Genomic DNA, 111,308 nt, shown 5'->3' with positions numbered 1-111,308 from the left:
CCGCGAGGAAGGCCGCCAGGGGCAGCACCATCGCCGTGGCCACCAGCGGGTGGCGGGTCGGGGAGGGGCGCTCGCCGAAGATGTCCGCGGCACCGGGCGACTGCGCCCGGGCGGCAGTGCCGTGCCGTGCGGTGTCCGACATGCGTCTCCTCCCTCCGTTTCCCTGCCTGTGCGTCCCGCTGCAAGGGCGGCGGGCGTCCGACCTCGGGGGACGAGTACTGTCGCCCGCCGCTTGAGCTCCACAGTAGGCGCGGGCCGGGGGCCGGACGTCATGCCCGCGTACCGATTGCCGGGCCTCCCCGAGGATGAGGCCGCGGCCCGGGGGCTACTCCCCTGGGTGGAGAACCCGGGCCCGTACCTGGGGGACTTCCCGGAGGCGCACGCCGGCGCGGGGCCCCGGGCGCGGGTGACTTCGATCACTCGGGCCCGGCCCGGGCGCAGCGCCGCCCCGTCCGCGGCCGCTTCCCGCGCCCGCTCCGCCCGGCCGGGCCGCGGGGGCCGCCAAACCCCCTTCCGCCACGGCTTCTTGGCCCCTCCCCCGGCTCCGGCGCCCCGCAACCGGCGCCCCGCGCCCCCGCTTCGGGACCCCGGCGGGGCACCGGCAAACCCGTCGCCGACGCATGCGCGGCCTCTCAGCGCGTCCGGCCGTCAATCCGTAAGCTGTGCCACGTCAGACGCCGGGCGTGCGATGGGCGGCCAAGTGGGGCGGCCCCACCGGAGGTAGGGGACGAAGATGACGATGATGCGGCTCCGGCGCGAGGACCCGCGTGTCGTCGGCTCGTTCCGGCTGCACCGGCGGCTGGGCGCGGGCGGCATGGGCGTGGTCTACCTCGGCTCCGACCGGCGCGGCCAGCGCGTCGCACTGAAGGTGATCCGGCCGGATCTGGCCGAGGACCAGGAGTTCCGTTCGCGGTTCGCCCGCGAGGTGTCGGCCGCGCGGCGCATCCGCGGCGGCTGCACGGCGCGGCTGGTGGCCGCGGACCTGGAGGCCGACCGGCCCTGGTTCGCCACGCAGTACGTACCCGGCCCCTCGCTGCACGACAAGGTGAACGAGGAGGGGCCGCTGTCGGCCGCTCAGGTCGCCTCCGTCGGGGCCGCGTTGGCCGAGGGGCTGCTGGCGGTGCACGACGCCGGAGTGGTCCACCGCGACCTCAAGCCGTCGAACATCCTGCTCTCCCCCAAGGGCCCCCGCATCATCGACTTCGGGATCGCCTGGGCCACCGGCGCGAGCACCCTCACCCACGTGGGCACGGCCGTCGGCTCGCCCGGCTTCCTCGCGCCCGAGCAGGTGCGCGGGGCCGCGGTGACGCCGGCCACGGACGTCTTCGCCCTCGGCGCCACGCTGGCCTACGCCGCCACGGCCGACTCTCCGTTCGGACAGGGCAGTTCGGAGGTCATGCTCTACCGCGTGGTGCACGAGGAACCGCAGCTCATGGGCGTGCCCGATGCGCTCGCGCCGCTCCTCCACGCATGTCTGGCCAAGGATCCCGAGGACCGGCCGAGCACGCTGCAACTGTCGCTGCGGCTGAAGGAGATCGCCGCGCGCGAGGCGCACGGGCTGTCGGAGGTCCGTCCGCCGTCGCCCCGCCGCGAGCCGGACCGGCCGCAGGGGCGGCGGGCCGAGGAGTACGAGCGGCAGCGCACCGAGCGGCAGCCGGGCAGCGCGCCCACGCCCCGCCCGCAGGTCCGGAAGCATCCGCAGCAGGCCGAGACGGTCCGCGCGCCGCGGCCGCCCGCGGCGGTCCGCAACGGCACGCGCCCCGGCCCCCGGCGCCCGGGCCCGGACCGGCGGCTGCTGCGGCAGCGGCTGATCGTCTTCGTGGTGGTGACACTGCTCGTCGCCCTGGGCATCGCGGCGGCACAGGGCTGCCAGGGGCCGTCGCACAACACGAACGGGCAGTCGGCGACGGTGGTGCGCCCCGAAGGGGCGCGGACAGCCACCGACCACGCTCAGCTTTCCGGGCGCCCCGAAGTGACGGCGTAAAAGGCGACAGCCGCCGCCGCACCCACGTTCAGCGAGTCGATCCCGTGCGCCATCGGGATGCGGACCCATTCGTCCGCCGCCCGCAGCGCACGTGCCGACAGCCCCTCGCCCTCCGCCCCGAGCATGAGCGCGACGCGGTCCATGCGGTGCGGAGCGGCCGCGTCCATGGGCGTGGCCTTCTCGTCCGGCGTCAGGGCCAGGATCCGGAAGCCCGCCTCGCGCAGCGTCTCCAGGTCGCGCGGCCAGGTCTCCAGGCGCGCGTAGGGAACGGAGAAGACGGCGCCCATCGAGACCTTCACCGAGCGCCGGTAGAGCGGATCGGCGCAGTCCGGGGAGAGCAGGACCGCGTCCATGCCGAGGGCGGCCGCGCTGCGGAAGATGGCGCCGATGTTGGTGTGGTCGTTGACCTTCTCCATCACGGCGACGCGGCGCGCCCCGCGCAGCACATCGGCGGCGTCCGGCAGCGGCTTGCGCTGCATGGAGGCCAGGGCGCCGCGGTGCACGTGATAGCCCGTCACCCGCTCGGCGAGCTCGGGCGCGACGGCGTAGACGGGGGCGGGGGACTCCTCGATGACGTCCCGCATCGTGTCGACCCACTTGGCCGACAGCAGCATCGACCGCATGGCGTAGCCGGCCTGCCGGGCGCGCCGGATCACCTTCTCGCCCTCGGCGATGAACAGGCCCTCGGCCGGTTCGCGGCGGCGCCGGAGCTCGACGTCGGTCAGGCCGGTGTAGTCGTGCAGGCGCGGGTCGTCGGGGTCGTCGATGGTGATCAGTTCGGGCATGCCGTGCGTGCTCTTCTCGGTTGTTCTCTGGCTGCGGGCCGATGGGGGTCGATCGCGCAGTTCCCCGCGCCTCTTCGGGGCGCCCCCTTACGGGGTGTGGTACCGCGCGACCTCGCCGATCACGATGACCGCCGGTGGACGTATGCCCTCCGCCCTCACCCGCTCCGCCGCCGTCGCCAGCGTCGCGTCGACGCGGCGCTGGGCCGCCGTCGTGCCCTCCTGGACGACGGCCACGGGCGTGTCCGCGGAGCGGCCGTGGCGGATCAGGGTCTCGGCGATCCTGCCGATGTTCTCCACCGACATCAGGAGGACGAGCGTGCCCTGCAGCCGGGCCAGGGCCTCCCAGTCCACCAGGGAGCGCGGGTCGTCGGGGGCCACGTGCCCGCTGACGACGGTGAACTCGTGCGCCACACCACGGTGGGTGACGGGGATGCCGACCGCGGCCGGCACGCTGATCGAGCTGGAGATGCCGGGGACGACGGTGCACGGGATGCCGTGCTCGGCCAGGGCCTGCACCTCTTCCATGCCGCGGCCGAAGACGAACGGGTCGCCGCCCTTGAGCCGGACGACGGCCTTGCCGGCCTTCGCGTGCTCGATCAGGGCGTCGTTGATGACCTCCTGGGCCATGAACCGGCCGTACGGGATCTTCGCCGCGTCGATGACCTCGACGTGCGGCGGGAGTTCGTCCAGCAGGTCGCGCGGGCCCAGCCGGTCGGCGATGACGACGTCCGCCTCGGCGAGCAGGCGGCGGCCGCGGACGGTGATGAGGTCCGGGTCGCCGGGTCCGCCGCCGACGAGGGCGACGCCCTTGTGCCGGGGGCGGTGGTGCGGGGCGGCGAGCGAGCCGTTGCGCAGGCCCTCGACGATCGTGTCGCGCAGCGCCGCCGAGCGGCGCGGGTCGCTGCCCGTGAGCACGGCGACGGTGACGCCCTCGCTGCGGCCGGTGGCCGGGGTCCAGGCGGTGGCGGCCGAGGCGTCGTCGCTGCGCACGGCCCACACGCGGCGGGCCTCGGCCTCGGCGGAGGCGGCCGCGTTGGCGGCCGGGTCGTCGGTGGTGATCAGGGCGTACCAGGCGCCGTCGAGGTCGCCGTCGCGGTAGCGGCGGCGCTCCCAGCGCAGTTCACCGGCCTCGGCCATGGCCTCCACGGACGGCGTGGCGGAGGGCGAGACCAGCAGGACGTCCGCACCGGCCGCGATCAGCGCGGGCAGCCGGCGCTGGGCGACCTGGCCGGCGCCGAGAACGACGACGCGCCGCCCGGCAAGACGGAGTCCGACGGGGTAGGGGGCGTGCTCGGCCATGGCGGTGCGGCCTCTCGTAGTGCTGTACGGGTTCGTCGGCGCACACACCGTCGTGTGCAGGGAAGCGGGCGGGCGGGGCACACACCCTGAGGGCGTACCCCGCCTGCGACGGGTCCGTCAACCCTTCTCCGTCACGCCCGCGGTGTCAAAGGTGGCCACCTCGTGCATCGCGCGGGCGGCGCTCTGCACCACCGGCAGGGCCAGCAGCGCACCCGTGCCCTCGCCCAGGCGCAGGTCCAGGTCGACCAGCGGGCGCAGCCCGAGCTTGGTCAGCGCGGCCACGTGGCCGGGCTCCGCACTGCGGTGTCCCGCGATGCACGCGGCCAGCGCCTCCGGCGCGATGGCGCGGGCGACCAGGGCGGCCGCGCCCGCGCTCACCCCGTCCAGGATCACCGGCGTGCGCAGCGAGGCGCCGCCGAGGATCAGGCCGACCATGGCGGCGTGCTCCAGGCCGCCGACCGCGGCGAGCACGCCGATCGGGTCCGCCGGGTCCGGCTGGTGCAGCTCCAGGGCGCGGCGCACGACGTCGACCTTGCGGGCGTGCATCTCGTCGTTGATGCCGGTGCCGCGGCCGGTGATCTCGGCCGGGTCCGCGCCCGTGTAGACGGAGATGAGGGCGGCCGACACCGTGGTGTTGGCGATGCCCATCTCGCCCGTCAGCAGCGCCTTGTTGCCGGCCGTGACCAGGTCGCGGGCCGTCTCGATGCCCGTCTCGACGGCGCGCAGCGCCTCCTCGCGGGTCATCGCGGGCCCGGTGGTGAAGTCGCTCGTACCGGGCCGGATCTTGCGCGGCAACAGGCCGGGGGTGCTGGGCAGTTCGGCCGCCACGCCGACGTCCACGACACAGACCTCGGCGCCGACCTGGTTGGCGAAGGCGTTGCAGACCGCCCCGCCGCCCAGGAAGTTGGCGACCATCTGGGCCGTGACCTCCTGCGGCCAGGCCGTGACGCCCTGGTGGTGCACGCCGTGGTCGCCGGCGAAGATCGCGACGGCGGCCGGCTCCGGGATCGGCGGCGGGCACTTGCGGGACAGGCCGCACAGCTGCGCCGAGATGATCTCCAGCATGCCGAGCGCGCCGGACGGCTTGGTCATCCGCTTCTGGCGCTCCCACGCCTCGCCGAGCGCCTTGGCGTCCAGCGGGCGGATGCCGCGCAGGGTCTCGGCGAGCAGGTCGTGCGGGTCCTCGCCGGGCAGGGCGCGGCGGCCGTACGTCTCCTCGTGGACCACCCACGACAGCGGGCGGCGCTTGGACCAGCCGGCCTGCATCAGCTCGGGCTCGTCCGGGAACTCGTCGACGTAGCCGATGCAGAGGTAGGCCACGACCTCCAGGTGCTCCGGCAGGCCGAGGGCGCGGACCATCTCGCGCTCGTCGAAGAAGCTGACCCAGCCCACGCCGAGGCCCTCCGCGCGGGCGGCGAGCCAGAGGTTCTCCACGGCGAGCGCGGAGGAGTACGGGGCCATCTGCGGCTGCGTGTGCCGGCCGAGGGTGTGCCGGCCGCCGCGGGTGGGGTCGGCGGTGACGACGATGTTGACGGGCGTGTCGAGGATGGCCTCGATCTTCAGTTCCTTGAACTGCTTGGCCCGGGCCTTCGGCAGCGACTTGGCGTAGGCGTCGCGCTGCCGGGTGGCCAGTTCGTGCATCGTCTGCCGGGTCTCGGCGGAGCGGATGACGACGAAGTCCCAGGGCTGCGAGTGCCCGACGCTCGGCGCGGTGTGCGCGGCCTCCAGGACGCGGAGGAGCACTTCGTGCGGGATCGGGTCGGTGCGGAACCCCTTGCGGATGTCGCGGCGTTCGCGCATGACGCGGTGGACCGCTTCGCGCTCGGCGGCGGCGTACCCGTCGGCCGGGGGGCCGGCCGGTACGACGGGCTCCGGCTCGGCGTCCTCCGCCTCCGGCTCGGCCTCGGGGGCCGGTGCCGGGGCGGCCTGTACGGAGGCGTCCTGCTCGGGCGCGGCCGGCTCGGCGTGGGCGGGGGCCTGCTCCGGCGCCGCCTGGGCCGCCACCGGCATCACCGGCTCGGACACGACGGGCTCCGGCGCGGCCTCGTCGGCCTCGGGCGCGGCGGGGCCGGGCGCCGGGACGGTGTGCTGGTCGGCGGCCGGGGCTTCGTCACCGGCCTGCGGCACGGCAGGCTGCTCCGGCTCGGCCGCGTCGGCCGCCGCTTCGGGCTGCGGGGCGACGGCCTGCTCGGGCTCGGCCGCCGGTGCTGCCGGTTCGGTGTGCGCGGGGGGCGCCTGCTGTGCGGCGGGCTCCGGTTCGGGCAGGGGGGCGGGCTCGGCCTGCGCCGCGGGCTCGGGCGCCTCCTCGGGCTGCGGGGCAACGGCCTGCTCGGGCACGGCCGTCGGGGTGGCCGGCTCCACGGCCATGTCCGGCTCCGGCACCACGGCAACCGGCTCGGGCGCGGGCGCCTCGGCAGGCACCGGCGCCTCCGGCTCGGCAGGAGCGGGAACGGCCTGCGCCGCAGCGGCATCCGGCACCGGCACCGCGGTCTGAACGGCCACCGGCACGACGGGCTCGGGCACGACGGGCTCGGCGTGCACCGGCTCGGCCTGCGGCACGACAGCCTCCACCGGCACCACGGGCTCGGCCTGCACCGGGACGGCGTCGGCCGTCACCGGAGGCACCGGCTCCTGCGGCGCGGGGGTCTGAGGGGCCGTCGGGGGCACCGGGTCGGCCTGGGCCGGCTCTTCCGGCGCCGGGGCGGCTGCTGCCGGTACGGGCGCGGGCTGCGCGGCGACGGGCTCCGGCGCGGGAGCGCTCTCCTCCGCGACAACGGCCGGCTGCTCGACGGGCTCGGGGTGAACAGGGGCGGCCGGCTCCGCGGCCGGGGCGGACTCGCCCGCCACGGGCGCCACCTGATCCGGCGCCACGGCCTGCTGCACAGGCTCCTCGTGCGCAGGGACGGCCACGGGCTCCGGCGCCGCAGGCGCGACCGGCTGCGGCGTCTCCTCCTGAACCGGGGCGGTCTGCTCCGGCACGACCGCGGCCGGGACCTGCTGTGCGGGCTCCTCCGCAGCGGGCACCGCCGGCGCCTCGGGCACGGCGGCAACGGTCTCGGGCGCCTGCTGCACCGGCGCGGCCTGCGCGGGAACGGCCGCCTCGGCCGGCGGCTGCACCGGCTCGGGACCGCCGGCGGACGGCACCGCACCGGCCACTATCGACTCGGCGGCGCCCCCGGCCGGGGTGACGCCGCCGGTGTTCTGCGACGGGACGAACGCCACAACCGGCTCCGCGACGGGTGCAGCCGGGGCCGCGTCGGTCTGGGGCGCGAGCGGGCGGACCGGCGTGGCGGCCGGCGGCTGCGGGGCGGCCGGGCCGCGGTCGGCGAGGGAGCGGACGACGCCGCCGCTCGACGGGTCCGGCACGGGCGGGCCCATGTGCAGCGGACGGCGGGCCGCCGAGGGAGCGGCCGGTGCGGCGGGTGCCGCCGGGGGCGGGGTGCGGACGCCGGTGTAGTCGACGGAACCGGTGTCCCGGCCGCCCGACTCGTGCGTGCCGCCGCCCTGGAGGGTCGGCTGTTCCATCCAGGCGCCCTGGGCACCCGGCATCAGCAGCAGGTCGTCCTCGTCGGCGGTGTCCGCCTGGTCGAGGAAGGTGTACGGAGCCGGGTTTCCGGTGTCGGCAGGAGCCGGCGCATCCGCTGGGAGCGGGTGTCCGGGCAGTGCGCCTGCGTTCTCCGGCTGTTCCTCGCCCGGGAACCGGCCGGTGTCGGTCATGCGTACCCCTCGCCCATCGGTAGTGCTCCTTCCAACCGCTGACGCCCCTACACAACAACGAGCGTCCATGCCTCGCGGCACGTGCGTGCCACCGCTGCCACCCTGCCCTGTGCCCGCCAAAAGGGGGACGCGTTCGGTGCATTGATGACTGTGGTGTCCGACACCGGGCGGCCGCACAACGATCCGCCAGCCTACCCCGGTCGGGTGTACGTCCGCGATCTCACCCGTGGGGGCGATGGCCGCTGAGCAGGAAGGTTACGGCCCGTTCGCGCTCGGTCCAGGCGCTTGTGTCCAACTCCACTGCCTGCAGCAGGGTGCACTCCACCGCGTAGCCGCCCTCGGCGAGGACGCGGCCGACGGCCTCGGCCTCGTCCCGGGTGGCCGCGTGGCTGACGATCCGTTCGGGGCGGCGTGCCGCGCACGCGGCGACGACCGGGGCGCCGCCGCCTGCGACGCGCACGACGTCGGGTTCGGGGAGGTCCTCCAGCACCTGGGGCGCGGTGCCGCGGACGACCTGGAGCTGCACGCCGTGGCGGCGCGCGGCGGCGGCGGTGCGGGCGCAGGCCTCGGGGTCGCGGTCGACGGCGATGACGGCGGCGCCGAACCGGCCGGCCTCGACGGCGGCCGCGCCGCTGCCGGAGCCGATGTCCCAGACCAGGTCGCCCACGCGGGGCCCCAGCCGGGCGAGTTGGGCGGCCCGCAGCTCGGTGGACTCGCCCTCGCCGAGCGGGCTCCCGTAGGCGTCGGCGGGCAGGGCCCAGCCGCGGACGGCCGAGGGGTGGCCGGGGTCGCGCCCGGCGATCCAGCCGCCGCCGGCGGCGGTGGTGCCGGAGCCGCCGATGACGATGACGACGTTCGGGTCGCGCCAGCTGTGGTCGGCGGCCCGGTCGGAGGTGAGGACGGTGACGCACTCGCGCTCGGTGCCCAGTTCCTCGCAGATGACGAAGGTGCGGTGGACGGGGCCGAGCAGCAGGGCGAGTTCGGCGGGGCCCGCACCGGGCGAGGTGAGGACGGCGACCTTGGGGTGGGCGCGGCAGACGTTGACGGCGCGGCGCAGGTCGCGGGCGTGGGCGACGACGACCTGGGCGTCGTCCCAGGGCATGCCGGCCCGGGCGAAGGCGGCGGCGACGGCGGAGACGGCGGGCACCACCTCGACCTCGAGGCCGTGTTCGGGGGCGCGCAGGGTGCGGACGACGCCGAAGAAGCCGGGGTCGCCGTCGGCGAGTACCACGGCGGAGCCGCGGTGCTGGGCGATGCGGCGGGCGGCGAGGTCGACGCTGCCCAGCCGGATGCGCTCGGCGCCGGGCGGGATCTCGGGCAGGGCCAGGTGGTGTGCCGCGCCGGCGACCAGAGTGGCGGCGCCCACGGCGGAGCGGGCCGCGTCCGTCAGCGGTGAGCCGTCCCACCCGATCACCGTGACCCGGTCGGCCATCGTCGTCTGTCTCCTGGGCTTGTCTCGGGTCGGGCGTTTCGGTCGGCCGCACGGCGGTGCGGGCAGGGTGAGAGTACCCCGGGCACCCCCTAGGAGCGGGGCGGGCACGGGAGAGGTCAGCGCCAGTCGGGGAAGGCGGCGGCGTAGTCGGTGTAGTCGTAGCCGCCGGTGTGCTGTTCGCGCACCTCGTCGAGGTCCTCGGGGAGCAGGCTCCAGACGATGAGGTCGGTGCGGATGTCCGTCCAGCCGCCGTCCTCGGTGCGGCTGCGCGCTATCCAGGCGTTGCGCAGGACGCCCTCGCTGATGCAGCCGATCTTCTGGGCGACCTGCTGGGCGGCGGTGTTGTCGGCGGCGGTGCGCAGTTCGAGGCGTTCGAACTTCTGGTCGCGGAACAGCCACTGGGCGGCGGCGAGCACGGACTCGCACGCGTAGCCCTCGCCGCGGGCCCAGGGCGCGGTGACGTAGGAGACCTCGGCGCACAGCGTGCGCCAGTCGGTGTTGCGCAGGTACACGGCGCCGACGAGACGGGAGGTGAGGAACTCGGTGACCGCAAAGACGATTCCGCGCCCGGAGGTGCGTTCCCCGGGGGCACGGTGCAGGGCCCAGTCGCGGGCTTCGGCGGTGGTGTAGGGGTACGGGGCGGTGGTCCAGGCGGTGATGAGCTCGTCGTTCATCATCTCCGCGAGGGCGGGCACGTCCCCTGCCTCGAACGGGCGCAGCACCAGCCGGTCCGTACTGATGGAGATGTCCGGAAAGGTGGAAGTCATGCGCTGCTCCAACGCCGAGGGAGGGTGAGCTCGGGTTCGCTCGGGTGCACCAGCATGCAGCATCGGCATGTGAGTGCGCCAAGCGCGTGGGCCCCGCGCACGCCGGGGCGCGCGCGGGGCCTGCGACCGTACGGACGGCCGAGATTACAAGGTGTCAGCTCTTGACGGGGCCGAAGGCGGGGATGACGGCGCCGTTGCTGAACTTCTCCTGGATGAACTTCTTCACCTCATCGGAGTTGAGGAGCTTGGCCAGCTTCTGGATCCGCGGGTCCGCCTCGTTGCCCTTCTTGACGGCGAGGAAGTTGGCGTACGGGTTGTTCTCGGCCTTCTCCAGGGCCAGGGAGTCCTTGGCCGGGTTGAGCTTGGCGGAGATGGCGAAGTTGCCGTTGATCACGGCGGCGTCCACGTCGCCCAGGCGGGCCGGGATCTGGGAGGCCTCCAGCTCGGTGAACTTCACGCCCTTGGCGTCCTCGACGTCGGAGAGCTTCGCCTCGGCGCCGACGCCGTCCTTGAGCTTGATGATGCCGTTGTCGGCGAGCAGCCTGAGCGCGCGGCCCTCGTTGGTGGCGTCGTTGGGGACGGCGACGGTGGAGCCGGAGCCGATGTCGGCGACCTTCCCGGCCTTCTTGGAGTAGAGGCCGAGGGGCTCGATCTCGACGTTGACGACGGGCACGATGTCCGTCTTGTTCTTCTTGTTGAAGTCGTCGAGGTAGGGCTTGTGCTGGAAGAAGTTCGCGTCGACCTCACCGCTCTGGGTGGCGGTGTTCGGCAGGACGTAATCGTTGAACTCCTTGACCTCCAGCTTCAGCCCCTCCTTGGCCGCGAGGTGGTCGCGGACGAAGTTGAGGATGTCGGCGTGGGGAGTGGGGCTGGCGGCGACGACGAGCTTGGCCGCCGGGTCGGCGTCCTTGCCCTTCTTCTCCGAGGCGGAGCTGGTGTCGGAGGGGGCGCTGCAGGCGCTCAGGCCGAGGGTGAGCGCGGCGGCTGCCGCCACGGCGGCGGTGAGCTTGACGGTGGTGCGCACGAAGAGTGCCTCTTTCCTGGATCACGAGGTGATGCCGCCCGGCAAAGGGTCCGGGCTCGTGGGGGTTCCGCGGGGCCGCCGGCCCCGGGGGATCAGGGGGTTTTCGCCGTCTCGGCCGGCACGTCCACCACGGGGACGGGCTGGGCCACGGCGGCGAGGGACGCCGTCCGGCGCAGGCGGCGCAGGCCCACGGGGGCGGCCTGGCGGCCGCCGCGCCGGGAGAGGCTGCGGACGACGAGGTCACCGGCGAGCTGGACGAGCGTCACGATGACGATGAGCAGCACGATGGTGGTGTTCATCAGGCCGGTCTCGTGGCGCATGTAGCCGTAGGTGATGGCGAGGTTGCCGAGCCCGCCGCCGCCGACCGCGCCGGCCATGGCCGAGTAGCCGATGAGGGCGATGACCGTGGTGGTCAGCCCGGCGACGAGGGAGGGCAGGGCCTGCGGGAGCAGCACCTTGAGGACGATGGTCCAGGTGCCGCCGCCCATCGACTGCACGGCCTCGACGAGGCCGTGGTCGACCTCGCGGACGGCGGTCTCCACCAGCCGCGCGAGGAACGGGATGGCGCCGATGGTCAGGGCCACCACGGCCGCGCTGGGGCCGATGGAGGTGCCGATCAGAAGGCGGCTGAAGGGGATCAGCCAGACCAGGAGGATGATGAAGGGCAGCGAGCGGCCGAGGTTGACGACCGCGCCGAGGACCTTGTTCACCACGACGTTCTGCAGCAGCGCCCCGCGGTCGGTGAGGACCAGCAGGATGCCCAGCGGGAGTCCGCCGAGGACGGCGTAGACGGTGGACCACCACACCATGAAGAGGGTGTCCAGACAGGCGTCGCGCAGCAGGGGCTGCATCTCGGTCCAGGTCACTTGGCACCCTCCTTCAGGGCGGCGGCGGGTGCCGGCGTGTTGACGTCCGCGATGTCCACCTGCAGGCCCTGCTCGCGCAGGAAGCCGATGGGGACGACGTTGTCCTCGAAGCGGCCGGGCAGTTCGATGCGCATCCGGCCGATCTGCTTGCCGCCGACGGTGTCCATCGCGGCGCCCAGGATCGAGATGTCGACGTTGTAGGTGCGCGACAGCTGGGAGATCACCGGCTGGGTCGCGGCCTCGCCGTGGAAGGTGACGTCCACGACGGTGCGGTCGGGCCCGGAGGGCTCGCCGCCGACGGGGAAGAGTTCGGCCGCGAGCTCGGAGCCGGGGGTGGCCAGCAGCTCGGCGACGGTGCCGGACTCCACGACGCGGCCGCCCTTCATCAGGGCCGCGGAGTCGCAGATGGTCTTGACGACGTCCATCTCGTGCGTGATGAGCAGGACGGTCAGGCCCAGCTGCCGGTTGAGGTCGCGCAGCAGCTGGAGGATGGAGCGGGTGGTCTCCGGGTCCAGCGCGGAGGTGGACTCGTCGGAGAGCAGCACCTTGGGGTCGCCGGCCAGGGCGCGGGCGATGCCGACGCGCTGCTTCTGGCCGCCGGAGAGCTGGCCGGGGTAGGCCTTGGCCTTGTCGGAGAGGCCGACCAGGTCGAGCAGTTCGAGGGCCTTGCGGCTGCGCTCCTTGGCGGGGACGCCGAGGATCTCCAGCGGCAGCTCGATGTTGGCCTGCACGGTGCGCGAGGACAGCAGGTTGAAGTGCTGGAAGACCATGCCGATGCGGCTGCGTGCCCGGCGCAGTTCGGCACCGGCGCGCGGGCCGCGCCCGGCGAGCGCCGTGAGGTCCTGGCCGGCCACGGTGACCGTGCCGGAGCTGGGGCGCTCCAGCAGGTTGACGCAGCGGATGAGGGTCGACTTGCCGGCGCCGCTCTGGCCGACGACGCCGTACACCTCGCCCTCACGGACGTGCAGATCGACGCCGTCGAGGGCGGTGACCTCGCGGCCTCGTGAGCGGTAGACCTTTGTCAGGCCCGTAGTGGTGATCACAGAGTTTCCGTCACTGTCGAGTGCGCGGCGATGGTGACGCCGGCGCACGGGCATGCATTGCGGAATGCGGCATCAGGGGGGATCGTCCCCGGAGGCGCTGGAGCGCGGCTCGGGGGTTCCTGGTGACGCGGGGCCGAGCGGTCCGGGCGGCGGAAAAGGCCGACGCCGGGCTCAGGTGGGTCTCGCTTCGGGGCGCGAGGCAAAGGGGCCCTCAGCAGTCACACATTCGACACATGCAACGAGCACCGGGCGTCATCATCGCCTCGGTCGCAAGGGTGCGGCTGCTCGTCGTGGTCATGCGGGCCAGTAAAACAGAAGTGCGTGCGAATCAGCCACGCCCGTCCGAATACCGGACAGGCGTGATCACAACGTGGTCCGCCAGGGCCGCGCGCGGGGGCCCGCGAGCGGGCCACTACAGTCGTCCCATGCCTGTCATGCCCCATCCGTCCGTCCGCGCCGCCCGGGGGCCGCGGTGATCGACGCGCTGACGCTCGCCGTCGGTCTGACCGCCCTCGCGCTGGCCGCCTGGTGCGGTTTCGCCTTCTCGCGCGACCAGGCCACCAAGGACTGGCACTTCATCGGCATGGCCGTGGTCACCCTGCTCGCCGTGATCCAGCTCGCCGTCGGCGTGGTGCGGCTGGCGGGCGGCGACAAGCCCCACCAGGGCACGACGATCTTCGTCGCGTACCTGCTGGGCTCGGCCGCCGCGATCCCCGCCGCGGCCTTCATGTCGCTGGCCGAACGGACCCGATGGGGCTCGGCCACGGTGGCGGCGGGCGCCGTGATCCTCGCCGTGCTGGAAGTACGGCTCTACGACATCTGGGGAGGCTGACCGTGACCGAGCCCACCACCGCGTCCGACGCCGCCAAGGGCGGCTTCGACCTCGGCCAGGGCCCGGGCAGGCTGCTGGTCTGGCTGTACGGGGTGTTCACCGTCGCCGCCGCGTCCCGCTCGGTCGTCCAGATGCTGCTGGACTTCGGCCGCGCACCGCTGGCCTACGTCCTGTCGGCGGCCGCCGCCGTGGTGTACGCCTTCATCACGTACTCCCTGGTGCGCGGCGGGAACACGGCCCGCAGGGCGGCGCTGGTGTGCTGCGCCGCCGAGCTGGCCGGGGTGCTGCTGGTCGGCACCTGGACCCTCGTCGACCCGTCCGCCTTCCCCGACGCCACCGTGTGGTCGGACTTCGGGATGGGCTACCTCTTCATCCCGGTGATCCTGCCGGTGACCGCCATGATCTGGCTGCGCCGCGCCGGCCGCCCGGACACGGCGGACCGACGGGCCTGACGGGCCGCCGACGGGCCCCGGAGCGGCTCAGGCGCTCGTCACGTAGGCGGGCGCCGCGTCCTTCTCCAGGGTGATGAGGGTCAGTGTGCGGGTGACCTCCTGGGTGCCGACGGGCGCGTAGCCGCAGCGGCGGTACAGGCGCAGGCCGCCCTCGCCGCGGCGGCCGGTGGCCAGCCGGTAGCGCTTGGCCGCGCACTCCTCGGCCAGCCGTTCCTCGATCGCCGTCAGCAGCCGGCCGCCCAGGCCGTGCCGCCGCATCCGCGGGTGCACGATGAGCCCCGTGATGACGGCCGTGCCGTCGGCGCCGGCGGTGCCGCGCACCGAGCCGACGACCTCCGCGCCGAGCCGGGCCACCAGGACGCGGCTCCCGGCCAGTTCGGCGCGCAGGGCGTCGAGGCTCTGGGTCAGCGGCTCGATGGACCAGTCCCCGTGGAGTTCGGCCTCGTCCTGGTAGCAGAGGTACTGCAGTTTGAGGATCTGCTCGGCATCGCTGTCGCCCGCAGCCGAGATGGTCACGCTCATGCCCATGCGCACGCCTCCCGTAATCGCTCCGCCTTCGCAGGAGCCGCCCAGATGCACGCCGCTCCGTGGCGCCGGTTGTCTAACGCTCCTCTCCCCCGCGTCCAGGAGCCGCAATCTCCGCCATGAGCATTCTGCGCAGGCATCCCAGGCAGCGGGAACGTACAGGCCCCAAAGATCCTTGTGAGATACCCAACTCCCCTGCGATTTCTCGGTATGTCGGATCACGGGAGGAGAGCAGGGCCGAGAGCAGCCCGGGACAGCGGCCGGGCAGGCGGCGGACGGCGGCCCGCAGCTGCCGCTTGGTCTCGGCGGCCAGCACGGCCTGTTCCACCCCCGACTCCAGCCGCCCGCCGGACGGTTCGGCGGCGACCGGGTCGTAGGGCACCTCGCGCCGGGCCCGGCGGCGCCAGGCGCGGGCCTCGGCACGGACCGCCGCCCGTATCCGCAGCGCGGTGTCGGCCGTCCGGGACAGCGCCCCGGCACCGCTCAACAGCCTGAGCCAGACGGCCTGTTCGAGGTCGGCCGCCTCCATGCCGGCCGCGTGGGCCTCGGCCGCGCACTCGGCGGCCAGCAGGGGGCGCAGCCGGGTGAGGAGATCGTTCGGCGTCATGCGGGACGGGACATCCGGCCCCGCCCGGGCGGTTTCCGGAACGGTGGGTAATCACTCGTCCGAGTGGATTACCCACCGCCATGAGGAAACCGGAGGAGACCGGAGGTCACTTCTTGAGGAAATCCGCCCGTGCGAACGCCGCCGTGTCGCAGTTGTCCGAGAAGATGCCGTCGATGCCCGTGGCGTAGTAGGCCTTGAAGGCCCCGAAGGCGTCGCCGTAGGCGTTCGGGTCGCTGCCGCACTGGAAGTCCGCGGGCAGGAAGGTGTTCTCGTTGCGCATGGTGTACGGGTGCAGGATGAGGCCCACGGCGTGCGCGTCGCGGACGAGCGTGGTGGGCTTGCCCAGCTTGCCGCCCGCGTCCCGGGGGATGATCTGCTGCACCCACGGCCCGATGCCCTCGGCGAAGCCGGCGATCCACTTCAGGCCCTGCGGCGTGATGAGGTCGGCGACGGTGCGCGGGTCGCCCGCCTCGACGAAGTCCCAGGGGCGGGTCTTGAGGTCGTCCAGCAGGAAGATCTTCGGGGCGTGGACGCCCAGCTTCGTGAGCCGCTGCAGGCTGCCCGGCTCGAAGGACTCCAGGAACTGCGGCGAGTCGGCGCGGTGCCGGCCGTACCGGCGCAGCAGCTTCGCCAGCGGCTCCTCCAGGCCGAGGCCCAGCTTGCGGAAGTAGGTGGGGTGCTTGGTCTCCGAGTGCAGCCAGACCCGCCGGCCGCGCTTGCGGCCCTGCTCCTCGGCCCACTTGAGGACCTCTTCGAAGGTGGGCACGTCCCAGCGGCCGTCGTAGAGGGTGTTGTGCTGCCGGTTGCCCGGGATGCGCTCCTTGGCGCGCAGCCGCTTGAGCTCGGCGAGGGTGAAGTCCTCGGTGAACCAGCCGGTGTGGGACTCGCCGTCGACGACCTTGGTGGTCTTGCGGGAGGCGAACTCCGCGTGGTCGGCGACGTCGGTGGTCTGCGTGATGTCGTTCTCGTGACGGCAGACGAGGTGCCCGTCCTTGGTGGGGACGAGGTCCTGCTCGATGACGTCCGCGCCGTTGTCCAGCGCGAACTGGTAGGAGCCGAAGGTGTGCTCCGGCCGGTATCCGCAGGCACCGCGGTGCCCGATGACCGTCGGCACCGGGAGGTCCTTGTACGAACCGCCCTTGCCGTGGCCGCCCGCGCTCCGCTGCTGCGCCGCTGCCGCCGGGCCCGCCCCGCTGCCCAGGACGACCGCTCCCGCGCCGAGGGCCGCCGCGGCCCCCAGCAACGAACGCCTGCCCGGACGCTGCTCCTGCTGCATGTACGCTCCTGCTCCTTCCTCCGGCGCCGCACTGTCCGGCACCTGTCAGACGAGGTGATCGTAAAGTCGTTCGACCGCTGCCCAGAAGGACATGGCCGAAACAGAGGGCCAACTCACGTCAACACTCTGTTTCGTGTCGCCAACCCGGTGTGCACAGCACCCGTACCCGCGAGTATCGTCAGCGGCTGCGCTGACATGACCACCACGACCGGAGGACCCGTTGTCCCGCATTGTGCTCAAGGCGATTCTCGGATTGCTCATGCGCGTCCTGTACCGACCGAAGGTCGAGGGGGCGGAGCGCATCCCCGGGGACGGGCCGGTGATCCTCGCCGGGAACCACACGACGTTCATCGACTCGCTGTTCGTGTCCCTGATCGTCAAGCGCCAGGTCTACTTCATCGGCAAGAACGAGTACGTCACGGGCAAGGGCCTCAAGGGCCGCCTGATGGCGTGGTTCTTCCGCTCCTCGGGCATGGTCCCGGTCGACCGCGACGGCGGCAACGGCGGTGTGGCCGCGCTGATGACCGGCCGCCGGATCCTGGACGAGGGCAAGGTCTTCGGCATCTACCCGGAGGGCACCCGCTCCCCCGACGGCCGCCTCTACCGCGGCCGCACCGGCATCGCCCGGCTGACACTGATGACGGGCGCGCCGGTGGTGCCGTTCGCGATGATCGGCACGGAGAAGGTGCAGCCGAGCGGCAAGGGGATCCCGCGCATCGCCCGGGTGACGGTCCGCTTCGGCGACCCGCTGGACTTCTCCCGCTACGAGGGCATGGACCGCGACCGCTACGTGCTGCGCGCCGTCACCGACGAGGTGATGAGCGAGGTCATGCGCCTGTCGGGCCAGGAGTACGTGGACATGTACGCCACGAAGGCGAGGGCGGCCTGACGACACTTCGGCTGCGGGTCGGTTCGTGGCTGGTCGCGCAGTTCCCCGCGCCCCTTTCGGGGCACGAGGAACTGCGGAGGACCACGCCTACAGCGCGAAACAGTGCGGCTGGAACTCCGGGTCCGCCGGCCCCTTGCGGCCGAGCGCGTTGAGCACCCACTGCGCCACGACCGGGTCCTTGGTGGCCTGGTCGTGCATGAACGGGTCCAGCGGGCACTTGTCCTGGAGCACGACGTTCGTCAGGTGCTCGGACGGCCCGGTCAGCAGGGCGCTGGTGTAGGGGACGACGACCTCGTCGTGGCGGGTCGTGATGACGGTGTAGTCCGGACCGGCCGGCGTCTCGTCGCCCGCGTTGAGCTTCTTCATCAGGTCCGAGCCCACGCGCTGGTCGAGGCAGGACGGGCAGACGGTGTAACCGGCGGGGATCGCCAGCGGGTTGGTGGTCCCGTGGTTGGACGGGACGATGCCGACGAGGTCGTTCACCTTGTCCGCGCCGCCGAGGAACTTCACGTAGTAGCGCGGCATCATGCCGCCCTGGCTGTGGCCGACGATGTCGACCTTCGCGGCGCCCGTCGCGCCGCGCACGGCCTCGACGAAGTCCCGCAGTTCGGCGGCCGCCTGGGGTATCGGGTCGGTCTCCATGTGCCCGTAGTTGAAGGCGAAGACGCAGTAGCCCGCCTCCTTGAGCTTGGGCGAGAGGGCCGCCCAGTTCTCGGCCATCAGCTTGAACGTGCCGTTGACCAGCACGACCGGCTGCGGGTGGGCCGAATCCGGCTTGCAGGACCAGTCGTTGGCGCCCTTCGGCGGGACGTCGAGCGGCGAGGCGGAGGCGGGTGACGCGGCGAGGCCCGTGAGGCTCAGCGCGGCGGCGGCCGCGGCGGCGATCAGGAACCGTGCTGTGGTGCGCAGGCGCGTGGGACGCATGGGGGGGATTCCTTTGACACAGGGGCGTCCCGGAGGACGCCTCGTCCGAACCGCGTTCGACAATGTCGACCGGTGGACGAGATGTTCTCGGGCGCGTCAGGGCCGCGTCAAGGCAGTTACCGGCTGGTAAACATCACACGGCCCGGGGCTTGAAGCCCCGGGCCGTGTGATGCTGGAATGCTCAATCGAGCAGTGGACGACTCAGCCGCCCGCACCCTCCGCGAGCCGCTGGCCGCGCAGCAGGAACCAGGCCGCGACCGCGGTCCCGGTCAGCACGACCGCACCCACGCCCGAGGCGATCCGCAGCCCCTCGACGAAGGCGTCCTGCGCCGAGGAGAGCAGGGCCGCCCCCGTGTCGGCGGGCAGCCGCCCCGCGGCCTCCACGGCGCCGCCGAGCGACTCGTGCGCCCCGGAGGCGGCGTCCGCGGGGACGCCCACGGGGATCGCGAAGCCGCGGTAGACGCCGGTGACGATCGAGCCGAGGAGGGCGATGCCGAGCGCGGCACCGAGTTCGTACGCGGTCTCCGAGACGGCCGCGGCCGAGCCCGCCTGCTCCTTGGGCACGCTGGAGAGGATCACGTCGGCGGTGACGGTGAACGAGAATCCCGCCCCCACGCCCACGACCAGCAGGACGGCGCCCAGCAGCGGGTAGGGGGTGGTCGTCTGGAGCCAGGCGAGCACCGCCAGCGCGATGCCGATCGCGCCGAGCCCGCCCGAGACCACCGACCGCACCGAGAAGCGCCGGGCGGCCTGCCCGGCCAGCAGACCGGCCGTCACCGCGCCCACGGCCGCAGGCAGTTCCGCGAGCCCCGCCTCCAACGGGCTTCGGTCCTGCACCAGTTGGAGGAACTGGGAGAGGAAGAAGACCAGCCCGGACAGGCCCAGGATCGTCAGCAGGTCGGCCAGTACCGCGCCGGAGAAGCCGCGGTGGTGGAAGAGCCGCATGTCCAGCAGCGGCGCGGGCAGCTTCAGCTGGCGCCGGACGAACCACACCAGCGCGCCCACACCGACGACGGCCGCCACCGCGACGGGCAGGCCGAAGCCGATCGTCGCGCCCTCCTTGATCGCGTAGACCACCGCGATGATGCCCACCATCGACAGGGCCACGCTGAGCAGATCCCAGGGGCCGGGCGAGGGGTCGCGCGACTCGGGCAGCAGCTTGAAGCCGACCAGGACGAGCACGGCCATCACCGGCAGGTTGATCAGGAAGACCGAACCCCACCAGAAGTTCTCCAGCAGGAAGCCGCCGATGACCGGCCCCACGGCCGCGCCCGCCGAAGCCATCGCACCCCAGATGCCGATGGCCAGGCTGCGCTCCTTGGGGTCGTGGAAGAGGTTGCGGATGAGCGCCATGGTGGACGGCATCAGCGTCGCGCCCGCCACGCCCAGCAGAGCGCGGGCCACGATCATCATCTCGGGGCTGGTCGCATAGGCGTTGAGCACCGAGACGGCGCCGAAGGCCACGGCGCCGACGAGCAGCAGCCGCTTGCGGCCGATGCGGTCGCCGAGGCTGCCCATGGAGACCAGCAGACCGGCGATGACGAAGGAGTAGACGTCGCCGATCCACAGCAGCTGGGTCCCGGAGGGCTTCAGGTCCTCGCTGAGGAAGGGCGTCGCCAGGCCGAGCACGGTCGCGTCGACGGCGACGAGCAGGACGGCCAGGACGAGCACGGCCAGCGCGAGCCAGCGACCCGGGCGCGGGGCGTCCGCCGCGTCCGGCGCACCGGACGGCGGGGAGACGGTCTCATGACTCACGGTTCCATCCTCCGTCGCAGGGCGCCCCCGAGCAGCAGCTCGGAGACCATGTGGCTGATGTCCCGGGCGGCCACCCTGCCGTCCTGGACGGACCAGGCGCCGGAGGCCACGAGGCCGTAGTAGGCCTCGGTGAGCCAGGCCGGGGAGAGGTCGAGGCGGAAGGCGCCCTCCTCCTGGCCGCGCCGGAACAGCCCGGTGATCCGGGCGTCGAGGCGGTTCCAGCCCTCGTTCATGCCGCCCTCGTAGAGCTGGTTCTCGCCGTAGAGGAAGGCGAGGACCCCGGCGACGGGCTCGGTGCACGCGATCATCCGGCGCGCGGCGTCCGCCGCGTCGCCCTCGTCCAGGCGGGCCTCGTCCAGGGCCCGGCCGAGCCGCTCGATGCCGTGGTTCTCCAGCGCGCGGACGAGGGCGTCCCGGCCGGCGAAGTGCCGGTGCAGGGTGGCCCGGCTGATGCCGGCGCCCTTGGCGATCTCGTCCATGGAAGCGGTCGGCTTGCGGGTGAGCAGGCCGGCGGCTGCTCTCAGTACCTGGTCTCGATCCACGCTCATGAGACGACGATAACCTGAATGAGACACTGATGTCTCATTCAGGTTATCGATGTCTCAGAATGGGAAGCGATCAGGCGCGTTTGGCGTCCGCCCACTCCCGCTGCACGGCCAGGTCCGTCTTGACCTCCTGCAGCTGGACCACCACAGCCGACGGGGCCGTGCCGCCGCGGCCGTTGCGGGAGGCGAGGGCGCCCGGCACCGTCAGGACCGAGCGGACCTCGGGCGTCAGGTGCGGCGAGATGGCGGCGAACTGCCGGTCCGTGAGCCCGTCCAGCTCGATGCCCTGCGCCTCGCACTCCTTGACGCAGGCCCCTGCGACCTCGTGCGCCACCCGGAACGGCACGCCCTGCTTGACCAGCCACTCCGCGATGTCGGTGGCCAGCGAGAAGCCGGCCGGGGCCAGCTCCTCCATGCGCGCCCGGTTGACGGTGAGGGTCGCCATCATCCCGGTGAAGGCCGGAAGCAGGACCTCCAGCTGGTCGCAGGAGTCGAAGACCGGCTCCTTGTCCTCCTGCAGGTCGCGGTTGTACGCGAGCGGGAGGGCCTTGAGGGTGGCCAGCAGCCCGGCCAGATTGCCGATCAGCCGGCCGGACTTGCCGCGGGCCAGCTCGGCGATGTCCGGGTTCTTCTTCTGCGGCATGATCGAGGAGCCGGTGGAGAAGGCGTCGTGGAGCGTCACGAAGGAGAACTCCTTCGTGTTCCAGATGATCACCTCCTCCGCGAGCCGGGACAGGTCGATGCCGATCATCGCCGTGATGAAGGCGAACTCGGCGGCGAAGTCCCGGGAGGCCGTGCCGTCGATGGAGTTGCCGGAGCTGCCGCGCTCGAAGCCGAGGTCGGCGGCGACCGCCTCCGGGTCCAGCCCGAGGGAGGACCCGGCCAGCGCGCCCGAGCCGTACGGGGAGACGGCCGTGCGCTCGTCCCACTGCCGCAGCCGCTCCGCGTCCCGCGCGAGGGCGTGCACGTGCGCGAGGACGTGGTGCGCGAAGAGCACGGGCTGGGCGTGCTGCAGGTGCGTACGCCCGGGCATGGCCACGTCGGGGTGGGCCTCGGCGAGCCCGACCAGAGCCTCCTGGAGATCGGTGATCAGCCCGCCGATGATCCGCGCATGGTCGCGCAGGTACATCCGGAAGAGCGTGGCCACCTGGTCGTTCCGGGAGCGCCCGGCGCGCAGCTTGCCGCCGAGCTCCGGGCCGAGCCGCTCCAGCAGGCCGCGTTCGAGGGCGGTGTGCACGTCCTCGTCGGCGACGGTGCCGATGAACGTCCCCGCGGCGACGTCGGCCTCCAGCTGCCCGAGGCCCTCGGTCATCCGCTGGAGCTCGTCGACGCTCAGCAGCCCGGCCTTGTGCAGGACGCGGGCGTGCGCGCGGGAGCCGGCGATGTCGTACGGGGCGAGCCGCCAGTCGAAGTGGACGGAGGCGGAGAGCTTGGCGAGGGCCTCGGCCGGCCCGTCGGCGAACCGGCCGCCCCAGAGCCGTACGTCGTTGCTGCCGTCGTCGGTCACAGGGCCAGGTCCCGCTTCGCGGCGATCTTCGAGGAGAGCCCGAAGATCTCGATGAAGCCCTTCGACATCGACTGGTCGAAGGTGTCGCCCGTGTCGTAGGTGGCGAGGTTGAAGTCGTAGAGCGACTGCGCGGACTTCCGGCCCGTGACCACGGCCCGGCCGCCGTGCAGCGTCATCCGGATGTCACCGGAGACGTGCTCGTTGGCCTCGGCGATGAAGCCGTCCAGGGCCCGCTTGAGCGGGGAGAACCACAGGCCGTCGTAGACCAGCTCGGTCCACCGCTGCTCGACCTGCCGCTTGAACCGGGCGAGCTCCCGCTCGACGGTCACGGCCTCCAGCTCCTGGTGCGCGGTGATCAGCGCGATGGCGCCCGGCGCCTCGTAGACCTCGCGGGACTTGATGCCGACCAGCCGGTCCTCGACCATGTCCAGCCGGCCCACGCCCTGGGCACCGGCTCGCTCGTTGAGCTGCTGGATCGCCTGGAGCACGGAGACGGGCTTGCCGTCGATCGCGACCGGGACGCCCTGCTCGAAGGTGATGACCACCTCGTCGGCCTCCCGGGGGGTGGCCGGGTTCGCCGTGTAGTCGTAGACGTCCTCGATCGGGGCATTCCAGATGTCCTCCAGGAAGCCGGTCTCGACGGCCCGGCCGAAGACGTTCTGGTCGATCGAGTACGGCGACTTCTTGGTCGTCGCGATCGGCAGGCCCTTGGCCTCGCAGAAGGCGATGGCCTTGTCCCGCGTCATCGCGTAGTCCCGGACCGGGGCGATGCACTTCAGCTGCGGGGCGAGCGAGGAGATGCCGGCCTCGAACCGCACCTGGTCGTTGCCCTTGCCCGTGCAGCCGTGGGCGACGACGCTCGCCCCGTGCTTCTCGGCGGCGGCCACCAGGTGCTTGACGATCGTGGGCCGCGACAGGGCGGACACCAGCGGGTACTTGTCCATGTACAGCGCATTGGCCTTGATCGCCGGGAGGCAGTACTCCTCGGCGAACTCGTCCTTGGCGTCCGCGACCTCGGCCTCGACCGCACCACAGGCGAGCGCACGCTTGCGGATGACGTCCAGGTCCTCGCCGCCCTGGCCGACGTCCACGGCGACGGCGATGACCTCGGCGCCCGTCTCCTCGGCGATCCAGCCGATGGCGACGGAGGTGTCAAGGCCGCCGGAATAGGCGAGTACGACGCGCTCGGTCACGGGGGTTCTCCTTACGGTGCGATGCGCTGCGCTCTCATGCGCTGGTGGGCATAACTATGCAGTGCGCCGTATGTTTCGTCAATAGCTCGAGGGAGTGAATCCGGTCGGACCAAGCGTCAGCGGCACGGTCTACGATGCGACTATCGAGGAGCCCCAGTCAGGGAGGTTGCCCATGACCGTGCAGTTCGACTACCTGCACAACGCCATCGACCGCGCATCGTCGGTGATAGCGGGCTTCAAGATCGAGGCGGTGGGGGACCGGATCATCATGACGCCGCAGAGCAGCGTTCAGAGCGAGACGATCGCCGACGTGATCGATGCGGCACGGGCCGCGCTCGGCAGGAAGCGTGCATACTCGGACGTTCTCGTCGAATTTCCCGGAGAGCCCGAGCGCTGCCCGGACGTGGCCATCGTCGAAGCAGGGGCGGGGGAGCCCTTCTCCTACGAGGATTTGCTGGCCGCCATCGAAGTCGTCTCCTCGAAGTACGACAAGAGCGACTACATGGTCAAGACAGAGCAGTACGCCCGCTTCAACATCCCGGTCCACCTCATCATCGATCCGTTCCGGGGCGAGTGCGACCTGCTCACCCGCCCGGTGGACGGCACATACGCCACCCGTGACCTGTACAAGTACGGCGAGACCATTCACCTCCGGTTGAGCGACGGCAACGAGGTCGGCATCCCCACGGGCACCTTCGACCGCAGGTCCTGATGATCGGCGGGCCATATGCCCGAATTACGATGCCTCCGTCACAACCGGCCGACGGGGGAACGCGCCACGTGAACAAGCGGACCGACCCGGCCCGCATAACCGTCAAATCAGCCCAGTCCGGGCGCATGCTTCCGTCGGAGATCGCCACAGCCGAGGACTGGGTCGCCCTCGACCTGGCGGTACGCCAGGACCTGTGGTCCTTCCCCTGCACCGACTGGCTTCGCGCCGGGGACGAGCCGCCCAACGAGCCGTCCCTCGCCATCGCCCTCTGCAACCCGAACGGCCACATACGCCAGGCGGCTCTCGCCGCTCCCGGCGCCGCCGCCCTCCTCCCCCCGTCACCGTCCGCTGCGCGGACCGGGTCGAGCCGGTGCGCGAGCAGGCTCGGGAACTGCTGCGGGCCGCCCGCCGCCTCGGGCACCGGATCGCCGTCGAGCAGGGCCGGTTCTCCCCCGCCCGCCTCGCGGAGATCGCCGCTGCCGACAGCGACATCGTCGTCCAGGACGTCTGCGCGAATGCGGCGCTCGCCGCCGCAGCGCAGGACGGGAAGTACGGCGAGACCATCGAGCCGCTCCTCGGCTCCCGCCAGTCCCGCGTCCGCGCGGCCGGCGTGACCGCGCTCAACCGGACCGGGGGCACCGCGCGGGCCACGCCCTTCCTGGCCGACCGCCCCGACCGCGTACCGGGCCCTTGCCGACGAGGACCGTGCCCAGCTGGACGCGCTGCTCGACCGCGCCGCGGCGACGGTCGGCGAGCGCCGGACATCCGTGCTGCGCTGGTACCTGCAGGTATCCCGCTGACCCCGGATTTGGATCACGGGGCGGAACAGGATATTTTCTTTCTGCACGCCCCACCGGGAACAACCCGGAGGGAACGGGCACCGGGACGTGGCGCAGCTTGGTAGCGCACTTGACTGGGGGTCAAGGGGTCGTGGGTTCAAATCCCGCCGTCCCGACCGGATGAGCAGGCTTAAGTCCAGCTCAGAGGCCCTGTCTCCGCAATCGGAGGCAGGGCCTCCGTCGTATCGCCGTAGAGGGCCGAGTCGGGGATCCAGGAGCCGTGGATGCCGGCGGTGACGCGGCGGGGCAGGTGGACGGTGGCGATGCGGCCGAGGTCCGAGGCGTCGAGGACGAGGAGTTGGGAGGCGTCCTGCTTGAGGTCGGAGACGACCGTGAGCAGGTAGCCGTCGTCTTCGCAGGTCGCGCCGGCGGCGGGGACGAAGACGGCCTCGCTGGGGAGCCGGGCGTCCCCGGCCTCGTGGAGGTGGCGGGCGCCGGTCGCGCGGTCGTACTTGACGATGCCGTAGCCGCCGAAGCCGTTGCGGTCGGGGAAGGACACGGCGTACTGGTAGCGGTGCTCGGTGCCGGTGAACTCCTCGTTGAGGGTGGGGAATTCGACCGCGAGGTCGTCGACGGTCCGCTCGTCGACGGTTCCGGCGGTCAGGTCGATCGTCCAGCGGCGGGTGCAGGAGCGGGCGTTGGGCTCGGTGCCCCGGCCGGGGGCGCCGACCCACCAGTTCCACGAGAGCGCGAAGCCCTCGCGGTCGACGGTGGGGCCCTCCAGGACGATGCGGCCCCGGGCGTCCTCGTAGGCGTTGGCGGTGTGCAGCATGTTGCCGGGCGCGATGGGGAACCAGCGGATCCTCTCGGCGCCATGGCGGCCGCGCGGCATCACGCCGATGCGGGCGGGCTGGTCGTCGCTCCAGCCGTACGGGATGCCCGAGTGCTCGGTCGGGTCGAAGGTCACCGAGCCCTCGACGAAGACCACGTGGTGCCGGGTGATCGCGAAGTCGTGCTTGAGCGAGGCGGTGGCACCGGGGATCTCGGCGCTGTGGGTGATCTCCCCCTGCGCGTCGGCCACGTAGTGGATCAGGAACGGCGGGAAGGGGGAGGAGCCGAAGAAGTACAGCTCCCCGGTGGCGGGGTCGGTTTTCGGGTGCGCGGTCATCGCGCTGCGCAGCCGGCCGTCGAAGTCGTGGGCGCCGACGGTGTCCAGGTCCCGGGTCAGCTCGAAGGGGAAGTTGGCCTCGCACAGGGCGAGCAGGCGGCCGGCGTGTTCGATGACGTGGGTGCCGGCCGTGCTGGCCGCCAAGTCGGGTCCCGTCCCGGTCGGGCAGGGGGCGCCGTCGAGGGCGGGGGTGCGGACCCAGCGGTTGCGGTACCACTCGGCGCGGCCGTCGCGCAGGCGGATGCCGTGGACCATGCCGCTGCCCTTGAACCAGTGGGTGGGGGTGACGCCGGGCTTGGGGTTGTGGCTGTTGCGGATCAGCCGGCCGGTCAGCTCCGGGGGCAGGGTGCTCTCGACGGTGAGGCCGGTGGCGGTGATCTCGTCGACGGCCGGCTCGTAGTGGCCGGTCAGGTACGGCTTGCCGGTCATGGCAGGAACCTCGTTTCAGGGAGTCAGGACGACCTTGCCGGTGACGGTGCCGGACTCCGCCAGGCGCAGGGCCTCGGCGGCCCGGCTGAGCGGCAGTTGGGCGGCGATCCGGGGTGCGACGTCGCCGCGGCGGACGGCGGTGAAGACCTCGGTGAGGTCGGCCCGCAGCCGGGCGCGGAAGCGGTTCTTGTCCAGTGCCCTGCCGGCCCAGATGTTGTAGAAGCAGGCGTGGCGCCCGTTGGGCAGGGTGTTCCAGAGCCAGGTGCGGGCGAGGGTCTTCAGTACGGGCCACTGCTTGGAACCGGTGTCGTCGCGGGTGGAGGCGCTGCCGTAGGAGACGAGGGTGCCGCCGGGGGCGAGCAGGTGCCAGGAGTCGATGACGCTCCGGCCGCCGACGTGGTCGAAGACGGCGTCCACCCCGCCGGGCGCCAACTCCCGGACCCGGGCGGGCACGTCGCCGGCACGGTAGTCGACCGGCGTGACCCCCAGCTCCCGCAGGGCGTCGTGGTGCCGGGCCGAGGCCGTGCCGATCACCTTCACGCCTGCCGCGCGGGCGAGTTGGACCAGGACGGAGCCCACACCGCCGCCGGCGCCGTGCACCAGGACGGTCTGCCCGGCGCGCACCCGGGCCTTGCGGTGCAGCATCTGCCAGGCCGTGATGCCGTTGACCACGACCGCCTCGGCCTCCGGCGCCGCGAGGTCGTCCGGGACCTGCACCGCGTCCGCGGCGTCGAGCACCACGTGGCTGGCCCAGCCGCCGACCTTCACCAGCGCGGCCACCCGCCGGCCGGCCAGGCCCGGGTCGACTCCCTGTCCGGTCGTCAGCACCCGGCCGACCAGGTCGTATCCGGGCACGAACGGGAACGGCGGCTGGTCGTAGTACCGCCCGCGGCGCATCTGCTGCTCGGCGAACGAGACGCCGGTCGCCTCCATGGCGATCACGATCTGCCCCTGTCCGGGCTCCGGTACGGCGGTTCGGCGGATCTCCAGACCTTCCGGAGCCACGATGCCCGGCAGAACGACCTGGATGCGGCGCTCGCTGTCCATGATCGCCTCTCCTCTCGATAGATGGCGTAGATGGTTTCGCGTTCGTTAGAAGTTGTAACCGACCGGCGCGCGAGAGTCAATAGCGAGAGTGATAGCCTCTAACCAAGTGGTGGAGTGGTGGTGCTTCAGTACCGCGAGGACGGGAGACGGGTCATGGCCGAGCCGGATACGAGGACTCCGAGGGAGCGGTACCGCACCCAGGTGCGGGAGGAGATCAAGCAGCACGCCCGGCAGCAGATCGCCGCAGCCGGGGCCTCCGCCCTGTCCCTCAACGCCATCGCCAAACAGATGGGCATGAGCGGGCCGGCTCTCTACCGGTACTTCGCCAACCGTGACGAGCTGATCACCGAACTCGTCAGAGACGCCTATCGCAGCCTGGCCGACACCGTCCGCACCCGTGCCGAGGCCGGTGCCGATCTCGCCGGCCTGGCGCACGCCCTGCGCCGGTGGGCCCTGGACGACCCCCAGCGGTACTTCCTCGTCTACGGCACCCCCGTGCCCGGATACCGGGCGCCCGAGGACACCACGCGGATCGCCTCCGAGATCATGGCGCACCTCATCGACGCCTGCGCCGCCGCGCCGTCGCCCGCCGCGCCGCCGTCCCCGCTCGACGCGCACCTCGCCGAGCACCGGGCCTGGGCGGGAGAGCACCCGGCCCCGCCGTCAGCGCTCCGCCGCGCCCTCACCTTCTGGACCCGTCTCCACGGCGCGCTCTCCCTCGAACTCGCCGGCCACTTCACCGGCATGGGATTCGACCCCGCGCAGCTCTACACCGCGGAAACGGAAACTCTCTCCGGCAGTTGACGGTGCGGAGGGCGCGCCCACGCGGGGGCGCGGCAGCGGGACGGCCCAGGAGAGGGCCGTCCCGCGCTCAGAGCTCCTTCTGCGCCAGCCGCAGCAGATGGTCCGCCAGCGCCTGGCCCCCGCCCGGGTCCCGGCTGATCAGCAGGAGCGTGTCGTCGCCCGCGATCGTGCCGATGATCTCGTGGACGCCCGCCTGGTCGATGGCCGAGGCGAAGAACTGGGCGGCGCCCGGCGGGGTGCGCAGGACGACCAGGTTGGCGGAGGCCTCGGCCGAGATGAGGAGTTCGGCGGCGAGGCGGCCCATGCGGGCCTCCGAGGCGGATTCGCCGAGGGGCGCGCGGGGGGTGCGGTCGCCGCCCTCGGAGGGGACCGCGTAGATCAGTTCGCCGCCGGTGTTGCGGATCTTGACCGCGCCCAGCTCGTCGAGGTCCCGCGAGAGCGTGGCCTGGGTGACGGAGAGGCCGTCGTCGGCGAGCAGCTTGGCCAGCTGGCTCTGCGAGCGCACCGGCTGCCGGCCGAGGATGTCGACGATCCTGCGGTGGCGCGCGGTGCGGGTCTGCGGCACGGCCGGTCCGCCGCCGCCGTGGAACGGCTCGGTCTCCTGCGCCTCGGGCATCTTTACGTCAGTCTCCGGATCATCTCGTTCCTCCTGCGGCGTCCAGGACGCCGGGCAGGGCCTGGAGGAACGTCTCCACGTCATCGTCGGTGATGACCAGCGGAGGTGCGAGGCGCACCACGTCGGGTGCGACCGTGTTCACCAGGAGGCCGGCTTCCTGTGCAGCCTGCTGCACCTTCGGTGCGAGGGGCTCGGACAGGACAATACCCAGCAGCAGGCCCGCACCGCGGACGTGGTCGACGAGCGGGTGGTGGAGCGCAGCGATCCCGTCACGCAGCAGAGCGCCCGTGTGCTTGACGCGGTCCAGGATCCCGTCCGCCTCCAGCGTGTCGAGGACGGCCAGGGCGGCCGCGCAGGCGACCGGGTTCCCGCCGAACGTCGAGCCGTGCTGACCGGCCGTCAGCAGGTCGGCCGCGGTGCCGAAGGCGACGGTGGCGCCGATGGGCAGTCCGCCGCCCAGGCCCTTGGCAAGAGTGATCACATCCGGTTCGATCCCGTGCGCAAGGTGGTCGAACCAGTATCCGGTACGGCCGATACCTGTCTGGATCTCGTCCAGGACGAGCAGGGTCCCGGTGGCCCGGGTGATCTCGCGGGCGGCGGCCAGATAGCCGGGCGGCGGGACGACGACGCCGTTCTCGCCCTGGACCGGCTCCAGGATCACCATCGCCGTCTCCGTCGTGACCGCCGCGCGCAGCGCCTCGGCGTCCCCGTACGGCACGTGCGTCACGTCCCCGGGCAGCGGCAGGAACGGCTCCTGCTTCGCGGGCTGGCCGGTCAGGGCGAGGGCGCCCATGGTGCGGCCGTGGAAGCCCCCGGCGGCCGAGACCATGTGCGTCCGGCCCGTGCGCCGCCCGATCTTGAACGCCGCCTCGACCGCCTCCGCACCGGAGTTGCAGAAGTAGACGCGCCCGGGACGGTCCGCCAGGGCGAGCAGCCGCTCGGCGAGGGCGACGGTGGGCTCGGCGGTGAAGAGGTTGGAGACGTGGCCGAGGGTCGCGATCTGGGCGGACACCGCCTGCACGACCGCGGGGTGCGCATGGCCGAGGGCGTTGACGGCGATGCCGCCCACGAAGTCCAGGTAGCGCTTGCCGTCGGCGTCCCACACCGCCGGGCCCTCACCACGCACCAGGGGAATGCTCGGGGTGCCGTAGTTGCCCATCAGGGCACCCTGCCAGCGCCGGGTGAGCTCGTCGTTGGTCACGCCTGCCCCTCCTCCTCGTCCGGCACGACCATCGTGCCGATGCCTTCGTCCGTGAAGATCTCCAGCAGGATCGAGTGCTGGACCCGTCCGTCTATCACGCGGGCGTTGGTGACGCCGTTGCGCACCGCGTGCAGACACCCCTGCATCTTGGGCACCATGCCGCTGGCCAGCTGCGGCAGCAGCTCCTCCAGCTCGCTCGCGGTGAGCCGGCTGATGACCTCGTCGCTGTGCGGCCAGTCCTCGTACAGGCCCTCCACGTCCGTGAGGACCATCAGCGTCTCCGCGCCCAGCGCGGCGGCGAGGGCGGCCGCGGCCGTGTCGGCGTTGACGTTGTAGACGTGACCGTCGTCGCCGCTGCGGGCGACGGAGGAGACGACGGGGATGCGGCCGTCGTCCAGCAGCGTCTCGATGGCGCCGGTGTCTATGGCGGTGATCTCGCCGACGCGGCCGATGTCCACGCGCTCGCCGTCGACGTCCGCGTAGTGCTTGACCGCGGTCATGGTCCCGGCGTCCTCGCCGGTGAGGCCGACGGCCAGCGGGCCGTGCTGGTTGAGCAGCCCGACCAGCTCGCGCTGGACCTGTCCGGCGAGCACCATGCGCACGACGTCCATGGCCTCGGGCGTGGTCACCCGCAGCCCGGCCTTGAACTCCGACTCCAGGCCCATCCGTTCGAGAGCGGCGCTGATCTGCGGGCCGCCGCCGTGCACGACGACCGGGCGCAGCCCGGCGTGCCGCAGGAAGACGACGTCCTTGGCGAAGGCGGCCTTGAGCGCGTCGTCGACCATGGCGTTGCCGCCGAACTTGATGACGACGGTCTTGCCGTGGTGGCGCGTCAGCCAGGGCAGCGCCTCGACGAGGGTCTGCGCCTTGGGCAGGGCGGTGTGCTTCCGGGTCGGGGTGCTCATGAGGAGTACGCGCTGTTCTCGTGGACGTAGTCGGCGGTGAGGTCGTTGGCCCAGATCACGGCGGACGCCGCGCCCTCGGCGAGGTCGGCGGTGATGCGGACCTCCCGGTAGCGCATGTCCACCAGGTCGCGGTCCTCGCCGACCGAGCCGTTCTTGCAGACCCAGACGCCGTTGATGGCGACGTTCAGCCTGTCCGGGTCGAAGGCGGCGGAGGTGGTGCCGATGGCGGAGAGCACCCGGCCCCAGTTGGGGTCCTCGCCGTGGAGGGCGCACTTGAGGAGGTTGTTGCGGGCGATGGACCGGCCCACCTCGACGGCGTCGTCCTCGGTCGCCGCGCCGACGACCTCGATGCGGATGTCCTTGCTGGCGCCCTCGGCGTCCCCGATGAGCTGGCGGGCCAGGTCGTCGCAGACGGTCCGCACGGCCTCGGCGAAGGCGTCCGGGTCCGGGGTGATGCCGGAGGCGCCGGAGGAGAGCAGCAGCACGGTGTCGTTGGTGGACATGCAGCCGTCGGAGTCGACCCGGTCGAAGGTGGTGCGGGTGGCGGCGCGCAGCGCCTCGTCCAGGCCGGCGGCGTCGACGTCGGCGTCGGTGGTCAGGACGACGAGCATGGTGGCCAGGCCCGGTGCCAGCATGCCGGCGCCCTTGGCCATGCCGCCCACCGTCCACCCCTCACCTTGGGCGAAGGCGGTCTTGTGGACGGTGTCGGTGGTCTTGATGGCGATGGCCGCCTTCTCCCCGCCGTGCGGGGACAGCGCTGCGGCGGCCTTCTCGATGCCGGGCAGCAGCTTGTCCATCGGCAGCCGGACGCCGATCAGGCCGGTGGAGGCGATGGCGATCTCACCTGCGTTGTGGCCGAGCACCTCGGCGGCCTTCTCCGCGGTGGCGTGGGTGTCCTGGAAGCCCGCCGGGCCGGTGCAGGCGTTGGCGCCGCCGGAGTTGAGGACGACGGCGGAGACCTCCCCGCCCTTGAGGACCTGCTGGGACCACAGGACGGGCGCGGCCTTGACGCGGTTGGCGGTGAAGACACCGGCGGCGGCCCGGCGGGGACCCTCGTTCACCACCAGGGCCAGGTCGGGGCTTCCGCTCTCCTTGATCCCGGCGGCGATGCCCGCCGCCGTGAATCCCTGTGCTGCGGTGACGCTCACTGCATCTCCTTGTCGGCCTTCTGGGGGGACGGGTCCTGCGGAACGGCACGCCGGGGGCGGGCCGGGGTCTCGCACGGCGCCAGCCGCGCGAGGACGGTGGCGACGATCTTGCGCACGGTCATGGCGCCACCCCCGTGGCCGGCAGGCCGAGGTCCTCGGGGAGGCCGAGGGCGAGGTTCATGCTCTGCAGGGCGCCGCCCGCGGTGCCCTTGGTGAGGTTGTCGATCGCGCTCACCACGACGATGCGGGACGCGTCCTCGTCGAGTACTGCCTGCACCAGGGCGGTGTTGGAGCCGAGGACGGCACCGGTGGACGGCCACTGGCCCGCGGGCAGCAGGCGGACGAACGGCTCGCCCTCGAAGGCCTTCTCGTACGCCGCGCGCACGGCCTCGGCGGTCGTGCCCGGGCGGGCCTTGGCGCTGCAGGTGGCGAGGATGCCGCGGGGCATGGGCGCCAGGGTGGGGGTGAAGGAGACGCCGACCCGCTCCCCCGCGACGGCGGAGAGGTTCTGGATCATCTCGGGGGTGTGCCGGTGGCCGCCGCCGACGCCGTACGGGCTCATCGAGCCCATGACCTCGCTGCCCAGCAGGTGCGGCTTGGCCGCCTTGCCCGCGCCGGACGTGCCGGAGGCGGCGACGACCACGGCCTCGGGCTCGGCGAGCCCGGCCGCGTAGGCGGGGAAGAGCGCGAGCGACACGGCGGTCGGGTAGCAGCCGGGCACGGCGATCCGGCGGGCGCCGCGCAACGCCTCGCGCGCGCCGGGCAGTTCGGGGAGGCCGTAGGGCCAGGTGCCGGCGTGCGGGGAGCCGTAGAAACGCTCCCACTGCGCCGCGTCGGCGAGCCGGAAGTCCGCGCCGCAGTCGACGACCAGCGCCTCGTCGCCGAGTTCCGCGGCGACGGCGGCGGACTGCCCGTGCGGCAGGGCGAGGAAGACGACGTCGTGCCCGGCGAGCGCCGCGGTCGTGGTCGGTTCCAGCACCCGGTCCGCCAGTGGCGACAGGTGCGGCTGCAGGGCCCCGAGGGGCTGCCCGGCGTTGGAGTTCCCGGTCAGGGCGCCTATGCGGACGCCGGGGTGCGCGAGGAGCAGGCGCAGCACTTCGCCGCCTGCATATCCGCTCGCTCCGGCCACTGCCGCGCGTATCGCCATGGGTCCGTCCCTCCTCCTGGGTTGGCATGACTATACGGAGAGCTGCAGTTTTATGCAATACCCGGAGGGGGGTGCGCATAAGGCTGCGTCGATGGTCGAACCCTCTAAATCACGGAAGCCGGACTCCGTGGATCACGGCATTTTTCCTGCAGCTCTGCGCTGGCAGAGTCGCTGACGAGTTGTTTCGAGTTGTTCGACCACAACAAAGGGGGTTGCAGATGAACGGCATGAAGGACGTGGTGGTCACCGGTCTCGGGGCCACCACGCCGCTCGGCGGGGACGTCGCCTCGACCTGGGCCGGGATGCTGGCCGGGGAGTCGGGCATCCGCGCGATCGAGGAGGAGTGGGCGCAGCGGCTGCCCGTCCGGATCGCAGGCCGGCTGGCGGCCGAACCGGCCGGGGTGCTCGACCGGGTGCAGGCCCGCCGCATGGACCGCTGCGAGCAGATCGCGCTCGTCGCCGCGCGCGAGGCGTGGGCGGACGCGGGGCGCCCGGAGGTCGATCCGGAGCGGCTGGCCGTGGTGATCGGCACGGGCACCGGGGGTGCGCTGACCCTGCTCGGCCAGGACGACGTCCTGGAGACCTCGGGCGTCCGTAAGGTCTCGCCGCACACCGTTCCCATGCTGATGGCGAACGGTCCCGCGGCCTGGGTCAGCATCGAGCTCGGGGCGCGGGGCGGCGCCCGCACGCCGGTGAGCGCGTGCGCGTCCGGGGCCGAGGCGATCGCCATGGGCCTGGACCTGATCCGCCTCGGCCGGGCGGACGTGGTGGTGGCGGGCGGCACCGAGGCCTGCGTCCACCCGCTGCCGCTGGCCGGCTTCGCCCAGGCCAAGGCGCACTCGACGCGCAACGACGAACCGGGGCGGGCCTCACGGCCCTTCGACGCGGACCGGGACGGGTTCGTCATCGGCGAGGGTGCCACGGTGGTCGTGCTGGAGCGCGCGGAGTTCGCCGCCGCGCGGGCGGCGCGGGCGCACGCGGGGCTGGCCGGGGCCGGAGTGACGTCGGACGCGTTCCACATCACCGCGGCGCACCCCGAGGGGCAGGTGCGGGCGATGCGCGGCGCGTTGGAGAGTGCGGGGCTCTCCCCGCGCGATGTCGGGGTGGTCCATGCGCATGCGACGTCCACGCCGCAGGGGGACCTGGTGGAGGCCGAGTCGGTGGCGGAGGCGGTCGGGCTGCACGCGGCCGTGACCGCGACGAAGTCGATGACGGGGCACCTGTTCGGCGCGGCGGGGGCCGTGGGGGCACTGGCGGCGATTCTCGCGGTGCGGGACGGGATGGTTCCGGCGGTGCGGAACCTTGAGGTGCTGGACCCGGAGGTGAAGCTGGACGTCGTGGCCGGGGGACCGCGGCGGGGGCGGTACGAGGCCGCGTTGGCCAACGCCTTTGGGTTTGGCGGGCACAATGCGTCGCTGGTGTTCACGCGGGTGGGGTGAACGGGGCGTTCCCGGGGGCTTCGCCCCCGGACCCTCTCGGGCCTCAGACGCGGGCCGGGCTGAGCTTCTCGGGGCGCACCGCGTTCCCCGCACCCGGCCGCAGCCGCACCGCGCCCGCCACCGCCCCCACTGACACCAGCGCCAGCAGGCAGAAGGCCACCCCGTACGCGGCACCCGGCCGCAGCCAATCCCCCGCGCGGAGGGCCACCGTGGCCGCCGCCACACCGAGGCCGGCCGCCGCCTGCTGGGCCGTCGCCTGGAAGGTGTTCGCATGCCGCATCCGCTCCTGCGGGACGTCCGCGAAAGCGATGACCTGGTAGCACGTCAGCCCCAGCGAGCGGGCCGCGCCGCTCACCACGGCCAGGGCGGCGATCAGCACGACCGGCGTGCCGGCGGTCAGGAACCCGCACAGGGCCGTCGTCACGACGACGCCCACCGCGGCGGTCACCAACAGGGGCCGGAAGCCGAAGCGTTGGAGCAGCCGCGTCGTCGCCGGCTTGATCCCGATGTTGCCGACGAAGACGAACAGCACCACCGCACCAGACTTCACCGCGCTCCAGCCGAAGGCCTCCTGGAAGAGCAGCGGCAGCAGGAACGGGACCGCAGCGACCGTGATCCAGAACAGTGAGCCGCCGGACACCGACGCCCGGAAGGCCGGGATCCGCAGGGTGCGCAGGTCGACCAGCGGGTGTCGGGTGCGCAGCAAGTGCCCTGCCGCAGCGGCCGGCAGCACCACGGACAACGCGCCGAACACGGCCACCGGCGTCCACTGCGCATGCGGATCCGACAACAGATGTGCCGTCCAGGTCAGCGCGCCCAGGCCCGTTGAGGTCAGCAGGACACCGGTCCGGTCCAGCCGCGGCGGAGCCGCACGGCCCGGCTCGTCGTCGATCAGGCGCCACGCGACGGTGAACGCCAGCATCCCGAGGGGGATGTTGAGGAGGAACATCCAGGGCCAGCTCGCATACGTGGTGATCAGGCCGCCCAGCAGCGGCGCGATCACGGGTGCCACCAGGGCGGGCCACACGATGTACGCGATGAGCCGGGGTATGTCGGGCTTGTCCGCCCCGGACACCACCATCAGCCGCCCCACCGGCACCATCATCGCGCCCCCGGCGCCCTGCAGGACGCGCATGGCGACGAGCCGGCCGAGGCTCGTGCTCAGCGCACAGCCCAACGAGGCCACGGTGAACAGGGCGATGGCCGCGAGGAAGACGCGCCGGGGGCCGAAGCGGGCGGTCAGCCAGCCGCTGAGCGGTATCAGGACCGCCAGCGTGACCAGATAGGCCGTCACCACCAAGCCGATCGCCGTCGGGGCGACACCCAGTGCGGCACCCATCCGGGGTGCGGCGGTCGACACGATCGTGCCGTCGAGGTTCTCCATGAAGAAACATCCCGCGACCAGGAGCGCGGTGTTGCGGTGTTTGCTGTCGATCACCCGTTCATGGTGAGCGGCACTGACACTTGCCCACAAGTTCCGAATGAGCACATTAGAGTTGCACTCCATGCAACTCCCCGACATGAACCTCCTCCCCGCCCTCCACGCCCTGCTCCGCGAGAGCAGCGTCACCGGCGCCGCCGCCGAGATGAACGTGTCCGCCTCCGCCATGAGCCGCACCCTGGGGCGGCTGCGCCGGGTGGTCGGGGATCCCCTGCTGGTGCCGGCGGGGCGCAGGCTGACGCTCACCCCGCGGGCGCTGGAGCTGCGGCCGCAGGTCGAGGCGGCGCTGCTCGGGGCGCTGGCCGCGCTGCGGCCGCCGCAGCCCGTCGACATCGCCACCGTGGAGCGGGAGTTCACGCTGCGGACCAACGACGGGCTGGCCGTCGTCCTCGGCCCCGCGCTCACCGAGCGCATCGCGCAGGAGGCGCCCGGCATCCGGCTGCGGATCCTGCCCGAGGGCGACGAGGACCCGGCGGACCTGCGCGACCGCATCGACCTGGACATCGGCGCCCTGCCCGGTCTCCCGCACGACGTGCGCAGCAGTCCGCTCTCCCGGCACCGCCACGCCACCGTCGAACGCACCGGCGCCCCGTGGGCGGACGAGCCGTTCACCGTCGAGCGCTTCGCCGCGGTCCCGCACGTCGTCTCCTCCCGGCGCGGCAGGGCTCACAGCGTCGTCGACGAGCGGCTGGCCGAACTCGGCCTGACCCGGCGGGTCCTGGCGACCGTGCCGTCCTTCGTCACGGCCTGCTTCCTCGTGCTGCAGTCCGACGCCCTGGCCCTGCTGCCGGAGGCGGTGGCCGTCCGGGCGGCCGGAGTGATGCCGCTGCGGGTGCGGGAGATCCCGCTGCCCCTGCCGCCGGTCGCCACCGGCATGGCCTGGCACGTCCGCGTCGACGCCGATCCCGCCCACCGGTGGCTGCGGGCCGCGGTGGCCCGGATCGTGGAGCAGGAGGACCGGGCGCTCAACTGAGGGCGGTACGCAGCCGGTTCACCCCCTCCTCCAGCTCCGCCGCGCCCGCCACGCCGGCGAAGCTCAGGCGGACGTGCGGCGCGGGCGGCTCGGCGGAGAAGTACGGGCGGCCGGGGGCGACGGCGACGCCGGCCCGCAGGGCGGCCGCGGCCAGGGCGTGTTCGTCCGTGCCGTCGGGGAGGCGTGCCCAGAGGTGGAAGCCGCCGGGCGGCACGAAGTCCACGGCGGTCTCCGGGAGTTCCCGGCGCAGGGCGGAGAGCAGTGCGTCGCGGCGGGTGCGCAGGGCGGCGGCGACGGCGCGCCGGTGGCGGGGCCAGGCGGGCGAGCCGACGAGTTCGAGGGCGGCCTCCTGGAGCGGGCGGGGCACGAAGAAGCTGTCGACGACCTGGATCGCCCGCAGCCGGTCGAGGACCGGGCCCCGGGCGGCGAGGGCGCCCACGCGCAGGCTGGGCGAGGTGAACTTGGTGAGCGAGCAGACGTGGACGACGATGCCGTCGGGGTCGTCGGCGGCGAGGGCGGGCGGCAGCGGCGGGGCGTCCTCGTGGGCCAGGCGGCGCGCGAAGTCGTCCTCGACGACGAACGCCCCGGCCTCGCGGGCCGCCCGCAGGACCTCCTGCCGCCGCTCGGGGGCCAGGACGGCGCCGGTCGGGTTGGCGAAGAGCGGCTGGCAGACGAACACCCGGGCGCCGCTGGCCCGGAAGGCCCGTTCCAGCAGGTCGGTCCGTACGCCCCGGTCGTCCGCGGGTACGGGCACGGGGCGCAGCCCGGAGGCGCGGGCGGCGGCGAGCATGCCGGGGTAGGCGGGGGACTCGACGAGCACGGGGGCGCCGGGCGGGGCCAGGGCGCGCAGCGCGGTGGTGAGGGCGCTCTGGCCGCCCGCGGTGATCAGGACGTCGGAGGGGGCGAGGGTGCCGGAGGGGCCGCCGATCTCGCGGGCGAACCAGGCCCGGAGCTCGCCGACTCCTTCGACGGGCGGGCGGCCCCACGCCCCGGGGCGGCGCCCGGCCCGGCCGAGGGCGGCGGCCATCGCGCTCTCGGGCTGCAGGACCGGGTGGAGGTAGCCGCTGTGCAACTCGATGACGCCGGGCGGGGGTTCGGCGAGAGTGGCGAGCACGCCGGAGGCGTCCACGGAGCGGGGGACCGCCTCCTCGCCGGTCTCCGCGCTGAGTGCGATCTGCTGCCAGGAGGTGTCGCCGCTCCGGGCGGGCCGTCCGGCCCGTTCCGCGCGGAAGGCGCCGGCGCCGGGCCGGGTGACCACCAGGCCCTCGGCGGCCAGGGCGGCCAGCGCACGGGTGACGGTGACGGGGCTGACCCGGAAGCGTTCGACGAGGGCCCGGCTGGACGGCAGTTTCTCGCCCGGCGAGTAGCGGTCGAGCTCGATGCGGAGAGCGCCGGCCAGTATTGCCACGCTGTTAGGCTCACTCATGAAAGCACAAGATAGCGCTATCGACAGCAGTGCGATAGCGGTGAACGGAGGAACGCTACTGGCCGCGCTCGGCGTGGTGGCGTTCTCGCTGACCTTCCCGGCGACCGCCTGGGCCCTGGAGGGGTTCGGGCCGTGGTCGGTGACCGCGTGCCGGATGACCCTGGCGGGGCTGGCGGCGCTCGGCGCCCTCCTGGCGCTGCGCGCGCGGGTGCCCCCGCGCCGGCACTGGGGCGGGCTGTGCATCGTGGCGGGCGGCGTCGTCGTCGGCTTCCCGCTGCTGACCACGCTGGCCCTGCAGACCTCGACGACCTCGCACGCGGCCGTGGTGGTGGGCCTGCTGCCGCTCACCACGGCGGCGTACGCGGCGGTGCGGACCCGTACCCGGCACCCGCGCACGTTCTGGGCGGCGGCGCTGGCCGGGGCGGCCGTGGTCGTCGCCTTCGCCCTGCTGCAGAGCGGCGGGGCGCCCTCCCGGGGCGACCTCCTGCTCTTCGCCGCCCTGGCGGTCTGCGCCGCGGGTTACGCCGAAGGGGGGCGGCTCGCCCGGGAGATGCCGGGGTGGCAGGTCGTCGGCTGGGCCCTGGTCCTCTGCCTGCCCGTGGCCGTCGCAGGGGCGGCCGCCGCGCTGACCGCCGAGCCGGTGCGGCTCGGCCGGCACGCGGTCTCCGGGCTGGTGTGGCTGGCGCTGGGTTCGCAGTTGCTGGGCATGGTCGTCTGGTACCGCGGCATGGCCGCGATCGGGGTGGCCCGGGCCAGCCAGTTGCAGCTGGCGCAGCCGCTGCTCACGCTGGTCTGGTCGGTGGCCCTGCTGGGCGAGCGACTGTCCCCGGCGGCGCCGGCCGCCGCAGTGGGGGTGCTCGTCTGCATCGCGGTGACGCAGCGCTCACCGTAGACTTGGCAGCATTCCCACAGGGCACGTGTCCAACCTCATCGGAAGGGGCACCGTCGATGCATGCGAGCAAGGGCGACCGGCTGGTGGTGCACGGCAGGGTGGTCGGGCAGCAGGACCACGTCGTGGAGATCGTGGAGGTGCTGGGGCCCAAGGGCAATCCGCCGTACCGGGTCAGGTCGGAGAACGGGCACGAGACGATCATGTCTCCCGGGCCCGACTCCGTCGTCGACCACCGCAAGGCCTCGGGCAAGGCCTGACAGGCATCCTGCTCAGCGTGGCGGGCGCGCGCGGTGCGGATAGTGGTCCCGCACCACGCGTGCCATCGCCCCGATCGGGTCGGAGACCACCTCCTTGGCCGAGAAGTAGACGTTCCCCTGCACCTCCGGGTGGGCCGCGTCCAGCGTGAGGTGGCGGGAGAGTTCGGCCGGGTCCTGCCAGGGCGCGGGCTGCGCGGGGTCGCCGGCGCGGTAGAGGGCCTCGCCGATGTAGAGGTGCACGCCCGTGCCGCGGACGGTCTCCGCCCACCAGGGCACGAGCTTCGCGTAGTCGGCGGCGCGGTTGCCGATCTCCCAGTAGACCTGCGGGACGATGTAGTCGATCCACCCCTTGCGGACCCATGAGCGGGTGTCCGCGTGCAGGTCGTCGTAGGTCTGCACGCCGGCCCGGGTGTCCGAACCCCGGGGATCCGTCGTGCGGTTGCGCCACACGGCGAACGGGCTGATGCCGAACTGCACGTGCCGCTTGCGGTGCTTGATGCGCTCGCCCGTCTCCCGGACCAGCCGGTCGATGTTGTCGCGCCGCCAGGCCGCCCGGTCGGGGAAGCCGGCGCCGTAGCGCCGGTAGGCCGCCGTGTCGTCGAAGACCTGGCCGGAGACGGGGTAGGGGTAGAAGTAGTCGTCGAAGTGCACCCCGTCGAGGTCGTAGCGCCAGACGGCGTCCAGCATCGCGTCCTGGACGAAGCGGCGGACCTCGGGCAGGCCGGGGTTGTAGTAGAGCTTGCCGCCGTAGGGCAGCACCCAGTCCGGGTGCACCCGTGCGGGGTGCGTGGGCACCAGCCGGCCCGGGTCGGTGTGGTTGGCCACGCGGTACGGGTTGAACCAACCGTGCAGCTCCAGGCGGCGCTTGTGCGCCTCGCGCACCGCGAAGGCCAGCGGATCCCAGCCCGGCGAACATCCCTGATGACCCGTCAGGTATTCCGACCAGGGCTCGTAGCGGGACGGCCAGAAGGCGTCCGCGGTCGGACGGACCTGCAGGATCACGGCGTTGAGCCGGCGGGCCACGGCGGTGTCGAAGAGGGCGAGCAGCTCGGCCCGCTGGCGCTCCGGGTGCAGGCCGGGCCGGGAGGGCCAGTCGATGTTGGCGACGGTCGCCGTCCACATGCCGCGGAACTCCCGCTTCCACCGGGTCCGCCCCTCGGGTTCCAGGGCCCCGGCCTCGCCGGCCGCCAGCAGGGTCGTCATGGCTCCGGCAGCAGCCACGGCGAACCCTCTTCGGGTGATTCGCCCCATATGCGCGCCTCCTTGAATGCGCCCTGTCAGAACAGTCACACCGTCTGCATCAGCATGCCCGCCCAGGGCCCTCCGCACCGCACACTTGCGGAGGTAACGTCGTCGGAGAGTCCTTGACGAGTGCACTGCAGACGAGTGCAGTGCAGGATCAGCGAAGACCGAAAGGCACGATGTGAGCGACATCGAACGCGTGGGAGTGGTGGGCTGCGGCCAGATGGGCGCCGGTATCGCGGAGGTGTGCGCCCGCGCCGGCCTGGAGGTCAAGGTCGCCGAGACCACCGGCGAGGCCCTGGAGCTGGGCCGCACCCGGCTGACCAACTCCCTCGGCAAGGCCGCCGAGCGCGGCAAGATCACCGAGGCGGAGCGGGACGCCACCCTGGAGCGGCTGAGCTTCACCACGGACCTGGGCGAGTTCGCCGACCGCGACCTGGTCATCGAGGCCGTCGTGGAGAACGAGCAGGTGAAGACGGAGATCTTCCAGGTCCTCGACCAGGTGGTGACCCGGCCCGACGCGATCCTGGCCTCCAACACCTCCTCCATCCCGCTGGTCAAGCTGGCCGTGGCGACCTCCCGCCCCGACCAGGTCATCGGCATCCACTTCTTCAACCCGGCCCCGGTGCAGCAGCTCGTCGAGCTGATCCCGGCGCTGACCACCTCCGAGGAGACGATCAAGCGCGCCGACAGCCTGGTCGGCCAGGTCCTCGGCAAGCACGGCATCCGCGCCCAGGACCGCTCGGGCTTCGTCGTCAACGCCCTGCTCATCCCCTACCTGCTGTCCGCGATCCGGATGTTCGAGTCGGGCATCGCCAGCCGCGAGGACATCGACAACGGCATGGAGCTCGGCTGCGCCCACCCCATGGGCCCGCTCAAGCTCTCCGACCTGATCGGCCTGGACACCGTCGCCTCGGTGGCCGACAGCATGTACGCCGAGTACAAGGAGCCGCTGTACGCCGCTCCCCCGCTGCTGCAGCGGATGGTCGACGCGGGCCGTCTGGGCCGCAAGACCGGTTCGGGCTTCTACACCTACTGAACCGTCCCGGGCCGGCGCGCCCCCCTTCACACGGGGTGTGCGCCGCTGACCCGCGAACACCCTCCGCACACGCTCCCGCCCCGCCCTCCGACGCGGTTGACTCGCCTCAGCAGGCAAGCAGCAGATTCACCTTCCGGAAGGGGTACGGACCGTGACCATCCATCCCGAGCACACGGCCGCGAAGGCGGCTGAGCTCGCGGAGCTCCGGCGCAGCTTAGATGTGGGTGTCGTCCGCATCGACGGCCGGCTCGCTCTGCTGACCCAGCGCAGCGAACAGGCGGAGCACGAACTGGAGGAGATGGCCGGGCGGCTGCGGGCCCTGGAGCACGGCCGGTGGCCCCTGCCGTCGCTGGCCGCGCTCACCGGCCTGGCCGGCCTGGCGGTCGCCGTGTGGCAGGCGTCCGGCCGATGAGCGCGGGGTGTGCGTGATTCATCCTGCGGCCCCCGTGGTCCCCGTTGTCCCCGTTACCGGCCCGCTCAGCCGAGCCGGATGTGGTGCAGCAGGAGCAGGGCCGCCGCCATGTTGGCCGCCGGCACCTCGCCCCGGGCGATGAGGTCGGGCACCAGCTTCAGCGGCACCCACTCGCGACGGTCCGACTCGAAGGCGTCCTCCGGGTCACCGATGTACTCCGCCTCGTCCGCCCAGTAGATGTGATGACGGGCGTCGGTGAGCCCGTTGGACGGCTCGACGGACATCAGATGCCGCAGGGGCCCCGGCCGCCACCCCGTCTCCTCCTCCATCTCCCGGGCCGCGGCGCTCTCGATGTCCTCGCCGTCGTCGACGACGCCGGCCGGCAGCTCCCAGCCCCAGTTGTCCGTGATGAAGCGGTGCCGCCACAGCAGCAGGGCCTCATTGGCCTCGTTGACCACCGTGGCCACGGCGACGGGCCGCAACCTGATGAGGAAGTGGTCGAGGTGGCGGCCGTCGGGGAGTTCGACGTCCGCGAGATTGACCCGGAACCATCGGTTCTCGTAGACGGTCAGCTCCCTGAGATTTTTCCAGCGCACGTGCTTGCCACCTTCCGCCGAGGTGGCCACCTCCCGGGGGCTGTCCTCACCAGGGTCACAAGGGCACGCGCAACGCCCCGTCGATCATCTCGGCGGCCTCGGCCGTGGCCGCGCACCCGCTTTCGATCAGGTGCTCGCGCACCGCCCGGAGCCGGTCCCGTAAGCGCTGCGACTCCATGCCTCTCGCCTGCTCGGTCATCTCCCGTGCGGTGGCCACCGCCTTGTCCGCGTCTCCCTGACGCAGCTCGATGTGCGTGAGCATGGCGAGCCGGTGGACACGCCCCCGGTCGTGCGCGGGGGTGTCGACGGCCCGGTCCGCGTGCTCACGGGCGGGTCCGAGGTCACCGAGGCTCAACAGGGCCTCCGCCACCTGCACGTTCACCAGCCCCGGCTGCACATAGCCGGTCTCGGCGGGCTCCTGGCCGCGGTGGATGTGCTCGGCGGCGGACTCGGCGCGCCGGATGCAGGCCAGTGCCCCGGCCCCGTCCCCGAGCCGGGCGTAGGCCTTGGCCTGCATGGCGTAGAGGTCGGCGGCGAGCGCCGGGGTGAGCTGCGGGCCCGCGGCCCGCAGCGCCGACTCGGCGAAGGCGACCGCCTGCCGGTACTCCCCCATGAAGAGCGACTGGTTGACGAGGAGCGCTATGACGTACGCCCCGAGCCCCCGGTCCCCGCTGGCCTTGGCGAGCCGCAGCGCCTGGTGGAAGTAGCGCTGGGCCAGTCCGTGCGCGTCGGAGTCGTAGGCGCAGATGCCGGCGACGGCGACCAGGCCGCCGGTGGCGCGGTGCAGCTGGCGCCCCATCGCGTCGGAGTAGCTGCCGCGCAGCAGGGGTGCGGCCTCGGCGTTGAGGAAGCCGACGACCCTGCCGCGGGTCGCCACTCCCCCGGCCTTGCGGTACATCTGCTCGTAGTGCGTGCGGGCGGCACGCAGCATCTCGATGTCGTCCATGGAGACCCGGGTCAGGCCGCGCCGGGAGACGTCGGCGTCCTCGGGCGGGTTCTCCCACTCCCAGACCGGGATGACGGCGGGGGTGCCCGTGACGGCGGGCGCCCGCACGATGTGTTCCCGCTGCTGTTCGTCGGAGCGCCACAGGGCGGTGGCGCGCTCGACGAAGCCGGACAGCGGGGTCCCGGGCGCCCTCGGGGTGCCGGGGGTGCCGAGGCCGATGTCGTCGAGGGTCAGCGCGCGGTGCAGCCGCTCGCCGAGGACCTCGCAGATCAGGTCCGGCACCTGGCCGCGCGGCCGCTGGCCCTTCAACCACCGGGCGACGGCGGTGTGTTCGTAACGCAACGCCAGTCCCCGGGCCCGGCCCGCCGCGTTGATGTGGGCGGCCAGACCGGCGTGGGAGATCCCCGCCTCGTCGAGGACGGCGTCGAGCAGTGTGTTGGGCTCCATCCTTGCCCTCCGGTGCGCTCGGTGGGATCAGCGTAGTGGGGATCCGTTCGCACGGGGTGTGAACGGGCCATCGGTGCCCGGGGGTTCAGGACCGGCCACAGGGCAGGGCGAGCGGACCGGACAGCCGCGGGCCGTCGTTGCCGATGGCGAGGAGGGCGAAGTCGTCGGCGAGCAGGCCACGGGTGTGGCGCAGCAGGGCGGCCCTGACGCGCTCGACGATCGCCGCGGGCGCCGGCGGGGCGCTGCGGATGGCGTCCGCCAGGGCTCCGGCCAGCGGGAAGAGCCGGCCGGACCGGTCGCGGGCGTCCTCGGCGCCGTCCGTGTGCAGCACCAGGGCGTCGCCGGGCGCGAGCGGCGGCAGGGTCACCAGGGGAAGCTCGGCGGGGAGCGGGAACAGCCCCAGCGGGGGCAGGGGTTCGCCGGGCTGCAGGGCGACGACCCGCGCGGTGCCGTCCGGGGTGCGGGTGAGGTGGTGCGGCCAGGGGTGCCCGCAGTTGAGGGCGGCGACGCGGCCCTCCTCGCGCACCTCCAGCAGCAGGACGGTGGCGAAGTCCTCGGTCTCCGGCGGGCCGGAGCGCGCCTTCTCGGTCAGGTGACGCTGCAGCGCACGCTCCAAGCGGCGCAGCACGTCGGGCAGTTCGGCCTCGTCGTGCGCGGCGTCGCGGAAGGAGCCGAGCAGCGCGGCGACGGTGGCGATGGCGGGGATGCCGTGCCCGCGCACGTCGCCCATGACGAGGCGCACGCCGTGCGGGGTGGCGAGCACCTCGTAGAGGTCCCCGCCCATCAGGGCCCCCTCGCTGGCCGACAGGTGGACGCCGGCCAGGGTGATGCCCTCGATCCGGGGCGGCAGCGGGCGCAGCACGGCCAGCTGGGCGGTGGCCGCGACCTCCCGGACCCGCTCCAGCTCGCCGAGCAGCCGCAGCCTGCGGCCGCTGGCGAGATAGCTGGCGACGACGACGGCGAGGATCGCGCAGCACGTGCCGAGCCGGGCGGCGGCCCCCGCCCGGGCGACCGGGCCGACGGGCAGCAGGGCGAGCAGCGCGCAGAGCCCTCCGAGCAGGACGCACCGGCGGCGGCCGGTGCCAGCACAGGCGATGGCGGGCGCGGCTGCGAGCAGCTGCATGAACTCGGTGCCCAGGGGGCTCACGCATTCCCAGGCCAGCACTCCGGACACCCAGAGCCCGGGCAGGACATAGACGAGAGCCCGTCGGCACCGCAGAAGAGCCCCGGTACGGATCATTCCGTCGGTCCCCCTAGCGCAACGACGGGCCGATTCTCGCCGACGCATTCCGGCCTGGGGAAGGTGATGTCGCCCCGGTTCCACCCTATTGAGTGATATTCAGCAGGCGTTGACTGACAGAAGTGCGGTATAGCGAAGGGCGCCCCGGAGAACCGGGGCGCCCTGGGGCACTGCGTCGGGAAGCGGGCGTCAGCCGCGCAGGACCGCGCCCGTCCGCTCGACGGCCGACTGCACCGCGGCCTCGCGGGCGGCCGTGGCCTCCTCGGCGGTCAGGGTGCGGTCGGCGGCGCGGAAGCGCAGCGCGTAGGCCAGCGACTTCTTCCCCTCGCCCAGCTGCTCGCCGGTGAAGACGTCGAACAGCCGCAGTGACTCCAGGAGTTCGCCCGCACCGTCCTTCAGCGCCGCCTCGACGTCGGCCGCGGGGACCGAGGCGTCCACGACGAGCGCGACGTCCTGCGTGGCCACCGGGAACGCCGACACGTGCGGGGCCTCGACCGGACCGGTGCCCGCCCGCTCCAGGAGGTCGAGGTCGATCTCCATGGCGCAGGTGCGCTCCGGCAGGCCGAACGCCTTGGTGACGCGCGGGTGGAGCTCACCGGCGTTGCCGACGAGCGTCTCCGCACCGTCCACCACGGCGAACAGCGCGGCGCAGCGGCCCGGGTGGAACGGCGCCGTCTGGTCCTGGCGGACGATCAGCTCGACGCCGGCCTCGCGGGCGACCGTGCGGCCCGCCTCGACGGCGTCCGCCCAGCCGGCCGGGCGGCCCTTGCCCCACCAGCCGGCCTGCTCGCGGGCACCGGCCAGGACGACGGCCGCACGGCGCGGCTGCCGGGGCAGCGCGGCGTCGAGCGAGGCGATCTCCTCGTCGGTCGGGCGGCGGTCGATCGGCAGCCGGGCCGGGGTGGCCTCCTCGCCGGTGGGCAGGAAGACCAGGCCCGTCTCGAAGAGCGCCAGGTCGTGCTCGCCACGGCCGTCGTTGCGGCGCAGGGCCGCGAACAGCCCCGGCAGCATGGTCGTGCGCAGGGCCGGCTCGGTGTCGGAGAGCGGGTTGGCCACGCGCACCACGGTGCGGCGCGCGTCGTCCGCCTCCAGGCCCAGGTGGTCCAGCGCCTCGTCCCCGAAGAAGGGGTAGTTGAGCACCTCGGTGTACCCGGCACCGGCCAGCGCCCGGCCCACCCGGCGGTGCAGGCGCTGACGGTTCGTCAGGCCGCGCCCGGCGGGCGGCTGCGGGAGGGTGGCGGGCAGGTTCTCGTAGCCCTCGAGCCGGATGACCTCTTCGGCCAGGTCGTTCGGGTCGGTGAGGTCGGGGCGCCAGCTGGGCACGGTGACGATCAGCTCGTCCTGCCCGTAGACGTCGCAGCCGACCTGCTGGAGGCGGCGGACGACGGTCTCCCGGCCGTACGCCACGCCGGCCACGCGGTCGGGGTGGTCGGCACGGACGGCGATCGTGCGGGGCGCGCTGGGCGCGGTGATCTCGGTGACGCCGGCCTCGGCCGTGGCGCCGGCCAGCAGCACCAGCAGGTCGACGGTGCGCTGGGCCGCGGCGGAGGCGGCCTGCGGGTCGACGCCGCGCTCGAAGCGCTTGGACGCCTCGGAGGTCAGCTTGTGGCGCCGCACGGTACGGGCGACCGGCACCGGGTCGAAGTGCGCCGCCTCGACGACGACCTCGGAGGAGCTCTGCACCGCCCCGTGGTCCGCGATCTCGGTGTCGGCGCCGCCCATCACGCCCGCGAGGCCGATGGGGCCGCGGTTGTCCGTGATGACCAGGTCCTCGGCGTCGAGGACGCGCTTGGTGCCGTCGAGCGTGGTGAGCTTCTCGCCGGGCTGCGCACGGCGCACGCCGATCGGGCCGTCCAGCCGCGAGCGGTCGTAGGCGTGCAGCGGCTGGCCGAGCTCGAGCATCACGTAGTTGGTGATGTCGACCGTCAGCGAGACCGGGCGCATGCCGGCCTTCTGCAGCCGGCGCTGCAGCCAGATCGGCGAGCGGGCCTCGGAGTCGATGCCGGTGACCGTGCGCGCGGTGAAACGGCTGCAGCCGGCCGGGTCGGCGATCTGCACCGGATAGCCGTGGGCGTTGGGCGCCGGGACGTCCAGCAGGGCCGGGTCGCGCAGCGGCAGGCCGTAGGCGATGGCGGCCTCGCGGGCGATGCCGCGCATCGACAGGCAGTAGCCGCGGTCGGGGGTGACCGCGATGTCGAGGACCTCGTCGACGAGCTGGAGCAGCTCGATCGCGTCGGTGCCGACCTCGTGCTCCGGGGTGAGCACGATGATGCCGTGCGAGCCGTCGTCGCCCAGGCCGAGCTCGTCGCCCGAGCAGATCATGCCGCGCGAGACCTTGCCGTAGGTCTTGCGCTCGGCGATGGCGAAGTCGCCGGGCAGGACGGCGCCGGGCAGCGCCACGACGACCTTGTCGCCCACGGCGAAGTTGCGGGCGCCGCAGACGATCTCCTGCGGCTCGCCGGTGCCGTTGGCCTGCCCGACGTCGACCGTGCAGAAGCGGATCGGCTTGCGGAAGCCCTCCAGCTCCTCGATGGTCAGCACGCGGCCGACCACCAGCGGGCCGGTGAGGTCGGTGCCGAGCTGCTCGACGCGCTCGACCTCGAGGCCCGCGGCGATGAGCTTGGCCTGGACGTCCCGGCCGGTCTCACCGGCCGGCAGGTCGACGTATTCCCGCAGCCAGGAAAGCGGGGCGCGCATCAGATCTCCATCCCGAACGGCCGGGTGAAGCGGACGTCACCCTCGACCATGTCTCGCATGTCCTCGACGTTGTGGCGGAACATCAGCAGTCGCTCGATGCCGAAGCCGAACGCGAAGCCGCTGTACTTCTCCGGGTCGATGCCCGCAGCGATCAGCACGCGCGGGTTGACCATGCCGCAGCCGCCCAGCTCGATCCAGCCCTCGCTGGAGCAGGTGCGGCAGGGGCGCTCGGGGTCACCCGCCGAGGCGCCGCGGCACACGTAGCACTGCATGTCCAGCTCGGCCGACGGCTCGGTGAACGGGAAGTAGTTGGGGCGCAGCCGGGTCGTCAGACCCTCGCCGAACAGGGAGCGCACCATGTGCTCGATGGTGCCCTTGAGGTCGGCCATGGTCAGGCCCTCGTCGATGGCGAGGAGCTCGACCTGGTTGAAGACCGGCGTGTGCGTCGCGTCGAGCTCGTCCATGCGGTAGACGCGGCCCGGGCAGATCACGTAAATGGGCGGCTCGCGGTCCAGCATGGTGCGGACCTGCACGGGCGAGGTGTGCGTGCGCAGCACGACCTCGGACTCCGCCTGCTGGTCCGGGCCCTGGACGAAGAGGGTGTCCTGCATCGCGCGGGCCGGGTGGTCCTTGGCGATGTTCAGGGCGTCGAAGTTGAACCACTCGGCCTCGACCTCGGGGCCCTCGGCGACCTCGTAGCCCATGGCCACGAAGACGTCCTCGATGCGCTCCGAGAGCGTGGTGATCGGGTGGCGGGCGCCGGACGGGATGCGGTCGTGGGGCAGAGTGACGTCCACCGCCTCCTCGACCAGCACCCGGGCGTCGCGCTCGGCCTCCAGCTCGGCCTGCCGGGCGGCGAGGGCCTTGTTGACGGCACCGCGGGCCATGCCCACGCGCTTTCCGGCCTCGGCCTTGGCCTGCGGGGGCAGGGCGCCGATCTCGCGGTTGGCGAGGGCGAGCGGGGAGGCGGGGCCGGTGTGCGCGACCTTGGCCTCGTGGAGGGCGTCGAGGCTCGCTGCGGCGGCGAAGGCGGCGAGCGCCTCGTCCCGCATGCGCTCGATCTCATCCGGTTTCAGTGCCTCGACCTCGACAGGGTCGTACGACTTATTGGGTGCCGACATCTCTTCCCGTGCTTCCGATTGGCTTTGGCTGGCTTCGCTGCGCTGCGCGGCTTCGCCCCGACGGCTTTGGACCGAGGCGGTGCCAAAGGTGCCAAAGGTCGAGTCTAAGGGGCGCGTGGAGGGGGGCGGCCCGTGGGCTTGGGTCAGAGCCGGTCCAGGAAGGCCGGGGCGCCCACGGGCAGGGTGAATCGGAACAGGGCGCCGCCGCGGGCGGCCCGCCCGACCGTGATCGTCCCGCCGTGGGCGTCGATGATGCCCTTGACGATGTAGAGGCCCAGGCCCGTGCCGCCGCGCTTGCTGCCGCGCCAGAAACGGGTGAAGACGCGCGTCATGGACTCCTCGGGGATGCCGGGGCCCTCGTCGCTCACCGTCACGGCCGTCCCCTCCCTCCGCGCGGTCAACAGAGCCGGTGCCACCTCTATGGTCACCCTTCCCTCGCCGTGGCGCACGGCGTTTTCCAGGAGGTTGCCCAGGACCTGGTCGACCTTGTCCGGATCGGCCCACAGCGCGGGCAGCGGCTGGTCGGCGACCTTGACGACGAAACGCTCGCGCGGCTGGCCCGCCCGGGTGTGCGCCGCGATGTGCCGGTGCACGGCGGCGACGATGTCGACGGGCTGGCGGTGCACCTCCAGCCGCCCGGAGTCGATCCGGGAGATGTCGAGCAGCTCGGCGATCAGCCGGGTGACCCGGTCGGCGTCGGCGTCGACGGTCTCCAGCATCAGCCGCTTCTGGTCGTCGGTGAACCGCTCCCACTTGTTCAGCAGCGTGGCGGTGAAGCCCTTGACCGAGGTCAGCGGCGAGCGCAGCTCGTGGGCGACGGTGGCGATCAGCTCGGCGTGGCTGGCCTCGGTGCGGCGGCGCGCCTCGGTGCCGCGCAGCTGGACGACCACGCGCACCACGCGCCCGGTCGGCTCCTCGCGCACGTACCGGGCGGAGACCAGCACCTGGCGGCCGCCGGGGAGCAGCAGATTCCGCTCCGGCTGGCCCGCCCGGATGGCGAGGCCGCCGTACGGGTCGGTCAGGGCCCACCAGCGGCGGCCGTCCAGGTCCTCCAGCGGCAGGGCCTTCTCCAGCGGCCGGCCGAGCGCCTCGGCGGAGCAGAGGCCGGTGATCCGGGCGGCGGCGGCGTTGAAGCAGGTGACGCGGCCGGTCTCGTCGGCGACGACCAGGCCGTCCGGCAGGTCGTCGGGGTGCGGCAGGGGCCCGTCGGCGACCGCGGGCGCCGAGCGCCCGGCCGCGTTCCCGGACGTCCTGACGTTCATCACCCGACACCCCTCCCGAGCCCCAGGAGCGCCACCCTACTAGCTGGAGGTCACGGAGCGGCACCCTCCGGACGCGCGCTGCGCACGGGCGGAGGCGTACAGGCACACGGCGGCGGCCGTGGCGAGGTTGAGGCTCTCGGCCTTTCCGTGGATCGGAACGCGCACCACGGCGTCGGCGAGTGCGCGGGTCTCCTCCGGCAGCCCCCAGGCCTCGTTGCCGAAGATCCAGGCGGTGGGGCCGCCCATGGCGCCCTGGTCCAGCTCGGCGTCCAGGTCGCGGTCGCCCGCTCCGTCGGCGGCCAGGATCCGGGCCCCGGCGCCCTGCAGCCCGCGCACGGCCTGCTCGACGGGGACGCCCACGGCGACCGGCAGGTGGAAGAGGGAGCCCACGGAGGCGCGGACCGACTTGGGGTTGTAGAGGTCCACGGAGGCGTCCGTCAGCACGACGGCGTCCGCGCCGGCCGCGTCCGCGCAGCGCAGCACCGTGCCGGCGTTGCCGGGGTCGCGGACGTGGGCGAGGACGGCCACCAGCCGGGGCCGGCCGGCCAGGATCTCGTCGAAGGGGGTGTCCAGGAAGCGGCAGACGCCGACCAGGCCCTGCGGGGTCACGGTCTGCGAGATGTCGGCCACCGTCTCGTCGGTGGCGTGGTGCACCCGGACCCCGGCCGCCAGCGCCGCCTCGATGATCTCGGAGTGCCGCACGGCGGCCTCGGCCGTGGCGAAGAGCTCGACGAGGGTGGGCTCGCCCGCGGTGCGGTGCTCGATGGCCTCGCGGACGGCCTGCGGGCCCTCGGCGATGAACCGGCGCTCCTTGACCCGGAAGTTTCTCCGGGCCAGCCGCCGGGCGGCGACGACACGGGGGGAGCGCGGGGAGATCAGCTCGGGGGTGCCCATGGGCGGCGGCTCACTTCACTGGGTGGGGCGTACGGGCGCGGGCGCGCGCCGGGTGACAGACGGCAGCGGACCCGCAGGCCGCGGGGGCCTGCGGGTCCGCTCGGATGCCGTGGGGCGCCGGATCAGGCGGCGGCCTTCGGGGCGTTCACGTCGGCCGGCAGCGCCTTCTGGGCAGCCTCGACGAGCGCGGCGAACGCGTTGGCGTCGTTGACCGCGAGGTCGGCCAGGATCTTGCGGTCCACCTCGATGTTGGCGGCCTTCAGACCCTGGATGAGGCGGTTGTACGTCATGCCGTTCTGGCGGGCAGCGGCGTTGATGCGCTGGATCCACAGCTGACGGAAGTCGCCCTTGCGCTTCTTGCGGTCGTTGTAGTTGTAGACCAGGGAGTGGGTGACCTGCTCCTTGGCCTTGCGGTACAGGCGCGAGCGCTGACCGCGGTAGCCGCTGGCCTGCTCGAGGATCGCCCGGCGCTTCTTGTGGGCGTTGACTGCCCGCTTGACGCGTGCCACTTGTTAACTCCTTGTAGCGGGGTCGCGGTGGATTCTCACGCGACCCGGAAATCGAATGGGTCCCGGTCGGACGCGCACCCCGCGTGCGGGGTGCAGGGCGTCACTTGCCGAGAAGCTTCTTGATCTTCGCGGCGTCGCCCGGGGCCATCTCGGCGTTGCCGGTGAGGCGACGCGTCAGCTTGGACGACTTGTGCTCGAGCAGGTGGCGCTTGCCGGCGCGCTCGCGCAGGACCTTGCCGGAGCCAGTGATCTTGAAGCGCTTGCTGGCACCGGAGTGCGTCTTGTTCTTCGGCATCGCGCCGTATCTCCTCGTCGGTGGCGCTCCGGCCCGCCGGGGGGCGGGCACGAACGAGCGTCAGCTGTTTCGATTGCTGTCCGGGGCTCTCACCCCGGGGCGATCCGGGGCGGGGCCCCGGGATCACGCCTCTGCAGGCTCCTCGGCGGCGTCCGCGTCGTCCGCAGCGCCGACCTGGCGGCCGGCCTTGCGGGCGGCCTGCGCCTCGCGGGCCTCGGCCATCGCCTCGGTCTTCTTCTTGTGCGGACCGAGGACCATGATCATGTTGCGGCCGTCCTGCTTGGGGTTCGACTCGACGAAACCCAGGTCCTGGACGTCCTCCGCGAGGCGCTGCAGCAGTCGGTAGCCCAGCTCGGGCCGGGACTGCTCGCGACCACGGAACATGATCGTGATCTTGACCTTGTCGCCCTGCTTGAGGAACCGGACGACGTGACCCTTCTTGGTGTCGTAGTCGTGCGGGTCGATCTTCGGCCGGAGCTTCATCTCCTTGATGACCGTGTGCGCCTGGTTCTTGCGCGCCTCACGGGCCTTCATGGCCGACTCGTACTTGAACTTCCCGTAGTCCATGAGCTTGCAGACCGGCGGGCGTGCGTTCGCCGCCACCTCGACCAGGTCGAGGTCGTACTCCTGCGCAAGCTCCAGGGCCTTCGCAAGCGGCACAATGCCGACCTGCTCGCCGCTGGGACCGACAAGTCGCACCTCGGGAACGCGAATCCGGTCGTTGATGCGGGGCTCGGCGCTGATGGATCCTCCTCGGTAGCACCACACGGCCGTCCGGCGGACAGCCGCGTCTGTTGTACGTACGGACCAACCGCGCCGGTGCACAAAAAATGCCCCGGACGGCACAGGCGGGGCTCCAATAAACCGGAACACCGCCACGGAAAGCCGCGGGGCGCATCGGGCGGCTCCATCGTCCGTACGGAACGATGGCCACCGCCTGACCGGAACGACCTGCCGACCCGGGGTCGGCGAGGTGGGAGTTCGGAGCCTCCACTTGTGGGCCGGGCACGCACGTGTCCAGCCGGTCGAAGGACCACTTTACCAGCTGTGGAGCAGAGGGCCCAACCCGTGGCGAACCGATTCGGTGACGGCACGTATCGTGTGCGGCATGAACGACGCGACCCCCGCCGGCGAGAAGCCCGACTTCGACTCCCTGACCCGTGACATCGCGGAGGTGCCCGCGGTCGAGGTGATCACCACGGTGGCGGTGCACCTGATGAGCTCGGCGGCGGTCAACCTGGGCCTGGCCGAGGAGGGCGACGCGCACAAGGACCTGGACGAGGCGCGGAAGCTGATCACTGCGCTGGCCGGTCTGGTGACGGCGAGCGCCACCGAGATCAGCAACTTCCATGCGGGGCCGCTGCGCGACGGACTGAAGTCGCTGCAGCTGGCGTTCCGCGAGGCCAGTGTCGTGCCCGACGAGCCTGGGCAGGGGCCCGGGGAGAAGTTCACCGGGCCCGTCTACGCCTGATCTTCGGGTGCGGGCCGGCTGTGGCCGGTCGCGCGGGTGCTCTCAACCCTCCGGCTTGCCCGTCAGGTGGCCCGGCGGGGCCTCGTAGGTGCCGGAGGCGATTTCGTCGGCGACCAGGACCGGGGCCTGCGGCGGATGGGTGAGCCGGTGCGCGTACGCCGCCAGCACGGCGCCCACCAGGGGCGCGATCACGAACAGCCACAGCTGGGAGAGTGCGCCGCCGCCCGCGAAGAGGGCGGGGCCGATGCTGCGGGCCGGGTTCACCGAGGTGCCGGTCAGCGGGATGCCGACCAGGTGGATCACCGCGAGGGCCAGGCCGATGGCCAGGCCGCCGAAGCCCACCAGGGCGATCTTGTGGGTCACCGCGAGCACGACGAAGACCAGCAGGAAGGTCAGGACGACCTCCGCGAGGAACGCACCGCCCGTGTTGATGTGCACGGCGGAGCGGTCACCGAAGCCGTTGCTGCCGAAGGAGCCGCTGGTCTTCAGCCCCGGCACCTGTTTGGCCAGCAGGAACAGGATCGCCGCTCCGACGATGCCGCCCAGGATCTGGGCGATCCAGTACTCGATGGCCGTGTGCAGCGTGATCCGCCGCTCCACCAGCATCCCCAGCGTCACCGCCGGGTTGACGTGACAGCCCGAAACCGGGCCCAGCGCGTACGCCAGGGCCAGAAGGGTGAAGCCGAAGGCCAGGGAGATGCCCAGCACTCCGATGTAGTCGGCCGCCAGGACGGCGGAGCCCACGGCGAAGAAGACCAGCAGCAGGGTCCCGAGGAACTCGGACGCGATGGCGCGGGTCTTCACGGGATTCAACTGCAGGGTGTCCAGCTTCAGGGCGACCATGGCGACCTCCTGGATCTCGCGGACCGTCCCTCTCGCATTGTCGGACGGTCCGCCCCGGGTCGCCTGTCGGAGATCAGCGGCTGAAGAGCGGCTCCCCCGGGACCGCCGCCTCCGGCGGCAGCAGCGCCAGGTCCAGGCCGCGCACCAGGCGGGCGCGCAGCACCTCGTCGGCCGCGAGGGCCTCGGCCACCCGCGGCACCGTCTCGCCGGGCACCGTGCCCGGGACCAGGGCGAGGGCCAGGGTTCCGTCGGCCTCGGCGGATGGGGCCAGATGGGCGCGCAGCACGCCGGGCTCGGCGGCCAGCACCGCGCGGAGCGCCTCCGCGACGGCCGGGTCGGCCAGGGGGTCGGTGCTCTGCCGGCCCTCGGCGAGGGCGAGCAGGGCCCGGCCGGTCAGCGGGTACGTCACCGGGCCGGCGAGGTCGAGGACGATCGTGTCCGCCTTCTCGTGCGCGGCGGCCTGCAGCGCCTGGTGCAGGGGCACGGCCACGGGGCGGGCGTCGGCCCGCCAGCGGGCCAGCGTCTCCAGGGAGGTGAAGGCGGGCAGCGCCTTGCGGCCGTCCGGGGCCTGCAGGGTGGGGACGGCCATGTCGCTGGTCTTCTCGCGCTTGAGTCCGTCCGGGCCGGTCTCCACCTCGCCGAGCACGGCGACGACGGGGACGAGGAGCCGGGCGCCGCGGAGGGCGGCGAGGACGCGGTCCTCCTGCGCCGGGTCCGCCGCCCATGCGGTCAACGCCTCCGCGAGGGCGGGGTCGGCAGAGCCGTCGTCGTCGGCGAAACCGGGGTCAGGGATGTTCTTGAGGGCCACGGGGGCCAGGGTATCGGGGGTGGTGGGGTCGGTCGGCTGCGGGTCGTTCGTAGCTGATCGCGCCCACGCGGCGGAGCCGCAAATCGCAACAGCCCCGCGCCCCTTACGGGGCGCACCCCCTGGTTGTGGGCAATCGTTCCGCAGGGCTGGGGGCACCTCCCAGCGGTAGCTGGGGGAGGGTGGGCACAACCCGACCACCGGGCAGCAACCACCCCGCGGTACCCCCGATCACCGTCGCCGCAAGGCAAAGGCGGCGCCCAGCAACAACGCCCCCGCCACCCCGGCAAGCACCGCCGCCGTGCGGGGGCCGGTGTCCCCGGCCGCGCCCGGGCGTGGCCCCGTCCCCGACCCGAAGTACCGGGCCCCGTACGCCCGTGGTGCCAGGTCGTCGCGGCCCTGGCGCGGAGCGTCCGCTATGGCCGCCGCGGGGTTCACCAGCCCCGCTCCCACCCCGTCGTTGCGGCCCCCGGCCGGTGCATCCTGGGCCGTTGACGTCAGCAGCCGCCGCACCTGCACCGGGCTCAGCCCGGGGTGCGCGGCGCGGATCAGGGCGACGCAGCCCGAGACGAAGGCGGACGCCGCGCTCGTGCCCCAGCCCTCGTAGTAGCGGCGGTCGGGGTCGGCGATCACAACGTCGACGCCGGGCGCGCTCACGGCGGCGTACCACCGGCTGGTGGAGAAGGCGGCGCGGTTGCCGTAGCGGTCGACGGCGGTGACGGCGATGACCCCGGGGTAGGCGGCCGGGTAGGAGACGTGGTCGCCGTGCTCCCCGCCGTTGCCGGCCGAGGCGACGACGACGGCGCCCTTGGCGAGGGCGTACTGGACCGCGGCATCCTCCCCGGGCTCGGGGTGGGCGGTGTCGCTGTCGTCGCCGAGGGACAGGTTGATCACGTCGGCGCCGTGGTCGGCGGCCCAGCGGATGCCGTCCGCGAGTGCGCCGCCGCGCGAGCTGCGGGCCTTGGGCCGGGCGGGGTCGTTGTCCTCCAGGATCACCCGCACCGGCAGGATCCGGGCCTCGGGCGCGACGCCCACGACGCCGTCGCCGTCGTCCCTGCCGTGCCCGCGCCCGGCGACGATGCCGGCCATGGCGGTGCCGTGCCGCGCCCACGTGCGGTCCCCGGGCGCGGCGCCGAAGCCGATGAAGTCCTTGCCGGGCAGCACCCGGCCGCGCAGGTCGGGGTGGCCCTCGTCGACCCCGGTGTCGAGGACGGCGACGGTGACGCCGGCGCCCTTGGTCGTCCGCCAGGCGTCCTGGACGTGCAGGGCGTCCAGCGCCCACTCCTGGTCCCGTATCGCATCGGCGCCGGCCGGCCCCGCGGTCAGGACGACGAGCGCGGCGGCAGTGGCGACGGCGGTCAGGGCGCGGGCCCTCACGGGGTCTCCCCGTCCGCCGTGCGGGCCGCCTCGCGGTAGCCGCGCTCCAGCTGCGTGGCCAGTGCCGTCGCGTCGTCGCCCAGTCCCGCCTGGGCGACGACGGTCGTGGCGCCGGGGTCGGCGGCCGCGGGGGCCGACTGGGGCGGGACGCCGGTGCGGCCGTCCGCGAAACCGGTGACCGCGTAGACCACGGCCGGGAGGTCCATGAGCACCGTGATGCGCCAGCTGGCGCGCTGCGCGTCGCCGAAGTTCCCGGCGACGGTACCGGCGGGGGCGTAGGGGCGGGGCATCAGGTCCGTGCGCTCGTCGAGGTGTTCGTCGGAGAAGCGGTCGTTGAGGGCGCGCATGCCCGCCCGGCCGGTGTCCGTGATCAGGAGGCCGACGGTGGTGACGCGGGTGGAGGTGGCGTCGGCGTAGGTGGCGCGCAGCAGGCGCCGGCAGCCGACCGGTGCCAGAGCCCTGGCCAGCAGCGGGTCGAAGGCGTCGGTGCAGCCGCCGTCGGGGGCGACGCCGAGGCGTGTCCAGTCGCGGGCGGCGCCGCCGGGGCCCGCCGCGTCGCTGTGGACGGCAGGGGGGAAGAGGCGGTCGACGGGCACCTCCTGCCAGCGGGTGGCGCCGCGCACGTAGGCGGCCTCGGCCGCGGACGGCGCGTCCGGCCCGTTCACGAGCCAACTCCCGGCGAGGGCCCCGGTGATGAGCCCCGTGCCGAGCACCCCGCACACGGCCGCCGCGACGGTGCGTCCGGTGGTGCGCCGCGGCGGGCGGGCGGGGTACGGCGGGATGCGGGGCGGTGCCGCCGGGCAGGGCGGGGCGTCCGCTTCGGTGCTCACCCTGTGCTCCCCCTCGCGAGCCGGCTCGCCGTATCGCCCGATCGCCTTTCGGGGCAGGCCGGTTCGTATCACGACATCTCGCCGCCGCGGCTCCACGGCCGGACGTCCGCGCCACTCTACGGGGCCTCCGGCGGCCCCGGCCATCCGGCCTCGCGCGGCCTCTGTTCAGTGCTGATCGGCTCTGGCAGGCTGCGCCCATGCCGTCAGCGACCGCACGACGCGTCACCGGCTCCGCCGCCGACCGGGCCCGCTACGACCGGGCCACGGGCGGTCTGAGCGCGCCGCTGGCCGTGGTCGACCTCCGGGCCTTCGACGCCAACGCCGCCGACCTGGTGCGCCGGGCGCGGGGCAAGCCGGTGCGGGTGGCGAGCAAGTCGGTGCGCTGCCGGGCGCTGCTGGAGCGGGTGCTGGCCCGGGACGGGTTCTCGGGGGTGCTGGCCTACACGCTCGCCGAGGCGCTGTGGCTGGCGCGTTCGGGCGTCGACGACGTGCTGCTGGCCTACCCGTCCCCGGACCGGGCGGGCTTCGCCGAGCTGACCTCGGACGCGAGGCTGGCGCGCGCGGTGACCGTGATGATCGACGACCCGGCCCAGCTCGCCCTGGTCGAGTCCGCCCGCGCGGGGCGCGAAGAGGTGCGGGTCTGCCTGGAGTTGGACACCTCGCTGCGGCTGCTCGGCGGCCGGGTGCGGCTGGGGGCGCTGCGCTCCCCGGTGCGCGACCCGGAGCGCCTGGCGGAGCTGGCGCGCTCCGTCGGGCGCCGGCCGGGGGTGCGGCTGGTGGGGGTGATGGCGTACGAGGCCCACGTGGCCGGTGTGGGTGATGCCCCGGCCGGGCACCCGGTACGGGCCCGGGCCGTGAGGCTGATGCAGGCCGCCGCCCGCAGGGAGCTCGCGGTCCGCAGGGCGGAGGCCGTGGCGGCGGTGCGGGCGGTGGCGGACCTGGAGTTCGTCAACGGCGGCGGCACGGGCAGCGTGCAGCACACCGCGGCCGAGGCGGCGGTGACGGAGGTCGCCGCGGGGTCGGGGCTGTTCGTGCCGCGCCTCTTCGACGACTACACGTCCTTCCGCGGCCGCCCGGCGGCCCTGTTCGCCCTGCCGGTGGTGCGCCGCCCGGGCGTGGGCGTGGTGACCGTGCTCGGCGGCGGCTATCCCGCCTCCGGCGCGCCGGGCCGCGACCGGCTGCCGGTCCCGTACCTCCCGGCGGGCCTGCGCCTCGCGCCGCAGGAGGGCGCGGGCGAGGTGCAGACGCCGCTGCTGGGCCAGGCCGCCGACGACCTGCTGATCGGCGACAAGGTGTGGTTCCGGCACGCGAAGGCGGGCGAACTGTGCGAGCGCTTCGCCGCGTTGCACCTGATCGACGGGGACCGTGTCACGGAGACGGTGCCGACGTATCGGGGCGAGGGGTACACGTTCCTCTGAGAGGTTCCGCGCCCCGTCAGGGGCGCGGGGAACTGCGCGACCAGCCCCCACCGGCCCGCAGCCGACGCACTACCGCGGGGTTCGGGGCGCGAAGCCCCGAGGACCTCGGCTGCGGACGCATCGTGGCTGAGCGCGCAGTTCCCCGCCCCCCTTACGGGCCCCTACGTCAGAACGCCCCGTCCATCTGATCCGGCACCACAGACCCGTCCGCCCGCCGCACCGGCCCGTGCGACCCGTCCGGCGCCGTGTACGCACTCGTCGCACACGCGTAAGCGTCCCGCTTCCGCGGCATCGGGTCGATGAACATCGGGTTCGCCACCCAGCGCCCGTCCGCGTCGTCGTACGCCCGGCACATCAGCTCGGCCTTGTTCCGGTTGATCGCGACGTGGGCGCCCGTCGCGTCGCCGACGAACGTCACGTCGGTGTCCGCGTCGCCCGCGCCGAGCGCGATGCGGTGCGCGGCGTCCTGCCGCTCCCACGCCTTCGCGCCCTTGATCTTGAAGATCTCCTGGTTGATCAGGCACCGCTTGCCGTCCATGTACGGCAGCGCCTCGCCCTTCCCGTCCGGGACGTCGCCGCAGCCGCGGATCCCGGTGGTCAGGCGGCCCTTCTGCACGATGCTGCGGATGCCGATGGTGTGCTTGCGGTCGATGCCCACGCCGCCCGACCAGGCCTCGGCGATCGGCTCGGAGGAGGCCGAGACGATGTAGACGTCGAATCCGGCCTTCTTGAGCGTGCGGATCAGGTCCTTCTGCTGGTCGTAGTAGCGCACGTAGCCGGCGAGCTTGTGCGTGCCGACCGTCTGCGTGCTGCCGACGGGTGCGGCCAGCTGCTCCGCGCGGGCCTTGCGGGCGAAGGAGGTCAGGGCGGCCGGGGTGTGCCCGGCGAAGAGCTGCGGGATCCAGGCGTACGCGGGCACGGTGCGCCGGTGGTTCCAGTCCCCGGCGAAGGCGGCGGCGCCGCTCATGGTCTGCGACTTCTCGCGGATCTCGAAGATCTCGTCGGCGCAGGCGGTGTTGCGGGAGGTGGGCAGCGGGCGGCCGGCCGGCACGGTGGTGCCGCAGGCCCGGGTGAGGGCCTCGTCGGCGGCCGGGGTCAGCCACTTACTGGTGTCCTTCCAGGACTTCGGCCGCAGGATCTTGTCGTGCTGCAGCGCCCAGGCGAGCGTGGCGTCGGTGATGTCGTTCTTGACGACGGTGTTGTCCCAGTCGAAGGCCGCGACGGGACGGGGGCCGCCCTTGCCCGAGCACGTGCCGCGCTCGTCGATCATCTTCTGCAGCTTCGCGCGGTTGTCCCCGTACCAGGGCAGCTTCGTGTCCAGCTGCGGGCAGGCGGCCGGCCGGGAGTGGGCGGTGGCCGCCCCGGCGGGCAGCGGGGCGGCGAGGGTCGCGGCGGCAGCGAGGCCGACGACTATGGCGGTCTTCTTGCGCATCAGAACTCTTCGGTGCAGAAACGGGCAGGGCAGAACACCGGAACCGACCGGACGGCCGGTTCCGGCTTCGATCATGGACCCTACACAGGGGTCACATAGGCGCCCGCGATGCCTCCGTCCACGAGGAACTCGGCGGCGTTGACGAACGACGAGTCGTCGCTGGCGAGGAAGGCCACGGCGGACGCGATCTCCTCGGGCTCGGCGAACCGGCCCACGGGCACGTGCACGAGCCGGCGCGCCGCCCGCTCCGGGTCCTTGGCGAACAGCTCCTTGAGCAGCGGGGTGTTCACCGGACCCGGGCACAGCGCGTTCACGCGGATGCCCTCGCGGGCGAACTGCACGCCCAGTTCGCGGGACATGGCCAGCACGCCGCCCTTGGAGGCGGTGTAGCTGATCTGCGAGGTGGCGGCGCCCATGACGGCCACGAAGGAGGCGGTGTTGATGATGGAGCCCCGGCCCTGCCGCTGCATGTAGGGCAGGGCGGCCTTGCAGCAGAGGTAGACGGAGGTCAGGTTGACCTCCTGGACGCGCTTCCAGGCGTCGAGGCCGGTGGTGAGGATGGAGTCGTCGTCGGGCGGGGAGATCCCGGCGTTGTTGAAGGCGACGTCGACCGAACCGTAGGTGTCGAAGGCCGTCTTGAACAGCGCCTCGACCTCCTCCGGGCTGGTGACGTCGACCTTGACGAACAGGCCGCCGACCTCATCGGCGGCGGCCTTGCCCGCCGTCTCGTCGATGTCGGCGCAGACGACGTGCGCGCCCTCGGAGGCGAGCCGCCGCGCGGTGGCCAGCCCGATGCCGCTGCCGGCTCCGGTCACGACGGCCGTGCGGCCCACCAGGCGGCGGCAGACGGGGGTTGGCTCGGTCATTACTCTGGCCTCTCTCTGGTGGTGCATGACGGTCGGGCGAACACGGGGCCGGCCGGGGGTCCGGGGGTGCCCCCCGGGGATTTCAGCCCTCGGTGCTGATGAAGACGTTCTTGGTCTCCGTGAAGGCGGACAGGGCGTCGGGCCCGAGCTCGCGGCCCAGGCCGGAGCGTTTGAAGCCGCCGAAGGGCGTCCAGTAGCGCACGCTGCTGTGGGAGTTGACGGAGAGGTTGCCCGCCGCGACGGCCCGCGAGACGCGCAGGGCGCGGGCGACGTCCCGCGTCCACAGCGAGCCGGACAGCCCGTAGTCGGTGGCGTTGGCGAGCCGCACCGCCTCCTCCTCGTCCTCGAAGGGGATGACGACGGCCACCGGTCCGAAGACCTCCTCGACCGCGGCGCGGTCCTCCGGGCGGCCCTCCAGCACCGTCGCCGGGTACCAATACCCCTTGCCCGCCGGGGCGTTGCCGCGGATGGCCGCGTGCGCGGTCTCGGGGACGTACGAGCGGACGCGCTCGCGGTGCGCGGCGGAGACGAGCGGGCCCATCTGCGTGCCGGGGTCGGCGGGGTCGCCGGTGACCCAGGACAGCACCGCGGGTTCCAGGAGCTCCATGAAGCGGTCGTAGACGGAGCGCTGGACGAGGATGCGGCTGCGGGCGCAGCAGTCCTGTCCGGTGTTGTCGAGGAACGAGCCGGGGGCGGCGGCCGCGGCGCGCTCGATGTCGGCGTCGGCGAAGACAATGTTCGGGTTCTTCCCGCCGAGTTCGAGGGTGACGCGTTTGACGTCCGCCGCGCACGTGGCCATGATCTGCCGCCCGACGGCGGTGGAGCCGGTGAAGACGACCTTGGCGACGCCGGGGTGCTCGACCAGGGCGTTGCCGGTGACCGGCCCGGCTCCGGGCAGGACCTGGAGGAGCCCTTCGGGCAGCCCGGCCTCCAGGGCGAGTTCGGCCAGCCGCAGGGCGGTCAGCGGGGTGGTCTCGGCGGGCTTGACGAGCACGGCGTTCCCGGCGGCCAGCGCGGGGGCGAAGCCCCACGCGGCGACGGGCATGGGGAAGTTCCAGGGGGCGATGACGGCGACGACGCCGAGCGGCTCGTGGAAGGTGACGTCCAGCCCGCCGGCCACGGGGATCTGGGCGCCGAGGAGCCGTTCCACTCCCCCGGCCGCGTAGTCGAGCAGGTCGCGGACGTTGCCCGCCTCCCAGCGGGCGTTGCCGACCGGGTGGCCCGCCTCGCGGACCTCCAGGAGGGCGAGTTCCTCCAGGTGGCCGTCCACGGCCGCGGCGAAGCGGCGCAGCGCGCGGGCGCGGTCGCCGGGGGCGAGGGCCGCCCAGCCGCGCTGTGCCGCGGCGGCGCGGCGGACGGCGGCGTCCACGTCCTCGGGTGCCGTCGCCCGGACGGTGGCGATCAGTTCCTCGGTGGCGGGGTTGATGATCTCGTGCTGATCGTTCAAGATCGCGTGTCCTTACAGGCGTTCGAAGGAGCGGAACCGCTCCCAGTCCGTGACGGCGGTGTCGTACGCCTCCTGCTCGACGCGGGCCATGTGCCGGTAGTGCTCGACCACGTCGTCGCCGAAGGCGGCGCGGGCTATCGGGCTGGCCTCCCACAGCTCGGCCGCCTCGCGCAGGGTGGCGGGGACGTGCACGGCGTCGCCCGCGTACGCGTTGCCCGTGCACACCTCGGGCAGTTCGAGCTCGTGCTCGATGCCGTACAGCCCGGCCGCGACCATGCCGGCGACGGCGAGGTAGGGGTTCACGTCGCCGCCCGGCAGCCGGTTCTCGAAGCGGTGGGAGTGCCCGCGGCCGACGACGCGCAGGGAGCAGGTGCGGTTGTCGGGACCCCAGGCCACGGCCGTGGGGGCGAAGGAGCCGGGGCGGAAGCGCTTGTAGGAGTTGATGTTGGGGGCGTAGAGCAGGGTGAAGTCCCGCAGCGCGGCGAGCTGTCCGGCCAGGAAGTGCCGCATGACGGGGGACATGCCGTACGGGCCGCTGTCGTCGGCCATGACGGGGTGTCCGGCCTCGTCGCGCAGCGAGAGGTGGATGTGGCAGGAATTGCCCTCGCGCTCGTCGTACTTGGCCATGAAGGTGAGCGCCATGCCCTCCTGGGCCGCGATCTCCTTGGCGCCGGTCTTGTAGACGGCGTGCTGGTCGCAGGTGGTGAGGGCGTCGGCGTAGCGGAAGGCGATCTCGTGCTGGCCGAGGTTGCACTCGCCCTTGGCGGACTCGACGGTCATGCCGGCCGCGCCCATCTCGTTGCGGATGCGGCGCAGCAGGGGCTCGATGCGGCCGGTGCCGAGGACGGAGTAGTCGCAGTTGTACTGGTTGGCGGGGGTCATGTCGCGGTAACCGCGGCTCCACGCCTGCTCGTAGGAGTCCCGGAAGACCATGAACTCCAGCTCCGTGCCCGCGTACGCGGTCCAGCCGCGCTCGGCCAGCCGGTCGAGCTGGCGGCGCAGGATCTGCCGCGGGGAGGCGAGGACGGGCGAGCCGTCGTGCCAGGCGAGGTCGGCGGTGAGCAGGGCGGTGCCGGGGTTCCAGGGGGTGCGGCGGAGGGTGCCGAGGTCGCCGTGCAGGGCGAAGTCGCCGTAGCCGCGCTCCCAGGACGACATCGCGAAGCCGTCGACGGTGTTCATGTCGGTGTCGACCGCGAGGAGGTAGTTGCAGCCCTCCGTGCCGTGGTCGAGGGCGTCGTCGAGGAAGAACCGGGCGGCGAACCGCTTTCCCTGGAGCCGTCCTTGCATGTCCGTGAAGGCGAGGACGACGGTGTCGATCTCCCCGGCGTCGACGAGCCGGCGCAGTTCGTCGACGGCGAGCGGGGGTGTGCGGTCTGCCACGGTGGTGCCTCCCTGTCGGGCCTTCGGCGGTGCGACCGGAGGTCTTAAGGTAGGCCGGTAGACCATTGATTGGGAAGGGGGCCGATGAACGAGAATGCGGATACGGCGGAGCGGCTGGCGCCGGTGCTGCGGCCGGTCCGTGCGGGCAACGGCTTCGAGGAGGCCCTGCAGCAGATACTCCAGCTCCTGCGTCTGGGCCTGGTCGCGCAGGGCGAACGGCTTCCCGCGGAACGGGAGTTGGCGGACCGGCTGCACATCAGCCGGGTGACGCTGCGCGAGGTGCTGAAGGTGCTGCACGACCAGGGGCTGGTGGAGAGCCGGCGCGGCCGCTACGGCGGGACGTTCGTGCTCGCCCGGCCCGTGGCCTCCGGCGAGGCCGAACTGCGGCGCCGGGTCGCGGCGGTGGACGTCGAGGACACGCTGCGCTTCCGCGAGGTGCTGGAGACGGGCGCGGCCGGGCTGTGCGCGGCGCACGGGCTGACCGGGGCGCAGGCGCACCGCCTGGAGGAGGCGCTGGCCGCCACCCGTGACGCGCCCCTGCACGACTACCGCCGCCTGGACACCCGGCTCCACCTGACCTTGGCCGAACTGTCGGGTTCCCCCTCACTGGCCGCGCAGTACGCTGCCGTGCGCGCCACCGTCAACGACCTGCTGGACTGCATTCCGCTGCTGGTACGGAACCTGGAGCACTCTCAGCGGCAGCACGCCGCACTGGTGGAGGCGGTGCTGGACGGGGAGGCGGACCGGGCGCGCGAGGTGATGCGGGAGCACTGCTGCGGCACGGCGGCGCTGCTGCGGGGGTTTCTGGTGTGACGGCCGGAGTTACGCGGGATTGACGCACGGGGGTTGCCTTTCTCCTGCCCACCCGGCAAAGGTATGGCGCAAAACCATTGCCCGAAGGAGCGGCTCATGGCCGATCGCACTGCGCCCGCCTGTCCGCCCGCCCCCGAGGATGCGTACCTGGAGAAACGCACCTTGCGCCGGGGCAGCGCAGGCCCCCTGCTGCTCACGGGCCTCGGCGTGGCCTATGTCGTCTCCGGCGACTACTCCGGCTGGAACTTCGGCCTGGCGCACGGGGGGTTCGGCGGACTCGCCGCAGCCGCTGCCCTGATGGGCCTGATGTACACCTGCATGGTCTTCGCCCTCGCCGAACTGGCCGCCATCCTGCCCACGGCGGGCGGCGGTTACGGCTTCGCCCGGCGCGCGCTCGGCCCGTGGGGCGGCTTCCTCACCGGGACCGCGATCCTCATCGAGTACGTCCTGGCGCCCGCCGCCATCTCCATCTTCATCGGGGACTACGTCGCCTCGCTGCACCTGTTCGGCCTCACGTCCGGGTGGCCGGTGTATCTCGCCTGCTTCGCCGTCTTCATAGGCATCCACCTGTGGGGCGTGGGCGAGGCCCTGCGGTTCTCCTTCGTGGTGACCGGGATCGCGGTCGCCGCGCTGCTGGTCTTCGCCGCCGGGGCGTTCACGCACTTCGACGCGGGGCGGCTGGACGACATCCCCGTCGACCACTCGGCCTTCGGGGCCTCGTCCTGGCTGCCGTTCGGGGTGCTGGGCATCTGGGCGGCCTTCCCGTTCGGCATGTGGTTCTTCCTCGGGGTCGAGGGGGTGCCGCTGGCCGCGGAGGAGACGAAGGACCCGGCGCGCACGCTCCCGAAGGCGATGGCGACGTCCATGGGCATCCTGCTGCTCCTCGCCCTGCTCACGTTCGTCGCCGCCGGCGGGGCGGGCGGGGCCGACGCGATCAAGGAGGCGGGCAACCCGCTGGTGACCGCGCTGCAGCCGGACGGGCACGCCACGGCATTGAGCAGGATCGTCAACTACGCCGGTCTGGCAGGCCTGGTGGCCTCCTTCTTCTCCCTCATCTACGCCGGCTCGCGCCAGCTGTTCGCCCTCTCCCGCGCCGGCTACCTCCCCCGCTTCCTCTCCCTCACCAGCCGCCGCAAGGCCCCCTGGCTCGGCCTGCTGGTGCCGGGCACCCTGGGCTTCGCCCTCGCCGCGGCGACGGGGGACGGGGCGCGCATGCTCAACGTCGCGGTCTTCGGCGCCACCATCTCGTACGCGCTGATGTCGCTCTCCCACATCGTGCTGCGCCGCCGGGAACCGGGGCTGCACCGCCCGTACCGCACCCCGGGCGGGACGGTGACGTCGACGGTGGCCTTCCTGCTGGCCTGTTCGGCGCTGGTGGCCACGTTCCTGGTGGACGTGACGGCGGCCTTCATCGCGCTGGGCGTCTACGCGGTCGCGGCGGCCTACTTCGGGTTCTACAGCCGCCACCGCCTGGTGGCGAACGCGCCCGAGGAGGAGTTCGCGGCCCTGGCGGCGGCCGAGGCGGAGCTGACGCGCGAGTGACGGAACATAGCGAAAGGACCTGGAAAGACATGCCCGTTCAGCCTCTCATCGGCGTCACCACCTACCTGTGCCGGGCCCGCTGGGGCGTCGCGTGGGACCTCCCGGCGGCGCTGCTGCCGGATGCGTACCCGCAGTACGTCCGGCGCGGGGGCGGCCTGGTGGCCATGCTGCCGCCCGACGACCCCGCGGCGGCGGCCCCGTTGCTGCGTCGCCTGGACGGGCTCGTCCTCGCGGGCGGCGAGGATCTCGACCCGGCGCTGTACGGGGAACAGCCGCATCCGCGCGCGGGTGCGCCGGTGCCCGCACGCGACCGCTGGGAACTGGCGCTGCTGGAGGCCGCGTTGGAGCAGGGCGTGCCGGTGCTGGGCATCTGCCGCGGCATGCAGCTGATGAACGTCCACGCGGGCGGCACACTGTGCCAGCACCTGCCGGACGAGGTGGGGCACGAGGGGCACAACCCGGTGGTGGGCGCGTTCAGGGACCATGCGGTCACGGTGGTGCCGGGGACCCGGACGGCGACGTTGGTGAAGGGCCCGGCGGTGGCGACGCACCATCACCAGGGGGTGGCCCGGCTGGGCCGGGGGCTTGTCGCGTCGGCGCATGCGGAGGACGGGACGGTGGAGGCGGTTGAACTGCCGGGTGCCGGCTTCGCGGTGGGGGTGCAGTGGCACCCGGAGGTGGGGGACGAGTACGGGCTGGTGCGGGGGGTGGTGGAGGCGGCGGAGGGATGAGGCCCTGCGTGATCGCGCCCCGAAGGGGCGCGGGGCGGTGATATATGCGGCTCCGCCGCGTGGGCGCGACCAGCCACGACGAACCCGCAGCCGACGCACCGCGCTTCCCGCGGAGCGCTCAAGGGATCCGGGGCGCAGCCCCGGGAGACGACGGGCGCGTCAACCCCAGCAGGTCACGCGCCGGCCCCGTCGGCCGGTGCCCGTGCGGCCACACCGCCCGCAACGCCCGCCGCAGGGCGAGCCCCGCCACGTGGATCTCGACCAGCCGCCCGGACGCGAGTTCGTCCCGCACCGCGAGTTCGCTCAGCACGGACGGCCCCGCGCCGCTGACCACGGCCGACTTCACGGCCGTGGTGGACGCCAGCTCCAGGAGCGGCGGTGCCACGCCGCCCAGTGCCGCGTCCAGCACCTGCCGCGTACCGGACCCCCGCTCGCGGAGGATCAGCGGCGTGGCCGCCAACTCCCCCGCGTCCAGCGGGGAACGGCGCCGTGCCCACGGGTGCCCCGGCGGAGCCACCACCACGAGCCGGTCGTGCCCCACGGTCGCCCCGTCGAGCCCGGCCGGCACGTCGAGCCCCTCGACGAAGCCCAGGTCCGCCTCCCCCGCCAGCAGCCGTTCCGCCACCGCCGCCGAGTTGCCGGCCAGCAGCGACACCGCCGTACCGGGCCGCTCCCCGCGCAGCGCGACCAGCCAGCCGGGCAGCAGGTACTCGGCGATCGTCATGCTCGCCGCCACCCGCAGCCGCGAGTCGCGGCGCCCCCGCAGCGCCTGCGCCCCCGCGTCGAAGGCCTCGGCCGCCTCCACGACCCGCCGCGCCCAGTCGGTGACGAGCACCCCGGCGTCCGTCAGCCGCGAGCCGCGCGGCGACCGCTCCACGAGGGCCACGCCGAGCAGCCGCTCCATGCTGCGGATGCGCCCGCTGGCGGCGGGCTGGGTGATGCCCAGTTCCCGCGCCGCCCGCCCCAGGCTGCCCAGCCGGGCCACGGCGAGCAGCAGCTCCAGCGCCCCGAGGTCGGGCACCCGGTGCGCCAGCGGCACTTGCGGACCGTCTCCCTCGCCCATAACCCCAGCTTATGCCCTCATAGCTGCAACGGCCCTGGTGGGAGCCGTTCCGGGGGGAGATCGTGGACCCATGAGACACCTCGGCCCCAACTGGTACGCCTCGGTCATGGGCACGGCGATCGTCGCCGCGGCCGGCGCCGCCCTCCCCCTGCACGCGCCCGGACTGCGCGGCGCGTACGAAATCGTGTGGGCGCTGGCCGCACTGATGCTGCTGACGCTGCTCGGGGCGCGGGCCGTGCACTGGGCCCGCCACTCCGACCAGGCCCGCCGACACCTGGACGACCCGGCCGTCGCCCCCTTCTACGGCTGCCTGGCCATGGCCCTCCTCGCGGTGGGCGGCGCCACCCTCTCCGTGGGCTCCGGGGTGATCGGGCAGGACGCGGCCGTGGCCGCCGACGCCGTGCTGTGGACCGCCGGCACGGTCGTCGGCCTGGTCGCGGCGGCCGGTGTCCCGTACCTGATGGTGACCCGGCACCGCATCGAGCCGGGCCAGGCCTCCCCGGTGTGGCTGCTGCCCGTGGTGGCCCCGATGGTGTCCGCCGCGCTGGGCCCCGCGCTCGTGCCGCACCTGCCGGCCGGACAGTGGCGGGACGCGATGACGCTGGGCTGCTACGCGCTGTTCGGCATGAGCCTGCTGACCGTGCTCCTCATCCTGCCGCTGGTCTTCTCGCGGCTGGTCCACCACGGCCCGCTGCCCGTCGCGCTCACCCCGGCGCTGTTCCTGGTGCTGGGCCCGCTGGGCCAGTCCGTGACGGCCGTCAACAACCTCGCCGACGCCACCGCGGGCGGCCGGTACGCCTCCGCCACGGCCGCGTTCGCCGTGCTCTACGGCGCCCCCGTGATCGGCTTCGCCCTGCTGTGGCTGCTGCTCTCCGTGGCGATGACGGTACGGGCCTTCCGGCAGGGCATGGGCTTCGCGATGACCTGGTGGGCGTTCACCTTCCCCGTCGGCACCTGCGTCACCGGCGCCGCCGCGCTGGGCCGCCACACCGGGCTGCACGCCTTCACCTGGCTGGCCGCCGCCCTGTACGTGCTGCTGGTGACCGCCTGGGCGGTGGCCGGGACCCGCACCCTGGCCGGACTGGTCAGCGGACGGCTGCTCGCAGCGCCCGCCCCAGCACCTCTGGCGCCCGTGTCAGTGACGGTCCGTACCACGTGAGATGACGCCCGCTGACGAGCGCGGACGGCAGCCCCGGGAACGCCTCGGGGCCGTCGTCGTGCGCGAAGCGGTAGGGCTCGTCGGGCAGGACGACCAACTGCGCGCCGCACGCGTTGAGCTCGTCCAGGGGGATGCGGGGGTAGCGCTCGGCGTGCCCGGCAAGGATGTTGACCACGCCGAGACGGGCGAGGAGATCGCCCGCGAAGGTGTCCCGGCCCAGCACCATCCAGGGCCGGCGCCACACGGGCACGACGGCCCGTACCGGGGGCCCTGCGGGCGGTAGTTGGCGCCAGGCGGTGCGGGCTGCGTCGAGCCAGGCGGGGCGAGGCAGCCCGCATACATCCACCAGGACGCGTTCCAGCTCGCTGAACGCCTGCTCCAGCGTGCGGATCTCGGTGACGAGCACCGGGATGCCGGCGGCCCGCAGGGCGGCCAGGTCCGGGGCGCGGTTCTCCTCCTCGTTGGCGATGACGAGGTCGGGCGCGAGGTCCGCGATGCGGGCCGTGTCGGGGTTCTTGGTGCCGCCGATGCGGGCGACGTCCAGGCCGGCGGGGTGGTCGCACCAGTCGGTTGCACCGACGAGCAGTCCGGGCGCGGTGGCGGCGACGGCCTCGGTGAGGGAGGGGACGAGGGAGACGACGCGGCAGGTGGTCATGGGGTGATGATGCGCCCCGGAAGGGGCGCGGGGAACTGCGCGATCAGCCACGACGCGCCTGCAGCCGACGTTCCCGGGGCTGCGCCCCGGACCCCTGGGGCGGTGCGTCGACTGCAGGCCGGTGGGGGCTGATCGCGCAGTTCCCCGCGCCCCTTACGGGGCGTCCCGTCGCGCCCACGCGGGGGGACGCACATTGTGCGACCCCCCGCCCCTTCAGGGCGCGACCACGCGCTGCTAGTGCACCGGCGCGATCTCGTCCTCCAGCCCCGGCCGTGCGTCCAGCCAGCGCCGTGCGGACTCCTTCTCCTTGCCCTTGCCGCCCTTCTGGATCTCCGCTTCCAGGGACGACAGGTCCTTCTCCGACATCTTGAAGTTCTTGATCCACTCCGCGATCTTCGGGAAGTCCTCGGCGAAGTCCTTCTTGCCCACCGCGTGGATCTGCTCGCCCTCGCCCCAGGCGCCCTTGGGGTCCTTGAGCTTCTTCAGGTCGTAGGTGCCGTAGGCCCAGTGCGGCGACCACAGCGTGGTCACGACGGGTTCCTTCTTCTTGATGGCCCGGTCCAGGTCGGCCAGCATCGTGGCCGTCGAGGACGAGACGACCTTGTACTCGCCGTCGAGGCCGTACTCCTTGAGCACCTTGTCGTTGAGCTTGCCCATCATGCCGGCGCTGGCCTCGATGCCGACGATCTTCCCGCCGAACTCGGAGCCCTTGCCCTTCAGGTCCGCCAGCGAGTCGACGTCCTTGACGTACGAGGGCACGGTCAGCTCCAGCGAGGTCGGCCCGTACCAGGAGCCGAGGTCGGTGAGCTTGTCGGCGTAGCGGTCCATGTACTGCTTGTGCGTCGTGGGCAGCCACGAGTCGAACTGCACGTCCATCTGGCCCTGGGCCAGGGCCGTGTAGAGCGGTCCGGGGTCGAGCTGCTTGACGTCCGGCTTGTAGCCGCGGTCCTCGAGGATGTTCTGCCACAGGTAGGTCGAGGCGACGGCCTCGTCCCACGGGAAGTAGCCGAGCTTCACGGCCTTGCCCTGGCCGACGTTCTTGCCCGCGGCCACGTTGTCCCGGTCGCCGTCGCCGTCGGCGATCCGCATGCCGCCCGCGACGAGCGCGAGGACGACGACGCCCACGGTGGCCACGGCCGTGCCGGGCCGGTAGCGCAGGACGCTCGCGTACCGGGAGAGGCCCGCGGCGCTCTGTGCCGCGGCGGCCCGGCGGCCCAGCGCCGAGACCCGGCGGCTGAGGGCGCCCGTCATCCGGTCCAGGTACATGGCGAGGACGACGACGGCGAGGCCGCTCTCCACGCCGCGGCCGATGTCGACCTGGGTGACGGCCGCGTACACGGCCTCGCCGAGGCCGCCCGCGCCCGCCATGCCGGCGATGACGACCATGGACAGCGCCAGCATGATGACCTGGTTGACGCCCGCCATGATGGTGGGCAGCGCCAGCGGCAGCTGGACCCGGGTGAGGGTGTCGCGCGGCGGCGTGCCGAACGCCTTGGCCGCCTCGACGAGTTCGCCGTCGACCTGGCGGATGCCGAGCTCGGTCATCCGCACGCCCGGCGGCATGGAGAAGACGACCGTCGCGATCAGGCCCGGCACGGTGCCGATGGAGAAGAACATCACGCCGGGGATCAGGTAGACGAAGGCCGGCATCGTCTGCATGACGTCCAGGACGGGGCGCAGCACCCCGCTGACCCGCCGGTTGCGGGCCGCCCAGATACCCAGCGGCACGGCGGCCAGCAGGGTGATGACGCTCGCGACGAGCACGAGGGACAGCGTGGCCATCGCCTCGTGCCACAGCCCGAAGGAGTCGATGAGCGCGAGGCCCACGAAGGCCAGCACGGCGGCGAGCAGTCCGCGCAGCCACCAGGCGACGACCGCGAGGATGCCGGCCATGATCAGCGCGTTCGGGGCGCCGAGCACCGCGTCCACGCCGTCGTACATGCCGCTCAGGACGGTGCTGATGATGTCGAAGAGGCCGCCGAGGTGGGACTGGAGCCAGTCGACGGCCGTCTTGGCCCAGCTTCCGAGGTGGATCCTAGGCACCGGCGGTCACCTCCTCGGCGCGCTGCACCGGCCGGTCGCTCAGGGCCGCCATGAGGCGGTCCCGGGTGATCACTCCGGTGGGCCGGCCGGCCTCGTCCGTGACGACGACCGGGTCGCCGTTGCAGGCGAAGGGGGCGAACAGGTCGGCGACGGGCGCCTCGGCGCCGACGGTCGCGGCGCCGTCCGGGACGGCCGCGGCCTTCTCCATGATGGATCCCGCGGTGAGGACCCGGGAGCGGTCGACGTCCTGGATGAAGGAGGCCACGTAGTCGTTGGCGGGCCGGACGAGGATGTCCTCGGCGGTGCCGTTCTGGACGATGCGGCCGTCGCGCATGACGGCGATCCGGTCGCCCAGGCGCATGGCCTCGTTGAGGTCGTGGGTGATGAACACGATCGTCTTCTTGAGCCGCTTCTGCAGGTCGAGCAGCTGATCCTGCATGTCGCGGCGGATCAGCGGGTCGAGGGCGCTGAAGGACTCGTCCATCAGCAGCAGGTCGGCGTCGGTGGCCAGCGCGCGGGCGAGGCCCACGCGCTGCTGCATGCCGCCGGAGAGCTCGTCGGGCCAGGACTTCTCCCAGCCCTTCAGCCCGGCCAGGTGCAGCGCCTCGGTGGCCCGCTCCTCGCGCTCCGCGCGGGGCACGCCGCGCACCTCGAGGCCGTAGGCGGCGTTCTCCAGCACGCTGCGGTGCGGGAAGAGGGCGAAGTGCTGGAAGACCATGCTGATGTTCCGCGAGCGGACCTCGCGCAGCTCGCGCGGGGACAGGGCGGTCAGGTCCTGTCCGTCGTAGAGCACCCGGCCCGCGGTGGGGTCCTCCAGCCCGTTGAGCATGCGCAGCAGCGTGGACTTGCCGGAGCCGGAGAGTCCCATCACCACGAAGATCTGGCCGGCCTCGACCTCGAACGAGGCGTCGATGACCGCCGCCGTGGTGCCCTCCGCACGCAGCTCCTCGCGGCTCGCGCCGCTCTTGAGCCGCGGCACGGCGGCTTCGGGTCGTCTGCCGAACACCTTGAACAAGTGCTCGGCTTGCAGCCTGGACACATATACCTCTCGGGTCGAACTCGCTTCACCCGGCCTCCCCCGACGGGCCGGGCGTACTACGGGCCCGCGCCTGCCCCGGCTCATTCCGGTCAAACCGAACAGTGATCCAGTTCACATGTCGGTGGCATGCGGCATCATCGAACTCGTGACGCGACGCCTGATGCTCCTCGACACCGCCTCCCTGTACTTCCGCGCCTACTTCGGGGTGCCCGAGTCGGTGAAGGCCCCGGACGGCACGCCCGTGAACGCGGTGCGCGGCCTGCTCGACTTCATCGCCCGGCTCGTCGCCGACCACCAGCCGGACGACCTGGTGGCCTGCATGGACGCCGACTGGCGGCCGCAGTGGCGGGTGGACCTGATCCCCTCGTACAAGGCGCACCGGGTGGCCGAGGAGGTCGAGGGCGGGCCGGACGCGGAGGAGACGCCGGACACCCTCTCCCCGCAGGTCCCGGTGATCGAGGCGGTGCTCGACGCGCTCGGCATCGCCCGCATCGGCGCCGCGGGGTACGAGGCGGACGACGTGATCGGCACCCTGACCGCCCGGGCGCAGGGCCCGGTGGACATCGTCACCGGCGACCGCGACCTCTACCAGCTCGTCGACGACGCGCGCGGCGTGCGCGTGCTGTACCCGGTCAAGGGCGTCGGCACGCTGCAGATCGTGGACGAGGCGGTGCTGCGCGAGAAGTACGGGGTGGACGGGCCGGGGTACGCGGACCTGGCGCTGCTGCGCGGCGACCCCAGCGACGGGCTGCCGGGCGTGCCGGGCATCGGCGAGAAGACCGCCGCGAAGCTGCTGGCGGCGTACGGCGACCTCGCGGGGATCACGGCCGCCGCCGAGGACCCGGCGTCCCGGCTGACGCCCGCGCAGCGCAGGCGGCTGTTGGAGGCCCGTCCGTACCTGGAGGTGGCGCCCACGGTGGTGCGGGTCGCCTCCGACGTGCCGGTGCCGCCGTGCGACGCCGCGCTGCCGGCCGTGCCCCGCGATCCGGAGGAGCTGGAAGTGCTCGCGGCGCGCTGGGGGTTGGGCGGATCTTTGCAGCGGCTGCTCACCACCCTCGCCGGGTGAGCTGTTAAGTTAGGCAGACCTTACTTATCGTGCACCGCGCCCCAGGGAGACAACCGTGGCAGAGCGTCCCGTCCGCAATAAACCGCAGGTGACCCGCGCCCGCGTGGTGCGCACCGAGCGGCTGTCCCCGCACATGGTCCGAGTGGTGCTGGGCGGCGAGGGCCTCGCCGGCTTCGAGGCCGGCGAGTGCACCGACCATTATGTGAAGCTGCTCTTCCCGGTCGAGGGCGTCGCCTACCCGGAGCCGTTCGACATCGAGGCGATCCGCCGCGACATGCCGCGCCACGCGTGGCCGCGGACGCGTACGTACACGGTCCGCGCCTTCGACCGCGCGGCGCAGGAGCTGACGGTCGACTTCGTCGTCCACGGCGACGAGGGCCTCGCCGGACCGTGGGCCGTCCGCGCCGAGCCGGGCACGGAGATCCTCTTCCTGGGCCCCGGCGGCGCCTACGCCCCCGACCCGGCCGCCGAGTGGCACCTGCTCGCGGGCGACGAGAGCGCACTGCCGGCCATCGCCGCGGCACTGGAGCGGATGCCGGAGGGCGCCGTGGTCCACGCCTTCGTCGAGGTCGCCGACGAGCGGGAGCGGCAGGAGCTGCGGCTGCCCGCCGGGGTGGCGGTCTCCTGGCTGCACCGCGACGGCGCACCGGTCGGCAAGGCCCTGGTGGAGGCGGTGCGTTCGCTCGACTTCCCGCCGGGCGACGTGCACGCCTTCGTCCACGGCGAGGCCGGCTTCGTGAAGGAGTTGCGCCGCCACCTGCGCATGGAGCGCGGGGTGCCGCGCGAGCGGCTGTCGATCTCCGGCTACTGGCGCCGGGGCCACGACGAGGACGGCTGGCAGGCGGCGAAGCGCGAGTGGAACCAGCAGGTCGAGGCCGAACAGGAGGGCCCGGCGGCGGCCTGACGCCCCGTATCCTCGCTGCATGTACCTTGCCCGGACAGCCGTGGCCGCGGCCGCCGCGGCCGCGCTCGCCCTGCCCTCCCCCGGCTCCGGATCCGGCGACTCGTCGCTGGAGCACGAGGGGGGTGCCGCCCAGCGCGGCCGGGAGACGGTCTTCACGGTGACGACCGGCCAGGACCACGGCAGTCTGACGGTGGAGTCGGAAGCGTTCGTGAAGAAGCTCACGCTCCGGGACAAACGATTCCGCACGGGCAAGGACGGCGAGCTCTACACCACGGTGGCCGGCATGGTCCTCTGCGACGTCGAACCGGGCACGTACCCGGTGGAGTTGAAGGAGGACGACGAGACGGTGGACACGGCGGAGCTGACCGTCACCTCCGACATGGACCCGGGGAACCGGGACTTCTGCGCGTCGCACGCGAGTTACGACGACGCGGTGGACCGCACGAGCGAGACGGCGCCGGACGAGGAGGACGACGGCGGGGGCGTCGGGCTGGGCGAGTTGGCGGCGGTGATCGCGGGCACCGCGGCACTGTCGGCGGTGCTGGCGTCTGCGGCGACGTACTTGGTGACGCGGCGCAGGAGGAACCGCCCCTGACCCGCCGCTGGTTGCGCCCCGATAGGGGCGCGGGGCCGTTACTCCCCCGGCTACCTCCCCCAGCTACCGCTGGGGGTGCCCCCAGGAGGTACCCCCAGCGGCTCCGCCGCGTGGGCGCGACCGGCCACAGCCGGCCCGCAGCCGCAGAACCAGGGGTCCTGGGGGCGAAGCCCCCAGGACCGGTCACCCCACCGACGAGTACGCCACGACCCCCCGCAGCAGACCGTCAACCGCCTTACGTGCGTTCCGCGCAACCGGACTGCCCGCCGGCGAGGCCGCGGCAATCTGCCCCAGCACATCGATCAGCTGCTTCGACCACCGCACGAAGTCCCCCGCCGGCATCTCGATCTCCCGCAGCACCTCGTCCAGCCCGTGGCCGGAGGCCCACCGGTACGCGGCCCACGCGAAGCCGAGGTCCGGCTCGCGCTGGCCGACGCCCTCGGCCTGGTTGATCTTGTGCTGTTCCTCCAGGGCGTCCAGCCGGCCCCAGATGCGGACCATCTCCGCGAGCGCCTCCTTCGCGGCGCCCGACGGCAGCTTCGGGGCCATCGCCTCGTCCGCGGCACGGGCCTCGTAGACCAACGCCGAGGCGCACGCGGCCAGTTCGGCCGGCTTGAGGCCCTCCCAGACGCCGTCGCGCAGGCACTCCGAGGCCAGCAGGTCCAGCTCGCCGTACAGGCGGGCCAGCCGGCGGCCGTCCTCGGTCACCTCGTCGCCGTGCAGGTAGCCGAGGTCGGTCAGGAGCGCGCAGATGCGGTCGAAGGTGCGGGCGATCGTGTTCGTCCGGCCCTCGATACGCCGCTCCAGCTGGCGCGTGTCGCGCAGCAGCCGGTGATAGCGCTCGGCCCAGCGGGCGTGGTCCTCGCGCTCGTCGCAGCCGTGGCAGGGGTGCGCCCGGATCGCGGCGCGCAGGCGCGAGATCTCGGTGTCGTCCACGGCGGCCGAGCGGGACTTGCGGTGCCGCTCCGGCTCGATGTGCCCGGCCTTCGTGCGGAGCGCGGAGGCGAGGTCGCGCCGGGACTGCGGGCTGCGCGGGTTGAAGGACTTGGGGATCCGCATCCGCTCCAGCGGCTCGACCGGCACCGGGAAGTCGATCGGGGCCAGCCGCTTGACCTGCCGCTCGGCGGTGAGCACCAGCGGGCGCGGCCCCTCGTGGGGGTCGAAGCCGCGGTGCCGGTCCGTGCGGCCGGGGGCCGTGCCGGGGTCGAGCACGAGCGCCAGGCCGGCGAACTTGCCGGTGGGCACGTGGATGACGTCCCCGGGCTTGAGCCGCTCCAGCGCGGCCGCGGCCGCGGCCCGCCGCTGCACGGCGCCCTGCTTGGCCAGCTCGGTCTCGCGGTCCTTCAGCTCGCGGCGCAGCCGCGCGTACTCCTCGAAGTCGCCGAGGTGGCAGTCGATGGCCTCGCGGTACCCGGCGAGGCCCTCCTCGTTGCGCTGGACCTGGCGCGAGATGCCGACGACCGACTTGTCGGCCTGGAACTGGGCGAAGGAGGTCTCCAGCAGTTCGCGGGAGCGGTGCCGCCCGAACTGGGAGACCAGGTTGACCGCCATGTTGTAGGACGGCTTGAAGCTGGATCTCAGCGGGTACGTGCGCGTGCCGGCCAGGCCCGCGAGGGCGGCCGGGTCCATGGCGCGCTGCCACAGCACGACCGCGTGGCCCTCGACGTCGATGCCGCGCCGCCCGGCGCGGCCGGTCAGCTGGGTGTACTCGCCGGGGGTGATGTCGGCGTGCTGCTCGCCGTTCCACTTGACGAGCTTCTCCAACACCACCGAGCGGGCGGGCATGTTGATGCCCAGCGCCAGCGTCTCGGTGGCGAAGACCGCCTTGACCAGGCCCTTGACGAAGAGCTCCTCCACGACCTCCTTGAAGGTCGGCAGCATGCCCGCGTGGTGCGCGGCGATGCCCCGCTCCAGGCCCTCCAGCCACTCGAAGTAGCCCAGGACGTGCAGGTCCTCGTCGGGGATGGCGGCGCAGCGCTCCTCCACGATCTCGCGGACCCGGGCGCGCGCCGCGTCGTCGTTGAGCCGCAGGCCCGCGTAGAGGCATTGCTGGACGGCGGCCTCGCAGCCGGCCCGGCTGAAGATGAAGGTGATGGCGGGCAACAGGCCCTCGGCGTCGAGCCGTTCGATGACCTCGACCCGGCTGGGCGTCCAGATCCTGCTGCGCTGGCGGCGGTCGCGCTCGCGGTCGGCCTCGCGCAGGTTGCCGCGGCGGCGGTCGCGGCCGCCCATGGGGCGGCTGTTCTCCATGCGGGCCAGGCGCACCAGATCGGGGTTGACCTCGCGGCGGCCCGTGCCGGGGGCGCCGGCGCGGTTCTCCTTCTCCTCGAAGAGGTCGTACATCCGCCGCCCGGCCAGCACGTGCTGCCACAGCGGGACGGGCCGGTGCTCGGAGACGATCACCTCGGTGTCGCCGCGGACGGTGTCGAGCCAGTCGCCGAACTCCTCGGCGTTGGAGACGGTGGCCGAGAGGGAGACCAGGGTCACCGACTCCGGGAGGTGGATGATGACCTCCTCCCAGACGGCGCCGCGGAAGCGGTCGGAGAGGTAGTGCACCTCGTCCATGACCACGTAGCCGAGGCCGATCAGCTCCGTCGAGCCGGCGTAGAGCATGTTGCGCAGCACCTCGGTGGTCATCACGACCACCGGGGCGTCGGCGTTGACGCTGTTGTCGCCGGTGAGCAGGCCGACCTTGGCGGCGCCGTAGCGTTTGACGAGGTCGCTGTACTTCTGGTTCGACAGCGCCTTGATGGGCGTGGTGTAGAAGCACTTGCGGCCCTGGGTGAGGGCCAGGTGGACGGCGAACTCGCCCACGATGGTCTTGCCCGAGCCGGTCGGGGCCGCGACCAGCACGCCCTTTCCGGCCTCCAGGGCCTTGCACGCCTCGATCTGGAAGGGGTCCAGCTCGAAGTCGTACATCTCGCGGAAGGGGGCAAGCGCGGTGGCCTGCTCGGCGGCGCGCTGCCTGGCCAGGGCGTAGCGCTCAGCAGGGGGCATGTCGTCGGTCATCTTGGATACGAGCCTACCGGGCACGTATGACAGGCACCTGATCTTTAACCGGCTGCGCGAACCGACTGTGCGGCTCCCAGCAGGCGCACAGCGCCCGGCACCGTCTCCGCGGTGAGCGGCAGCGGGCCCAGCGGTTCGCCGTCGGCGTAGCCGGTGATCCCGTCCGCCTCCAGGGTCACCCTGGTGGCCCGGTGGACGGTGACCGTGGGATGGCCGAGGTGGGTGCCGCGGTAGACACGGGGGAAGACGGCGAGGAGGGTGGAGCGGCTGCAGGGGCCGACGACGGTGATGTCGAAGAGCCCGTCGTCGAGGCGGGCGCTGCCGCAGATGCGCATGCCGCCGCCGTAGGAGCCGGCGTTGCCGACGGCGACGAGGGTCGCCTCCAACTGCTGCTCGGGACCGTCGTCGAGGCGGATCCGGTACGGGATGGGCCGCAGGGCGGCGAGTTCGGCGATCATCGCGGCGTTGTAGCGCAGCCGCCCGGTGGGGAAACGCAGCCGGTTGCCGCGGTCGTTGACGCGGGAGTCGAAGCCGGAGGCCAGGACGGTGCCGAACCAGGTGCCGCCGGCCAGTCCGAGATCGACGGCCCGGCCGCCGTCCTCCTTGAGGGAGCGGGCGACGGCCCGGCCGGCCGCCGCCGGGGCGCGCACGGGCAGCCGGTTGGCACGGGCGAAGTCGTTGCCGGTGCCGACGGCGACCACACCGAGCGGCGTGAGGGTGCCGGCCACGGCCTGGAGCGCGAGCGAGACCATGCCGTCGCCGCCGACGGCGATCAGCGCGCCCGTCCCGCCCGCGACCGCCTCCCGCGCGCGGCGCAGCGCGTCGGGGGCGTCGGTGCCGACGACGGTACGGACGTGGAACCCGGCGCCGCGGAGCACCGCGGCCGCGGGCCGGGCGGCGCGGGCGCCGCGGCCGCGGCCCGCGGAGGGGTTGACGAAGAGCGTGATGTCGCTGGTCACGCGGGGACCCTACCGGCTGGTCACCGGGCGGCCGCACCAGTTCGGACAACGGCGGAGGGGCGGTCGCCGGCATCGGCGACCGCCCCTCGGCAGGGCATCCGGGTCGGGTCAGGTCACGTCGTCGTACCCGGACCGGCCGGTGGAGTGCGCGCCGTCGGCGGACGGCTGCTCCGGCAGGGCGGGCAGCGGCTCGCTGTCGCCGATGGACTGCGGGGTGAGGTCCAGCGGGGCCGCCTCGTCGTCGTCCAGGTCGCGGTCCGGGTTCGCCTTCTGCTTGCGCCTGTCGTTGACCAGCGCGATGCCGACGGCGATGAAGTAGAGCACGATGATCGGGCCGGCCAGCAGGAACATCGAGAACGGGTCCACGGTCGGCGTGGCCACGGCGGCGAAGACCGTGACGCCCATGACCATGGGCCGCCACCAGCCGAGCATCCGGCGGCCGGAGAGGATGCCGCCGAAGTTGAGCATCATCAGCAGCAGCGGCAGCTCGAAGGAGAGGCCGAAGACGACCACCAGGCGCGTGACGAGGTCGATGAGCTCGTCGAGCGGCAGCAGGTTGGTGACGCCCTGCGGCGTGAAGTCGATGAGGACCTTCGCGGCCGCGGGCAGGGCCCAGTACGCGAAGTAGGCGCCGGCCCCGAAGAGCGGGACGCCGGCGGCGACGAAGCCCAGCGCGTACTTCTTCTCGCTCCTGTGCAGCCCGGGCGCCAGGAACGCCCACAGCTGGTACAGCCAGACCGGGCTGGACAGCACCAGGCCGGAGACCAGCGAGACCTTCACCATGAGGGTGAAGGGCCCGACGAGGCCCGACATGGTGATGTTGCCGCAGGTCTTGGTGGCGTCCTTCTGCGACAGCTCGGAGAAGGAGACCTGGCAGCCGATCGCCTGCTGGATCGGATGCTTGAAGACCTCGATGATGTCCTTGTAGTAGAAGGCCGCCACCACGGCCACCACGACAATGGCGACCACGGACTTCGCGAGCCGATTGCGCAGCTCGCGCAGGTGCTCCACGAGGGGCATCCGGCCCTCGGGGTCCTTCACCTTCTTGCGGGCAGAGTTGGCCAACCCACGTCCCTATCTCGTGCGGCGGACGGCGGCAGACGGCGCCGTCCTGATCTTTGCCGGGTTCAGCGCTGCGTCGTGCGGTCGCCCGGCTCGTTCACCGGGCGGGAGGTCGCGTCGCCGGGGGCAGCCTTGATGGTACGGGGGCTCTGCGCGTCGGCGGGCGGGTCGGCCGGGGCGGAGGCGTTGTCCTGGCCCTCGGAGCGCATGGCCTTGGTCTCGCTCTTGAGGATCCGCGCGGACTTGCCGAGGGAGCGCGCCATGTCCGGCAGCTTCTTCGAGCCGAACAGCAGCACGACCACGACGAGGATGAGGATGATCTCGGGGGCGCCGAGCCGTCCGAACATATGCGTGTACCTTCTCACCGAAGCGGGATGGACTGGGACTGACGACTGACCGGACAAATGTCCACCAGACGTACCGCAGCGATCGTAACGCGCAGCAGTGAACGCCGGGCAATCCCTCTGCATACTCCCAGTTGCGGCCCTCCGCCTCGTCACCAGGGCCGCCGGAACCAGACTACCCGTCCGGTTCCGGGCCTCAGCAGGGCGGCGGACGAGCGCGGATTCAGTCCCGGTGGAGCACCTGTGCGGTCTGCGAGGCCAGCGGGCCCGCGGCCCGCTCCAGCTCCTCGGCCGCGCGGGTGATGCGCTGCGAGCTGTCGGCCACCTGCCGGGCCAGCCGTCTCACCTCCACGAAGACGCGCACGGAGAGCACCCCGAGCACGGCGATGCCGCAGAAGGCGAGGACGACGGCGATCACGGGCCACAGCATGGGACGAGCCTATCGGGGGAAACGGCCAGGTCAGGCGGTGATGTGGAGGCGCAGCGTCCGCACGCCGCCGTCGGTCAGCAGCGCGACGATCCGCTCCCCCGCGGGCTTGCGCACCGCGGAGCCGCAGTCGGGGCAGGTGAAGGAGTAGAAGGTGGTGCGGTCGCTGGCGCCGATCGCCAGCCGCAGCGCCCCCGCGGCCAGCTCGAAGCTGCTGCGGCAGTCGGGGCAGGCGGCCTTGAAGACCGCGGCGACCGTCGTGCACCCGTCCATCGGATCCCCTTTCACACCGTTCACTGCGGCCTCCTCTCTCCGTGGCCGCTCACTCGCCGTAGCCCGCGAGGGCCTCGCGGGCCGCGTCCCGCGCGCTGTCCGCCAGTTCCTGCGGGGAGACGATCCGCCCGTCGCGGCCCAGCCGCAGCGCCAGCCGCCGCAGCGAGGCGGGGTCGGGGGCGCGCAGGGTGATCCGCAGCCCGCCCTCGGGCAGTTCCTCGGCGCTGTCGTGCGGGTAGTACTCGGCGACCCAGCGGCCGCCGGGGCCGACCTCGATGACGACCTCGGGGTCCTCGGCGGCGGGCTGGACCAGCGCCTCGGACAGGTCGCGCAGTTCGACGGGCGGCGGGTCGGCGGGCGCGTCCAGCAGCCGGATCTCGGCCACCCGGTCCAGCCGGAAGGTGCGCCGGGCCTCGGTGAGCCGGCACCAGGCCTCCATGTAGGTGCGGCCGACGGCGAACAGCCGGATCGGATCGACCTCGCGCTCGGTGAGCTCGTCCCGCGCGGGCGAGTAGTAGCGCAGCCAGAGCCGGCGGCGCTCGGAGATGGCCCGGTCGACCTCGGCGAAGACGCCGCCCTCGGACTCGAAGCTGACCGAGAGCCGCGAGCTGGCGCCCGCGGCCTCCCCGGCCGCCGCCTCGATCTTGGCGGTGGCACGGACCAGCGCCTGCCGGTCGCCCTCGCGCAGCCCGGGCAGGGTGGCGACGGCGCGGGCGGCCACCAGCAACGCGGTGGCCTCGTCGGCCGCGAGCCGCAGCGGCTCGCCGGTGCTGGTGCCCGAGGCGTCGGGGTTGTGCCACCAGATGCGGTCACCGTCGGTGTCGATGTCCAGCAGGTCGCCGCCGCGGAAGCTGGTGCCGCACATGGGCAGCACGTCGAGGTCGCCGATCAGCTCGTCCTCGGTGATCCCGAAGGCGCGGGCCACGTCGGCGACGCGGGCGCCGGGGCGCTCGCGCAGGTAGGTGACGAGCGACAGCATCCGCCGGGTCTGGTCGATGGCGTTGACGGCCATGAGTAGTCGGTCCCGTTCCTCTCAGCCCTTGGCCACGGCACGCAGCCGGTCGATCACATCGGCCCGCAGCTCGGCCGGTTCGAGCACGATCACGTCCGGGCCGAACTCCACCAGCCAGGCGTCCAGCCCGTGGCCGTAGGGGATCTCCAGCTCGTCCCAGCCGTCGCCCAGGTCGCGGGTGGCGGTGGCCCGGGCGCGCAGCGGATAGCCGTGCCCGGCCCGCACCTTGATCAGGGCGGTGCCGGTGGCCGTCTCGCCGGCCCAGCTCTCGACCGTCTCGCGCACGGTGACGTGGTCGGGGACGGGAGCGCTGAAGGGCAGCGCCCGGGAGCGGACCCGGCCGGTGATGCGGGAGAGCCGGAAGACCCGCTCGGCCTGCCGGTCGCGGTCCCAGCCGGCCAGGTACCAGTGGCCGCGCCAGCACTCCAGGGTCCACGGCTCGACATGCCGCTGCTCGGGGCGGGCGGCGTTGGCCTTGCGGTAGTCGAAGGTGACGGTCCGGCGGTCGCGGGCGGCCAGCATCAGCGGCTCGAAGGCCGACTCGTGGACGGGGATGCGCGGCTCCAGCGCGAGGTGCCCGTAGGAGTCCTCGGCGAGCGGCATCCCGGCGGCGCGCAGCTTCTGCAGCGCACCGCTGGCGGCGCCGGCCAGCCGGGCCTGCTGCCAGACCTTGGCGGCGAGGCCGAGGGCGGCCGCCTCCTCGACGTCGAGGGTGACCGGGGGGAGACGGTTGCTGTCCCGGCGGGCGAGGTAGCCGAATTCGCCGTCGGTGCTCTCCACCGTCTCGATGATCAGGCCGAGTTCGCGAAGGTCGTCCTTGTCGCGCTCGAACATCCGGTTGAAGGCGTCATCGCCGCCCTCGGAAGCACCGTTGCCCGGCCCGAACGCTTCGAGGTAGGCCTCGATGGACCCCCGCAACTCCCGCTTGCTGAGCGGCCGGCGGGTGCCCAGCAGGCACAGCGCCAGGTTCATCAGCCGCTCGGCCTTGGCGATCGCCATCGACGCCCTCTCTACTTGTGCTCTCAACCGCTGACCGTACCGCTCGCCGCTGCCACGGCAAAAGCCGAGGGCCCGCGCCCGCAGGCACGGGCCCCGGGCCCTTCACGTCACAACGCGTCTCAGACGGCGACCAGGTCGCAGACGAAGATCAGGGTCTCGCCCGGCGCGATCTTGCCGCCGGCGCCACGGTCGCCGTAGGCCAGGTGCGGCGGGATGATCAGCTGGCGGCGGCCGCCGACCTTCATGCCCTGGACGCCCTTGTCCCAGCCCGCGATGACCTGGCCGGCGCCCAGCTTGAACTGCAGCGGGGTGCCGCGGTTCCAGCTGGCGTCGAACTCCTCGCCGGAGGAGAAGGAGACACCCACGTAGTGGACCTGGACCATGTTGCCGACCTGGGCGACCGGGCCGTCGCCCTCCCAGATGTCCTTGATCTCCAGGTCGGCCGGCGGCTCGCCGCCCGGGAAGTCGACCTCGGGCTTGTCGATGTTCACGAAAGTGCTCCTACGAACGTTGTCTTGCGGACAGCCGTGCAATTCTGGCAGATCTCGATCTGCCGTCAGACCTTGCCCACGATGTCGACGACGAAGACCAGCGTGTTCTTGTCGAGCCCGCTCTGCGCCTGGCCCTCGTAGCCCAGCTTCGGCGGGATCACCAGCTCCACCCGGTCCCCGACGTGCTTGCCCACCAGGCCCTGGTCCCAGCCCTGGACGACCGAGCCGGTGCCGATCTGGAAGGCCGTGGCGCCCGAGTGGTCCCAGGAGGAGTCGAACTTCTGGCCGTCCTCCCACTTCACGCCCGTGTACTGGGCGATCAGGCCGTCACCCGCCTTGATCTCCGGGCCGCTGCCCTTGATCAGCACCTGCTGCTTCAGGTCCGTCGGGGGCTTGGTGTCCTTGGGGATGCTGATGTCGGCGGCCTTCTGCGCGTTCGCCTTCACCTCGGGCATGCCGTCCTCCGGCTTGGCCTGGTCGCCCTTGGCCTCGCTCTTGGAGTCGACCTTCTGCGCACCGACCACGTCGATCACCCACACCAGGCCGTCCTCGGGCTTCACGCCGGCCTGCGGGTTGAGCTGGTCCCCGATGAGCGCCTTCGCGCTGCCCTCGACCTCGATCCGGCTGCCGACCTTCTGGCCGGCCACGGCGTCCAGCACCTTCGACGGCATCTCCTGGCTGGGCTGGCCCAGCTGCTGGACCATCTGCCGGCGCGGGCCCTTGGCCGACTTGTCCTGGGTGGCCCAGGTGCCGCCGAGGGGCTTGTCGTCCTTCATCGTCTGCCCGGCGAAGTCCAGCCGGACGTAGGAGCCCTTCTCCGCCTTCTCGCCCGTGCCCTCGGTGAGGGTCTTGACGACCATCTTGTCCGACGGCTTGGCGCCCTTCGGCGTGGAGATCTTGGGCTGCTCGCCGAACTTCCCCTCCACCGTGACCTTGGCCTCCGACGATCCTCCGCCGTCGCTCCCGCACGCCGCGGCGGCGAGCAGCAGGACGGGCACGGCCAGAGCCGCGGCGAGGCGACGCGTGTTCTTCGTGTGGTTCATGAAGTCCAACTCGGGCTAGGGGGGTCGCTGGGCAGTGTCCGTCACTCTACGGCCTGTGCCGCACCGATCAACCCTGCCCGACACGGATGTGCGCCGGGTCCGGTGGACCCGGCGCACATCCGTGCCTTTTGCCGCACTTCCGGACGCTCACATTCCGGCGATCAGCTTCTCCACCCGGTCGTCCACGGAACGGAACGGGTCCTTGCACAACACGGTGCGCTGCGCCTGGTCGTTGAGCTTCAGATGCACCCAGTCGACGGTGAAGTCCCGCCGCTGCTCCTGTGCCCGGCGGATGAAATCGCCGCGCAGCCGGGCCCGGGTGGTCTGCGGCGGCACCGACTTGCCCTCGAAGATCTTGACGTCGTTGCACACCCGCGCCGCCTGCCCGCGCTTCTCCAGCAGGTAGTACAGCCCCCGCCGGCGGTGGATGTCGTGGTAAGCGAGGTCTATCTGCGCAATGCGCGGATGCGACATGGTGATGTTGTTCTTCGCCCGGTACCGCTCGATGAGGCGGTACTTCATCACCCAGTCGATCTCGGTCTCGATGCGGTCCAGGTCCTCGTCCCGGATCGCCTCCAGGGAGCGCCCCCACAGCTCCAGCACCCGCTCGACCGTGCCCGTGCGGATGCCGCGGCGCTCGCAGAAGTCCACGGCCTTCTCGTAGTACTCCTGCTGGACCTCCAGGGCCGAGGCCTCCCGGCCGCTGGCCAGACGCACCTTGCGTCTGCCCGTGATGTCGTGGCTGACCTCGCGGATGGCCCGGATGGGATTCTCCAGCGTCAGATCGCGCATCACCGTGCCCGCCTCGATCATGCGCAGCACGAGATCGGTCGCACCGACCTTCAGCAGCATGGTCGTCTCGGACATGTTCGAGTCGCCGACGATCACATGCAGGCGGCGGTAGCGCTCGGCGTCGGCGTGCGGCTCGTCCCGGGTGTTGATGATCGGGCGCGAGCGCGTGGTGGCGGAGCTGACGCCCTCCCAGATGTGCTCCGCACGCTGGCTCACGCAGTAGACCGCGCCCCGCGGGGTCTGCAGCACCTTCCCCGCGCCGCACAGCAGCTGCCGCGTCACCAGGAAGGGGATGAGGATGTCCGCAAGACGCGAGAACTCCCCGTGCCGCGCGACGAGATAGTTCTCGTGGCAGCCGTAGGAGTTCCCGGCGGAATCGGTGTTGTTCTTGAAGAGGTAGACGTCGCCCGCGATCCCCTCCTCGTGCAGGCGGCGCTCGGCGTCGACGAGGAGGCCCTCGAGGATGCGCTCGCCCGCCTTGTCATGGGTGACCAGCTCGGTCACGCTGTCGCACTCGGGAGTTGCGTATTCCGGGTGCGATCCCACGTCGAGGTAGAGGCGGGCGCCGTTGCGCAGGAAGACATTGCTGCTGCGGCCCCAGGAAACGACACGGCGGAAGAGGTACCGCGCCACTTCGTCAGGGGACAGGCGGCGCTGTCCTCTGAAGGTGCACGTGACGCCGTACTCGTTCTCCAGCCCGAAAATGCGGCGGTCCATGCCTGAACACTACGCCTGATGCTCCGTGCTGAAACCGGGTTCGACGGCCCCGTTCCGATCATTTTCCGACCGCGCCACGACCGTCGAGACGGACGCCGGAGCCTGCAGGTGGCGCCGGGTCCCGAGCAGGACGGCCGTCGCAGCCGCACCGCCGCCCACGGCGGTCGCGAACCCTGCGCCGGCGCCGCCGTATTCGACCGCCGGGCCGACGAAGGCCGTGCCGATGGCCGCACCCACGCCGAAGGAGGTCACCAGCCAGGAGAACGCCTCCGTCACCGTGCCCTGCGGCGCGTGCCGGTCGACCACGACGAACGCGCAGGCCAGCGACGGCGCGAGGAAGACGCCCGCCACACCGGCGAGCAGCGTCATCCCCACCACGCCCGGCACCAGCAGCAGCGGCAGGTAGCACACGGCCATCGCCGCCGCGAGCACCCGCAGCCGCTGCTCCGGGGTCCCCGGCCACTGCCGGGCCCCGTAGACGAAGCCGCCGATCAGCGCGCCGACACCGACGGCCGAAAGCAGGTAGCTGGAGACCATGCCGCCGCCGTGCACGTCGCCGTAGGCGACCGCGGCGACCGCGATCGAGCCCATCGCCGAGCCGATGAAGAAGAACGCCGCCAGCACCACGCGCAGCCCGGGCGAGCGCAGCGCGCCCAGCCAGTGCGCGTCGCGCGGCTCGCTGCGCCACTGCCGCGAGGGCGGCGAGGTGACCACGGCCAGCGTGCCGAGCACACCGAGGACATTGATGACGAACAGCGAGCCCGCCTCGGACCAGCAGGCGATCAGACCGGTGACGAGCAGCGGGCCGAAGACGTAGATGAACTCCTGGGCGACCGCGTCGAGGGCGTAGGCGGCGTGTATTCGCTCCTCCTTGCCCTTGAGGACCGACGGCCACAGGGCCCGCAGCCCGCCCTCCATCGGCGGCGTGAAGAAGCCCGCCACGATCATGGCGGCGTAGGCCGCTGGCACCGAGTCCAGGCCCACCAGGACGAAGGCCGTCATGCCGAGCGCCGCCAGCGCCGCCGCGGGCAGCATCACGCGCAGCTGGCCGCGGAGGTCCACGGCCCGGCCGAGCAGCGGCTGGCCGACGGCGTTGGCCACGCCGTAGACGGCGGAGAGCCCGCCGGCCAGGGCGTAACTGCCGCCCTGGGCACGGACGAAGAGGACGATCGCCAGCGCCGCGGTGGCGTTCGGCAGCCGTCCCACCAGGGTTCCGGTGAGCAGCCGTGCCGCGTACCGCGTTCTGAGCATGTCGCCGTAGCCGCCGCCCGCTGCCGCCGCCATCGTCCGCCTTCCGTCTGTGAACACTCTGTTGCCGACCCGCCGGTCACCGGCTGGTTTTACGTATAACTGAAGCAGTTATACGTACCATGGCCGCAACCCCCGGGTCCAACCGCGGGTCGGCAGGAAAGGGACGCCCCACCCGTGACGGACAAGGTGCCGGAGAAGCCCACCAGCCGGGACGTCGCACGCGAGGCCGGGGTCTCCCAGGCGACGGTCTCTCTGGTCATGGGCGGGAAATGGCGCGGCCGCGTCTCCGAGCGGACCGCCGAGGCCGTCCGCACCGCCGCCCGCGGACTCGGCTACCGCCCCAACCTCGCCGCCCGCAACCTGCGCCTCGGCCGCACCCGCACCGCCCTGCTCGTCGTCCCCGCCCTCACCAACGAGGTCTTCGCCCGCGTCTACACCGGCGCCGCCCGCGCGGCCGCCGAACACGGCGTCGGCGTCCTGCTCTACCCCTCCCCCGACGGCACCGGCCCCGCCCGCGACCCCTTCTCCTCGGCCCGGGCCACCCTGGACGGCGTCATCGCCTCCTCCATGGCCGCCGACGCCCTCGACGACATCCGCGAGGGCGGCCTCCCCCTGGTCATGCTCGACAGCGACCCCAAGCACCCCGAGGCCTCCGCCACCGTCAACCTCGACATCGCCGACGGCATGCGCCAGGTCGCCCGGCACCTCCTCGGCCTCGGCCACCGCCGCTTCGGCCACCTCGCCGCCGACATCGACTCCTGGACATTCCGCGAGCGCGCCCGCGCCCTGGCCGGCACCCTCCGCACCGTCCCCGGCGCCGCCCTCGTCCGCACCGAGACCGCCACGCTCGACGTCGCCGCCGGACGGCAGGCCGCCGAACGCGCCCTCACCGGCCCCGGCCCCCGCCCCACCGCGCTGGTCTGCGACGGCGACGTCCTCGCCGCCGGCGCCTGCAAGGCCGCCCGGCGGCTCGGGCTGCGGGTCCCCGAGGACGTCTCGGTCACCGGCTTCGACGACCTCTCCCTCGCCACCGCCGTCGAACCCGAGCTCACCACCGTCCGGCTGCCCGCCGAAGCCGTCGGCGAAGCCGGCATGCGCGCCCTCATGGCCGTCCTCGACGGCCGCGCCCCCACCGCCGACGCCCTGCCCGTCCGCCTGGTCACCCGCGGCTCCACCACGCACAACGCCGCGCGCCCCGCGGGCGGTTGAACCGGCGGGGCGTGCGGCGGAAATATTTTGGAGGAACGGCGGGAATCAGTCCCCGGAGCCCTGCTCCTCCGCGTCGGCCTCGTCCATCGTGACGTCGGAGGCGTCCGCCCCGGCCTCCTCCTCCAGCAGCCGGGACAGCTGGCGGCCCAGCAACCTCTTGAACTTGCGCTGCTGCGGCCGCGTCCGGTCCAGGACCGCGACCTCCAGCTGCTCGGCGGTCAGCGTCCGCTCGCCGCCGTTGGTGTCCCGCGCGAGGGACTCCATCGCCAGCTTGAGCGCCTCCGACAGCGTCATCCCGTCCCGGTGACGCTGGTCGAGATAGCTGCTGATCTGGTCCGCATTGCCGCCCACCGCGACCGAGCCGTGCTCGTCCACGATCGAGCCGTCGTGCGGCAGCCGGTAGATCTGGTCGTCCTCGGGGCCCGCGCCCACCTCGGCGACGATCAGCTCGACCTCGTACGGCTTCTCGCCCGCGCTGGAGAAGATCGAGCCCAGCGTCTGGGCGTAGACGTTCGCCAGGCCGCGCGCCGTCACGTCGTCACGGTCGTAGGTGTAGCCCCGCAGGTCCGCGTACCGGACGCCGCCGATGCGCAGGTTCTCGAACTCGTTGTACTTCCCGACCGCGGCGAAGGCGATCCGGTCGTAGATCTCGCTGACCTTGTGCAGCGCACGGGACGGGTTCTCGGCGACGAACACCACGCCGTTGTCGTACTGGAGCACCACGACGCTGCGGCCGCGCGCGATGCCCTTGCGGGCGTACTCGGCACGGTCGGCCATGGCCTGCTGAGGTGAAACATAGAACGGCGTCGACACCGGCTATCCGTCCCTTTCTGTCAATGGCGAAAGCATGCAAGAAGCCCCGGACGAGCCCTAGAGCAGCGCGGCCCGCGGACCGTCCGGCTCCTCCAGCCGCCGCTCGTGGATCGCCCGCACGGTCTCGGAGCACTCGGCCTCGGTGAGCCGCCGGAAGCCCTCGTCGGTGATCACGGTGACGATCGGATAGATCCGGCGCGCCAGATCCGGCCCGCCCGTCGCGGAGTCCTCGTCGGCCGCGTCGTACAGCGCCTGCACCACCAGCGTGATCGTCTGCTGCTCCGTCAGGTCCTCGCGGAACAGCTTCTTGAACGACCCGCGCGCGAAGAGCGAACCCGACCCCGTCGCCGCGAAGCCGTGCTCCTCCGAGCGCCCGCCCGTCACGTCGTAGGAGAAGATCCGCCCCTTCTGGCGGTCCACGTCCCACCCGGCGAACAGCGGCACCACGGCCAGGCCCTGCATGGCCATGCCCAGATTGCCGCGGATCATCGTGGAGAGCCGGTTGGCCTTGCCCTCCAGGGAGAGCTGCGCGCCCTCCACCTTCTCGAAGTGCTCCAGCTCCAGCTGGAACAGCTTGACCATCTCCACGGCCAGACCCGCCGTGCCGGCGATGCCGACCGCCGAGTACTCGTCGGCCGGGAAGACCTTCTCGATGTCCCGCTGCGCGATGAGATTGCCCATCGTCGCCCGCCGGTCACCGGCGAGCACCACGCCGCCCGGGAACGAGGCCGCCACGATCGTCGTCCCGTGCGGCGCCTCGACCACGCCCTGCGTCGGCAGCTGCCGCTTCTGCGGGATCAGCTCGGGCTGGTGGGCGGCCACGAAGTCCATGAACGAGGACGAGCCGGGCGTCAGGAAGGCAGCTGGTAGACGCCCGATGCTACGAGGGTTGGCTTCCACACGTTTCCTTCCACGTATGCGATGGCCCGGCGCATCACGCCGACATCGTCTCTCAACTTTCCGAGTGCCGAATTGCAGTTGAAGCACAGCACGCCACGGACCTTATCCGTCTCGTGGCAATGATCCACATGCACTGCCGGGGCTGCCAAGCAGACGCAACAAACGCCTGCTTGCGAGGCGATCATTTCATCGCGCTGAGCCTCGGTGATGCCGTAGGTCCGCTTGAGGTGGCCAGCGCGGTTCTCGGCGGCACGGCACGCCTTGCAGCGCGTCGAGAGCCCATCGGGAGCCGTTGCGTTTCGATGCCACTCCGAGTGCGGCTTGACCTCCCCGCACTGGCGGCAGTACTTGTGCCCTTCCGGAGCCGTCACTCGGGGGCGAACGTTCCTACCCTTCGCCTTCTGCCGCTCCTGGTGGTACTCGGATGCGCACACTCTGCAGTAGCACTGCAGACCGTCACGCAGCGACCGATCGGCAGCGAACGCCTCGCGCGGCTTTCCCTTGCGGCACCGCGCGCAGCGCTTCATCCCCTCCGACACAGACAGCCACCCCACCTTTTCACCTTCGATTCGAAGGAAAAATCACTCTCCACCCTTTTGAACGAAGCTTCGAACGAAGTCCTCGGCGTTCTCTTCGAGCACATCATCGATTTCGTCCAGCACAGAGTCCACGTCGTCCGACAGCTTCTCGTGGCGCTCCTTGAGGTCCTCGGAGCCCTGCGCATCCTGCGCCTGCTCCTCGACCTCCTCCGTCGAACGCGTGGCCTTCTGCTGCCCGCCGCCGGTGTCCTTGGTCGCCATGCCCCTCACCCCGCTCGTGTCTCGAAGAACCTTCTCTGACAGAACCCCGTGCAAGATCAGACCCTATCGGCCGGGTCCCGCCCGGGCCCTGCACTTGCTACAACGTCCCGGAACCACCCGGATGATTCCCGGATCGCCCGCTTCTCAGACCCTCCGGACCCTGCTCAGCCGCCCGACAGCACCCGCACCAGCTCCTCCGCCGTGCGACAGCGGTCCAGGAGTTCCTTGACGTGGTTGCGGGTGCCCCGCAGCGGTTCCAGGGTGGGGACGCGCTGCAGGGAGTCGCGGCCGGGGAGGTCGAAGATCACCGAGTCCCAGGAGGCCGCGGCCACGTCGTCCGCGTACTGCTCCAGGCAGCGGCCGCGGAAGTAGGCCCGGGTGTCCTCCGGAGGGGCCGTCCTGGCGCGGGCCACCTCGGTCTCGTCCAGCAGCCGCCGCATCTTGCCGCGGGCGGCCAGGCGGTTGTACAGGCCCTTCTCCGGGCGGACGTCCGCGTACTGCAGGTCCACCAGGTGCAGCCGGGCCGCGTCCCAGTCCAGGCCGTCGCGGCGGCGGTAGCCCTCCAGGAGCTCGCGCTTGGCGACCCAGTCCAGCTCGCCGGACAGGCTCATGGGGTCGCGCTCGAGCCGGTTGAGCACGTCCTCCCAGCGGCCCAGGACGTCCTTGGTCTGCTCGTCCGCGTCCGCGCCGAAGCGGTCCTCCACGTACTTGCGCGCAAGCTCGAAGTACTCCATCTGCAGCTGCACGGCGGTGAGTGTGCGGCCGCTGCGGAGCGTGATCAGGCGGCGCAGCGTGGGGTCGTGGCTGACCTGGTGGAGGGTGCGGACGGGCTGTTCGACGGCGAGGTCGGAGGCGATGAAGCCGTCCTCGATCATCGACAGGACCAGGGCCGTGGTGCCCAGCTTGAGGTAGGTGGAGATCTCGGAGAGGTTGGCGTCGCCGATGATCACGTGGAGCCGGCGGTACTTCTCGGCGTCGGCGTGCGGCTCGTCGCGGGTGTTGATGATGGGCCGCTTGAGGGTGGTCTCCAGGCCGACCTCGACCTCGAAGTAGTCGGCGCGCTGGCTGATCTGGAAACCGTGCTCGTGACCGTCCTGGCCGATGCCGACGCGGCCCGCGCCGGTGACGACCTGGCGGCAGACGAAGAACGGTGTCAGGTGGCGCACGATGTCCGAGAAGGGGGTCTCCCGCTTCATCAGGTAGTTCTCGTGCGTGCCGTAGGAGGCGCCCTTGTTGTCGGTGTTGTTCTTGTAGAGGTGGATCGGCTGGGCTCCGGGCAGCTGGGCGGCGCGCTCGGCGGCCTCGGCCATGATCCGTTCGCCGGCCTTGTCCCAGAGGACGGCGTCCCGGGGGTTGGTGATCTCCGGGGAGCTGTACTCGGGGTGTGCGTGGTCGACGTAGAGCCGTGCCCCGTTGGTGAGGATGACGTTGGCCAGGCCGATGTCCTCGTCGGTGAGCTGGCTGGAGTCGGCGGCCTCGCGGGCGAGGTCGAAGCCGCGGGCGTCCCGCAGCGGGTTCTCCTCCTCGAAGTCCCAGCGGGCACGGCGTGCCCGGTGCATCGCGGCCGCGTAGGCGTTGACGATCTGGGACGAGGTGAGCATGGCATTGGCGTTCGGGTGACCGGGGACGGAGATCCCGTACTCCGTCTCGATACCCATTACTCGCCGTACGGTCATGCGGCCCTCCTTGCCCGGCGGCGCCCCGGAATGGGGTCCGCGCTCAAGTACCGCTGCGCTTCCGGTCCATGTGCGTCCCCCGCGCGCTGCGCTGCGCTACCAGAGAGCCTAGAACGGCTTTGCGGCGCTGGGGAGATCATTACAGTCATTGCTCCGGTTCGTGCCGTGCCGGGGCCCGCGGGGCGCGGCCGTAAAACACGACCGGCCGCGGACGCCCTGGGAGCCCCCCGCCACGAGGGACGGGGGAAGGACATCCGCAGCCGGACGGCGGGTGCTACAGGTACTGGCCGGTATTGGCCACGGTGTCGATGGAGCGGCCCGTGTCCGCGCCCTGCTTTCCGGTGACGAGGGTGCGGATGAAGACGATCCGCTCGCCCTTCTTGCCGGAGATGCGGGCCCAGTCGTCCGGGTTGGTGGTGTTGGGCAGGTCCTCGTTCTCCTTGAACTCGTCGACGCAGGCGGCGAGCAGGTGGGAGACGCGCAGGCCCTTCTGGTTGTGGTCGAGGAAGGCCTTGATGGCCATCTTCTTGGCCCGGTCCACGATGTTCTGGATCATGGCGCCGGAGTTGAAGTCCTTGAAGTAGAGGACTTCCTTGTCACCGTTGGCGTAGGTGACCTCCAGGAAGCGGTTCTCCTCGGATTCCGCGTACATCTGCTCGACCACCGACTGGATCATGCCGTCGACCGTGACCCGGGCGTCTCCCCCGTGCTCGGCCAGGTCGTCGGCGTGCAGCGGCAGGGTCTCCGTGAGGTACTTCGAGAAGATGTCCTTGGCGGCCTCGGCGTCCGGGCGCTCGATCTTGATCTTCACGTCGAGCCGGCCGGGGCGCAGGATCGCGGGGTCGATCATGTCCTCGCGGTTGGAGGCGCCGATGACGATGACGTTCTCCAGGCCCTCCACGCCGTCGATCTCGGAGAGCAGCTGGGGGACGATGGTGTTCTCCACGTCCGAGCTGACGCCGGATCCGCGGGTGCGGAAGAGGGAGTCCATCTCGTCGAAGAAGACGATGACGGGCGTGCCCTCGCTGGCCTTCTCCCGAGCGCGCTGGAAGATCAGCCGGATGTGCCGCTCGGTCTCGCCGACGTACTTGTTGAGCAGTTCGGGGCCCTTGATGTTGAGGAAGAAGCTCTTCCCCGCGGGCTTGCCGGTGACCTCGGCGACCTTCTTGGCAAGGGAGTTGGCGACGGCCTTGGCGATGAGCGTCTTGCCGCAGCCGGGCGGGCCGTAGAGCAGGACGCCCTTGGGCGGCCGCAGTTCGTGCTCCTTGAAGAGGTCGGGGTAGAGGTAGGGGAGCTCGACCGCATCGCGGATCAGCTCGATCTGGTTCCCCAGACCGCCGATCTTGGTGTAGTCGATGTCCGGGACCTCTTCGAGGACGAGTTCCTCGACCTCGCTCTTGGGGATGACCTCGTAGACGTAGCCGGAGCGGGGCTCCAGCAGGAGGGCGTCCCCGGGGCGGATGGTGGCGTCCAGCAGCGGCTCGGCGAGCCTCACCACCCGCTCCTCGTCGGTGTGTCCGATGACGAGGGCCCGTTCGCCGCCGTCGAGGATCTCCTTGAGGGTGACGATGTCGCCGTGCCGCTCGAAGGCCATCGCGTCGACCACGTTGAGCGCCTCGTTGAGCATGACCTCCTGGCCGGGCCTGAGGTCCTCGAGCTCGACGCTGGGGCTGACGTTGACCCGGAGCTTGCGGCCTCCGGTGAAGATGTCGGCCGTGCCGTCCTCGTTGGGCTGCAGGAAGACACCGAAACCGGCGGGCGGCTGGGCGAGCCGGTCGACCTCCTCCTTGAGGGCCACGATCTGATCGCGGGCCTCACGCAGGGTGTTCGCGAGCCGCTCGTTCTGTGCGGAGACGCCGGCCAGGTTGGTCTGGAGCTCGACGATCCGCTCTTCGAGAATCCTCGTGTGACGCGGAGAGTCGGCGAGCTTGCGTCGCAGGACGGCGATCTCCTGCTCAAGGTAGGCAACCTGGCCCGCGGGGTCGTCGGACCCTCGTCCCGGCCGGATGCCGCGGTTCATGTCGTCGTCGTGGGCTGCCACGGTCCTCACCTCCTCCAAGGGGAGCTGGACGCTTCCAGACCCTACCTGGGCCGGTGCAGGTTGAAACCCCTAGATCACAAACCCGGTCGGAGTGTGTCCGATCTTCACCCTTGCGCACGTCCTCACGGGAGGGGGATACCCACCCATCAACATCGGAAAGCGGGCGGTTGTATCGTCGACTCGGTCAACACCCGTCAGGGCTGGCTCCATTTGATTCACGTACGCAGGAAACGGCAGGCGAGACGACCGTGCAGAACGAAGGCCCCAGCGAGCTGGAAGTCTGGATCGACCAGGACCTGTGCACCGGCGACGGCATTTGTGTGCAGTACGCGCCCGAGGTCTTCGAGCTGGACATCGACGGCCTGGCCTATGTGAAGAGCGCGGACGACGAACTGCTGCAGGACAAGGGTGCCACGACTCCCGTTCCGCTGACGCTGCTGAACGACGTCCGGGACTCGGCGAAGGAGTGCCCCGGCGAGTGCATCCACGTGCGCCGGGTCTCCGACGGGGCCGAGGTCTACGGCCCCGACGCGGAGTGACGGTTCACACACTCCCCGCGACGGGAAGTGCGGTGAGCCCGAACTTCCCGTCCTGCCACCGCCATTCGACGGCCCGGCGCAGATCCGGACAGCACCGCGGCACGTTCGCCCCGGAGTAGCCGAGCAGCGTGGCCGAAATCCTGTCGTCCGTCGCGGTGAAGGCGGTGACGCTCATCTTCTGCCGCGGGTCGACGAGCGTGGCGACGACGCGGGGCGCACCGCCCTTCTCGGCCGGTGCGGCAAGGACGTAGACACCGCTGGGCGGTGTGCCTCCGCCGGCACGGCAGCGCACGACGGCGGCCGTCTCGGGACGGCCGTCCCCGTCCAGGTCCGCGGACTCCTGCTTGACGACCTCCGCCCGGGTTCCGGCACAGTCCAACGGATAGTGCGCGGCACGGGCGTCGGGCGCGGGGGAACGCAGCGCCACGGGCGCGGTGGTGTCGCGGGGGCCCAGCAGGGCGGTGCCCGCGATCACGGCGGCGAGCGCGGCGGCGGTGCCGAGCCAGTGCGCGGGACGGGGGCGGGCGTGCGGGAGGGGCGGCGGCCCGGCAGGGTGCACGTGACTCCTGAGGATGCGCGAGGGCGTGGATCTTCCGCATCGTGCCACACGGCCTGCCGCCGGGGAACAGCGGCTCGCCCTCAACGCAGCGGCGCCGCCGCCGAGTTCCGCGCGGTGCGGAACCCGGGGGCGGCGCCGGCCGGCACAGTACCCCGGAACTCAGCCCTTGTTGGGGCCTTCGTAGTCCTCGCCGTACGCGCCCTTCGCCGGGCGGCGGCGGCGCATCGGCGGCTCGACGCCGTCCGCGAGGCGGCGGGCGGTGACGAGGAAGCCGGTGTGGCCGATCATCCGGTGGTCCGGGCGGACGGCCAGGCCCTCGACGTGCCAGTTGCGGATCATCGACTCCCACGGCTGCGGCTCGGCGAAGCAGCCGATCTCGCGGATGGACTCGACGGTGCGCGCGAGCTGGGTGGTGGTGGCCACGTAGCAGCAGAGGATGCCGCCGGGGACGAGCGCCTTGCGCACGGCCTCCAGGCACTCCCAGGGGGCGAGCATGTCCAGGATGACCCGGTCGACATCGGTGTCGGACAGGTTGTCCTGGAGGTCGCCGACGGTGAGCTGCCAGGCGGGGTGCGGGCCGCCGAAGTAGCGCTCGACGTTCTGCTGCGCGATCTCGGCGAAGTCGGCGCGGCGCTCGTAGGAGTGCAGCATGCCCTGGTCGCCGATGGCGCGCAGCAGGAAGCTGCTCAGCGAGCCGGAGCCGACACCGGCCTCCACGACGCGGGCGCCGGGGAAGATGTCGGCGAAGGCCAGGATCTGCCCCGCGTCCTTGGGGTAGACCACGGCGGCTCCGCGCGGCATGGACAGGACGTAGTCGGGGAGCAGGGGGCGCAGCGCGAGGTAGGCGACGTTTCCCGTGGTTCGGACAACACTGCCCTCGGGAGCACCGATCAGCTCGTCGTGCGGGAAGGCACCCTTGTGGGTGTGGAACTGCTTCCCGGCTTCGAGCGTGAAGGTGTAGTGGCGTCCCTTGGGGTCGGTGAGCTGGACCTGGTCCCCGACCTGGAAGGGCCCGCGACGGCGGGCGGCACCGGTCGGTTCGGACATGTGACCAGACTACCGGCTGGCCTGCGGCCTGCTGACCACGAGCGTGCGGGGGCGCCCCGTAAGGGGCGCGGGGAACTGCGCGAGCGACCACGACGCCCCTGCAGCCGAGGTTCCCCCAGCTACCGCTGGGAGGTACCCCCAGGGGCTTCGCCCCGAACCCGTGGGGGTGGTTCGTCGGCTGCGGGCCGTCGGTTGTTGCTCGCGCAGTTCCCCGCGCCCCTTACGGGGCGCCCGGTGCGGGTGCGTCGTGGCTGGTCGCGCCCACGCGGCGGAGCCGCATATGTGAGCAGCCCCGCGCCCCTGACGGGGCGCCCGGCTAGGCCGACGGCCTGGCCATGGCGGCCACGAAGGCGCGTTCCACGTCCGCCGTGGACAGGACGCCGTAGATCTCGCCGGTGTCCTCGGTGACGAGGTACTCGGTGGCCGGGTGATCGCGGAGGGTCTCCAGGAGGTCCTCGCCGGTGAGCTCGGCGGAGACGTGCATCTCGGCCGTGAGGTCCTGGGCGAGGCCGCCGACGGTGACCCAGGGGCGGCGGTGCTGGGGCACGGCGACGATGGCGGCCTCGCGGACGAGCGCGGTCGGGGTGCCCTGGCCGTCGACGACCACCAGGGCCCGGGCGCCCGCCTCGTTGGCGCGGCGCAGCGCCTCGGAGAGCGGGGTGGCGGCCTCGACGGGCACGGCGCGGCGGGTGAGGGTGCGGGCGCGCAGGCGGGGCAGGTGCTCGCGGAGGCGGGCCATGCGCAGGCTGTTGCCGGCGCCGGTCCAGATGATGGCGGCGAGGATGGCGGCGAGCAGCGCGTCGGTGAGCGAGTCGACGCCGCCGAAGTCGGCGGGGGCGTCGCCGAGGCCGCCGTGGGTGAGCAGGGGCAGGCCGACGAGCACGGAGACGGCGAGGGCGCGGCCGACCCAGGCGGCGGCGATGGTCCCGGTCATGGCGCGGCCGCTGATCTTCCAGACGACGGCGCGGAGCATCCGGCCGCCGTCCAGGGGCAGCCCGGGCAGCAGGTTGAAGACGGCGACCAGCAGGTTGGAGATCATGAGCCCGGCGAGCAGCACGCCGGGCACGGTGGCGGGCTCGACGGCGAGCCAGCCGAGGTAGAACAGGCCGGCCAGGACGAGCGAGAGCAGGGGGCCGACGAAGGCGAGCACGAACTCGCGGCCCGGGGTCTCGCTCTCCTTCTCGATCTCGGAGACGCCGCCGAAGAACTGCAGCTGGATGCGGCGCACCGGAAGCTTGAAGCGCAGGGCGGCCACGGTGTGGGCGAGTTCGTGGACGAGCACGGAGGCGTAGAAGGCGACCGCGAAGAAGAGGGAGACCAGGTAGCGGGCGCGGCCCAGTTCGGGCAGGACGCGGTCGAGCTGGCCGCCGAAGACCCAGGTGATCAGGGCGGCCACGAGGAACCAGCTGGGGGCCACGTAGACGGGCACGCCGAAGGGCCGGCCCATGAGGATGCCGCCGCCGCTGCCGCGCGGGCGCGGCGGCCTGCGGTTCCCGGGGCCGGCCTGCCCGCCGGTTCCCCCGCCGCCGGATCGGCCCTGGCCGCTTGTCTCCACGGTGTCGGTGTCCCCTCGTCGGATGCGTTTCCCCGCACCCGCCCGGTGCGCTGTCTTTTCACACGATCATGCAGTGCGGGGCCCCCTGCCGTCGATGGTATGCGCCCGGTTGTCGGTGACGGGCCGTAGGGTTCTGTGTCATGGATACCGCCACCGAGCATTCCGCCGTTCCGGCCCCGGAGGGGGCGGGCGGCCGCATTCCCGCGCAGTCCGGGCCGTCGCGGCCGGTGTCGCTGTCGCCGTCGCGCGCCGCGGATTTCATGCGGTGTCCGCTGCTCTACCGCTTCCGGGTGATCGACCGGCTGCCGGAGAAGCCGAGTCCGGCGGCCACCCGGGGCACGGTGGTGCACGCGGTGCTGGAGCGGCTCTTCGACGCCCCGGCGGCCGAGCGCACCGCGCCGCGGGCGCGCGGGATGGTGCCGGGCGCCTGGGAGGAGCTGCTGGCCGCGCGCCCGGAGCTGGCGGAGCTGTTCGCCCGGGAGGACGGCTCGCAGGACGCGGAGCGGCTGGGGAAGTGGCTGGCCGACGCCGAGAAGCTGGTGGAGCGCTGGTTCACGCTGGAGGATCCGGTGCGCCTGGAGCCCGCTGAGCGCGAGCTCGTCGTGGAGACGACGCTGGACTCGGGCCTGCTGCTGCGCGGCATCGTCGACCGGCTGGACGTGGCGCCCTCGGGCGAGGTCCGCATCGTGGACTACAAGACGGGCAAGGCCCCGGCCCCGCAGTACCGCCAGGACGCGCTGTTCCAGATGATGTTCTACGCGCTGGTGGTGTGGCGGCTGCGCGGGCGGGTGCCGCGCCGGCTGCAGCTGGTCTACCTGGGCAGCGGGGACGTGCTGACGTACGACCCGGTCGAGGCGGAGCTGCTGGCGGTGGAGCGCAAGCTGCGCGCCCTGTGGGACGCGATCACGCTGGCCGTGGAGACGGGCGACTGGCGTCCGCGGCCGACGAAGCTGTGCGGCTGGTGCGACCATCAGGCGGTCTGCCCGGAATTCGGCGGCACTCCCCCTCCGTATCCGCTGGCCGCCGGGGCTCAGGGCAGAATGGACGCGGTCTAGCGAAGGAGTTCTCCTGTGGCGATCCGTGTCCTGTTGGTCGACGACCAGCCGTTGCTGCGCACCGGCTTCCGCATGATCCTGGAGGCCGAGCAGGACCTGGCCGTCGTGGGGGAGGCCGGGGACGGCCTGCAGGCGCTCGACCAGGTGCGTGCGCTGCAGCCCGATGTGGTGCTGATGGACATCCGGATGCCCCGGATGGACGGCGTCGAGGCGACCCGGCAGATCACCGGTCCGGAGCGGAACGGCCCGGCCAAGGTGCTGGTGCTGACGACCTTCGACCTCGACGAGTACGTGGTGGAGGCGCTGCGCGCCGGGGCCAGCGGCTTCCTGCTCAAGGACGCTCCCGCGCACGAACTGGTGCAGGCGATCCGGGTGGTGGCGGGCGGCGAGGCGATGCTGGCGCCGAGCATCACGCGGCGGCTGCTGGACAAGTACGCGGGCCATCTCCCGTCGGGCGAGGAGCCGTTGCCGGACACGCTGCACACGCTGACCGACCGTGAGGTCGAGGTGCTGAAGCTGGTGGCGCGGGGCCTGTCGAATGCGGAGATCGCGGCGGATCTGTTCGTCAGCGAGACGACGGTGAAGACGCACGTGGGGCATGTGCTGACGAAGCTGGGCCTGCGGGACCGGGTGCAGGCGGCGGTCTACGCGTACGAGAGCGGGCTGGTGCGCCCCGGCGCGCAGTAGGCGGCCGGGGCACGGGGGTCGGGAGAGCGGCGGGTCAGCTCTTGTTGGCGGACTTGCCGATCTCCCAGAAGCGGAAGACGGTCGAGGCGTCGAGCGTCCACTGCAGGCCGGAGACGCGGGAGTTGGCGACCACGTACTGCTTGCCCTGCCACAGCGGCAGCACGGGCAGGTCCTGGGCGACGGTGTTCTGCAGCCTGGCGAAGTCGTCGACGGTGGCGGAGCGGCTGCCCTGTGCGGCGGTGGCCGGCAGGATCTTCTCCGCTATCTCCTTGGACTCGTAGTTGTTGGCCAGTTCGCTGTCCTGGCCGAAGAACGGCGCGGTGAAGTTGTCGGGGTCGGGGTAGTCGGGGATCCAGCCCTTGACGTAGACGCCGTAGGCGCCGGAGTGGACGCCCTTCTCGTACTCCTCGAACGGGACGCTCTTGACGTCGGTGTCGAACAGGCCGCTGGCGTTGAGCTGTTTGGCGATCTCCTGGAACTCGGCGACGGTGCCCGGGCCGTAACGGATGGGCGTGGCCCACAGGGTGAGCTTGACCTTGCCGTGGATGCCCTCGGACTGCAGGGCCGCGGCGGCCTTGGCGGGCTGGGGGCGGTCGCCGTAGAGGTCGAAGAACGAGGTCTTGTGGCCGGTGATGCCGCTGGGGACGACCGAGTAGAGCGGTTCGGCGGTGCGCTTGTAGACGTCGCGGACGAGCGCGCTGCGGTCGACGAGGTAGGCGATGGCCTTGCGGACCCCGGCCTTGCCGGCCACGGGGTCCTTGGTGTTGAAGACCATGTGCTGGATCTCGGCGCTGGTGCCCTCGATGACGTTGAGCTTGTTCTTGTCGTCGGCGTCCACCGCCTGCAGGTCGGCGATGTCCTTCATGGCCAGGCCGCGGTAGGCGAGGTCCACGTCGCCCTTCTGGACGGCGCCCTTGAGCTCGGCCTGCTCGCCGTGGAAGAACTTCAGCGTCACGCCGCTGTTCTGGACGGTGGCCGGGCCCTTGTAGGAGCCGTTGACCTTGAAGACGGCCTTGGTCTTGTCGAAGGAGTCCAGCTTGTAGACGCCGGATCCGACGGCCTTGCCGTCGGTGCGCAGCTTGTCCATCGGGTACTCGGTGTGGTCGACGATGGAGCCGGCACCGGAGGCGATCTTCTGCGGGAAGGTGGCGTCGGGGCGCTTGAGGTGGAAGACGACGGTGGACTTGTCGGGCGTCTTGATGTCCCCGATGGTGGAGAGCATCGACGCGGCCGGGCCGTCCTTGTCGTTGATCTTCATCGTGCGGCGGAAGGACCAGGCGACGTCCTCGGAGGTGAGGGGGTGGCCGTTGGTGAACTTCAGCCCGTCCTGGAGCGTGCACTCGTAGGTCTGGCTGGAGTGGTCCTTGAAGGAGCAGCTCCTGGCCGCGTCCGGCGTCGGGATGGTGCTGCCCTTGGGGAAGCTCATCAGCGACTGGTAGACGTTGTTGAACAGCACCCAGGATCCGGGATCGTAGCCCGAGGCGGGGTCGGTGGTCACGACCTCGTCGGACATCCCCATGACCACCGGCTGCCCGGTGCCGGCCGCCGTGCCGTCCTCCGACCCGCACCCGCTGAGCAAGGCGGCGGCAAGCCCCGCGCCGAGCGGGGCGGCGAGCCACTGGTCACGTTTCTTCACTTGCACGTTCCTCACAGTTCTCGTCAGGGCGGTGGCGGCCGCCTTGGGGATTGAGAGTCGTTCTGTGGAGCTGTGGTGCTGGTGGAGCTGCCCCGCGGGCGGGGGTGCGAACTGCTAGGAGCCGTGGGCGAGTTCCCAGGGCTGCAGTTCCGAGGCGGCGTTGAGGGCCCACTCGGATCCGGCGAGACCGTCGCGGACGGCCACGTACTGCTTGCCCTGCCACAGCGGGAGCACCGGTACCTCGTCGGCGACGATGTCCTGGGCCTGCTGGAAGTACTGGGTGGCCGACTCGCGCGCGGCCGTCTGGCGGGACTGCGGGAGCAGTTCACCGCTGATCTTGTTGTTGCGGTAGGGGGAGCGGAGGAAGTTGTCCTTGCCGATGAACGGGGCGATGAAGTTGTCGGGGTCCGGGAAGTCGGGGAACCAGCCCATTCCGTAGACGGCGTACTTGCCCTTGGCGGCCTCGGGGCGGAAGTCCGCCCACTTGACGCCCTGGACCTTCGCGTCGAACAGGCCGCTGTCGTTCAACTGCTTCTGCAGCACCTTGAACGCCTTCGCGGTGGCCTCGCCGTAGTGGTCGGTGGTGTAGGTGAGGGTGACCGGCACCGGCGTGCTGATGCCGGCGCCCTGCAGCAGGGTGCGGGCCTTGCTCGGGCTGGGGTCCTGGTACTTGTTGGAGAAGGAGTTCTGGTGCCCGGTGATGCCGGAGGGCACCAGCGAGTACAGCGGGTCGTCGGCGCGGTCGTAGGCGTCGCGGGTGAGCGCCTGACGGTCGATGACCTGCGCCATGGCCTGGCGCACCGCCTTGTTCTTCACCGAGGGGTCGTCGGTGTTGAAGGCGAGGTAGCTGATCTCGGAGCCCGGGTTCTCCAGCAGCCGCACGCCGCTGGGCGGGTTGTCGCGCAGCCTGCTGACCTGCTCGGGCAGCATGGTGCGGTTCATGAGGTCGATGTCGCCGTCCTTGAGGGCCTTCTCCATCGACGCCGAGTCGTCGTAGAAGCGCATCTCGACCTTGTCGTTCTGCAGCTCCACCGACCCGTGGTAGTCCGGGTTCTTGGTGAGGACGGCCTTGGTGACGCGGTCGTCCTTGACGCCGGTGCTCACCGTGTACGGGCCGGAGCCCACGACCTTGAAGCCGTCGCCGAGGCTGTCCTTCTTGTACTCCTGGTGGTCGACGATCGAGCCGGCCGGGGTGGCGATCTTCTGCGGGAAGGTGGCGTCGGGCGACTTGAGGTGGAAGACGACCTCGCGCTCGTTGGGGGTCTCCACCTTGTCGATGTTGCTCAGCAGGGAGGCCGGGCCGTTCTCGAAGTTGATCGCCGTCACGCGGTCGAAGGAGAACTTCACGTCCTCGGAGGTGAGCGGGTGACCGTTGGAGAACTTCAGGCCCGCGCGCAGGGTGCACCGGTACTGCTCGTTGTTGCGGTCGCCGAAGGTGCACGACTCGGCGGCGTCGCCGACCGGCGTGGCGCCCGAGCGGGGCAGCCGCATCAGGGTCTGGAAGGTGCTGTGCAGGACGTTCCAGGCGCCGATGTCGTACGCGGCCGCGGGGTCGAAGGGCGCGGGCGCGTCGGTGGTCTCCTCGAACCGGTCCGTGGTGCCGACGACGACGGCCTTGCCCGTACCGGATCCACTACTCCCGCCACAGGCGGCGAGGGCGGGGGCCAGCAGGGCTGCCACGGTCGGCAGCACCAAGGTCTTGCGGTTCATTGTGCGGGGTTCTCCCTGTGGTGCGTCAGTTCCCGGAAGAGATTAGTCCGGACCGCCACGGCCCCCGGAACACGGCGAAGTTGATGCGATATCACCCGGTGATAGCAGTCGGCGACGCACCGATGCCCGGGCGCAGGAATCTTCCACGCACTCGGTTACCAATCGGGACACAAGGGTGTGCTTCCGCCCCCGCGGAAGCGCTTCCGCACCCCGTGACGCCGCCCCCGGACCCCCGCTTCCGGTGACGAACGTCACTCCGCCCGGACGCAGGGCACCCGGTGGAATTCGGCCGCCGCATTCGGCGCGGAAAACCGGCGCTCCGACGCCCAGCGTTTCCGCCCTCTTACACCCCGTAATTCGGGCCCGGGATCAGCCGCTGCAGAAATGGGAGATCGACTTCCTCCAGCGACCCCACCACCGTGCGCCCGGCCGCCGGCGGAATGGGCGCGACCGACGGCACGGCCACCACCCGGCAGCCCGCGGCCTCGGCGGCCGTCACTCCCGTCAGGGTGTCCTCCACCACCGCACAGCGCGCCGGGTCCACCCCGAGCCGGGCCGCGGCCAGCAGGTACGGATCCGGGTGCGGCTTGGTCCGGGTCAGCTCGTCCCCCGCGACCGTCAGCGCGAAGTGCTCCGGGCCGAGGGTGTGCAGCACCCGGTCGATGATCTGCCGGTGCGAGGCCGAGACCAGCGCCGTGGGCACCGCGTGCGCGGCCAGCTCGGCGAGCAGCCGTCTGGCGCCGGGCATCAGCGGCACGCCCCCGCCGATCATCTCGGCGAAGCGGGTGTTCAGCAGCGCGGTCAGCTCGGCCAGGGCGATCCTGGCGCCCGTTGCCTTGATCAGGAAGGAGGCGCTGCGCGTCATCGGCCCGCCGACGACGACCTCGCGGTACTCCTCGAGGAGCCGGTGGCCGAGCTCGGCGAAGACCGCGACCTCGACCTCCCACCAGAACCCTTCGGTGTCGACGAGGGTGCCGTCCATGTCGAGCAGGACGGCCTGCAGGGCCGGGTCCGTGGCCGGACGGCTGTCGACCGCCGGGATGCTGCTGGTCATCGGCGCACCTCCTGAAGGGACGGGAAGGCCGGTCCGCACTGTCCCCTGCGGGACGGCGGACCGGCCTCCACCGGGCCGACAAGTGTACGTCCGTTCAGCACGGCACGTCGCGTCGATATCCGGGGCGTACGGGCCGCACGGTCAGTCCGAGGCCTCCGGGCCGGGACCCTCGGTGCGGCCGGGGCCCTCGGTGCGGTCGGGGCTGTCGGTGCGCTCCTCCTCGCCCTCGTCCTTCGCCTGCGGCTTCGGCGGGCGGGTGCGGCCGCCGGCCGTGTCCCGCAGGTACGAGCCGTCACGGCCGCCCGCGTCGAGCCCCGGCTCGGCCGCCAGGCCGCCCGGCTGCGGGTCGCGGCGGCGCAGGTAGCGCTCGAACTCGCGGGCGATGGCCTCGCCGGAGGCCTCCGGCAGGTCGGCGGTGTCCCGGGCCTCCTCCAGCGACTGCACGTACTCCGCGACCTCGCTGTCCTCGGCCGCCAGCTGGTCCACGCCCAGCTGCCAGGCCCGGGCGTCCTCCGGCAGCTCGCCCAGCGGGATGCGCAGGTCGATCAGGTCCTCCAGGCGGTTGAGCAGCGCCAGGGTGGCCTTCGGGTTGGGCGGCTGGGAGACGTAGTGCGGCACGGCCGCCCACAGGCTGACCGCGGGGACGCCCGCGTGCGTGCAGGCCTCCTGCAGGATGCCCACGATGCCGGTCGGGCCCTCGTAGCGGGACTCCTCCAGATCCATGGTCCGGGCCAGGTCCGGGTCGGAGGTGACCCCGCTGACCGGCACCGGTCTGGTGTGCGGGGTGTCGCCGAGCAGCGAGCCCAGCACCACGACCAGCTCCACGCCCAGCTCGTGGGCGAAGCCCAGGATCTCGTTGCAGAACGAGCGCCAGCGCATGCTCGGCTCGATGCCGCGGACCAGGACGAGATCGCGCGGGGTCGGGCCCGGGGTGCGCACCACGGAGAGCCGGGTGGTGGGCCAGGTGACCTTGCGCACCCCGCCGTCCAGCCACACCGTGGGGCGGTTGACCTGGAAGTCGTAGTAGTCCTCCGCGTCCAGCGCGGCGAAGACCTCGCCCTTCCACTCCCGGTCCAGGTGTGCCACCGCACTGGAGGCGGCGTCCCCGGCGTCGTTCCAGCCCTCGAAGGCACAGATCATGACCGGGTCGATCAGCTCGGGAACCCCCTCAAGCTCGATCACCCAGCGCCTCCTTCCGACCGGGGCGGATCTCCGTCACCGCCGCCGGCTGCCGTTCCGTGCAGTTGCTTGCTCAGTCCCCCCAAGCCTACGGCCTTACCGGCCCCCGTTCGCAGCCCCTGTCGGGCAGTTGATTGCACGCTGCAGGGTCATTCCCGGTCACCCCAGCCTTCTCGGTAGGCACGCCAGTCGTCCGCGGTGGCGGCGAAGTCCACGTAGAGGGCCACGCCGAAGGCCTGCCGCCCGTGGTCCTGCCGGCTCAGCCCCAGCCGGGCGCCGCGCACGGCGGCGTCGACGGTCTCCGCCGTGCTGTTGTGGCCCAGGTTGTCCGAGTGGTAGAAGGGCAGGCCCATCAGCAGGTCCGTGGTGCGCGGCGTCGCCTGCAGGGCGAGGGCCGTCTGCCGGGCGACGTAGCCGCCGTAGAGGCTCTCCCACGGCAGCGCGGTGTCGTACGACATCACGGCGATCTGGTCCGTCCGCCGGGCCACCTGTCCGAAGTAGTGCTGCGACCACCACTTCGGGCTGCCCAGCGCCTGCGCCGCGCGGTGCATCGAGGGCAGCGGGTCGATCTGCTGGGCGGCCACCGAGAGCACCCCGCCGCCCGCGCGCACCGCCGGGTGCAGGGCGTCCAGCAGCGCGAGGTAGCCGGGGTCGCCGGTGCGCACCGGTTCGACGTCCAGGTGCACCCCGTCGAAGCCGGCCCGCAGCACCTGCCGGACGTCGGTCACCACGGCGTCGCGGGTCGCGGCCGCGTCCAGCCGCAGTCCCCCGCCGCCCCCGCGCACCACCACGTCGCCGAGCCAGGCCTGGACGCGCACGCCGGGCAGGTCGCGGTGGACCGCGTCGAGCAGCCACCGGGCGCCCGCGTAGTCCCGGGCGGGCAGGGTGCCGTCGTGCTCCAGCGGGCCGGCGTGCAGGTAGAGGTCGCGGATGCCGGTCCCGGCGACGCGCTGTTCCAGCTGCGCCAGGTCCGCGGCGGTGTGCCGGCCGTCCACCCAGGCGTGCCCCAGCCAGAGGGCGTCCCGTCCCCGGGTGACGGCGTCCTTCGCGGGTGCCCCGGCGTACGCGGCCCGCAGCATGCCGGCCGCCACCACGACGGGCACGAGCACCAGCGCGGCCAGCACGACGGCGACCCGCCCCAGCAGGCGCCGCGACGGGCGCAGTCGGCGCAGATCGGGCCTCTTCATGTCGTCCCCCTTCATTACGGGTGACGGGAGAACAGGCGTTCCGGTTGCGCCCCGTCAGGGGCGCGGGGCTGTGTCTCCCCCAGCTACCGCTGGGGGTGCCCCCCAGCGGCTCCGCCGCGTGGGCGCGACCAGGCGCCCCGTAAGGGGCGCGGGGAACTGCGCGATCAGCCAGCGCCAGCCGGCAGCCGACGCACCACCCCAGGGGTCCGGGGCGCAGCCCCGAGTACGTCGACTGCGGGCGCGTCGTGGTTGCTCGCGCCCACGCGGCGGAGCCGCATATGTGAACAGCCCCGCGCCCCTTACGGGGCGCACGCCCGAGGGGAGGGGCACCGCCCGGTGCCCCTCCCCTCAAAAGCGATCCGCAGGATCAGCCCTTGTCGTGCAGCACGTCCTTGACGCGGGCGCGGACGTCCTCGTTGTCCAGGCCGCGGATCGTCAGCGTGGTGCGGCGGCGCAGCACGTCGTCGACCGTCTCGGCCCACTCGTGGTCGCGGGCGTAGACGACCTGGGCCCAGATCTCCGGGCCGTCGGGGTGGATCCGCTCGCCGAGCTCGGGGTTCTCGTTGACCATGCGGGCAATGTCGAAGGACAGCGAGCCGTAGTGCGTGGCCAGGTGACGGGCCGTCAGCGGGTCCATGCGGCTGCCGGGCTCGCGGTCGACCAGCAGGCGGTGGGCGACGGCGTTGGGGTTGGCGACACCGGGCAGCGGGGTGCGGCGGACCAGGCTGGAGACGGGCTCCATGTCCTCGGTCAGCGGGCTGCCGGGCACCTTGGCCAGCTTGGCCATCACCGTGCGGCCGATGTGGCGGTAGGTGGTCCACTTGCCGCCGGCGACGGACAGCATGCCGCCCTTGCCCTCGCTGACGACCGTCTCCCGCTTGGCCTGGGCGACGTCGCCCGGACCGCCGGGCAGCACGCGCAGGCCGGCGAAGGCGTAGGTCATCAGGGAGCGGTCGAGGTCGGCGTCCTGGATGGAGAACGCGGCCTCGTCCAGGATCTGCTGGATGTCGGCCTCGGTGGCGCTGACGTCCGCCGGGTCGCCCTCGTACTGGGTGTCGGTGGTGCCCAGCAGGAGCTGGTCCTCCCAGGGCAGGGCGAAGGTGATGCGGTACTTGTCGATCGGGGTGGCCATGGCGGCCTTCCACGGCGACTTGCGCTTCATCACGATGTGCGCGCCCTTGGAGAGACGGATGGACGGGGCCGCGCCCTTGTCCTCCATCTTCCGCAGGTGGTCCACCCACGGGCCGGTGGCGTTGAGCACCACGCGGGCGTCGATGCCGAACTCGGTGCCGTCCGTGCGGTCCTTGAGCTCGGCGCCGGAGACCTTGCCGTGGGTGAAGCGCAGGCCGGTGACCTCGGCGTGGTTGAGGACGACCGCGCCGGACTCGACGGCGGCGCGGACGGTCATGACCGCCACGCGGGAGTCGTTCATCTGGTGGTCGTAGTAGACCGCCACGGCCTTGAGGTTGTCCGTGCGCAGACCGGGGTTGTCGGCCTTGGCGCGGGCGGGGGTGATCACCTTGCCGACGCCGTCGCCGAAGGCGGACAGCGCGGAGTAGGCGAAGACGCCGGCGCCCAGCTTGGCGGCGCCGACCGGGCCGCCCTTGTAGACCGGCAGGTAGAAGGTGAGCGGGTTGACCAGGTGCGGGGCCACGTCCTTGGCCAGCACCCGGCGCTCGTGGTGGTTCTCCGCGACCAGCTTGACGGCACCGGTCTGCAGGTAGCGCAGACCGCCGTGGACGAGCTTGGAGGACGCGGAGGAGGTGGCGCCGGCGAAGTCGCCGGCGTCCACCATGGCGACCCGCAGTCCGGCCTGCGCTGCGTGCCAGGCCACCGAGGTGCCCAGGATGCCGCCACCGATCACCAGGAGGTCGTACGTCGCCTTGGACAGCCGGTCCCGGGTCTCGGCGCGGCCCGGGTTGGCACCGGCGGCCGGGTGCGTTCCCAGGGTCGGGACGCTCTGCGGGGTTGTCATGATTACTCCTCGTCCTCGATCCAGCCCATGGTCCGCTCGACGGCCTTGAGCCAGTTCTTGTACTCGCGGTCACGCGTGTCCGCGTCCATGCGGGGGGTCCACTCGGCGGCCCGGCGCCAGTTGGCGCGCAGCGCGTCGGTGTCCGGCCAGAAGCCGACGGCCAGGCCGGCGGCGTAGGCAGCGCCGAGGCAGGTGGTCTCGGCGACCATCGGGCGCACGACGGGTGCGTCCAGGAAGTCCGAGATGGTCTGCATCAGCAAGTTGTTGGAGGTCATGCCGCCGTCGACCTTGAGTGCGGTCAGCTCGACGCCGGAGTCCTTGGTCATGGCGTCGGTGATCTCGCGGGTCTGCCAGGCGGTGGCCTCGAGCACGGCGCGGGCGATGTGCGCCTTGGTGACGTAGCGGGTCAGGCCCGCGATCACGCCGCGCGCGTCGGAGCGCCAGTAGGGGGCGAACAGGCCGGAGAAGGCCGGCACGAAGTAGGCGCCGCCGTTGTCCTCGACGGAGCTGGCGAGCGTCTCGATCTCGGCGGCGCTCTTGATCAGGCCCATCTGGTCGCGCATCCACTGCACGAGGGAGCCGGTGACGGCGATGGAGCCCTCGAGGGCGTAGACCGGCTTCTGGTCGCCGATGCGGTAACCGACGGTCGTCAGCAGGCCGTTGTAGGACTGGACGGGCTCGTCGCCGGTGTTCATCAGCATGAACGTGCCGGTGCCGTAGGTGGACTTGGCCTCGCCCTGGTCGAAGCAGGTCTGGCCGAAGAGGGCGGCCTGCTGGTCGCCGAGCGCGGAGGCGACGGGAACGCCGGCCAGGGCGCCGCCCTTGGCGGTGCCGTAGACCTCGGCGGAGGAGCGGATCTCCGGCAGCAGGGCGGCCGGGATCTCCATGGAGGAGAGGATGCGGTCGTCCCACTCCAGCTTCCGCAGGTTCATCAGCATCGTGCGGGAGGCGTTGGTGACGTCCGTGACGTGGACGCCGCCGTCGACACCGCCGGTGAGGTTCCAGATGACCCAGGAGTCCATGGTGCCGAAGAGGATGTCGCCGCGCTCGGCGCGCTCACGCAGGCCCTCGACGTTGTCCAGCAGCCAGCGGACCTTGGGGCCGGAGAAGTAGGAGGCCAGCGGGAGGCCGGTCTCGCGGCGGAAGCGGTCCTGGCCGACGTTGCGGCCGAGCTCCTTGCAGAGGCCGTCGGTGCGGGTGTCCTGCCAGACGATGGCGTTGTGGACGGGCTCGCCGGTGTTCTTGTCCCACATCAGCGTGGTCTCACGCTGGTTGGTGATGCCGATCGCCTTGACGTCGGCGGCGGTGATGCCCGCCTTCTC

At 72.5% G+C, this 111,308-nt stretch carries 104 protein-coding genes and 1 tRNA gene (2 of these 105 running past the window's edge); 27 read left to right on the top strand and 78 right to left on the bottom strand.

Annotated elements, in window-relative coordinates; translation table 11 throughout:
* On the bottom strand, positions 1–142 hold the 5' portion of the coding sequence (locus ACLHRZ_RS07150) for a hypothetical protein (protein ID WP_490417418.1). Its footprint begins 68 nt before the window's first position; 142 of the gene's 210 nt are visible here — the first part of the coding sequence; its start codon is at positions 140–142; its stop codon lies off the left edge, out of view.
* 591 nt (positions 143–733) lie between these two features.
* Between ACLHRZ_RS07150 and ACLHRZ_RS07145 the strand changes: the two genes are divergently transcribed.
* Positions 734–1,984: a serine/threonine-protein kinase gene (locus ACLHRZ_RS07145; protein ID WP_490417417.1), complete on the top strand. Its 1,251-nt coding sequence runs from the start codon at positions 734–736 to the stop codon at positions 1,982–1,984.
* Here ACLHRZ_RS07145 and ACLHRZ_RS07140 read toward each other — a convergent pair.
* The 8 genes from ACLHRZ_RS07140 to ACLHRZ_RS07105 form a co-directional block, all read right to left on the bottom strand.
* Positions 1,951–2,769 carry a TrmH family RNA methyltransferase gene (locus tag ACLHRZ_RS07140; protein ID WP_490417416.1) on the bottom strand — a complete coding sequence of 273 codons (819 nt, stop codon included), beginning with the start codon at positions 2,767–2,769 and terminating at the stop codon, positions 1,951–1,953. The genes ACLHRZ_RS07145 and ACLHRZ_RS07140 overlap by 34 nt on opposite strands.
* Positions 2,770–2,856: 87 nt before the next feature.
* Entirely contained in the window at positions 2,857–4,068 is a 1,212-nt protein-coding gene (gene cobA / locus ACLHRZ_RS07135) for a uroporphyrinogen-III C-methyltransferase (protein WP_490417415.1), read from the bottom strand.
* 117 nt (positions 4,069–4,185) lie between these two features.
* Complete coding sequence (cobT, locus tag ACLHRZ_RS07130) at positions 4,186–7,785, bottom strand: nicotinate-nucleotide--dimethylbenzimidazole phosphoribosyltransferase (protein WP_490417414.1); 3,600 nt, start codon at positions 7,783–7,785, stop codon at positions 4,186–4,188.
* A gap of 220 nt (positions 7,786–8,005) precedes the next feature.
* Complete coding sequence (gene cbiE / locus ACLHRZ_RS07125; RefSeq protein WP_490417413.1) at positions 8,006–9,217, bottom strand: precorrin-6y C5,15-methyltransferase (decarboxylating) subunit CbiE; 1,212 nt, start codon at positions 9,215–9,217, stop codon at positions 8,006–8,008.
* 116 nt (positions 9,218–9,333) lie between these two features.
* On the bottom strand, positions 9,334–9,984 hold the full coding sequence (locus tag ACLHRZ_RS07120) for a GNAT family N-acetyltransferase (RefSeq protein ID WP_490417412.1): 651 nt from the start codon (positions 9,982–9,984) through the stop codon (positions 9,334–9,336).
* Between the two features lie 154 nt (positions 9,985–10,138).
* Positions 10,139–11,008: a MetQ/NlpA family ABC transporter substrate-binding protein gene (locus ACLHRZ_RS07115; RefSeq protein WP_490417411.1), complete on the bottom strand. Its 870-nt coding sequence runs from the start codon at positions 11,006–11,008 to the stop codon at positions 10,139–10,141.
* 92 nt (positions 11,009–11,100) lie between these two features.
* Positions 11,101–11,874 carry a methionine ABC transporter permease gene (locus tag ACLHRZ_RS07110; protein WP_490417410.1) on the bottom strand — a complete coding sequence of 258 codons (774 nt, stop codon included), beginning with the start codon at positions 11,872–11,874 and terminating at the stop codon, positions 11,101–11,103.
* A complete protein-coding gene (locus ACLHRZ_RS07105; protein ID WP_490417409.1) occupies positions 11,871–12,917 on the bottom strand; it encodes a methionine ABC transporter ATP-binding protein in 1,047 nt (348 codons plus the stop codon). The genes ACLHRZ_RS07110 and ACLHRZ_RS07105 overlap by 4 nt, the downstream gene beginning before the upstream one ends.
* Before the next feature lie 472 nt (positions 12,918–13,389).
* Here ACLHRZ_RS07105 and ACLHRZ_RS07100 point away from each other — a divergent pair, with 472 nt between their 5' ends.
* Positions 13,390–13,749 carry a hypothetical protein gene (locus tag ACLHRZ_RS07100; protein ID WP_490417408.1) on the top strand — a complete coding sequence of 120 codons (360 nt, stop codon included), beginning with the start codon at positions 13,390–13,392 and terminating at the stop codon, positions 13,747–13,749.
* Positions 13,746–14,201: a hypothetical protein gene (locus tag ACLHRZ_RS07095; RefSeq protein WP_490417488.1), complete on the top strand. Its 456-nt coding sequence runs from the start codon at positions 13,746–13,748 to the stop codon at positions 14,199–14,201. The genes ACLHRZ_RS07100 and ACLHRZ_RS07095 overlap by 4 nt, the downstream gene beginning before the upstream one ends.
* 27 nt (positions 14,202–14,228) lie before the next feature.
* Here the strand turns inward: ACLHRZ_RS07095 and ACLHRZ_RS07090 are convergent, their stop codons facing one another.
* The 3 genes from ACLHRZ_RS07090 to ACLHRZ_RS07080 all read right to left on the bottom strand — a co-directional run bounded on the left by ACLHRZ_RS07090 (position 14,229) and on the right by ACLHRZ_RS07080 (position 16,609).
* Positions 14,229–14,729 (bottom strand): GNAT family N-acetyltransferase, encoded by a 501-nt coding sequence (locus tag ACLHRZ_RS07090; RefSeq protein ID WP_490417407.1) that lies wholly within the window; start codon positions 14,727–14,729, stop codon positions 14,229–14,231.
* 73 nt (positions 14,730–14,802) lie between these two features.
* The gene (locus ACLHRZ_RS07085) at positions 14,803–15,333 is read right to left on the bottom strand and encodes a sigma-70 RNA polymerase sigma factor region 4 domain-containing protein (RefSeq protein WP_490417406.1); all 531 of its coding nucleotides are present in this window, start codon (positions 15,331–15,333) and stop codon (positions 14,803–14,805) included.
* A gap of 106 nt (positions 15,334–15,439) precedes the next feature.
* Positions 15,440–16,609 carry a glycerophosphodiester phosphodiesterase gene (locus ACLHRZ_RS07080; RefSeq protein WP_490417405.1) on the bottom strand — a complete coding sequence of 390 codons (1,170 nt, stop codon included), beginning with the start codon at positions 16,607–16,609 and terminating at the stop codon, positions 15,440–15,442.
* 220 nt (positions 16,610–16,829) lie between these two features.
* On the opposite strand from ACLHRZ_RS07080, the gene ACLHRZ_RS07075 reads away from it, so the two are divergent.
* Complete coding sequence (locus ACLHRZ_RS07075; RefSeq protein WP_490417404.1) at positions 16,830–17,498, top strand: lysophospholipid acyltransferase family protein; 669 nt, start codon at positions 16,830–16,832, stop codon at positions 17,496–17,498.
* 87 nt (positions 17,499–17,585) lie between these two features.
* Here the strand turns inward: ACLHRZ_RS07075 and ACLHRZ_RS07070 are convergent, their stop codons facing one another.
* The 5 genes from ACLHRZ_RS07070 to ACLHRZ_RS07050 form a co-directional block, all read right to left on the bottom strand.
* Entirely contained in the window at positions 17,586–18,422 is an 837-nt protein-coding gene (locus ACLHRZ_RS07070; RefSeq protein WP_490417403.1) for an alpha/beta fold hydrolase, read from the bottom strand.
* Positions 18,423–18,623: 201 nt separating this feature from the next.
* Positions 18,624–20,177 (bottom strand): MFS transporter, encoded by a 1,554-nt coding sequence (locus tag ACLHRZ_RS07065; RefSeq protein WP_490417402.1) that lies wholly within the window; start codon positions 20,175–20,177, stop codon positions 18,624–18,626.
* The gene (locus tag ACLHRZ_RS07060; RefSeq protein WP_490417401.1) at positions 20,174–20,725 is read right to left on the bottom strand and encodes a TetR/AcrR family transcriptional regulator; all 552 of its coding nucleotides are present in this window, start codon (positions 20,723–20,725) and stop codon (positions 20,174–20,176) included. The genes ACLHRZ_RS07065 and ACLHRZ_RS07060 overlap by 4 nt, the downstream gene beginning before the upstream one ends.
* A 70-nt stretch (positions 20,726–20,795) precedes the next feature.
* Complete coding sequence (argH, locus tag ACLHRZ_RS07055; RefSeq protein ID WP_490417400.1) at positions 20,796–22,229, bottom strand: argininosuccinate lyase; 1,434 nt, start codon at positions 22,227–22,229, stop codon at positions 20,796–20,798.
* Entirely contained in the window at positions 22,226–23,422 is a 1,197-nt protein-coding gene (locus ACLHRZ_RS07050; RefSeq protein WP_490417399.1) for an argininosuccinate synthase, read from the bottom strand. Before ACLHRZ_RS07050 ends, argH begins: the two co-directional genes overlap by 4 nt.
* A 172-nt stretch (positions 23,423–23,594) precedes the next feature.
* On the opposite strand from ACLHRZ_RS07050, the gene ACLHRZ_RS07045 reads away from it, so the two are divergent.
* The 3 genes from ACLHRZ_RS07045 (at position 23,595) to ACLHRZ_RS07035 (ending at position 25,089) form a co-directional block, all read left to right on the top strand.
* Positions 23,595–24,134: a Uma2 family endonuclease gene (locus ACLHRZ_RS07045; RefSeq protein ID WP_490417398.1), complete on the top strand. Its 540-nt coding sequence runs from the start codon at positions 23,595–23,597 to the stop codon at positions 24,132–24,134.
* Positions 24,135–24,504: 370 nt separating this feature from the next.
* Positions 24,505–25,038: a hypothetical protein gene (locus tag ACLHRZ_RS07040; protein WP_490417397.1), complete on the top strand. Its 534-nt coding sequence runs from the start codon at positions 24,505–24,507 to the stop codon at positions 25,036–25,038.
* Positions 25,016–25,089: transfer RNA gene (locus ACLHRZ_RS07035), tRNA-Pro, on the top strand. Before ACLHRZ_RS07040 ends, ACLHRZ_RS07035 begins: the two co-directional genes overlap by 23 nt.
* A 14-nt stretch (positions 25,090–25,103) precedes the next feature.
* Here ACLHRZ_RS07035 and ACLHRZ_RS07030 read toward each other — a convergent pair.
* Together ACLHRZ_RS07030 and ACLHRZ_RS07025 are read right to left on the bottom strand one after the other, a co-directional pair.
* Positions 25,104–26,510 carry a carotenoid oxygenase family protein gene (locus tag ACLHRZ_RS07030; protein WP_490417396.1) on the bottom strand — a complete coding sequence of 469 codons (1,407 nt, stop codon included), beginning with the start codon at positions 26,508–26,510 and terminating at the stop codon, positions 25,104–25,106.
* Between the two features lie 15 nt (positions 26,511–26,525).
* Positions 26,526–27,557: a medium chain dehydrogenase/reductase family protein gene (locus ACLHRZ_RS07025; RefSeq protein WP_490417395.1), complete on the bottom strand. Its 1,032-nt coding sequence runs from the start codon at positions 27,555–27,557 to the stop codon at positions 26,526–26,528.
* A gap of 153 nt (positions 27,558–27,710) precedes the next feature.
* Here ACLHRZ_RS07025 and ACLHRZ_RS07020 point away from each other — a divergent pair, with 153 nt between their 5' ends.
* A complete protein-coding gene (locus tag ACLHRZ_RS07020; RefSeq protein WP_490417394.1) occupies positions 27,711–28,361 on the top strand; it encodes a TetR/AcrR family transcriptional regulator in 651 nt (216 codons plus the stop codon).
* A 67-nt stretch (positions 28,362–28,428) separates the two neighbouring features.
* Here ACLHRZ_RS07020 and ACLHRZ_RS07015 read toward each other — a convergent pair whose 3' ends face one another.
* The 6 genes from ACLHRZ_RS07015 to argC are packed head-to-tail and all read right to left on the bottom strand — an operon-like array spanning position 28,429 to position 33,378.
* A complete protein-coding gene (locus ACLHRZ_RS07015) occupies positions 28,429–28,977 on the bottom strand; it encodes an arginine repressor (protein WP_490417393.1) in 549 nt (182 codons plus the stop codon).
* Positions 28,978–28,996: 19 nt separating this feature from the next.
* On the bottom strand, positions 28,997–30,178 hold the full coding sequence (locus tag ACLHRZ_RS07010) for an acetylornithine transaminase (RefSeq protein ID WP_490417392.1): 1,182 nt from the start codon (positions 30,176–30,178) through the stop codon (positions 28,997–28,999).
* On the bottom strand, positions 30,175–31,083 hold the full coding sequence (argB, locus tag ACLHRZ_RS07005) for an acetylglutamate kinase (RefSeq protein ID WP_490417391.1): 909 nt from the start codon (positions 31,081–31,083) through the stop codon (positions 30,175–30,177). The genes ACLHRZ_RS07010 and argB overlap by 4 nt, the downstream gene beginning before the upstream one ends.
* Complete coding sequence (gene argJ, locus ACLHRZ_RS07000) at positions 31,080–32,231, bottom strand: bifunctional glutamate N-acetyltransferase/amino-acid acetyltransferase ArgJ (RefSeq protein ID WP_490417390.1); 1,152 nt, start codon at positions 32,229–32,231, stop codon at positions 31,080–31,082. Before argJ ends, argB begins: the two co-directional genes overlap by 4 nt.
* On the bottom strand, positions 32,228–32,353 hold the full coding sequence (locus tag ACLHRZ_RS06995; RefSeq protein WP_490417389.1) for a hypothetical protein: 126 nt from the start codon (positions 32,351–32,353) through the stop codon (positions 32,228–32,230). Before ACLHRZ_RS06995 ends, argJ begins: the two co-directional genes overlap by 4 nt.
* Entirely contained in the window at positions 32,350–33,378 is a 1,029-nt protein-coding gene (argC, locus tag ACLHRZ_RS06990; protein ID WP_490417388.1) for an N-acetyl-gamma-glutamyl-phosphate reductase, read from the bottom strand. The genes ACLHRZ_RS06995 and argC overlap by 4 nt, the downstream gene beginning before the upstream one ends.
* A gap of 218 nt (positions 33,379–33,596) precedes the next feature.
* Here argC and ACLHRZ_RS06985 point away from each other — a divergent pair, with 218 nt between their 5' ends.
* Positions 33,597–34,817, top strand: coding sequence for a beta-ketoacyl-[acyl-carrier-protein] synthase family protein (locus ACLHRZ_RS06985; RefSeq protein ID WP_490417387.1), 1,221 nt, complete (start codon positions 33,597–33,599; stop codon positions 34,815–34,817).
* A 43-nt stretch (positions 34,818–34,860) separates the two neighbouring features.
* On the opposite strand, the gene ACLHRZ_RS06980 is transcribed toward ACLHRZ_RS06985, so the two are convergent.
* A complete protein-coding gene (locus ACLHRZ_RS06980; RefSeq protein ID WP_490417386.1) occupies positions 34,861–36,255 on the bottom strand; it encodes an MFS transporter in 1,395 nt (464 codons plus the stop codon).
* Positions 36,256–36,322: 67 nt separating this feature from the next.
* On the opposite strand from ACLHRZ_RS06980, the gene ACLHRZ_RS06975 reads away from it, so the two are divergent.
* Complete coding sequence (locus tag ACLHRZ_RS06975; RefSeq protein WP_490417385.1) at positions 36,323–37,231, top strand: LysR family transcriptional regulator; 909 nt, start codon at positions 36,323–36,325, stop codon at positions 37,229–37,231.
* Here the strand turns inward: ACLHRZ_RS06975 and ACLHRZ_RS06970 are convergent.
* Positions 37,224–38,657: an aminotransferase-like domain-containing protein gene (locus tag ACLHRZ_RS06970; RefSeq protein ID WP_490417384.1), complete on the bottom strand. Its 1,434-nt coding sequence runs from the start codon at positions 38,655–38,657 to the stop codon at positions 37,224–37,226. The genes ACLHRZ_RS06975 and ACLHRZ_RS06970 overlap by 8 nt on opposite strands.
* Here ACLHRZ_RS06970 and ACLHRZ_RS06965 point away from each other — a divergent pair.
* Positions 38,656–39,549 carry a DMT family transporter gene (locus ACLHRZ_RS06965; protein WP_490417383.1) on the top strand — a complete coding sequence of 298 codons (894 nt, stop codon included), beginning with the start codon at positions 38,656–38,658 and terminating at the stop codon, positions 39,547–39,549. The two genes, ACLHRZ_RS06970 and ACLHRZ_RS06965, sit on opposite strands and share 2 nt — an antisense overlap.
* A gap of 56 nt (positions 39,550–39,605) precedes the next feature.
* Positions 39,606–39,806 carry a DUF1918 domain-containing protein gene (locus tag ACLHRZ_RS06960; protein WP_490417382.1) on the top strand — a complete coding sequence of 67 codons (201 nt, stop codon included), beginning with the start codon at positions 39,606–39,608 and terminating at the stop codon, positions 39,804–39,806.
* Positions 39,807–39,818: 12 nt separating this feature from the next.
* Here ACLHRZ_RS06960 and ACLHRZ_RS06955 read toward each other — a convergent pair whose 3' ends face one another.
* Positions 39,819–41,057: a glycoside hydrolase family 10-like protein gene (locus tag ACLHRZ_RS06955; RefSeq protein WP_490417381.1), complete on the bottom strand. Its 1,239-nt coding sequence runs from the start codon at positions 41,055–41,057 to the stop codon at positions 39,819–39,821.
* A gap of 172 nt (positions 41,058–41,229) precedes the next feature.
* Here ACLHRZ_RS06955 and ACLHRZ_RS06950 point away from each other — a divergent pair, with 172 nt between their 5' ends.
* Positions 41,230–42,087 (top strand): 3-hydroxybutyryl-CoA dehydrogenase, encoded by an 858-nt coding sequence (locus ACLHRZ_RS06950; protein WP_490417380.1) that lies wholly within the window; start codon positions 41,230–41,232, stop codon positions 42,085–42,087.
* A 151-nt stretch (positions 42,088–42,238) separates the two neighbouring features.
* The gene (locus ACLHRZ_RS06945) at positions 42,239–42,499 is read left to right on the top strand and encodes a hypothetical protein (protein ID WP_490417379.1); all 261 of its coding nucleotides are present in this window, start codon (positions 42,239–42,241) and stop codon (positions 42,497–42,499) included.
* Positions 42,500–42,564: 65 nt separating this feature from the next.
* Here ACLHRZ_RS06945 and ACLHRZ_RS06940 read toward each other — a convergent pair whose 3' ends face one another.
* The 10 genes from ACLHRZ_RS06940 to infC all read right to left on the bottom strand — a co-directional run bounded on the left by ACLHRZ_RS06940 (position 42,565) and on the right by infC (position 53,274).
* Positions 42,565–43,095 (bottom strand): NUDIX hydrolase, encoded by a 531-nt coding sequence (locus ACLHRZ_RS06940; protein WP_490417378.1) that lies wholly within the window; start codon positions 43,093–43,095, stop codon positions 42,565–42,567.
* A gap of 55 nt (positions 43,096–43,150) precedes the next feature.
* The gene (locus ACLHRZ_RS06935; RefSeq protein WP_490417377.1) at positions 43,151–44,488 is read right to left on the bottom strand and encodes a tetratricopeptide repeat protein; all 1,338 of its coding nucleotides are present in this window, start codon (positions 44,486–44,488) and stop codon (positions 43,151–43,153) included.
* 85 nt (positions 44,489–44,573) lie between these two features.
* A complete protein-coding gene (locus ACLHRZ_RS06930) occupies positions 44,574–45,728 on the bottom strand; it encodes a PP2C family protein-serine/threonine phosphatase (protein ID WP_490417376.1) in 1,155 nt (384 codons plus the stop codon).
* A 189-nt stretch (positions 45,729–45,917) separates the two neighbouring features.
* Entirely contained in the window at positions 45,918–48,425 is a 2,508-nt protein-coding gene (gene pheT, locus ACLHRZ_RS06925) for a phenylalanine--tRNA ligase subunit beta (RefSeq protein ID WP_490417375.1), read from the bottom strand.
* Positions 48,425–49,546 carry a phenylalanine--tRNA ligase subunit alpha gene (pheS, locus tag ACLHRZ_RS06920; RefSeq protein WP_490417374.1) on the bottom strand — a complete coding sequence of 374 codons (1,122 nt, stop codon included), beginning with the start codon at positions 49,544–49,546 and terminating at the stop codon, positions 48,425–48,427. The genes pheT and pheS overlap by 1 nt, the downstream gene beginning before the upstream one ends.
* 143 nt (positions 49,547–49,689) lie before the next feature.
* Positions 49,690–50,808: a sensor histidine kinase gene (locus ACLHRZ_RS06915; protein ID WP_490417373.1), complete on the bottom strand. Its 1,119-nt coding sequence runs from the start codon at positions 50,806–50,808 to the stop codon at positions 49,690–49,692.
* 39 nt (positions 50,809–50,847) lie between these two features.
* Positions 50,848–51,702, bottom strand: a complete 855-nt coding sequence (locus ACLHRZ_RS06910) for a TrmH family RNA methyltransferase (protein WP_490417372.1) — start codon at positions 51,700–51,702, stop codon at positions 50,848–50,850.
* 122 nt (positions 51,703–51,824) lie between these two features.
* Positions 51,825–52,211, bottom strand: a complete 387-nt coding sequence (gene rplT / locus ACLHRZ_RS06905) for a 50S ribosomal protein L20 (protein WP_171085850.1) — start codon at positions 52,209–52,211, stop codon at positions 51,825–51,827.
* A gap of 100 nt (positions 52,212–52,311) precedes the next feature.
* Entirely contained in the window at positions 52,312–52,506 is a 195-nt protein-coding gene (gene rpmI, locus ACLHRZ_RS06900; RefSeq protein ID WP_171085849.1) for a 50S ribosomal protein L35, read from the bottom strand.
* A gap of 123 nt (positions 52,507–52,629) precedes the next feature.
* Positions 52,630–53,274, bottom strand: coding sequence for a translation initiation factor IF-3 (infC, locus tag ACLHRZ_RS06895; protein ID WP_490417371.1), 645 nt, complete (start codon positions 53,272–53,274; stop codon positions 52,630–52,632).
* A 340-nt stretch (positions 53,275–53,614) separates the two neighbouring features.
* Between infC and ACLHRZ_RS06890 the strand changes: the two genes are divergently transcribed.
* On the top strand, positions 53,615–53,977 hold the full coding sequence (locus ACLHRZ_RS06890) for a DUF1844 domain-containing protein (protein ID WP_490417370.1): 363 nt from the start codon (positions 53,615–53,617) through the stop codon (positions 53,975–53,977).
* A 42-nt stretch (positions 53,978–54,019) separates the two neighbouring features.
* Here ACLHRZ_RS06890 and ACLHRZ_RS06885 read toward each other — a convergent pair whose 3' ends face one another.
* The 4 genes from ACLHRZ_RS06885 to ACLHRZ_RS06870 all read right to left on the bottom strand — a co-directional run bounded on the left by ACLHRZ_RS06885 (position 54,020) and on the right by ACLHRZ_RS06870 (position 57,832).
* Positions 54,020–54,820: an MIP family channel protein gene (locus tag ACLHRZ_RS06885; RefSeq protein ID WP_490417369.1), complete on the bottom strand. Its 801-nt coding sequence runs from the start codon at positions 54,818–54,820 to the stop codon at positions 54,020–54,022.
* 73 nt (positions 54,821–54,893) lie between these two features.
* Complete coding sequence (locus ACLHRZ_RS06880; protein WP_490417368.1) at positions 54,894–55,628, bottom strand: SseB family protein; 735 nt, start codon at positions 55,626–55,628, stop codon at positions 54,894–54,896.
* A 228-nt stretch (positions 55,629–55,856) separates the two neighbouring features.
* Entirely contained in the window at positions 55,857–57,002 is a 1,146-nt protein-coding gene (mycP, locus tag ACLHRZ_RS06875; protein WP_490417367.1) for a type VII secretion-associated serine protease mycosin, read from the bottom strand.
* Entirely contained in the window at positions 56,999–57,832 is an 834-nt protein-coding gene (locus ACLHRZ_RS06870) for a hypothetical protein (protein ID WP_490417366.1), read from the bottom strand. Before ACLHRZ_RS06870 ends, mycP begins: the two co-directional genes overlap by 4 nt.
* Before the next feature lie 197 nt (positions 57,833–58,029).
* Here ACLHRZ_RS06870 and ACLHRZ_RS06865 point away from each other — a divergent pair, with 197 nt between their 5' ends.
* Positions 58,030–59,250: an alanine racemase gene (locus tag ACLHRZ_RS06865; protein ID WP_490417365.1), complete on the top strand. Its 1,221-nt coding sequence runs from the start codon at positions 58,030–58,032 to the stop codon at positions 59,248–59,250.
* Between the two features lie 166 nt (positions 59,251–59,416).
* Here the strand turns inward: ACLHRZ_RS06865 and ACLHRZ_RS06860 are convergent, their stop codons facing one another.
* The 4 genes from ACLHRZ_RS06860 to ACLHRZ_RS06845 form a co-directional block, all read right to left on the bottom strand.
* Positions 59,417–60,682, bottom strand: coding sequence for an HAD family hydrolase (locus ACLHRZ_RS06860; protein ID WP_490417364.1), 1,266 nt, complete (start codon positions 60,680–60,682; stop codon positions 59,417–59,419).
* Positions 60,683–60,762: 80 nt separating this feature from the next.
* Complete coding sequence (locus ACLHRZ_RS06855; protein WP_490417363.1) at positions 60,763–61,548, bottom strand: 3-oxoacyl-ACP reductase; 786 nt, start codon at positions 61,546–61,548, stop codon at positions 60,763–60,765.
* 82 nt (positions 61,549–61,630) lie between these two features.
* The gene (locus ACLHRZ_RS06850) at positions 61,631–62,995 is read right to left on the bottom strand and encodes an aldehyde dehydrogenase family protein (protein WP_490417362.1); all 1,365 of its coding nucleotides are present in this window, start codon (positions 62,993–62,995) and stop codon (positions 61,631–61,633) included.
* 12 nt (positions 62,996–63,007) lie between these two features.
* Entirely contained in the window at positions 63,008–64,375 is a 1,368-nt protein-coding gene (locus ACLHRZ_RS06845; RefSeq protein ID WP_490417361.1) for a glutamine synthetase family protein, read from the bottom strand.
* 84 nt (positions 64,376–64,459) lie between these two features.
* Between ACLHRZ_RS06845 and ACLHRZ_RS06840 the strand changes: the two genes are divergently transcribed.
* The 3 genes from ACLHRZ_RS06840 (at position 64,460) to ACLHRZ_RS06830 (ending at position 67,461) form a co-directional block, all read left to right on the top strand.
* The gene (locus ACLHRZ_RS06840) at positions 64,460–65,188 is read left to right on the top strand and encodes a FadR/GntR family transcriptional regulator (RefSeq protein ID WP_490417360.1); all 729 of its coding nucleotides are present in this window, start codon (positions 64,460–64,462) and stop codon (positions 65,186–65,188) included.
* Between the two features lie 96 nt (positions 65,189–65,284).
* Positions 65,285–66,730, top strand: coding sequence for an ethanolamine permease (eat, locus tag ACLHRZ_RS06835; RefSeq protein ID WP_490417359.1), 1,446 nt, complete (start codon positions 65,285–65,287; stop codon positions 66,728–66,730).
* Positions 66,731–66,759: 29 nt separating this feature from the next.
* Positions 66,760–67,461: a gamma-glutamyl-gamma-aminobutyrate hydrolase family protein gene (locus ACLHRZ_RS06830; RefSeq protein WP_490417358.1), complete on the top strand. Its 702-nt coding sequence runs from the start codon at positions 66,760–66,762 to the stop codon at positions 67,459–67,461.
* Between the two features lie 118 nt (positions 67,462–67,579).
* Here ACLHRZ_RS06830 and ACLHRZ_RS06825 read toward each other — a convergent pair whose 3' ends face one another.
* Positions 67,580–68,524, bottom strand: coding sequence for a LysR family transcriptional regulator (locus tag ACLHRZ_RS06825; protein WP_490417357.1), 945 nt, complete (start codon positions 68,522–68,524; stop codon positions 67,580–67,582).
* A 70-nt stretch (positions 68,525–68,594) separates the two neighbouring features.
* On the opposite strand from ACLHRZ_RS06825, the gene ACLHRZ_RS06820 reads away from it, so the two are divergent.
* Complete coding sequence (locus ACLHRZ_RS06820) at positions 68,595–69,683, top strand: TDT family transporter (protein WP_490417356.1); 1,089 nt, start codon at positions 68,595–68,597, stop codon at positions 69,681–69,683.
* Here ACLHRZ_RS06820 and ACLHRZ_RS06815 read toward each other — a convergent pair.
* From ACLHRZ_RS06815 to ACLHRZ_RS06805, 3 genes are all read right to left on the bottom strand, one after another.
* Positions 69,610–70,338 (bottom strand): helical backbone metal receptor, encoded by a 729-nt coding sequence (locus ACLHRZ_RS06815; RefSeq protein WP_490417355.1) that lies wholly within the window; start codon positions 70,336–70,338, stop codon positions 69,610–69,612. The two genes, ACLHRZ_RS06820 and ACLHRZ_RS06815, sit on opposite strands and share 74 nt — an antisense overlap.
* A 234-nt stretch (positions 70,339–70,572) precedes the next feature.
* The gene (locus ACLHRZ_RS06810; RefSeq protein WP_490417354.1) at positions 70,573–72,381 is read right to left on the bottom strand and encodes an ABC transporter permease/substrate binding protein; all 1,809 of its coding nucleotides are present in this window, start codon (positions 72,379–72,381) and stop codon (positions 70,573–70,575) included.
* Positions 72,374–73,420 carry a quaternary amine ABC transporter ATP-binding protein gene (locus ACLHRZ_RS06805; protein WP_490417353.1) on the bottom strand — a complete coding sequence of 349 codons (1,047 nt, stop codon included), beginning with the start codon at positions 73,418–73,420 and terminating at the stop codon, positions 72,374–72,376. The genes ACLHRZ_RS06810 and ACLHRZ_RS06805 overlap by 8 nt, the downstream gene beginning before the upstream one ends.
* 160 nt (positions 73,421–73,580) lie before the next feature.
* Here ACLHRZ_RS06805 and ACLHRZ_RS06800 point away from each other — a divergent pair, with 160 nt between their 5' ends.
* From ACLHRZ_RS06800 to ACLHRZ_RS06790, 3 genes are read left to right on the top strand one after another with little or no spacing between them, the layout of a single operon-like run.
* Complete coding sequence (locus ACLHRZ_RS06800; RefSeq protein ID WP_490417487.1) at positions 73,581–74,486, top strand: 5'-3' exonuclease; 906 nt, start codon at positions 73,581–73,583, stop codon at positions 74,484–74,486.
* Between the two features lie 55 nt (positions 74,487–74,541).
* A complete protein-coding gene (locus ACLHRZ_RS06795) occupies positions 74,542–75,390 on the top strand; it encodes a siderophore-interacting protein (protein ID WP_490417352.1) in 849 nt (282 codons plus the stop codon).
* A gap of 19 nt (positions 75,391–75,409) precedes the next feature.
* Positions 75,410–75,985, top strand: coding sequence for a hypothetical protein (locus tag ACLHRZ_RS06790; RefSeq protein ID WP_490417351.1), 576 nt, complete (start codon positions 75,410–75,412; stop codon positions 75,983–75,985).
* A 183-nt stretch (positions 75,986–76,168) separates the two neighbouring features.
* Here ACLHRZ_RS06790 and ACLHRZ_RS06785 read toward each other — a convergent pair whose 3' ends face one another.
* The 12 genes from ACLHRZ_RS06785 to ACLHRZ_RS06730 all read right to left on the bottom strand — a co-directional run bounded on the left by ACLHRZ_RS06785 (position 76,169) and on the right by ACLHRZ_RS06730 (position 88,397).
* Entirely contained in the window at positions 76,169–78,994 is a 2,826-nt protein-coding gene (locus ACLHRZ_RS06785; protein WP_490417350.1) for a DEAD/DEAH box helicase, read from the bottom strand.
* Positions 78,995–79,038: 44 nt separating this feature from the next.
* The gene (locus ACLHRZ_RS06780; RefSeq protein WP_490417349.1) at positions 79,039–79,953 is read right to left on the bottom strand and encodes a diacylglycerol kinase; all 915 of its coding nucleotides are present in this window, start codon (positions 79,951–79,953) and stop codon (positions 79,039–79,041) included.
* 108 nt (positions 79,954–80,061) lie between these two features.
* Positions 80,062–81,018 (bottom strand): twin-arginine translocase subunit TatC, encoded by a 957-nt coding sequence (tatC, locus tag ACLHRZ_RS06775; protein ID WP_490417348.1) that lies wholly within the window; start codon positions 81,016–81,018, stop codon positions 80,062–80,064.
* A 62-nt stretch (positions 81,019–81,080) separates the two neighbouring features.
* Positions 81,081–81,362 (bottom strand): Sec-independent protein translocase subunit TatA, encoded by a 282-nt coding sequence (gene tatA / locus ACLHRZ_RS06770; RefSeq protein WP_490417347.1) that lies wholly within the window; start codon positions 81,360–81,362, stop codon positions 81,081–81,083.
* Positions 81,363–81,582: 220 nt separating this feature from the next.
* Entirely contained in the window at positions 81,583–81,789 is a 207-nt protein-coding gene (locus ACLHRZ_RS06765) for a hypothetical protein (RefSeq protein ID WP_490417346.1), read from the bottom strand.
* Positions 81,790–81,819: 30 nt separating this feature from the next.
* Positions 81,820–82,059: a hypothetical protein gene (locus tag ACLHRZ_RS06760; protein WP_490417486.1), complete on the bottom strand. Its 240-nt coding sequence runs from the start codon at positions 82,057–82,059 to the stop codon at positions 81,820–81,822.
* Between the two features lie 49 nt (positions 82,060–82,108).
* On the bottom strand, positions 82,109–83,071 hold the full coding sequence (locus ACLHRZ_RS06755) for a helix-turn-helix transcriptional regulator (RefSeq protein ID WP_490417345.1): 963 nt from the start codon (positions 83,069–83,071) through the stop codon (positions 82,109–82,111).
* Between the two features lie 21 nt (positions 83,072–83,092).
* Complete coding sequence (locus ACLHRZ_RS06750; RefSeq protein WP_490417344.1) at positions 83,093–84,070, bottom strand: helix-turn-helix transcriptional regulator; 978 nt, start codon at positions 84,068–84,070, stop codon at positions 83,093–83,095.
* Between the two features lie 119 nt (positions 84,071–84,189).
* Positions 84,190–84,561, bottom strand: a complete 372-nt coding sequence (locus tag ACLHRZ_RS06745; RefSeq protein ID WP_490417343.1) for an FKBP-type peptidyl-prolyl cis-trans isomerase — start codon at positions 84,559–84,561, stop codon at positions 84,190–84,192.
* 65 nt (positions 84,562–84,626) lie between these two features.
* Positions 84,627–85,604, bottom strand: a complete 978-nt coding sequence (locus tag ACLHRZ_RS06740) for an FKBP-type peptidyl-prolyl cis-trans isomerase (protein WP_490417342.1) — start codon at positions 85,602–85,604, stop codon at positions 84,627–84,629.
* A 147-nt stretch (positions 85,605–85,751) separates the two neighbouring features.
* Positions 85,752–87,113, bottom strand: a complete 1,362-nt coding sequence (gene pafA, locus ACLHRZ_RS06735; RefSeq protein WP_490417341.1) for a Pup--protein ligase — start codon at positions 87,111–87,113, stop codon at positions 85,752–85,754.
* 9 nt (positions 87,114–87,122) lie between these two features.
* Positions 87,123–88,397: an MFS transporter gene (locus ACLHRZ_RS06730; protein ID WP_490417340.1), complete on the bottom strand. Its 1,275-nt coding sequence runs from the start codon at positions 88,395–88,397 to the stop codon at positions 87,123–87,125.
* 225 nt (positions 88,398–88,622) lie between these two features.
* On the opposite strand from ACLHRZ_RS06730, the gene ACLHRZ_RS06725 reads away from it, so the two are divergent.
* Positions 88,623–89,573 carry a LacI family DNA-binding transcriptional regulator gene (locus ACLHRZ_RS06725; RefSeq protein WP_490417485.1) on the top strand — a complete coding sequence of 317 codons (951 nt, stop codon included), beginning with the start codon at positions 88,623–88,625 and terminating at the stop codon, positions 89,571–89,573.
* A gap of 45 nt (positions 89,574–89,618) precedes the next feature.
* On the opposite strand, the gene prcA is transcribed toward ACLHRZ_RS06725, so the two are convergent.
* The 6 genes from prcA to arc form a co-directional block, all read right to left on the bottom strand.
* Positions 89,619–90,386 (bottom strand): proteasome subunit alpha, encoded by a 768-nt coding sequence (gene prcA / locus ACLHRZ_RS06720; protein WP_490417339.1) that lies wholly within the window; start codon positions 90,384–90,386, stop codon positions 89,619–89,621.
* A gap of 57 nt (positions 90,387–90,443) precedes the next feature.
* Positions 90,444–91,286, bottom strand: a complete 843-nt coding sequence (prcB, locus tag ACLHRZ_RS06715) for a proteasome subunit beta (protein ID WP_490417338.1) — start codon at positions 91,284–91,286, stop codon at positions 90,444–90,446.
* Entirely contained in the window at positions 91,238–91,813 is a 576-nt protein-coding gene (locus ACLHRZ_RS06710; RefSeq protein ID WP_490417484.1) for an endonuclease VII domain-containing protein, read from the bottom strand. The genes prcB and ACLHRZ_RS06710 overlap by 49 nt, the downstream gene beginning before the upstream one ends.
* A gap of 54 nt (positions 91,814–91,867) precedes the next feature.
* Positions 91,868–92,086, bottom strand: a complete 219-nt coding sequence (locus tag ACLHRZ_RS06705) for a ubiquitin-like protein Pup (RefSeq protein WP_014671690.1) — start codon at positions 92,084–92,086, stop codon at positions 91,868–91,870.
* A 164-nt stretch (positions 92,087–92,250) separates the two neighbouring features.
* Positions 92,251–93,762: a depupylase/deamidase Dop gene (gene dop, locus ACLHRZ_RS06700; RefSeq protein ID WP_390778956.1), complete on the bottom strand. Its 1,512-nt coding sequence runs from the start codon at positions 93,760–93,762 to the stop codon at positions 92,251–92,253.
* Positions 93,763–94,036: 274 nt separating this feature from the next.
* Complete coding sequence (arc, locus tag ACLHRZ_RS06695; RefSeq protein ID WP_490417337.1) at positions 94,037–95,803, bottom strand: proteasome ATPase; 1,767 nt, start codon at positions 95,801–95,803, stop codon at positions 94,037–94,039.
* A 248-nt stretch (positions 95,804–96,051) separates the two neighbouring features.
* Between arc and ACLHRZ_RS06690 the strand changes: the two genes are divergently transcribed.
* Positions 96,052–96,342, top strand: a complete 291-nt coding sequence (locus ACLHRZ_RS06690; RefSeq protein ID WP_490417336.1) for a ferredoxin — start codon at positions 96,052–96,054, stop codon at positions 96,340–96,342.
* A gap of 4 nt (positions 96,343–96,346) precedes the next feature.
* On the opposite strand, the gene ACLHRZ_RS06685 is transcribed toward ACLHRZ_RS06690, so the two are convergent.
* From ACLHRZ_RS06685 to ACLHRZ_RS06675, 3 genes are all read right to left on the bottom strand, one after another.
* Complete coding sequence (locus ACLHRZ_RS06685) at positions 96,347–96,901, bottom strand: hypothetical protein (protein WP_490417335.1); 555 nt, start codon at positions 96,899–96,901, stop codon at positions 96,347–96,349.
* Positions 96,902–97,060: 159 nt separating this feature from the next.
* Positions 97,061–97,948, bottom strand: a complete 888-nt coding sequence (locus tag ACLHRZ_RS06680; protein ID WP_171080361.1) for a tRNA (adenine-N1)-methyltransferase — start codon at positions 97,946–97,948, stop codon at positions 97,061–97,063.
* A gap of 316 nt (positions 97,949–98,264) precedes the next feature.
* Positions 98,265–99,503: a site-2 protease family protein gene (locus ACLHRZ_RS06675; protein ID WP_490417334.1), complete on the bottom strand. Its 1,239-nt coding sequence runs from the start codon at positions 99,501–99,503 to the stop codon at positions 98,265–98,267.
* 140 nt (positions 99,504–99,643) lie between these two features.
* Between ACLHRZ_RS06675 and ACLHRZ_RS06670 the strand changes: the two genes are divergently transcribed.
* Positions 99,644–100,558, top strand: coding sequence for a RecB family exonuclease (locus ACLHRZ_RS06670; protein WP_490417333.1), 915 nt, complete (start codon positions 99,644–99,646; stop codon positions 100,556–100,558).
* Between the two features lie 15 nt (positions 100,559–100,573).
* Complete coding sequence (locus ACLHRZ_RS06665; RefSeq protein ID WP_087928839.1) at positions 100,574–101,245, top strand: response regulator; 672 nt, start codon at positions 100,574–100,576, stop codon at positions 101,243–101,245.
* Between the two features lie 34 nt (positions 101,246–101,279).
* On the opposite strand, the gene ACLHRZ_RS06660 is transcribed toward ACLHRZ_RS06665, so the two are convergent.
* The 7 genes from ACLHRZ_RS06660 to glpK form a co-directional block, all read right to left on the bottom strand.
* The gene (locus ACLHRZ_RS06660) at positions 101,280–102,881 is read right to left on the bottom strand and encodes an ABC transporter substrate-binding protein (RefSeq protein ID WP_490417332.1); all 1,602 of its coding nucleotides are present in this window, start codon (positions 102,879–102,881) and stop codon (positions 101,280–101,282) included.
* A 114-nt stretch (positions 102,882–102,995) separates the two neighbouring features.
* A complete protein-coding gene (locus tag ACLHRZ_RS06655) occupies positions 102,996–104,591 on the bottom strand; it encodes an ABC transporter substrate-binding protein (RefSeq protein WP_490417331.1) in 1,596 nt (531 codons plus the stop codon).
* Positions 104,592–104,934: 343 nt separating this feature from the next.
* A complete protein-coding gene (locus tag ACLHRZ_RS06650; RefSeq protein WP_490417330.1) occupies positions 104,935–105,645 on the bottom strand; it encodes an HAD family hydrolase in 711 nt (236 codons plus the stop codon).
* A 141-nt stretch (positions 105,646–105,786) separates the two neighbouring features.
* Positions 105,787–106,827: a PAC2 family protein gene (locus ACLHRZ_RS06645; RefSeq protein WP_490417329.1), complete on the bottom strand. Its 1,041-nt coding sequence runs from the start codon at positions 106,825–106,827 to the stop codon at positions 105,787–105,789.
* A 146-nt stretch (positions 106,828–106,973) separates the two neighbouring features.
* On the bottom strand, positions 106,974–108,011 hold the full coding sequence (locus ACLHRZ_RS06640; protein ID WP_490417328.1) for a glycoside hydrolase family 18 protein: 1,038 nt from the start codon (positions 108,009–108,011) through the stop codon (positions 106,974–106,976).
* Positions 108,012–108,378: 367 nt separating this feature from the next.
* Positions 108,379–109,986 (bottom strand): glycerol-3-phosphate dehydrogenase/oxidase, encoded by a 1,608-nt coding sequence (locus ACLHRZ_RS06635; protein WP_490417327.1) that lies wholly within the window; start codon positions 109,984–109,986, stop codon positions 108,379–108,381.
* Between the two features lie 2 nt (positions 109,987–109,988).
* Positions 109,989–111,308, bottom strand: partial view of a glycerol kinase GlpK gene (gene glpK, locus ACLHRZ_RS06630; RefSeq protein ID WP_490417326.1) — the 3' portion only. 222 nt of this gene lie beyond the right edge of the window; the window shows 1,320 of its 1,542 coding nt (coding positions 223–1,542); its start codon lies beyond the right edge, outside the window; the stop codon is at positions 109,989–109,991.

Source organism: Streptomyces sp. AM25 (genome assembly GCF_058146165.1).
The sequence above is the reverse complement of the archived record's forward strand: the minus strand, read 5'-3'. Positions and strand labels throughout refer to the sequence as shown.

What these genes read in the sequence shown, in the direction of transcription:
- ACLHRZ_RS06725 (WP_490417485.1), top strand. Translation starts at nt 88,623, where the DNA reads ATGGGCGGGAAATGGCGCGGCCGCGTCTCCGAGCGGACCGCCGAGGCC.
- ACLHRZ_RS06750 (WP_490417344.1), bottom strand. Translation starts at nt 84,070, where the DNA reads ATGGCGATCGCCAAGGCCGAGCGGCTGATGAACCTGGCGCTGTGCCTG.
- ACLHRZ_RS06800 (WP_490417487.1), top strand. Translation starts at nt 73,581, where the DNA reads ATGCTCCTCGACACCGCCTCCCTGTACTTCCGCGCCTACTTCGGGGTG.
- ACLHRZ_RS07080 (WP_490417405.1), bottom strand. Translation starts at nt 16,609, where the DNA reads ATGCAGCAGGAGCAGCGTCCGGGCAGGCGTTCGTTGCTGGGGGCCGCG.
- cbiE (WP_490417413.1), bottom strand. Translation starts at nt 9,217, where the DNA reads ATGGCCGACCGGGTCACGGTGATCGGGTGGGACGGCTCACCGCTGACG.
- ACLHRZ_RS06815 (WP_490417355.1), bottom strand. Translation starts at nt 70,338, where the DNA reads ATGACCACCTGCCGCGTCGTCTCCCTCGTCCCCTCCCTCACCGAGGCC.
- tatA (WP_490417347.1), bottom strand. Translation starts at nt 81,362, where the DNA reads ATGTTCGGACGGCTCGGCGCCCCCGAGATCATCCTCATCCTCGTCGTG.
- ACLHRZ_RS06965 (WP_490417383.1), top strand. Translation starts at nt 38,656, where the DNA reads ATGAAAGCACAAGATAGCGCTATCGACAGCAGTGCGATAGCGGTGAAC.
- ACLHRZ_RS06995 (WP_490417389.1), bottom strand. Translation starts at nt 32,353, where the DNA reads ATGACCGTGCGCAAGATCGTCGCCACCGTCCTCGCGCGGCTGGCGCCG.
- ACLHRZ_RS07140 (WP_490417416.1), bottom strand. Translation starts at nt 2,769, where the DNA reads ATGCCCGAACTGATCACCATCGACGACCCCGACGACCCGCGCCTGCAC.
- ACLHRZ_RS06970 (WP_490417384.1), bottom strand. Translation starts at nt 38,657, where the DNA reads ATGAGTGAGCCTAACAGCGTGGCAATACTGGCCGGCGCTCTCCGCATC.
- ACLHRZ_RS06650 (WP_490417330.1), bottom strand. Translation starts at nt 105,645, where the DNA reads ATGACCAGCAGCATCCCGGCGGTCGACAGCCGTCCGGCCACGGACCCG.
- pheT (WP_490417375.1), bottom strand. Translation starts at nt 48,425, where the DNA reads ATGCGCGCCCCGCTTTCCTGGCTGCGGGAATACGTCGACCTGCCGGCC.
- pafA (WP_490417341.1), bottom strand. Translation starts at nt 87,113, where the DNA reads ATGGACCGCCGCATTTTCGGGCTGGAGAACGAGTACGGCGTCACGTGC.
- ACLHRZ_RS06670 (WP_490417333.1), top strand. Translation starts at nt 99,644, where the DNA reads ATGGATACCGCCACCGAGCATTCCGCCGTTCCGGCCCCGGAGGGGGCG.
- argC (WP_490417388.1), bottom strand. Translation starts at nt 33,378, where the DNA reads ATGGCGATACGCGCGGCAGTGGCCGGAGCGAGCGGATATGCAGGCGGC.
- ACLHRZ_RS06635 (WP_490417327.1), bottom strand. Translation starts at nt 109,986, where the DNA reads ATGACAACCCCGCAGAGCGTCCCGACCCTGGGAACGCACCCGGCCGCC.
- ACLHRZ_RS06710 (WP_490417484.1), bottom strand. Translation starts at nt 91,813, where the DNA reads ATGAAGCGCTGCGCGCGGTGCCGCAAGGGAAAGCCGCGCGAGGCGTTC.
- ACLHRZ_RS07090 (WP_490417407.1), bottom strand. Translation starts at nt 14,729, where the DNA reads ATGGGCATGAGCGTGACCATCTCGGCTGCGGGCGACAGCGATGCCGAG.
- ACLHRZ_RS06985 (WP_490417387.1), top strand. Translation starts at nt 33,597, where the DNA reads ATGAACGGCATGAAGGACGTGGTGGTCACCGGTCTCGGGGCCACCACG.
- ACLHRZ_RS06885 (WP_490417369.1), bottom strand. Translation starts at nt 54,820, where the DNA reads ATGGTCGCCCTGAAGCTGGACACCCTGCAGTTGAATCCCGTGAAGACC.
- ACLHRZ_RS06840 (WP_490417360.1), top strand. Translation starts at nt 64,460, where the DNA reads ATGAACGAGAATGCGGATACGGCGGAGCGGCTGGCGCCGGTGCTGCGG.
- ACLHRZ_RS06975 (WP_490417385.1), top strand. Translation starts at nt 36,323, where the DNA reads ATGCAACTCCCCGACATGAACCTCCTCCCCGCCCTCCACGCCCTGCTC.
- ACLHRZ_RS06740 (WP_490417342.1), bottom strand. Translation starts at nt 85,604, where the DNA reads ATGAACCACACGAAGAACACGCGTCGCCTCGCCGCGGCTCTGGCCGTG.
- cobT (WP_490417414.1), bottom strand. Translation starts at nt 7,785, where the DNA reads ATGACCGACACCGGCCGGTTCCCGGGCGAGGAACAGCCGGAGAACGCA.
- argB (WP_490417391.1), bottom strand. Translation starts at nt 31,083, where the DNA reads ATGAGCACCCCGACCCGGAAGCACACCGCCCTGCCCAAGGCGCAGACC.
- ACLHRZ_RS07060 (WP_490417401.1), bottom strand. Translation starts at nt 20,725, where the DNA reads ATGAGCGTGGATCGAGACCAGGTACTGAGAGCAGCCGCCGGCCTGCTC.
- ACLHRZ_RS07045 (WP_490417398.1), top strand. Translation starts at nt 23,595, where the DNA reads ATGACCGTGCAGTTCGACTACCTGCACAACGCCATCGACCGCGCATCG.
- ACLHRZ_RS07085 (WP_490417406.1), bottom strand. Translation starts at nt 15,333, where the DNA reads ATGACGCCGAACGATCTCCTCACCCGGCTGCGCCCCCTGCTGGCCGCC.
- ACLHRZ_RS06865 (WP_490417365.1), top strand. Translation starts at nt 58,030, where the DNA reads ATGCCGTCAGCGACCGCACGACGCGTCACCGGCTCCGCCGCCGACCGG.
- ACLHRZ_RS06765 (WP_490417346.1), bottom strand. Translation starts at nt 81,789, where the DNA reads ATGCTGTGGCCCGTGATCGCCGTCGTCCTCGCCTTCTGCGGCATCGCC.
- ACLHRZ_RS07145 (WP_490417417.1), top strand. Translation starts at nt 734, where the DNA reads ATGACGATGATGCGGCTCCGGCGCGAGGACCCGCGTGTCGTCGGCTCG.
- eat (WP_490417359.1), top strand. Translation starts at nt 65,285, where the DNA reads ATGGCCGATCGCACTGCGCCCGCCTGTCCGCCCGCCCCCGAGGATGCG.
- pheS (WP_490417374.1), bottom strand. Translation starts at nt 49,546, where the DNA reads ATGTCGGCACCCAATAAGTCGTACGACCCTGTCGAGGTCGAGGCACTG.
- ACLHRZ_RS06915 (WP_490417373.1), bottom strand. Translation starts at nt 50,808, where the DNA reads ATGAACGTCAGGACGTCCGGGAACGCGGCCGGGCGCTCGGCGCCCGCG.
- ACLHRZ_RS06910 (WP_490417372.1), bottom strand. Translation starts at nt 51,702, where the DNA reads ATGGGCACCCCCGAGCTGATCTCCCCGCGCTCCCCCCGTGTCGTCGCC.
- ACLHRZ_RS06935 (WP_490417377.1), bottom strand. Translation starts at nt 44,488, where the DNA reads ATGGAGCCCAACACACTGCTCGACGCCGTCCTCGACGAGGCGGGGATC.
- ACLHRZ_RS06760 (WP_490417486.1), bottom strand. Translation starts at nt 82,059, where the DNA reads ATGGACGGGTGCACGACGGTCGCCGCGGTCTTCAAGGCCGCCTGCCCC.
- ACLHRZ_RS06655 (WP_490417331.1), bottom strand. Translation starts at nt 104,591, where the DNA reads ATGAACCGCAAGACCTTGGTGCTGCCGACCGTGGCAGCCCTGCTGGCC.
- dop (WP_390778956.1), bottom strand. Translation starts at nt 93,762, where the DNA reads ATGACCGTACGGCGAGTAATGGGTATCGAGACGGAGTACGGGATCTCC.
- ACLHRZ_RS06955 (WP_490417381.1), bottom strand. Translation starts at nt 41,057, where the DNA reads ATGGGGCGAATCACCCGAAGAGGGTTCGCCGTGGCTGCTGCCGGAGCC.
- ACLHRZ_RS06890 (WP_490417370.1), top strand. Translation starts at nt 53,615, where the DNA reads ATGAACGACGCGACCCCCGCCGGCGAGAAGCCCGACTTCGACTCCCTG.
- ACLHRZ_RS06755 (WP_490417345.1), bottom strand. Translation starts at nt 83,071, where the DNA reads ATGGCCGTCAACGCCATCGACCAGACCCGGCGGATGCTGTCGCTCGTC.
- ACLHRZ_RS06960 (WP_490417382.1), top strand. Translation starts at nt 39,606, where the DNA reads ATGCATGCGAGCAAGGGCGACCGGCTGGTGGTGCACGGCAGGGTGGTC.
- ACLHRZ_RS07070 (WP_490417403.1), bottom strand. Translation starts at nt 18,422, where the DNA reads ATGCGTCCCACGCGCCTGCGCACCACAGCACGGTTCCTGATCGCCGCC.
- ACLHRZ_RS07030 (WP_490417396.1), bottom strand. Translation starts at nt 26,510, where the DNA reads ATGACCGGCAAGCCGTACCTGACCGGCCACTACGAGCCGGCCGTCGAC.
- ACLHRZ_RS06730 (WP_490417340.1), bottom strand. Translation starts at nt 88,397, where the DNA reads ATGGCGGCGGCAGCGGGCGGCGGCTACGGCGACATGCTCAGAACGCGG.
- ACLHRZ_RS06785 (WP_490417350.1), bottom strand. Translation starts at nt 78,994, where the DNA reads ATGACCGACGACATGCCCCCTGCTGAGCGCTACGCCCTGGCCAGGCAG.
- ACLHRZ_RS07015 (WP_490417393.1), bottom strand. Translation starts at nt 28,977, where the DNA reads ATGCCCGAGGCGCAGGAGACCGAGCCGTTCCACGGCGGCGGCGGACCG.
- ACLHRZ_RS06860 (WP_490417364.1), bottom strand. Translation starts at nt 60,682, where the DNA reads ATGCGCAAGAAGACCGCCATAGTCGTCGGCCTCGCTGCCGCCGCGACC.
- ACLHRZ_RS06680 (WP_171080361.1), bottom strand. Translation starts at nt 97,948, where the DNA reads ATGTCCGAACCGACCGGTGCCGCCCGCCGTCGCGGGCCCTTCCAGGTC.
- cobA (WP_490417415.1), bottom strand. Translation starts at nt 4,068, where the DNA reads ATGGCCGAGCACGCCCCCTACCCCGTCGGACTCCGTCTTGCCGGGCGG.
- ACLHRZ_RS06855 (WP_490417363.1), bottom strand. Translation starts at nt 61,548, where the DNA reads ATGACCGAGCCAACCCCCGTCTGCCGCCGCCTGGTGGGCCGCACGGCC.
- ACLHRZ_RS07120 (WP_490417412.1), bottom strand. Translation starts at nt 9,984, where the DNA reads ATGACTTCCACCTTTCCGGACATCTCCATCAGTACGGACCGGCTGGTG.
- ACLHRZ_RS07020 (WP_490417394.1), top strand. Translation starts at nt 27,711, where the DNA reads ATGGCCGAGCCGGATACGAGGACTCCGAGGGAGCGGTACCGCACCCAG.
- ACLHRZ_RS07025 (WP_490417395.1), bottom strand. Translation starts at nt 27,557, where the DNA reads ATGGACAGCGAGCGCCGCATCCAGGTCGTTCTGCCGGGCATCGTGGCT.
- rpmI (WP_171085849.1), bottom strand. Translation starts at nt 52,506, where the DNA reads ATGCCGAAGAACAAGACGCACTCCGGTGCCAGCAAGCGCTTCAAGATC.
- ACLHRZ_RS06825 (WP_490417357.1), bottom strand. Translation starts at nt 68,524, where the DNA reads ATGGGCGAGGGAGACGGTCCGCAAGTGCCGCTGGCGCACCGGGTGCCC.
- ACLHRZ_RS06640 (WP_490417328.1), bottom strand. Translation starts at nt 108,011, where the DNA reads ATGAAGAGGCCCGATCTGCGCCGACTGCGCCCGTCGCGGCGCCTGCTG.
- ACLHRZ_RS06830 (WP_490417358.1), top strand. Translation starts at nt 66,760, where the DNA reads ATGCCCGTTCAGCCTCTCATCGGCGTCACCACCTACCTGTGCCGGGCC.
- ACLHRZ_RS06820 (WP_490417356.1), top strand. Translation starts at nt 68,595, where the DNA reads ATGAGACACCTCGGCCCCAACTGGTACGCCTCGGTCATGGGCACGGCG.
- ACLHRZ_RS06930 (WP_490417376.1), bottom strand. Translation starts at nt 45,728, where the DNA reads ATGATCCGTACCGGGGCTCTTCTGCGGTGCCGACGGGCTCTCGTCTAT.
- ACLHRZ_RS06705 (WP_014671690.1), bottom strand. Translation starts at nt 92,086, where the DNA reads ATGGCGACCAAGGACACCGGCGGCGGGCAGCAGAAGGCCACGCGTTCG.
- ACLHRZ_RS06790 (WP_490417351.1), top strand. Translation starts at nt 75,410, where the DNA reads ATGTACCTTGCCCGGACAGCCGTGGCCGCGGCCGCCGCGGCCGCGCTC.